This window comes from Calyptranema fuscum S582 (assembly GCF_055793305.1).
Genome location: NZ_JBSLYH010000012.1, coordinates 1 through 115,343, shown reverse-complemented (window position 1 = coordinate 115,343; position 115,343 = coordinate 1). Strand labels below are relative to the sequence as shown.

Below are 115,343 nucleotides of genomic sequence, written 5' to 3'. Positions count from 1 at the left end.
GAATGGCAAATGGCAACCAGTTGGCCTCAATCTCTCGATACCCTATTCAAAGGTGCCCAAACGTTTGCAGAACGGGTGGCAGCAATGACGGGTGGCAAGTTCAAAATCACACCTCGGGCAGCAGGCGAACTGGCTCCCGGTCTGGAAGTATTGGATGTCGTCTCTCAAGGGGCTGTGCCATGCGGTCATAGTGCATCGTATTACTATGTGGGCAAAAGCCCAGTCATGGGGTTTGGTTCGTCTTTACCATTTGGATTTACGGCTCAACAGCAAAACGCCTGGTTGTATGAAGGGGGTGGACTCAAACGACTGCAAGAGTTTTATGCCAGCAAGTTTGCTGTGATTCAATTTCCGGCAGGTAACACAGGTACCCAAATGGGGGGCTGGTTTCGCAAAGAAATTTCAACCGTTGCCGACTTGCAAGGCTTAAAAATGCGCATTCCAGGTCTGGGTGGGCAGGTCATGGGCAAGTTGGGTGTGACGGTGCAAACGCTTGCGGGTGGCGAAATTTTTCAAGCGTTGCAGACCGGGGCATTGGATGCGGCTGAATGGGTAGGGCCCTATGATGATGAAAAGCTGGGATTAAATAAGGTGGCTCAGTTCTATTACTACCCCGGTTGGTGGGAACCCGGCACCACGCTGGAAGTACAGATCAATTTAAATGAATGGAACAAGTTGCCAACTGCATATCAGGAAGTCATCCGCACGGCTTCGTTTGAAGCCAATATGGCGACCTTGGCACGCTATGACACGGTGAACAATGAAGCTTTGCAACGCCTGGTTGACGCGGGTGTGCAATTGCGCGGCTATAGCGAAGAGATCATGTCTGCTGCCGAGAAAGCTTCGTTTGAACTGTATGACGAATTTGCGGCAAAAGATGCTGACTTCAAAAGCATTTTTGAAGAATGGAAACAATTCCGCGATCGCGTATATGCCTGGAATAAACTCAGCGAAGGCAGCTTCACCAGCTACACCTATTCCAAGATTGAGCCGTAGGCGCGAAATATAAGCTGTTGAGAGAGAGCCGCGCTCTGCGCGGCTCTCTCTCAACAGCCATCATCGATTTTCTAACAACTCCAAATTTTTACAGTGCCATCCCAGCCACCGCTGACCAGATGGTGTCCATCAGGGCTAAAGGCAACCGACCACACCCAACCTTCATGACCCGTCAGCGTTTCCAGGAGTTGTCCGGTAGCGATTCGCCAAATTTTGATGGTTTGATCGCAACTGGCACTGGCAAGAAATTGCCCATCTGGGCTAAAGGCGATCGCATTGACAGCTTCTGTATGGGATTCCAGCGTGCGAATCAGTGCCCCGGTTTCTAGATTCCATAATTTAATCGTTTGGTCAGTGCTGGCGCTGGCAAGCAAGCGGACGATAGGACTAATGGCAACGCTTAAGACTTCCCCAGTATGGGCTTGCAAAACCCGATAGCACTTGCCCGTGCTCAATTGCCAGATACCAATTTTGCCATCATACCCACCGCTAACCAGAGTCCGTCCGCTGGGTGTTGTAGCGAGGCAGAGCACCCAATGTTGATGACCTTCTAAGGTCATGTAAGGTTGTTGGTTGGGCAGATCCCACAATTTGATGGTGTTATCTTGTGCGCCGCTAATCAACGTATCGCCGGATAAATTAAAGGCAAGCGATCGCACACCATCTCCATGCCCTTCCAGTACACCCAATGCTTTCCCGGTCGGCAGATGCCATAGACGAATGGTTTTATCGTTGCTGGCACTGGCGAGGATCTGGTTGGTGGGACTGATAGCAACCGCTCGCACCCAGGCAGTATGACCTTCCAGCGTGTGAAGTAAGGTGCCTGCGGGGAGTGACCACAGCTTGACGGTTTTGTCACCACTGCCACTGGCGATCGTTTGCCCATCTGGACTAATGACAACGGCTCGCACCCAAGAACTGTGTCCGCGTAGGGTCTGTGAACAGTGCCAGTTTTGGCAGATGGGTATGGACGCTTTTTCCTGTGTCATGGTGTATGTCAAGTTACCCATTCTAACCAGACTCCCAAATTTGATTGTTTGGATGTAGCCGTAAGTTACAGACAATCATCAACGTTGAAAGTGTTAATTCCGTAGGAATCCCCTCTCCATTTTGAATCTTGATAGTTTTCCTGGATGAACCCAGATTTATCAGTAATAGTCTTTATCGGAAATTATTTTATGGTGTGGCTCAGCCTCGCTATACAGCAATTTTCAATGGCGTGACGTCCACGTTTTGTGTGAGAGCCGTGCGGAGCGCGGCTCTCACACAACCACTGTGATGAAGATGAGTCAGTATCTTCCGTAATTTTATTGATACAACGTGTTGTTGACGACCAGTAAGCCCGAATCAACCCAGTTGGTAGGTTGCATCTAGTCTACCCATACACACAAACAAAACAATACGGCATCTAAATTTCAAGATTTTGACTATCAGGCAACTGGGGATTTTTTTCGGGGAATGATGAAGTGATAAATGCTCCTGAAACTCTCAGTTACGTAGGAAATCGTTATGTCTGCCCAAACTGAATTGTTCCAAGCTGGTGCAGCAGCTATTCAGCAAAAACGCTACCCAGAGGCTGTGCGATCGCTGGAAGCCTTTTGTCAGAACTACGCTCAAGCGTCTGCAAATACCCCTTCTAATAAAGACTATTTCCAGGCACAAGTCTGGTTACTTAAGGCATATCAGGCAACAGGGCAATTTAGCCAGGCGATCGCCTTATGCCAACAACTCATTGCCACAGCACCACCACAAATTCAAACATGGGCACAGCAATCATTACCCAATCTACTCAAAGCCGAGCAACGACAGTCTTCAGCCCAAGCCATTCCTACTGTAGCGCCTTCTGAGACAGCCTCAGAAATGCCTGCCCCAGCGCCTGTCGCAGGTGTAACGACAGCATCCTCTGCCCCATCCCTTACCCCAGAAGCAGCGGCAGATCTGCTGAAGCAGGGCAATAAAACCCTGAAGATGAGTCGCTTTGCTGAGGCGGTAGAAGCCTTGGAAGCTTATTGTCAGGGAGCAGACCCGACCCACGCAGACTATCCCCAAGCTCAAACGTATCTCGTCAAAGCCTATAAAGGTAATGGTCAGACGGAAGCGGCGATCGCCCTTTGCCGCCACTTGATGAACCATGAGAAGCAGTTTATTAAACTTTGGGCAGATAAATATATTCTGCAACTTGACCCAAGCTTCAATCCTCATGCCAGCAATGAATCTGCATCTCTTGGGGCAGGGGGATCAGGCGGTGAGGGAGCGGGCAATGAAACTGCTCAATCGACGGTGGCACAAGAGATTCCTAAAGCAGGGCGATCGGCTAAAGATTGGGTCAAGCTCACCATGAAGGGGGTGACGGGCAATCTTTTACTGGCGTCGAGTATCACGATGTCTTTGCTGTTTGGCATGGTGATGGTTTTAGCGTTCAGTTTGTTGCTGATTCAAGACAGCCAAAATCCGACGTTGTGGTTAATGATTGCGATTGTAATCACGATTCTTTTCAATGGCATCGTGTTTATGGTCGCACCCATCGTCATGGATATTGTCCAACACCTGCTTTATGGCACAAAGTGGGTGTCTCTGTCTCAGATTGAGCGCCAAAGTCCGGAAGCGGCACGGGTGATTCGTACGGTCTGCCAAAAGAAAAAGATTCAGCAACCGCGTCTGGGCATTATCGATGACCAAAACCCGACGGCTTTTACCTACGGTTCATTTCGCAGTGGTGCCCGCCTGGTGGTCAGTCAAGGCATCTTTACGTATCTGGATGATGAGGAAGTAGCGACGGTCTATGCTCACGAAATGGGGCATATTGTCCATTGGGATTTTGCCGTCATGACTCTGGCAGCAACACTGGTGCAAATTACATATTTGATCTATGTCTACACCCGCGAGATGGCAGATAAGTTAGGGAATAGTGATATTGCTAAAAAAATTAAAAGCGGTGCTCATACCACCGCGTTGATGGCATATATCTTCTACATTGCCGGAGAATATCTGGTGTTGTACTTGTCTCGTACTCGTGAATATTATGCCGATCACTTTGCCGCTGAAGTCACAGGCAACCCCAATGCACTATCGCGATCGCTGATCAAAATTGCCTACGGTATTCTCGAAGAAGGGCAACGTGATCCCAACCCCAACAAACTGCTGCAAGGCACGCGTGCTCTGGGCATTTGTGATCCCCGTGCCGCCGCGCTGACTGGAACTGCCTACCGCATTGCGTCAGATCCCCAGAAGGTCGGTAAGGTTTTTCTGTGGGATATGTTTAACCCCTGGGCATGGTGGATGGAACTCAGTTCAACCCACCCGCTGACGGGCAAGCGAGTCCGGGCACTCAGCACCTATTCAGAGCAACTGGGTCTGGATACTGAATTTGACATGGCGCGAGTGGTCAAAGAAGGACGACGCCTGAGTAAGCAACGGCTTTATAGCAATTTTATTTTAGATTTACTCCTGTTTGGTGCTGATATATTGGGTGCTGCGATCGGCTTGGGAATAGGGATTGCGCTACTGGCAATGGGCTACATCCCGATAATTGCCGTGGTCGCACTGGTGCTATTTTGCTTTGGCATTGGCACATTGTTCAAAACCTTTGTCATGTATCCCGGTGTTCCTCGCATTCCTGTGACCGATGTGTTAACGCTATTGTCCGATCCCTATGCCAGTCCTTTACGGGGACGATTGGTCAAACTGAGTGGTCAGATCATTGGGCGGGGTGATCCGGGCAATCGCTTTGGCTCAGATTTCAAAATGCAAGACCCGACGGGCATGATCTTTTTGCGCTACTCCTCTCGCTTTGGACCGTTAGGTAACTTTTTGTTTGGGATGACTCAGGCAGATGGCTTTGTCTATCAGCAAGTTGCCACCGTGGGCTGGTTCCGGCGAGGCATGATGCCCTGGGTGGATCTGATGCGCATGGATTGCGAACAAAAATGGACGGTTCACAGTTATCACCGTTTTTGGGCGCTGGTACTGGGGTTTGGAGCGATTATTCTGAGTTTTGTTTTGCCGATTCTCAGCTAAGGATCACCAATTAATTAAAACCCGCAAGTTTATTTTTGGAAGCGCGGCGGAGCCGCGCTTCCAAAAATAAATCTTCGGTTTTATTAAATCCACGATCCTGAGGAGCACACATCAAATAAAACCCGCAAGGTTTCTCAGGCAAATTTATCCCTCTATTCAGCAATGCCATATTTAAAGGTAAGGTAGTTTTACACTAGTTGGAACTCTTAGACCGGGCTAGTCATCTAAGCTTCAGTGACATTCACCTGCACAGCACAGCTCACTCAAAATGGTTAAGGAAACATCCCCTAAGCAAGCTAGAGTTTTAGCAAAACGGGTAGAGGAAGCACGCATGGAAGAGGAGTGTGTGCAAGACGTTTTGTTACTGCTCCAGGAAATGTTTATCCGAGAAGAGGTTGCCGCTAAGCTCATCATCGATCGCCTGTATGATGTTGCCAGTGTTCATCTGATTAACCAAAAGTTGCGGTTTCGCCCGGTGAATGGAGCCGCCAAGTGGGTCGCTAAACGATCTAAACCGATCGCCAAAGTTGCCGGAGCACGCTATCTCCAGCAAAATTGTCCGAGATTGATTGTTCGCTGGTTGGTGCCTGAAGTCAAAGAACTATTTGGCTTGATGGATGACAAGAAGAAGCCAAAAAAGGGGGCTCAGGCTGTCGTGAACCCGACTGCTTTAGCTGAGTTGGAACGCTATAGTCAGGAAATTGTGCGCTTGCGATCGCAAGTTCGAGTACTCAGTAGCATCTTGTTTGTGGCGATCGCCACCATGGGCAGCGCCCTGGCCTGGGTGGGCTATACGTTTCGCTCAGATTTAATTGAGTTTACTCTCCCGGTACAATCTGCCATTTGGGAAAAGGTCGATCACTGGGAAAGCTGGATGGTGGGCGATCGCAATTCAACCGATCAACCTTAGTCTGCACCCCCTCTTAGAAATGTGAATTAAATCAAACAGACGTTCATTTAGGGGAGCGCGGCATCGCCGCGCTCCCCTAAATGAACGTCTGTTTTTATGGCGTGAAATATGGTGTGAGAACCTGCGCGGAGCGCAGGTTCTCACACAACCTTCTGATTTAACCGTCTCGACGGCTGCTGTATATCCTTACCTATGCCCAGAGGGTTAAACCGGGTTCATAAGGACTGCTGAGATATTCGTGATCGGGTAGCACTCTCAGCGAAAAGCCCTGTAAGCCACTGTTGCTATAGATAATGTTGCTGGTATACAGGCTAATGGCAGTATCTGCCGGGTCTTGCCCCTGGTAATCCATCACCAAAGAGATGCCATGGGCAATTTCTCCGCTGGCGTTGATTGAACCCTGATAGAGTTCTACCCGCACATCTTTGGGGGAAAGTGCGCCCAGCCGCAGCCTTGCTTTGACGGCGATCGCCTGATTCACCTGAACATCCGCCTCTTCAGAGACATCGACCGATTCGATCTTGATGTCATACCAATGCTCAAACAAGTGCCAGTGCCAATGCGCCAGCTCTTTCGCAGGGGTATAGTGATTGTCAATTAACGTGCGATAGCGATCGCTCAGGGGAAAATACGCCCGTTCTGCATATTCTCCAACCATCCGAGCCGTGTTAAAGCGCGGACAATTTAAACGAATCGCATCTTTCATTTTGGCAATCCAGCCTCTGGGCAAGCCATCTTCATCCCGGTGATAAAACAACGGGACGATTTCTTGCTCCATCAGCTCATAGAGGGCATTGGCTTCGACCTCATCTTGATATTCCAGGTCGTCATACTCTTCGCCATGACCGATTGCCCAGCCGGTGCGCGCATAATCGGCTTCATCCCACCAGCCATCCAGCACACTTAAATTGGGCAAACCATTCATTGCAGCTTTCATGCCACTCGTACCCGATGCTTCACGCGGACGGCGGGGCGTATTCAGCCAAACATCGCACCCTGCCACCATCAACCGCGAAACATGGATATCGTAGTTGGGAATAAACACGATATGGTGGCTCAAGCCTTCTTCGCGGATGAAGTGAACAATATCGCGGATTAGCTCTTTGCCTGGACTGTCTTTGGGATGCGCTTTACCGGCAATGATAAATTGTACCAACCGCTTTTGCTGGCTGAGTTTGCCTCCAATCAGGCGATCGCGATGCAAATCTAGCAAAATCCGCTTGAGCCGATCGACATCTCGCAAAAACAGCGTTGCCCGTTTATAGGTGGCAAACCGACGTGCAAACCCAATCGTCAGCACTTTGGGGTCTAACACTTCCTGCGCCTGCGCCAGTTCAGCGCCCGAAGCACCTCGTTGCCGCAAACTCTTCTGCAACCGCTCCCGAACGAAAACGACCAATTCTGACCGCATTCGTTCATGGTTGCGCCACATTTCTTCGTCGGGAATCGAGTTAACCCGCTCCCATACCGGATCATCCGCTGGCGCACGATACCAACTCGGCCCTAAATAGCGATCGTACAACTCCTGAGTAGACTTGGCGACACAACTGGGTGCATGAACGCCATTGGTGATGGATGTAATCGGTACTTCATCGAGCGGCAAACCCGACCAGAGCGACTTAAACATCGAACGAGACACCGCACCATGCAACTGGCTAACCCCATTGACAAAACTAGCCATACGGATAGCCAAAATTGCCATGCTGAAGGGAGATGCCAGGTCACCAGAATTTTCTCGCCCCAACGACAGGAACTCTTCCTTCGACAGCCTGAATTTATCGGCGTAGTGCCCCAGGTAGTGAATGATTTTGTCACCGGGAAACAGGTCAATGCCCGCTGGCACAGGCGTATGAGTGGTAAACAATTGGCTTGCCTGAGCAGCTTGCTTGGCTTCCGCAAACGATAACCCTGCCTCATCCATCATCAGGCGAATCCGCTCTAGCGCCAGAAACGCCGAATGACCTTCGTTCATATGGTATGCCGTTGGCTTCAAGCCCAGGGCGCGCAGCATTTTAACACCACCGATCCCCAGCATAATTTCCTGATGAATCCGCAAGTCCAGGTCGCCGCCATACAGTTGGTCGGTAATGTCCTGGTCATACTGATTGTTGGGTTCGATGTTTGTATCCAGCAGGTAAAGCGGCACCGTACCAATCTGCACCCGCCAGATCCGGGCATAGACAATTCGCCCTGGATATTCCACTTCAATGCGAATCTCTGAGCCATCGGGATGCCGTTCTAGATGCAACGGCATATTGTAGAAATCGTTGATCGGATAGCGTTCTTGTTGCCACCCGTCGGCATTGAGGTATTGAGCAAAATAGCCTTCCTGGTAAAGTAACCCCACACCGACCAGAGGCAAGCCCAAGTCACTGGCTGATTTGAGGTGATCTCCCGCCAGCACACCCAACCCCCCAGAGTAAATGGGCAGGCTCGATGTTAGACCAAACTCAGCCGAAAAATAAGCATAACAATCAGTCAGCTGCGAGGCATTGTTGCCAGAAGCGGGTTGGGGATTGCGGATTTTGCCGCCCGATTGAAAGTCTTTGCGGTGCTTACGATACCAGGTTCGTTGCTGGATGTAATCGTCAAGCTGACGGGCTGCCCGCTCCATTTGTGCCAGAAATCCCTCATCTTCGGAGACTTCTCGCAAGCGTTCCTGGCTAATCGTCCCTAGCATCAAGACCGGGTTGAAGTTGCTAGATTCCCATAAATCTCGATCAAGACGGCTAAAGAGATCTTTTGCGTCCCAGTTCCAATCCCAATGGATGTTGTAGGCTAACTTACGCAATGGCTCCAGCTGTTGGGGAAGAGAAGGAGAGACATTAAATGTCCGAATCGGCTTCATATTAAACTGCATCTCTTATTCACGCTAAGACTATTTTCGATGCATCCACAATAAAATCCTTAGCTTTTAACACTGTTTGCAGGAGTCCCCTGAATTGATTAAGAATCATACATGAATGAACCTGCTGTCTGTTTGAAGAGGGCGACGGCAAAGCTGTCACCCTCTTCAAACAAATCGGGTTTGATTAAGCCCACCATCCTACGTGATTTCAAGAGTAGATAGGAAATTTTGTGTATAAATTTACCAGGGATGGCGATCGCCGATCTATCATCCTAGTTCACCCCATCCAGGTGAGCAGGCATTGCTGATTTTTGGGATAAATTTGCAGGTTCTAGCTCTGCTGATCAGGAGTTGGAAAAGCTCGCGGCGCGAGCTTTTCCAACTCCTGATCACTCCATTTGAAGCCCGACCCCAATTTTTAGAGCATTGCCTACCGTCGCAACTTTAATTAATAAGTTACGATCAAGAATGTTTACAAATCGAAACAATTCAGTCTCATCCTATGACCGTTACTTATCCTCGGAAATTTCAAAACGCTTACAGCGCTCGTGATGTCCTGAAACAAGTCGTGTGCGATCGCGATGTCCATCACATTACCCTCAACCGTTATCGCTACAGCGAACAGCGCAGTTGCAAAGATCTAACCACTCTGATCGAACAACTCAACGGCAAACCAGCGTCCCTGGTAAAAGACTTATCTCGTCACATTGCCGATGAAGCTCGTCATGCCATGTGGTTGACGGATTTGCTGGTCGATCTTGGAGCCGATATTGGGACTCCACCCGGAACGTTGTACATCGAAGAATTTGAGCGGTTGATTGACAAAGAAGAGCCCACTCCGGGGCAAACTGTGGATGACTTTGTGATCGAATCTCTTGCTGCCATCAACGTTACCGAAAAAAGAGGTTGTGAGTACTTTTCAGCCCACATCTATGCCCTCAAACAAGCCCCCCAAACGGAAGAAAATCTCAAAATTCAGACGGTAATCGAAAAAATTCTGCCCGAAGAAGCCGGACACGTCCGGTGGGGCAATCGTTGGCTGGCAGACATAGCACGCCAAAGTCCAGCGCATCGTCAACAGGTAGAGCAGGCAAAGCGCAAATATACGGCGATCGAGCAGGCAGCTTTTGAGTCAGGCATGGATATTACGTTGGGTGCAGAACTGCGCCGCGTGGGTAATTTGTTGGATATTGCCAACACGTTACCGATGTGGGAGCGACCTCAATATCTGATGGAACGTCTACCCCAGGCATTGCTTTCTCCAGACCTGCAAATGACTCGGATTGATGCGGCACAAAGGGCTTGGCAACGTGATCCACACGCTTTTATGGAGCGGTTTGTCCCCATGTTTTTGGGAGGGTTAACCCGACCTTCTAATGCGACACTTGCTAAAAAAGCTAAAGAAAATTAGGGAGTGGTATTCATATCATGATTTTTTGTGGCGCGGGCATCGCCCGCGCCACAAAAAATCATGACTTTTTTAGGATTACCCCTTGCTATTGTTTGGATAGGTTCTTCCGATTTGTGGTTGAGAGTAGAGGTTTCCCGGCGGAAACCGTTACTCTTCCTCATACCTTTGTTTGCAGTTGAGAGGTAACGATGTCCATTTTGCTTCGGGGGGCTCAGGTTTTAACGCTCGATCCAGAAACTCCTGGGATTTCTGACGGAGCCGTATTGGTCGAGGGTCAATTCATGACTGCCGTTGGTACCTATGAGGAACTGCGACGGGCAGACGGCATTGAACTGGAATTGGGGGATGCCTCGACCTGGATGCTGCCGGGTTTTGTCAATGCCCACTATCATAATTGGCGCACTTTCTCGATGGGGGCAACGCTAGATGCACCTTTAGAACTATTTCTCTTGCGTCTTTCTGGGCTAGAAATTCCGTCTGCGATCGCCTCTGAATTTACCTATCTCAATACGTTAGTGTCTGCGATTCAACTGGTGCGTTCGGGCGTAACCCTGACCGTGGATATGTCGGGTTCGACTCAGCATCACGATATTATCCAGGCGTATTTAGATCTGGGGTTAGACCTGGTGTATGCCCCCACGATTCGCACGCAATTGGGCTATGTGTATGCTGATGATCAGACGTTTTTAGCCACGTTGCCGGTTGACTTAAGACAGCAAATTGCAGACAAAGGTCTGGGCTTAACAGGTAGCTATCAATCACCCGACACCTATTGGCAAACCTGGCTGGCATTGCAGGCTGAATATGGCGATCGCATTCAACTCATCCTTGCGCCAGATGGTCCTGAATGGTGTAGTGAAGCTGAACTCAAACTCTGGTGCGAACGAGCAGCTCAGCACCATACCTGCCTGCATTTGCACAATAGTGAATCGCCCATGGAAATGCAGTGGGCACTGAAAACTCGACAGCAGACCATGACCGCCTATCTAGCCGAAATAGGGTTCTTAGCGGCTAATGTCTCCTGTGGGCATGGGGTCTGGTATAGCGATCGCGATATTGAACTCATCGTTAATGCCGGGGTAACCACGGTTCACTGTCCGTCGTCTAATCTGCGCTTGTCCAACGGTATTGCCCCTGTTGCCGACTATTTAGCCGCCGGAATGAATGTGGCATTGGGTACCGATGGTCAGGGCTTGGCAGATGATAGCGATTTCCTGTCTGAAATGCGATTGGCAGCCTTACTCCAGCGCACACCCGGTTTGCATAGCAAAGGATTGAAGCCCTGGACGGTATTTGAAATGGCAACGGTGAATGGAGCAACAGCATTTCAACGGCAGCAGATGGGTGCCATCAAGCCAGGACATCTGGCAAATTTAGTGATGTTAGATGCCGAGCGAATGCAGTATCCGTATCTCTGGCACGGGCATGATCCGTATCAGGCAGTACTGCAACGGGCGCAGCCAGACGATATCAAGCTGGTGATGGCACAGGGCAAGATCATGCTGCAAGATGGGCAGATCACGACAGTGGATGAATCAACTGTGGTCAATCGCTTGCGATCGCTTTATCAAACTTTATGGGATGCCCAGACTGGCGATCGCACTCACCTGATTGCCGCATTAGAACCTTACGTCATTCAGTTTTTCGAACAATGGCATGATCTTGCCGTAGCACCCCGTTATCAATACAATCGACTATAACCCCCATTAGCACGAGATAGATTTTGGGCATTGCTGAATCCAGGTACACATGGAAATAGGAAACTGGAAGCATCCTATTGGTATGCGTATCTCGCAATTCTGATTGACTGACACATCTTTCCCCTTCATCCCCCAGCCCCTTCTTCAACACAAGCAGAAGAGAGCCGGATCATTTCACGAGTTCTCAAAGCCCCCATACCAGAGCAGGAAAAGGGGTTGGGGTGAGGGTATGTGAGTGTTGCCAATCAACCAGTTCCCGATCAGAGGTCAAAGTTTCCTTCATCTACGATCATGTAGCCCCCAGCCTTCAAGATCATAGATTAAATAAAATTCGGACGTTGATGTGTGTCAATGCGGCGTCGCCACATTGACACACATCAATCTTCGGTTTTATTAAATCCACGGTCCCGAGAAATGGGTATGGTCGATGGCGGCTATACCCCTTCCTCAAGCGATGACGTTAATACATACCCTGTTGTTTGACTTTGACACATACCATGAATACATTCAGATCTTCTTCGCGTTGGACTCGCCGACAGACGTTGTGGTTGATTGCGGGGGCAGCAGGTAGCTTAAGCCTGCACGCCTGCCAATCGAAAGAGCGATCGACCACAGAAGCACAATCCGAAACGCTGACCCAAACCACCATCGGCATTACAACGTGGATTGGGGATACAGCGATGTTTATTGCCGATGGGAAAGGCTTCTTTAAAGAGGCAGGTTTAGATCTAAAATTCCAACTGTTTCCCACTGTTGCGGAAGGATTTCCAGCCTTCACTGCCGGACAATTACAAGCCGTCTGCCCGGTGACGTCAGAAGCCGTTAGTTTAGCTGCCAAGGGAGTTGAGTATCGCATTGTTGCCGTGATGGATACATCGTCGGGTGGCGATGGCATCCTGGCGCGCAATAGTATTACCCGTATTGAAGATTTCAAAGGAAAGCAAATTGGAGTTCAGGAAGGAGGAGTCGGACACTTTTTCTTGCTGCAAATTCTCGCAGAGGTGGGTTTAACCGGCGATGACATCACGATCGTCAATATGACCCCCGATGCCGGTGCAGCGGCTTATCAAGCAGGCAACATTGACATTGTCTATGCCTACTCGCCTTTTTTGGAACAGGCCAATGAGAATCAGAAAGATGGTCGTGTAATTTACGATTCGTCTAAGATGCCAACGGCGATCGCAGATGTGTATGCGTTTAGAAGCGACTTCATTGATGCCAACCCCAAGGCTATCGAAGCCTTCATCGTCAGCATTTTTAAAGCGTTGGATTTCCTCAAAAGCAATCCTGATGAAGCATTGGCGATCGCTGCCGAGCGACTTGAAATTGAGCCAGATGATCTGGCAATGCAGCTCAAAGGCATCGGTTTACCTGATTTGCAAACCAATGTAGAGATGCTCAGCAATCCGCAAAGCGACCTCTACTTGCTAAAACCCATGACTGAATTAGCAACGTTTTTAAAGAACCAGAAACAAATTGATAGCCTTCCCGATCTAACCAGGGTGATTGATCCGCAATTTGTTAAGGCTCTTATCTCAGCGAGTTAATGGACACAGACAAGCAGTACCATGTCGTGCCCAGCGCGACATGATGTCAAATCATAAAACTATAGCGCTTCGCGCCTGGATAGATGGCGAATGTTGAGTGAGAGCCGCGCGAAGCGCAGCTCTCACTCAACACCATGTACTTCACGCCATTGAACATTGCATAGCGATCCTGATGGCTTGTAAGAGGCGCACCCTAAAGGGGGGTGCTTCTCACAAGCCGCTTGTCTTACACCTTATTTAGGCTGCTATATAGGGATTCAACCAGGTTTTATTCAGCCACCTTCTTCCGGCGGCTGGTGGATGTTGTTTTGGTGCCGGGTTTGCTGGTGGTTGTTTTTGCTTTGGTTGTGGTCGGTTTAGATTGGGCTTTAGCCGCCGTTTTAGTCGTGCGAGCTTTCGAAGCAGAGCCACTGGCAGGGCGTTTTGTAGTTTTTGCGGGTGCAGTTTCATCAGACTGAGCATCTGGGGCTGCATCTTTTGCGGCAGCAGCCGTCTTCTTCGCATCTGAAGTAGCTTTGTTGGCAGCGGGTGCATCTGCTTTGTCTGGCGTGGGGGCAGCAGCGATCGCCGCTGCCGCAGTTTTAGCCGCAGACACCTTGGCTGTTTTTGTCTTTCTTGGAGCCGACTTAGCCTTTGTGCTGGTAGATGCGTCTCTGCTCTTGCGACCTCGGGTCATGTAGTACTTCAAGGATGGTGGGGTAATATCCACTCCCTTCTCAGACAGCATTTGGGCAACTTCTTCGTAAGAATAACCCTTCTCCATTGCACTGAGAATGGTTTCACGCATCATCTCAACTGTATCTCGCAAAGACCATTCGTCTTTGGGTTTCTCGCTGAGATCTTGGAGAGCCAGGGTCGCCAGTTCAATGGCTGTTTTTGGAATCGTTGTCGATGCGGATGAACGTCTTGCTGGTGCCATAGATTATGTCCGTTTGTGTAATAAGTTGTGCTGCGACGCCTCCTCACTAACGGATTGTTGGCGATCGCCAATGCTCTAGATTCTTTGGTGTGCAGTATGCAGTTTGATGGGCTGCAACGCCAACCTCAACATACCCAAGAAATACATTTAAACCCACAACAAAAAGAAGGTTTTTGATGATTTCTCGATCTATCTCATCGAGTCATTCGGTTAACGTCTTTCAATTTTACTGAAATAGGAACTGAGGGACGTCTTCCGAAAGTTTTCATTCGATGTCAATTCAGTGTATCTCAGTTGGAACAATAAGATGACAACTAATAAGTATAAAAGATGTAAAGCGAAGACCGATCCTTTCTCTTTAAACTTTATCTATCAGAGAAACGAGGGCATTGCCATAGGTAAACCATCCGTCCCTTAACTCTATTCGATTTAGGATCGAAGGTTTTAATCAACTCGGAGTTTTGTTGTTATTAGCGCGGCGATGCCGCGCTAATAACAACAAACGCGATGGGTTTTATTTAATGGGTCATTCTTAGTAATCCAGAGTTAGCTGCACGTAAGTCAGGTCTGCGCTACCACTTTCCAAATTAGAAACAGAAAGTCCTAAAAGTCTGACTTTTTTACGCAACGGTTCTGTTTTTGTTAACAATTCCTGGGCGATCGCCAGGATGTCCTCTCGGGTTCGTATGCTATACGTGCTGGTCTTGCTGCGGGTTACTTGTTGGTAATCTGCATATTTCAGTTTTAGGGTCAGGGTGCGTCCATAGGTCTGCTTTTGATCAAGACGTTGCTTTAAAGTGTCGGCAATTGTTTCCAATTGACTCAACATAGATGAGCGATCGCTCAGGTCAGTGGCAAAACTCGTTTCCACGCCGATGGATTTACAAAGCCGATTCGGTTCAACGGGGCGTTCATCTTGTGCCCTAACAATGCGATAGTAAAATCCGCCCACTTTACCAAACAGTTCCACCAGATCAGCCTCTGACCACTGACGTAGATCAGCCCCAACCCGAATTCCAAGTTGGTGCATTTTGGCAGCCGTCACCTGCCCAATCCCGTGGAACTTTTCGATAGGCAAGTGTTGCAAAAATTCCTCTGCTGCTTCCGGTCGAATCAGAAATAATCCATTGGGTTTATTCATCCCCGATGCGATCTTCGCCAGAAACTTATTAAATGAAATTCCGGCTGAAGCTGTTAAGCCCGTTTCTCGTGCAATGCAGTCTTTAATGTCCTGAGCAATTCGTGTTGCCGAAGGACTGTTTTTCTTGTTTTCTGTGACATCCAAATACGCTTCATCCAACGACAACGGCTCTACCAAATCGGTATACCGATCAAAAATTGCCCGAATTTCCTGCGATATAGCCCGATAGACATCAAATCGAGGTTTGACAAAAATGACATGGGGGCACTTTTGAATGGCAATCCGAGAGGGCATTGCCGAGTGAATGCCAAACTTTCTGGCTTCATAGCTGGCGGCGGCAACAGCCCCTCGGACATCTGGAGAACCACCGACTACAATAGGTTTACCTTGATACTCTGGTTGATCTCGTTGCTCTACCGAGGCATAGAAGGCATCCATATCAACGTGGATGATTTTTCGAACCACGCGAAGCACCATAGAAACTTAAGGCATGATTGATGATGAATCGTCCATTTAATATTGATCTTAGCTTCTTGCCTAATGTAGAGACAGTCCTTTTCTGGAGTTTTATTCTGGTCACAGGCATGGGTGTGGCTCAACTTTCCACCCGGTTGAGCCATTGGCTGATTGAACGAGAGATGCCACAAGAGACGGATGAGACGGATGAAATCGAATGAATGTCACCATCTAGGCTGATATAGCAACGGTCGAGACGGTTAAATTAGGAGGTTGTGTGAGAACCCGCGCGGAGCGCGGGTTCTCACACAACCTTTATTCTCATCAATCCCTCAACTGCTGTATTACAGAAGAGATTCATGTTCGACTTCAAAAACATGCGTATATAGATTAGCAAGGATTTGCTTCCCTTCCTGCGTCAGTCGAAGATACTCTGTTGCATCTTTAATATAAGGATAGACACTCTTCCAATAAAACTTAGGATAGTTCAACCGCAAATCATCAGGATGACGATACCCGAGATCCTTATTCACTCCCGTTTCTTCAAATTCATAAAAGAGTGCCGGAATTTTTTCTAGATACCGTGGATCAGAGAGTTGCCCAATCAAATCGGCTGCCCTGACTAAACCCGGATAGTGAATCGTATCTTGATGATCGCTATCTAAAGGCACTGGAAACCGAGTCAATTCAATATTCTTTTTGATAATTTCCGCTCGAATCAAGGGATGCTCACCAAATCTTTCTTCGATAAACAGCTTGCCCCGATCGACGTGATAAGGGGTCAAGCTAGCGTCCGTTGTCCCCATTTGCAAAACTACTGTTTCGCCCGTTTGCCCGGTCGAATATTCCCTGAGCGAAATGCAGTCTTGACGGCAAACCCCTTTGACATAGCCGATATCATGACAAACCAGAGAGATCAAAAAATGTAGCCAGTCTTCGCAGGCAACGCCCCCCTCTCGAATATGCTTGCCCCGCAAAATCTCTTGCCCGACCAAACTAACAAAAACAGTGTGTTCGACGTTGTGGTAAAGTGCGTTACTGTTGGCGATATTTTCTAACGCCATATTCCCGACCCAAGCAATGATGTCAGCATAATCGGGCTTTAAACCACCATAGGTGAGGTGATATCCTTCCCTCATGGCTGACACAGATGCATCAATTAACAGCTTACTGGGATTTAACATTGGCTTTAATCGCACTTGTACGGGCGAAAATAAGAGAGTGATGTTTTGAAGATCGCAAACGGCTGCTATCCACTGGAATAGGTTTGACAAGATAAAACAGACGAAGTGTCTGATTGTTTTGCATTAACTGCATAGCCAATCTTTCAATCCGACTGATCTTTTTGATCTTCACTCCTATTTTGCATATTTTCTATCGGGATATCGATTACCCTGGTAACTTAAGAAAATATTTACATCCGTGTGCTTGAGTCCACAGCATTACGCCCTCAGGAATGGGAATTGAATAATGTCGATGATTTGGTATACAGACGAACGACTTCGCCCCTGCCAACGATGCAACAGTCGATCTAATTTGATCCACGATCCCTAGAAACTACAGAGGTGATGGGTTGAAATGCTCCACGGGGTGGAACATTTCAACCCATCACCTCTGCCAGTTCGATTGAGTCAGGTTCTACCGTTGTTCTATCACTACGGTAGGGACGTTTTGCCAAATATCTCTGCGTGATACTACACCCTCAAAAATTGTCGTAACTATAGCGCTTCGCACCTGGATAGATCACGGATGAGATGGCATCAGTTGTCGTAGAAGGTATAGTTTGTATTTTGGCAGACATCTATTTGGTAATCTTCTAAGACCTGTCCGCCTTCAAATACAGCTCGGATATCATATAGACATTGATTAGGGGAAGAACCGTTAAATAAAACTTGGATATCGGAACCACTCGGTAATACATCGCGTCCTAAAATATCGTTATCCCACGTATCACGGTCGGATGCCGAAACATATAACTCCAGGATGTTGTAACTGCTATCGTTATAAACTCTAAAATTTGATTTATTGGCTAAAGCTGATTGGGCAGTTAGTGCAGCCAACGGCAGAGTCAGCGTCAGAGCTGTTACTATGGTACGGAAACGAGTCAACATAGGTATTTTTTCCTCAGATAAATGATGGTAGTTGGCTATGTAAGCAAATCCGGAATACCGGAATGTTTACTACGTTAAAAAGCAATCGGGAAAAACTAGAGAAGGTTATTTGGCAATGCCATTTAATCGGATCGAAGGGTTATGGTTGAAAGCGCGGCGTTCGCCGCGCTTTCAACCATAACCTTCTGGGTTTTAGTTCGTTTGTGATCCTAAATCGCCAGGTTAGTCGATGCAGTTGTTATCTGCGGCAAGCCGATGTTAATCCTAATTTTGACGGCAGTCCTTGCCTTCTATGTTGCCTGGAACCTGGGTGCTAACGATGTCGCCAATTCAATGGGTACATCTGTTGGCTCAAAAGCTGTGACGCTACGGCAGGCATTGATCATTGCTGGCGTCTTGGAATTAAGTGGTGCGCTCTTGTTTGGGCGACAGGTTTCCACAACGTTAATGCTTGATATTGTGTCGCCTGACTTATTTGCCGCTCAGCCGCAGACGCTGGTGATTGGCATGATGGCGGTGCTTGTTGCGTGCGGGGTGTGGTTGCAAATAGCGACTGGATTGGGTTTACCCGTTGCTTCGTCTCATGCCGTGGTGGGAGCGATCGCCGGATTTGGTTGGGTGACGGTGGGCATGCAAGCGGTTGATTGGCAAATGCTGGGGCTGATTTCTTTATCCTGGATGCTGACACCCATCATCAGCGGTGCGATCGCTGCTCTATTATATAGTCTGATTCATCGCTGGATTCTCACCAGTTGCCATCCCCTACAGCAACTTTATGACTGGATTCCCTGGCTCAGCACGGGGTTGATTAGCGTGTTTGGGGTGATTGTCTTACCCCAGGTGATCGATGGCTTGCCGCTGCAATCGATGCCGTTGCCCCACCATAGCCTCTTATTAATAGTCGGACTTAGTGCGATCGCCAGCCTCACTTTATTTAATTGGCAGCGATTAACCCAAGCTATCCGCACCCCAGATTCTGATTTGGACAGCGAACCAACCCCTGGCAAACCCCAATCTTCATCGACGAAACGAGCGATTGAACAGACCATGGCACAGTTTCAATTGTGTAGTGCCTGTCTGGTCGCCTTTGCTCACGGATCAAATGATGTTGGCAATGCGATCGCACCCTTAGCGGCGATCGCCTATGTGATTCAAAACGGCGTTGTTCCCACTCAGGGCGTCTCTATTCCGTTATGGATCGTACTGTTGGGGGGATGTGGCATCGTGTTTGGCTTAGCCATTTGGGGCAAAGCCGTGATTACTACCGTGGGAGAAGGCATCATCTCATTGCAACCCAGTGGCGGCTTTTGTGCCGAATTGGGAGCCGCCACAACTATTTTGCTCGCATCCCAGGCAGGCTTACCTGTTTCGACCTCTCACGCGATCGTGGGTGGAGTGGTGGGAATTGGATTGCTGCAACAGATACAAACTCGAACTCTCGCGAAAACACAACCCCACATTCAGTCACATCCGATTCAGTTTAAAACCCTGATCCAGATTGCGTCAGCCTGGATTGTAACTATCCCTTTAAGCATGGCATTGTCTGCCGGACTCTGCCGCATTGCCATCATTGCGTGGCAACGCTAGCCCCGGATAGAATCAGGCTTCTCAGAAAGACTATTTTTGTTACCCTGCCATGACGTGAAGGAATAGAGCGCCAGTGCCGACCAGATGCAAATAAAGGTGATGGCATGGGTGTGGGTGAAGGGTTCGTGATAGAGAAAGACACCTAACATCAATTGCATACTCGGAGCGATGTACTGAAAAAAGCCTAATGTAGAGAACCGCAACCGCTTGGCAGCCGTGTTAAACCAGAGCAAGGGCAACGAAGTCATGACTCCAGCCCCCATGAACAGCACGCTAATTGACCAGGAATGCCCCAGATGCCCCTCCCCTGTAATTGCCCAATGCCCAATCAACAGTAAAGCAACAGGAGCAACCAGCAACGTTTCAACAGCCAAACCAACCATGGGTGCTACTGTCGCCATTTTTCGCAGCAGACCATAACTACCAAAGGAAAACGCCAATGCCAGTGCAATCCAGGGAACTTGCCCAACATACCAGATAAAATTGGCGACGCCCAAACACGCTAGCAAAACTGCCACTTGTTGCCCGCGATGCAGCCGTTCTCGCAAAAACAGGAATCCCAACAGGACATTGACCAAGGGGTTAATAAAGTACCCTAAGCTCGTTTCGATCACCCGATCGGTGTTGACAGCGTAGATGTAAAGACCCCAATTAAAGGTCAGCAGGGAAGCCGTGGCGAATAAAATGCCAAGTTTTTGGGGCGATCGCCATAATGAAGCAAACTCTGACTGACGCTGTTGCAAAACGAGTAAACCCGTCAAAAAAATAGATGACCAAACAATGCGATGGCTCAATACTTCAGCTGCTGGAATCTGACCAAAAAATTTCCAGTAAATGGGAAGTAACCCCCAGGCAAGATAGGCTAAAACTGCATAAAAAGCCCCAGACCGAACAATAGGTGACGGTGATACGTCAGGACGAAGGTTGCTATTCAAACAAAACACCCCAGGAAAAGTACTTTCCCCATCCTAGCGATCGCCTCATCGCGATCTCAGCATTCAGCAAAAAGGATGAGGATGCAGTGTCCCTCACGCGTTAATATGCAGATTGAGGGATGCATCAAGTTAAGAAAAGTTAATTTTCAAAAAAAGATACGCATTAAAGCTCGTTTGAAAATCCTATAGTGCTGAAATAGACCATGACTCAAACTTTAGATACTCTGGCAACGGGTTCTGCCAACCCGATTTTGTGCTGCTACGTTAATACAAGCAATCAGATTCAAATTGCGCGCATCACCGATATCCCAAACTGGTATTTTGAGCGAGTTGTTTTTCCAGGACAGCGTTTGTTATTTGAAGCCCCTGCTGTCGCTCAGCTTGAAATTCACAGCAGCAGCACAGCCAGCGCTATTTTGGCAGATCGGATTGCCTGCGATCGCTTGCAAGTAAAAAACGATTAGCGCGATCGCAACGTTAGTATCCTTACAGCATTAAAACTCCAACTTTGTGGGAGAGTGCGGCGGAGCCGCACTCTCCCACAAAGCTATTCAAGCTATAGCAAGATCAAGAAACGGTGTTCTCTTCTGGGTTGGGGGCACCGTTTCTAATTGCGCCGCCATACTATCCCGAATTGGGCTTCAAACAGGACGGATTTGTTGTGGGTGCCGCGCGTCGCGCGGCACCCACAACAAATTTCATAGCTGGGTTCAGCCATACCAAAAGCCTATCCCGTAAGGATGTGTTGTAATTTATGAATCGTCTGTTACAATTGTTTACATAAATACAAATTCAGGAGAATCCTATGTATTACACCAATGGCAGTCGGCGTGTGATCACCCCCCGTAGAGCTGAAGCAGTCGCGTATGCGGCTCAAATGCCTTCTCCGGCGCAGCAGCAAGAGTCTCTCTGGAAAGCGGCGATCGCCACTGTGCTGGTTGTTTCTACTCTGTTTACTGTTTTGACGCTGAGTTAATTGCACGACTGCGTTGGATGATTTGCAAAATGCGACGGAGTTAGCAAATCATCTAACCCTCTCCCGTTTGATAGAACGGTTCACTTACCAACGGATAACGACTGTTCTTTTCGAAGTCTGCCTGAATTGTGTTGTGCGATGCACTTTCCAATCGCACCATTCATTGGTCTTTATTCATGTGTCCTGAAATGAATGTTAGTTCTTCTCACACAGCTTCCAGGCAACGAACCCCCATTGGTTTGATCAGCTCTGATGAGCTTTTAGATCGGTATCAGCAGGGCGAACGAGAATTTTATCGGTCTGATTTGCGCGATATCAACCTGGTCGAGAAACAGTTGGTTGGTATCGTTCTCAGCCAATCTAACCTGGTCGGAGCTGATTTGTCCGTGAGCAATCTCCAGGGTGCATGCTTAAATGAGACAACCTTAAGGCGAGCTTTCCTGTGGCGCACCAACCTGAGCGGCGCAACCTTGAGTTTGGCGAATCTCCACAAAGCCGTTTTGATTCGAGCCAATTGCAACCAGGTGAATTTACGCAAAGCTATTTTGATGGATGCCGATTTGCGCCTGATCGATTTGACCCATGCCGATTTGCGCGGAGCTGATTTATCTGGCGTAGACTTGCGATATGCCAATCTCAGCTATGCTAATCTGTCGAATGCAAACTTGTATAAGGCTAATTTGACAGGCACCAATCTCAGTCATGCCGACTTATATCAAGCCAATCTCGATCGAGCTATCGGCGCAAGGGCAGTTTTGCAACAGGCGGTTTGTTAACGCGGTTCACGATAATCTATGAATGCATTGATTGTAGGTGCCAGTCAGGGAATTGGCTTAGAGTTCGTTCGGCAACTTCTCAAAAGCGATCGCATTCAGGGTCAACTATCTCCCCAGCCCCACCGCATTTACGCAACCTATCGGAATCCGCAGACAGATCTGTTAACTATTACAGATCAACATCTCCGCTGTTTGCCTATGGATATTACTGATGAAGCGCAGATTGCAGCCGTAGTTAAAGAAATTCAGTCTGAGACAGCAACGCTTCACGCTGTTATCAACTGCGTCGGCGTATTGCATCAAGGCACGATGCAACCAGAAAAGAGCTTACGTCATCTCAACAGCGACCAGCTATTACAGTATTTTCAAGTCAATAGTATTGGTGCAGTACTGCTCGCAAAGCATGTGCAACCCTTGCTCAAACATGGCGATCGCAGCATCCTGGCTACCATTTCTGCCAAAGTCGGCAGTATTGGTGATAACCAGTTGGGGGGATGGTATGGCTATCGAGCCTCCAAAGCAGCCCTGAATATGCTGATGCGGACAGCCGCCATTGAATATAAACGAACCTGCCCCCGAGCAATTGTCGTCACCTTGCATCCCGGAACAACCGACACGAAATTGTCCCGACCTTTTCAACGCAGTGTTCCAGCCGATCGCCTATTTACGGTCGAGCGCACCGTTCAACAACTCCTAACGGTACTTGAACACCTCCAGGAAAAAGATAGTGGTGAGTTTTTCTCCTGGGATGGTAGTCAATTACCCTGGTAAACATGACCTGTTGCCATGTTGCAATCTATCAAGAGATTGAAATGTGCAGGGGTAATTTGAAACCATACCACCGTAAAACCATCCCAAGATCGGATGGGTTCTTCTCCGGGGTTGCTAATTTGAGCCATAAAATTTGATGTAGGTGCCGCGCGCATCGTAGTACCTGCACCAAACTTCATGGCTGGATGACAATAGGGCTTTGCATTTGAGTAAGTCATCGTTATGTGTGAGAGTCGCGCAAAGCGTGGCTCTCACACACATAATCTGGTTGTAAGCGATTGAAAATCGCTGTAAGCAATGCCCTTATCTGCCCGTGTTGGATTCTGGGATGAATTGGAAGTCTGGGATGAATTGGAATACCGACCCAAATACAGCAATACCCCTTATCCGTCTTCCTTACCCCTTGCCCAACCATCAAAGCCCTGATCAAGCGGAGTAGAAATAAGTGTACCCTGGCATATTAGCTGGCATACTAGATAGTGCTTGATCCCTTATCAAACACTGTCAGATTAATATTATTTGCAGATAAATGAGTTAAAGTACTAAAATTCTGCAAATAATACTGATTTTGTAGCATTTATTAGATATAGGATTAAAGTAGTTACTATGACCTTTAGAATCGAACCTTGAACTATATCTACAACGCAGGGGTTGTCCCATGAAGAATTCTCAACCCTCCAACTCTACTTCAGACCCAATTGCTGTCAAATTGTTGGAAGCAGATTCAGACCTTGAATCTCAAGAGGCGCTACTACGCACTCAGCTTGAAACCATTCAAGATAAGCGCAAGAGCTTGCAAGTAGTCATTAACTTGTTTGAGTCTACCGGAGTCGTAGCAGACATCCCTCAATCATCCATTGAAGTGTCTTCAATGCTGAAAGAGAATCACGCTGCCCCTGAACCGGCAGAAGAACCTGTTGCACCAACAACTCGACGGCAGGCTGCCTCTACCGGCAAAACAAGCCGTGCAGGCAAGCCCGTGGGTAAGGGTAAAGCACCGGGTAAAGCTAAATCATCGGCTCCAAGCAAGTTGTCTGCGGCTAAAAGCAAGACATCTGGATTGAGCCAAACAACAAGCAGCGCCGCAACGCAAGCCCCCGACGATTGGCAGTCTTACGTGCGAAAGGAATTTCGCAGTATCTCTCTGCCGCAAGCGGTCTTAGCGGTTTTAGAACGTCAGCCCGATGAAATGCTAGAAGTTGCCAAGATCATCGAGTCTGTTTTTGTGGATAATATCCCCAAAAAAGCACGGGCTAACATTCGTGCTCGGCTTTCTAATGTATTGTCTGTTGGCTTAAAAACCAAAAAATGGTTTCGCGGCAAAACAGGTCAATATGGCGCTTCTAAAGAAGTGGCTGATGCTAGCTTGAAAGCATAACCCTTGAAGCATCACGATCAGTCAGGATAAATGTGAGTGTGGAAACGATGTATTCCACACTCACGTCTGCTCTGGAAAGAATGATGCTTCTGGTTGTGACAATGAAAGCTTCACGGTTCTATTGGATCTCTTGCAAATTGGGTTGGTCAGTGGCTTCCCCCTGCTTAAACTGATCAAATGCCAATTTGTGGGAGACCCTTGTGCTTAAAATACGACTTTCACACCACCGCTCGTGGAGAAGTGGGAAGTTTCGTTTTTGAGTTTGATCTTGCCTGGATACTTATTGTCCAGGTATTTTGGTATGACCTTACACCACTGTGAGAGCAATGTGATGTGTTGCCACTTATGGGCATGCCGCTCGGCAACACATCACATTACCACTTATGGGTACGTCATGCTGTATTGATGAATCCTGGTATGAATTACAGCGCTTCGCGCTTGAATATGTCTAGATTTTTTGTTGTGTGTCGCGCTCCGCGCGGCACACAACAAAAAATCTGTGGCTTAATCAATTGAAAATGGCTGTAAAATGCAAACTCCAACGTTGTGCCTTCCAATTCATACCCACTATCAGTAGTAGTAGGTTGTGCATCTTACACGATCTATTAACATCGGTGTTGCCTCAATCCAACTATGAAGTTTGGTGTGAGTGCCGCGCGAAGTGCGGTACTCACACCAAACTTCATGGCTCACATCAGTGACGCCTTAATTTTCTATCCACCCCGTTGCCATGACCTGAACTAAAAATGGAGTGCAATTTTCTTTGCGCCTACTTTTATCTTGCCATCACCTCACTAGGCAAAGTTAGGTCGATTTGTCAATTTAACTTACGAAAGGGATGCTGATCTCGGTCTCTGTTGGATAAGCTAATGCAGGAATGTCTCTACGGCGATGGACTGGGGTTAACGCGCAGCACATGAAACGGCTTAAATTTGGATTCATTGTTCTTTTTGTATTGGTTCTGCAATTGATTTGGGTTAACGTTCAAGCAGGCGTCTTGCCTCTGTGGGGGCAACGAGCGATCGCCCAGGATGTCAACACCAGCCTTGATACTCAACCTTTTAGCCAACTGACCGATGGGTTAGAAACCCTGGACGGTTTACTCACGCTCTACCGCGATCGCCAGCAGGGCAAAGTACTGATGGAGATCCGCCCAGATCAGCTCAATCAGAACTTTCTCAGTATTATTACCCTCGACGCAGGCGTGGGTGAAAGTGGGTTGCATCGCGGTACCCCGGTGAATGATTTCTTGTTTCAATTTCGTCGTCAGCGAAACCAGATCCAGTTAGTCATTCCCAACGTTTACTTTCGCACAGATCCATCCGATCCTCAGTCGCGTGCCACCCAGCAAGCCTTTAGCGACACGGTGATCGCAACACTACCGATTCGCAGCATTCATCCAGAACGACGCAGTATGCTGATTGATTTCAGCGACCTGCTGTTGAAGGATGACACCAATTTTCCTGATCTGGGCGCTCGCTTTACTCATGTTCTGGATCAAGACTATACCCTCAATTCAGAGGTGTCGTATTTAGAAACCGTAAAAGCATTTCCGCTCAATTTAGAAGTGGATGCGGTATATGGATTTTCTAGATCTTCCAATGCCAATGACACCTTATTTTCGTTAGATGCCCTCCCCGATAGTCGCGCCTTTAACCTCACCGTTCACTACAGCTTTTCTCAACTGCCTCAGCAAAACGGCTACCATTCCCGCCTTGCAGACGATCGCATTGGTTATTTCATTACGGCATATCAAGATTTTTCCAGCCGCAGCACCGATGATTTATTTGTCCGCTACCTCAACCGTTGGCACTTAGAGCCTCAAGACCCTCATGCTGCCCTCTCAGCACCAAAGCAACCCATTGTCTTTTGGATTGAAAATACGGTGCCTGTAGAGTATCGTGATGCCATTCGAGAAGGCATTTTGCTATGGAATAGCGCCTTTGAACAAGCCGGATTCAAGGATGCGATCGAGGTCAGACAAATGCCAGATCAGGCGGACTGGGATCCAGCCGATGTGCGCTATAACGTGGTTCGGTGGTCAACCAGTTATCGTCCTAGAGCGCTTGGTTTTGGACCGTCGCGGGTCAATCCTTTAACGGGCGAAATCCTGGATGCTGATATTTTACTGGATGCAAAAGCGGTACGTATGACCGAGGAAGATCTCGATGTCTTGGTACAAAATAGCCAGTTTGCGAACTTATCCAGTGCAGATTTGCCCTTTTGCAGCCAAGGCTTAGATCAGCTCTATGTAGATTGGCTAACTGCCACAGGAGATAGGGCAACGGCAGCGGCATTACGCAATCCACTTATTCCTGCCCCAACGTCGCCATCTGCCCTGTTGCAGGCGCAGGAGCAATGCTTTGGGATGGAAGCGTCGCAGCAAATGGCAATGGGTGGATTGGCGATCGCCACATTGCAAAATGTATTGCCCAGCAGTGACGCTATGCAAACTTACTTGCACCAGTTTTTGCGGCTATTAACTGCCCATGAAGTTGGCCATACCTTGGGACTGCGGCACAATTTTCGTGGCAGTACCATGCTTGATCCGGCAGATCTAAATAGTGCTGACGTCACCCAAACTCAAGGGATGACCGGATCGGTGATGGACTACTTGCCCGTCAACTTAGCTCCGCCCGGTATCGAACAAGGTGACTACTTTCCAACCACACTCGGTCCCTACGATAAATGGGCAATTGAGTATGGCTATAAGTACGTTGATGCCACAAATCCAAGGGTAGAACAACGCGCCTTAGAATCCATTGCCCAGCGAGTTGCAGAACCGGGGCTTGCCTATGCCACCGATGAAGATGCCATCAGTGGCTTAGATCCGGATGCCAATTATTGGGATTTGAGCGGCGATATGTTGCTTTATTCCCAACATCAAATGGATAATGACCGGGCGATTTGGCAACGGTTGGAACAACGTTATCCCTTACCCGGAGAGAGTTATAGTAAACTACGCGATCGCTTTAATACGGTCTTTTCTCACTATCTTAATAACGCCACCAATCTGACCCGTTATATTGGCGGACAAGTCTTTAATCGCGATCGCCGAGGTGATCCGGGTGGACGTTTACCCTTTGAACACGTTGCCGTCGAAAAACAACGTCAGACCCTCAACATTCTCAATGACTATGTTTTCTCTGACAATGCGTTTCAATTCTCACCCGATCTGATCAATCAACTGGCACCCTCTCGCTGGAGCCATTGGGGTAGCTATCCCGAAATTTTTTCGTTGGAATATCCCATTTACGATAATTTCCTATTCCTCCAAAGCCTGGTCTTAAGCAATCTGCTATCGTCTGAACGGTTGGCACGTCTGCGAGATGCTGAACTGCGTACTCATACAGGCGAAACTTTGACCATTCCAGAGCTATTTGATAGCTTACAACGGGGACTTTGGGCAGAAGTATTGCAACGTCCTGAGGGTGCTTTAGAAATTTCCAGTCTGCGTCGAGGCTTACAACGACAATACCTGGAAATTCTCATCAGCATGACGGTGCGTAATACCGATGCTTTGCAGAATGCCACCAGTTTTACTGATTTTATTGTCGCCAGACGAACGATGGATGCACCCGAAGATGCGCGTGTGATTGCTCGCTACCAACTTCAGCAATTGCGAGAAGCGATCGTTCGCACCCTTCGTCGCCAGGGTAATGATCTCGACATCGCCAATCGAGCCCATTTAGAAGAAGCCCGCGATCGCATTACGAAAGCATTAGATGCCCAGATTCAGTCGGGCTGATGAGAGCTTCCTCCAGTGCCTTTAGAACACTATGGCGATGCTCAATGGCATCAAGTACAAATCGGTATGAAAGAGCGGCGGCAAAACCGTTGCTCTCTCAAGCACAACAACTGGTTGATTAATCTGTGAGCCTGCTTTGGTCGAGAGGACTATCATGCACGAAATCTGGACACACATAGAAACCTGGTTACAGGCAAATGCTCCGTCTGTATTGGAGACATTGCAACCAGGAGCCTCTGATGCACAAATCCGTGAATTAGAAGCCGCGCTCTCGATTCAGTTGCCCGAAGCGGTCAAGTCTTCATATCGCATTCACAATGGACAATCGACCTACCGTTATGGTTTGATTGACGGCTGTGAATTTCTTTCCTTAGAACGCATTCAGCAAGAGTGGGACATTTGGAAAGACCTGCTAGATAGTGGCACCTTTCAGGATGATAATGGACAGGATCAAGGCAGCGAGGCAAAACCAGGCATTCGCAAGGTTTGGTGGAGTCCCAAATGGATACCGTTAACCTATGATGGAGCGGGCAATCATGCTTGTTTAGATTTAGACCCCGATGAAGGCGGAACCCTGGGGCAAATCATAACCATGTGGCATGATGATGCCGATAGAACTATCCTTGCCCCCAGCTTTCAAACCTGGTTGGCACAGTATGCAGCAGGTTTGGCATCAGGACAATTTATATTTTCCGAAGACTATAATGGCATCGTCAATGTCAATTGTTGATTGAGAAAAACAGCTAATAAGACATCGCTAATTCATTGCCCTGTCAATAGCTCCAGACCAGTCCGTACCCTACGGACTACGGATTCGATCCGAATCCGTGATCTCCCCCATCCCGGCTATGGGGTGATGATGTCTCGATCGGGACGTTAGGCAATGACCTTACACCTGTTTTAGCTCCATACCACACACTCCATAGAACGATGTGGTTCCAACGGTGGAGATGGCAAAGCCATCTCCATCGTTAATTTTTATCTACTGAAAAATACTGACTCGTGGGGGTTGCTGAGGTAGGGATATACAGAGTCTTTTCGTCTAAAAAGATGATAATTCCGTCGATGGCAAATCAGCTCAAAGCCATGAAAATAAAGGCATATTGCTTCTCATCGCTCCTATTGACAGTCATTCTTTAAGACCAACAGGGTGTCCGCATCAAATCGCGATCGCTCAATGATGAAGAGACGATGCGATCGCCTTAAATCAATCGATCTTCAACAATGTGCCCCTATTTTTGAGCAAGACAAATTTATGAAACCATTAGAAAACAATGCCATCTACGACCGGGTCATGACCCATATTCCACCCAGCATCCAGGATACCTTCACGTCTGCCCAACAAGACGCACTAAAAGCAGCTCTACAGCAGTCTAGCTGGTCAAGACATCGTATCGACCTGAGATTTACAGTACCTTTCCCAGGACGGGGTTTTTACTGTGTGTTTTTAGCAGGGCCCGAGCGTCGTCGGGGGCAACGTCTCTCCTCGAAAAATGAGTCCTACGCCTGGGCAGTCAGTATGGCGTTATCCGGTATTGCCCTGGGTGGAATGTTGCTGGTGGAATTGGCACAGCAAGTCCCATCCGTGATGACCTCCTGGCAAACTGCCAACCCCCATCCCACGGGTATTCCCTGGATTCAGAGCAAAACAAACTGCCAAGACTCCGGGCGAGTTTGGCGAGATAATGTTTGCTGGGATGCAAAACACAATCCCAGCTTTTAATCAGTAACACCATCAGTGCCACCGGATCAGTCCCTCATCTAATAATTTCGGCATCTATAGCGATCCTATTTGATTTGTGAATCTGATCAGTTGTGAAAGCGCCCGCCCTTCGGGCGGGCGCTTTCACAACTGATTTAGGATTGCTATATAGCCATTCCCAATTTTGTGAAGTAACGATTATTAAGGGAGAGCCGCGCTCCGCGCGGCTCTCCCTTAATAATCGTTATCGCTACAAGACGTCGTGATCTGCGCGCTCTGTGGGTCACGATTTTGTTGTTGCAGAATCTCTAGAGCAGGCAAAAGCTGGTTAAAACAGGGGTGCGGAGGCTGTGCGCCTTTCGCGTTTAAAGTTATACCCAGACGCAACCACATCTGCCGAGGTTGCCCCATCGAAACCGAGGTTTATTCCTTAACAGAAGCCTTAAAGGGGATTCCTCACCAAAGTAAGATGGATTTGTTACATATTTATTGTTAAATATTGCCCATATCGAGGAACCCTTTAGTTAGGGTCTGGCTTCTTTCAAACTTCGACTGCTATTGGCGATCGCACTATGAGAAACAGATTCATCTTTAGTACTGCTGATATTAGAGATGGCTTCACCCGCAAACCTCTCCTGAACAGCAGGAATACTCCATCTCTCTTTATCGGCTGAGGAACCCTTGATTATGCCCAAAATTCTTGTCATTGAAGACGAGGATCAGATTCTAGAGACCTTACTGGAACTTCTGAAACTTGAAAAGTTTGACGTATTATCTGCGGCAAATGGGCTAATTGGGGTTCAACTTGCCAAAGCAGAGCGCCCGGATCTAATTTTGTGCGATGTGATGATGCCTGAGCTAGATGGTTATGGTGTTTTGGAGCAACTTCGCCAAGATCCGAAAACAGCCATGATTCCTTTCATTTTCCTGACTGCTAGAGCCGAGCGTTTAGACTTGCGGCGGGGCATGGAATTGGGGGCAGACGATTATCTGACCAAACCTTTTTCTCAAGCAGAATTGAAAAAAGCGATCGCGGCTCGTTTGCAGCGTCAGACGGTTGTAATTCAGCAGTATCAGAAAGAACACGATCTTGCCAAAAAATATCAATCTAAAGCTGAAGAAAATCAAACGATTGTAGAGACGCAAGAGGATTTTTTAAAGAAACTCATCTTAGAATTACGAAATCCAGTTTCTAATATCAACATCGCTATCCAGATGTTAGATAGAGCAACATCCGATGAAGAACGCGATCGCTATCTTACAGTGCTCAAAGAAGAATGTGCGCGTGAGATCGCCTTGCTGGATCAGATGGCTAAGTTACAAGAGCTGTTGACACCCAGCAATGTTAAATTGCTCCGACAGTTTCAGCTTTTGCGCTAAGGATCATGGATTAAATCAGATCGGCAATTTTAGCCTTAGCCGTTTACAGTCGCGGTATTCGGCAGATGAGTCTCGGGCGATCGCAAAAACGTTTTATCGTACACTGCTTCCCGTAAAGTCTGCTACGCCCTTCCGCAGGGAACTACACGTTAAGACATCCACGATCCTCACCCAGGCAACTTAGCTTGATTCCTCAGCTATTTTTTACTTAACTTTTTGGCAAATCGTGATTATGAAGAAGATTTTAGTGATCGAAGATGAGCCTCAAGTTCAGGAAAACCTTTACGAGCTTTTATCGATGAAGGGGTTCTATACCATTACAGCCAGTAATGGACGTGAAGGGTTAAATCTGGCAAAGGAAGAACGCCCCAATTTAATTATTTGCGACGTTCAATTGCCTGAATTAAATGGGTATGAAATCCTCAAAGCATTACGACTTGATACCACGACACACCAGATACCCTTGATTTTCCTGACAGCCCAAGCTCAAAAAGCCGACCTGCGTCAGGGCATGGAGCTAGGTGCCGATGACTATCTCACCAAACCTTTCACCGCCGCCGAGTTATTAAGAGCGATCGAGAGTCGGTTAGCTAAACAAGATGCCATTGAACAACAGACCCAAAACAAACTCAACGAACTTCGCAATAATATTGCTTACTCCTTTCCCCATGAATTGCTAACACCGTTAGTGGGCATCATCAATGGTGCACAGGTGTTGCGAGATTGCTACGATTCCATCGATAAAGCAGAAGCATTGGAAATGCTAGATGGCATCGAAAGCAGTGGTAAACGCTTACATACGCTGGTTACAAGCTATTTAGCGTATACCGAGTTAGAGCTAACCATCACCAATCCCCAGGCAATTGCAGCATTACGCTCCAGTCAAACCTATTGCGACTCAAAGCCCATCCTTATGCAGGTTGCTACTCAAAAAGCCAGAGATATGGATCGGCAAGATGATTTACAACTGGATTTACAGGATGCCTTGATTGATATTTCCGCAGAGCGGTTTAAGCAAGCTCTGAATGAAATTATTGATAATGCCTTTAAATTCTCGTTGCCAGGGTCTCCGGTGCGGGTGGTTAGCAGTTTTGCCGAACAACTTTTACATATATTTGTGATTGACTATGGTCGAGGCATGACCGAGGAAGAAATTGCAGCGATCGGAGCCTACATGCAATTTCAGAGTAATTTCCATAAGGAACAAGGAGCCGGGTTGGGATTAATTATTGCTCAACGAATTGCCGATTTATACAACGGTGAATTGTCCATCGAGAGTTTTCCGGGTCAGCAAACGATTGTCAGACTTTCATTTCCTATTTCGCAATTTTAGGGTATTGCCGAATCCTGGTATGAATTTGAATCTGGCGCGATCGCAGAGCGCGCTACGTCTGAATGAATTATTGGTGTCATGAGAGAACCGCGCAGAGCGCGGCTCTCTCACGACACCATAGACTCCACACCATTGAACATGGCTATAGCCAGGATCCGCATGGAGAACGTTAGCGAAACTCCTGCAACACGGCGGCAGCAATGCTGTCAGTTACCTGCTCTGACATCAGTTGTCCCTTTTTCACGTCAGCCGCTTTGGCAGAAGACAACACACCTGACGCAGGCACCCATTCGGGATGGTGCGGATAAACGTCATAAGGAGGGAAGTCGGCAGGCTTTTCATCGGGAATCAACTCTAACCGCACCAGATCGGGATAGTAATGCAACATTAACGAGGTTTCAATCACCGCAGCGTGTTCCAGAGCATAACCGGGAAACCCATCGGGAAACACGCTCCCTAACGTTTGCTCTGTAAAAAAGTCCCAATATTCCAACCGCATAACTTTGAGACGGGCAGCAGCACCAATATCTCGAATTGCCAGGTCGATGCCCTCTGTTAAAAACCATTGGTTTTCGTAATGCCCATCAACCACGACTAATTGATGGGCACCTTGACGAGCAAATTCACGCACCACATCTCGCATCAATTGGCTCAGGCTATTTCCATCCAGGCTGGTTGTGCCAGGAAAGTGTTGCCCCCCACCCGACTTGGGCTGAGATTTGTAACCATAGCTGAACGTGGGTGCGACTAACCCATTCACCTTGGCAGCGACATCACGAGCGATCGCCGTTGAAAGCAGAGCATCTGTTCCTAAGGGTAAATGTGGACCATGTTGCTCTAACGCTCCACAGGGAATCAACACAATGGTCTGCCCTTGTTGGAGTTTGTCACGATACTCCATCCAACTGAGCGCACTCATCATCACGGGGTCCATAAATTTCGTCTCCCTTCACTACAGGGGGCTAAGGATCATGGATTTCATGAGACCGAAGCTTTATGTTTGGCAGCACGATGATGCCACGCTGCCAAACATAAACGTCCAGGTTTTATTTAATTTGTGATCCTAAGGCTGAACGTGTGTCTGAAGCGATCGCCGTGTGTGCGACCCAGACCGATTCAACCCTGCCCGATATGGGAGACACTTTATCCCAATGACGACCTAGTTTCACGTAGCATAAGCATCAAGACGCTGCTAATTTGGGCTATGAAATTGGGTGTGAATGCTGCGCGGAGCGCAGCATTCACACCCAATTTCATCATTGGATTCAGCAATGCCAGGATCAAGACGACAGCGGTTGGAAACTGGTTACGTCTAGAACGGGACCAATCATGGCGATCGTCATGACATCATCTCGAACCTTACCCTCTACTTTTACTTTTAGCCCATCCTTGAGCAGGTCAGAAGGTGCCCCTTTGTAGAGTTCATAGGTCTGCCCACTATCGGCAGCCAATGCCCAGGTGCCCGTGCCCATGCTGGATTTTTGTACAGTTCCGGTAATCGTCAAGCTCATGCGTGTTCTGCCTCCGCTTTTGCGGCTAGATATGCTAAGCCCATACAGAGTACGGCGTTGATTAACAGGAAGCTACGGGCGATCGCCCCACTGCCTAACCATACTAAGCTGGGTGACATTATCGCACTGATCACCAAACAAGACGCCACACCCAGGGCAGATCCGATCGCCAACCATTTCCACTGAGCCTGTCCCAATAACAACGCCACCAGGATGAAGGGTATCAGCACACTGGCAAAAATCGGATTGAGAGCGACACTGCCCTGCACCGCACTGCCCAGTTCGGGAATGGAACTGCCCAAAACCCGGAAGGGAGCCTGGGGCAGATCAAAAACATACAAACCCCGCAGGAAGAACAATCCAGAACTACCCAGCACCAGACCACTGGCCAGCGAAACGCTGAAAATGGGCAAATAGCGACGCAATACCCATGCCAATAGATAAGACCCCAGCACCATCGCCAGTTTCGGCCATAGCGCAATCACGCCGCCATCAAACCAGAATTTGAGATTGAGGTAGCCATTATTGCGCAACCAGCGGAAGAAGTCTTTGACATCTAGATTTTCTTGCTGTGCCAGCTTCACGGCAGCATCGGCATCCAGTTGACCTGCCCCAAAATGGTTCAACTCATCGCCTTTAATTACCCGTGCCGATCGCTTTAAGATGGCTGCAATTTGGTCAGGGTCTTGCACACCTACCGATTTCACTAACGCGGCAACTCCGGCAACGTGGGGTGCTGCCATACTGGTGCCTTGAAATGCGGCAAAGGTCGATTCTCCGGTTTGTGCATCAATTGTATTTTGCAGAATACCGCCAGCGGCTCCCGTAGCTGTAGAGCCACCCGGTGCAGAAATATCGACGCCAGCTCCAAAGTTAGAATAGGGCGCTTTTACCCCCGCCGCATCAAGCGCAGACACGGAAATCACATTAGGATAACGAGATGGATAGGAGGCAGAATTGGTATTCGCATTTCCAGCCGCCGCAACAATGACTGCCCCTTTTTTGTGGGCATAGGCGATCGCTTCTCGCATAACATCCGCATCTCCGCTACCCCCCAGGCTCATATTGATCACCTGAGCACCATGATCTGCGGCAAACCGGATGGCTTCTGCGATATCGGTTACTGTCCCTCCTCCTGATGCGCTCAACACTTTCAACGGCATCAGATTCGCTTCATAGGCAATGCCGGCAACGCCAAAATTATTGTTGGTAGATTGGGCGATCGTGCCTGCCACATGGGTGCCATGACCGTTATCGTCAGACGCATCCGTGCGGTCATTGACAAAGTCATAGCCTTCGACAAATTTAGTCTGGTTGAAGTCTGGTACTTTACTGATGCCGGTGTCAATGACGGCAACTGTGACCCCGCTTCCCTTCGCCTCATTCCAGGCAGACTCGATGTTAATGCTCCGTAAATTCCATTGCTTACTGTAGTCGGGATCGTTGGGAATAGCGCTAGCCGAATAAATATAGTTGGGGTCAATTGACTCTGTATATTGGCGCAAGGGCGATCGCCGTAATGCCTTTAGCAGGGTTTTATCGCCCGGTAGCACATACACATTATCGGTGGTCGAAAAGGCACTGTTGAGATGAGGGGCAATGCCATATTGTTTGGCGATCGCGGCGACTTCCTGCTGAATCTGTTCCTGACCCAGCGTTTCTCGAAAATCTAAAACAATCGAATCATACGTTCCCTGGGTTGCTAACCCCGGATAACTGAGCAACGCCCAGATCATTCCTACCAGGAACAACCCAACCAACAGCAGCCTTTTCATAGCCAACATTGCAACGACTTCCTCCCCAAGATAGCTCAGGTCTAAAGAGACGTGCTATTAATCAATGCCCCACCGTCGCCGCCAGCTTGAGGTCGATTCTCTGGTTGATTCTGCCTGTTCGGCGTGATGACGTGCCAGAATGGCGGCTGCCGCATCGCTTAGCGTTGGATCTCGGTAGGGAATAGCTGCACGAGTTTGCAAATGCTCCTGTTCCATCTGCGACAGGGGGTGCAGAGTTTCTGGAGCAAAACTGCCGACTGTGCCCTGCGACCATTCATGGGAAACCGATCGCTCTAGCATCGGAATCGTTCCCACAGACAGACCTGCGGCTTGCATCGCAGCCCGGACAGAGGCAGACCGAGAATAGGTGGCTAACTTACCCGCAGGTGCAAGGCATTGGGCAATTTTTTGAAAAAACTCGACCGTCCATAATTGTGGACAGCGACGTGGCGAAAAAGGATCAAAAAAGATCGCATCTGCCTGAAATCCCGATTTGCATAGGGTTTGAATGGTCTGGCGGGCATCGCCTATTAATAACCTTGCGGTCAGATCGGGCTGGATGCACTGATGCTCCAACGCGATCGCCTGTAAAATCGTCTGCACAGCAGGCGTCCAGGACTCGATCAGAGCCGGAGCGATCGCTGCCTGAGGAACCGTTTCATCCAATTCCAATCCATACACCTCAACATGGCAATGGGGGTTGATCGACCCGATCACCTCCAACGCGGCAGCAGTATTGTATCCCAGCCCATAACAGACATCCAGCAAGCGAACCCGCTCTTGCGTTGCCCGTTTTGCCAGATCCGTTGCCTGAGCAAACTTGAGAAACGCTTCTGCTTTTGCCCCCTGGCGACTATGAAACGTTTCGCCAAATTCTGTTGAAAAAAAAGTAAAAGAACCATCCTCCGTCGATTGCGGCACCCACGGGGTCGGGTCAGGCATAACAGTCTCAACCATGCACGAGCAATGCAATTTTATGAACTAGTTCAGCATACGCCGTGTCAGTGACAGCGGGAGTGGATACCTCAGGGGCGATCGCTTTTACCGCATCAGCCAAATCAATCCACGACTGACAGCCCCCATAGTCTGAGCGATAAGGAATGGTATGAACTGCATCCAGCCGATGCGCCCGTAGCACTAATACATAGAGCGGTTGCCGGGGCTTCCAGTGAAACCGCTCCGCCACAAACGACTCATTCCAGATGTGAAAGGGTTGCAACGCCGACACCACCTCTGGATCGCTGATCTGAAACACCTCTGTAATCTCTGCCCAGGCAGCGATCGCCACCGACTCTGGATGCCAACCCGATGTCACCGGCTCCACCTGATTCGCGTAAGCAGGCTTCAATAATTGTGGTTTTTGATGCTCATAGGTAGGATACAGCCACACCTTGTCTTGAGCCACCCGAAACCGTCCGCCCTCCTCCCGAATGCCCCCCTTGCGCAACAACACAACCGTCTCACCTGCCACCAGGGCATTGATAGCAACTGCCCACTCTTTCAAGGCATGAGTCATCATCATAGATGCAGTGGATATAGGTGTAGTGGATTCAATGAATGGGTAAAGAATGAGAATTAAATAACTCCGGTGATGTGTTGTACGGGCGAACGACCGTTCGCCCCTCCAAACAATTCAATAGGCGAACGGCCGTTCACCCCTCCAAACAATTCAATATTCGATCTTATTTAATCCACGATCCTAAGCAACAAGATCAACATAAAGCCGTTAAATAATGACAGCCTTAAAACGTTGTCCACACTTCGGAGGGGGTCTGGGGGAAGCGCCTCGTCCCCCAGTGGGGGTTTGGGGGCAAGCCCCCAAAAAAGCTTTAGGTTCACCCCAACATTCTCATTCAACCATTATCTCTTACGGGCAGGTTTAGCAAGTCTCTGATCGCTTTGCAGTCGGTATTTCGGTAAAACCTGCCCCTACGGCAGTCGGCATTTCGGCAAAACCTGCCCCTACGATGGAATGCGTTTTCACAACTGCTCATTTTCACGGATCAAATAGGACTGCTCTATGTTTAAGGTGTAATCCTTAATGATTTAATTGAAGAACCGGATGGAGGAATCCTTGTGCAGTGCCCCAAAGACAAAAAAATAGAATTGACAGATAGCTTGCTGGCAGGAGGGTTGCAAGTCAAGTGCTGTCCAGACTGTAAGGGCACATGGATTCCACCCGAGGAATATCACAATTGGCGTAGCCAGCAATCGCGCATCGATTTCGCCAAACTCCCGGCAACCCTGGATGTCGATTATGTGCAATCGCCCCTGGATACCAAAGGAGCCCTCTGCCCCGATTGTGGCTGTTTCTTGTCGCGAGCAAAAGTTGGCTCTAAAAATGCGTTTTATGTCGAACGCTGTCCCAAATGTGGAGGCATTTGGTGCGATCGCGGTGAATGGGATGTGCTAGAGAAAATGGGCTTACACACAGCCATTGACCAGCTATTTTCCAGCGAATGGCAGGTCAAAATCCGCGAAAAAGAATTTGCCGAACGCGAACGACAAGCCACCATCGATAAACTGGGAGACGAGTTAGCCCATCAAGTTTTTGCCCTGGCAGAATTATTAGAAAAGCATCCCAATGGCGACTTTGCCGTTGCCTACCTGATGCGCCGCTTTGCCAAATAAAATGCCCCATGTCTTTCTACACCTTTCCTGCCAATTTTCAATGGGGAGTTGCCACTTCGGCATATCAAATCGAAGGGGCGATCGCCGTCGATGGTCGAAAACCTAGTGTCTGGGATCGCTTTAGCCAAACACCGGGACGAATTTTGAATGGAGAGACAGGTGCGATCGCGTGCGACCATTACCATCGCTATCCAGCCGATATCCAGCTCATGGTCGAACTGGGGATCAAGCACTATCGCTTTAGCCTCGCCTGGTCGCGCATCATTCCTGACGGTCGAGGAGCCGTTAATGAAGCCGGTTTAGATTTCTATCGCCGCTTGGTCGATGGCTTACTCGAACACGGCATTACACCCCACGCCACCCTGTTTCATTGGGACAGTCCCCAAGCTCTAGAAGACCGCTATGGCTCCTGGCGCAGCCGCGAAATGGCAACCGACTTTGCCGACTATGCCACCGCTGTCGTCAGCCGATTGGGCGATCGCATCACCCAGTGGATGACGATTAACGAAATTTCTTGCTTCACCCATATGGGGTATGGCGTCAATCAACCCCCCATCCATGCCCCCGGCACGGTCGTAACGCGCCCCAAAGAGGTCTGGCAAACCTCCCATCATGCCTTGTTGGCGCATGGGTTAGCCTGTCAGGCAATCCGGGCAGCCTCACCGACCGCCTGTTCAGTAGCACTGGTGGATAATTTTGCGGTACCCGTGCCCCTGAGTGAGTCGCCCTCCAATATCAAAGCTGCCCAAACTGCCTTCTGGAACCTGGGCTGGAATGGTGGCATTATTATTCCGGCACTGACCGGAGCTTATAGCGAAACCTTGCTGGCGCAGCTAGGAGACGAAGCCCCCGACATCCAACCTGCTGATTTAGAGATCATTCATCAGCCGCTCGATCGCCTGGGCTTTAACGTCTATTCCGGTACCTATGTGCGAGCCACCGATCATCCGCTCGGTTATGAACTGTTGCCCTTTCCCAAACGCTATCCGCGATTGCATATGCCCTGGCTTTATGTCGTCCCCGACTGCATTTACTGGGGAATTCGGCATCTGCGTGAGACAGTGGGATGCAACGACTTGCCCATTTTTATCAGTGAAAATGGCTGTGCCGTTGAGGATGAATTAACGGCAGATCGTCAGGTGATCGATTGCGATCGCATTCTCTATTTAAACCAGCATTTGCAATCGGCTTCGCGAGCCGTGCAAGAAGGGTATCCGCTTCAGGGCTATTTTGCCTGGAGCTTGCTCGATAATTTTGAGTGGGCATGGGGCTGCGATCGCCGGTTTGGTTTAGTTTATGTGGATTATGCCACCCAGGAACGCATTCCCAAAGCCAGCTTTCACTGGTATGCCGACTGGATTCGACAGCACACCGAACGTAATGATTAGCATCATAGATTGAACCAAGAAACGTTTTGGTGTGGCGCGGCGAAGCCGCGCCACACCAAAACGATTTTTTTATGAAGACACGCCAAACCCATGACCCCCTGTAGTCCCCCTTGGCAAAGGGGACAGCGACAGCCAGGGGTAAATCAGACACAGCCTCATAAAGAACAGTATTAACCCTTAACCAAAACGCCGGGTTCCCGTTGCATCGGGATCACGTCTAACGTATCCAGTTCAGCACAATATTTCAAATCATCCTGACAATCCAGTCGCAATAACCGCTGACCATGACTGGCATATTGCAGCAATTGCAGCAGTTGATCTTGCCATTGTTGATACAGTGCGATCGCCCCGATGACTTCATCATTACCGACAAAATCGACTGGATAGGTGCCGCCCGAACCAGACAACTGTTGGCTTAACTGGTGAGCGATCGCCCCGGCACAAACTGTATCTTCTAACGAAAAACTACCTTCCCACCCCGATCCGACAATCCAAACCGTTTCGGGCATGTGTTTCAACAAATAATTGACCACTGCCCCACGATTAATCAGAGCTGCCGTCATCACCGTTGCAGCCGCTTGCACCCGCTCTAAACACCGAGTCCCGTTGGTCGTGCTGATAAACAATCGGCGTCCTGTAACTAAATCAGGGGTGCAATCTAACGGAGAGTTGCCCAAGTCGCAGCCTGCAACCTTGCCGCCCCCGCGTTCTCCGGCTCGCAGTCGTTTATCAGGGTGCCACTGTTCGCTAACGTGCATCAGCTGGTCAATATCACTAAAAATCTGTACGGCTTCAGCACCCGCTTGCAAAGCAGTGGCGATCGTACTGGTTGCACGCAACACATCAACGGCGATCGCACAGTCTGGCACAAGCCCTGCTGGCGTTAGCTCAGGTGTATGGAAGACAAATAATTTCACGAGTGGCTGTCCCTGTACCAATCATCATCAGACGACTTCCATCTTACGGTTAATCCGGGTTATCTTGACAGCAACCCGCATCGGTAGATGTCTATGGTTACGATTTAACACGACCACATTGGGATGGAAGATGCCCCTGAATCCGTGATGCTGATGGTAGGGAAGATTCACATTTACTCAGGATCACAGATCAATTAACCTGTCATTCTGTTTAAGAGAACCACAGCAGGGCGATCGCTCTCTTAAATAGAGTGGAGTTCAATCCCCGATCCTGATCTGGTTGCAGAACTAATCTGGTTGCAGAAATGTGAAGGTAAACGCCGACAAAACCGCTTCTCTGGCTCTTAAAAAAGCGAGCTGTCGCAACTGTAGTTGTCTAGTCTACATGTGTCTAGTCTACCGTGATATTTTATGAACGGTCAGTTGTAGTGATTTCGGTTTCTGCTTTGTTGCGTTTTTCTCGAATTTCTTTTGCTCGTGTTACCAAATCTTGAAAATATCCACTTTCCGTAATTTCGGCAACCTGCTTCGCCCGTCGCTCTTCATCAATTTCAATTTTGGGTTTCAAAACCCCTTTGACCTGATCTTTGACTTGTTCATAAATCGCCTGGGCATAGCCGCTCTTATTGGCTCGATCGATTAGAACAACTGCTACAGCACTCGTAACCAGTGCCAGCATGGGTGGCACCAGAGGCACCCAGCCACTGTGCACAAATATTACATAGCAACTGCCATAGAGCACCGCCACTGCCAGACCTTCGGCAGCAATAAAGTGCCAGATGCGTTTGGCAAAATAGGCGATCGCCCCAGCTGTGAACGACCACAGCCAAATCCACCACAACTCTGCCCCATCCGTCCAGTACCACAACAACGGACGCTCTCCTAGAGCGGCGCTGATGATTTGACTGACAATCTGGGCATGAACCACCACACCCGGCATCGTTAAATGGGTGCCATCCCCCCCACTAAAGGGTGTATAGAAAGTATCTTTGGCAATATTTGAGGTGTAGCCAATCAAAACCACCTTATCTTTGACCCAGTTGGGATCAATACGCTGATCCAATACATCTGTCAAATTGACCACCCGCATCGCTCGATGTGCCGACCGATAGTTCAGCAAGATCTGATAGTCCGTTGCGTTGGTGTTTTGATAACCGACCACATGATCGCCTAAGGGCTTAAATACAACACTGCCCAGCTGAAGATCATCTGTTTCTGTTTGGCTAAGCTCAATTCCTTCGGATTGTAAATACTGTGTTGCCAGCAGCATCGGCAACGACAATAGATAGTTATCCTCACTGGCATCATTGCAGATATGAGCGGTAGGCAAGGGCACCTCCGCCAGTGCCGGAATGGAAACTAGAATTGCGCGCCGAACGATGCCACTTGGGTCAATGGGTAAATCAGCAAAAGCAACTCGGTCTGGCGAAGTCCCAGGGGCAGGTGGCAACCCCGGATCTGACACACTACTCAAAACACAGGCAGAAATCACATTATCTGCGTCTGCAAACTGGCGGGTCATGGCATCTCGCCCGGTGCCCTGATTCAGAAAGGTTTCTAACTGATTCAGCTGTTGGATAACTTGCTCTCGATTCGTACCTTGATTCAGAAACTGACGCGACTCATTAACCAGTGTTTCCAGTTGCTGTTGAAGGGCACCCCATTCTTCACCTTGAAGGGCATCTTGGGGTACATCCCTGGCAATATCTACGCCAATAGCTCTGGGCTGATGGCTTTGCAACGTTTCCAACAGTTGCGCCAATGTACCATCTTTGATCGGATATTCCTGGCGTGTCTGAATATCTTCTTCATCGATGCCAACGACCAGCAATCGTTCATCCAGACTGGCATCGGGACGCAAACGCATCAAGCTGTCATAGGCTGACAGTTCAACCCCTTCCAAAAGGCTGACTTTACGAATAGCAACAACGACGCCAGTGACAATCAAACTCGTGACTAAGACCGTTTCCACAAAAGATCGGATTGCTTTGACTCGTTGAGGCTGAGATAAAGCAGTACGCCATTTGGAGATCATCCTGAACTACTCTCTGGTTAATAACAGCATCGTTTCGTATCGCAGTTCCCAATATACTGCCTCGGTCTATCAATTCCGGGAGAAAGGGGGTGCAGGCTTAGCCTTGCGGCAAAAGGGACTTCAACATCTCCTATCGCCTGACGTCATTGAGTGAGGGCTGGTAATGGGTTGGAACGTGGTGTGCCGCTTTTCGTCACATTACCTGTATTGGCGTTGCACAAGACCCGATACATTTTAGGATCACAACTTATATTAAAACCCGGACAATTTAGTGTGGGATTGATTAAATCCACGGTCTATTTGATGGAGCGACGGCTCCGCCGTTACCCTCTCAAATAGAATCACAGGGTAATGAATCTGTAATCCTTTGAGTATGACTTGGGAAATGCTGCTATCGGAGAAATCTTCTGGTTTAGAAAAGAAATTTCTCAATCTCTTTCGGCTCCCCAAGGGAATGATCTAGGATTGCTATAGGTGCGAAGCGGCAGATGGGCGCACTGAACGGAACGACTCAGGGTGAGCTTAGGCGTGAGTTTTCTCGAAATACGTAATTTTCCTAAAAAATTCCTTAATCAATCCGAAATCCAAGATTTCGATAGGAAGTTTATTGATTAGAGGGCGTTGTTCATTATTTCTCAAGAATATACAGGGATATATGCTAACTAAGAGTTCTAGAAGTCTTACAGTCCTTTCCATGAGTCTAAGTATGGGTCTGACTGGTCTAAATAGTATTCCAGCGATCGCCTATGCTGCCGCACCATCTGCTACTTCCGCTTCAAGCCCCACGGCTCTGACCCATCAGAGAACCCTGGTCGCACAGCGACTTAACTTCAATAACCAACGAATTAGACCATCCCGTAATAGAATCGGGGGCATCTCTCGGGGTGAATGTGGTGCAACCAGTTCTGTAACCCGTGAAGGTGCAGCGGGTGATACTTCAGTCGATAGTACGGCAAATGATAATAATTCCAATACTAAACCCATTGCCTTAGTTCCTCCCAGTAGCACTGACATTAGCGATCGCAATCAAATAGAAGTAGAATCAACGCTTTCCGAACGTCCTACCTTTTTCGTTTATCTACCTGCCACCACTGCACAACAAGCCGAGTTTCTGCTCACTACTGAAAATCCGGCTGAAATTATTTACGAAGCTACGTTTGATGTGCCCGACACCGATGGTGTAATTGGCATTAAACTGCCAGAGGACGTGCCCGCTTTAGAAACAAATCACTTATACAATTGGTCACTCACGGTACTGTGTGACTCAGTTGATCGGTCAAGCAATCCGTTTGTTGAAGGTTGGGTTGAGCGTATTGAACCTTCTTCTTTCTTGACAATGCGTTTGCAAGGAGCAACCGTGCGCGATCGCCCTCAAATTTATTCGGCGGCTGGCATTTGGCAAGATACGTTGTCTGCCTTAGCTGAACTGCGGTACGCCAATCCGACTGATGCTGAGTTAACCGCCGATTGGGTGAGTTTATTGAATTCCGTAAATTTAGAAGGCATTGCAGATGCCCCCTTGCTGACGATTGAGAATCAAACGCCCCCGTCTGCTCCTGCCCCCTTAGACGAGTCTGTCAGTCCCCCATCTCCAGCGGATACCAACCCTAGCCAACCCTCCATCTAGGCAATCCCTACTATTGAATGGCGATCGCTAATAAACCTGGACATGTGATAGTGCGAGACTGGCGCTTTGTCGGTGTTAAATTTTAGGGTTGCTGGTTTCTAATGGCACTCCTTCAGATCTCCAAGGTTTCGCAAACCTCGGAGGTCTCCCGGCTCTCACAGGCTGACGAACGGCTTACGCGATTGAACCGTGGTATGCACGTTCAATTAAGTCCAGAAACGGTATTGTGGGGCGCGGAGCGCCCCACAATACCGTTTCTGAACAAAACAATGAGCCGCGCATTGCGCGGCTCATTGTTTTTATTCAAAAAATTTAGAGGGTTTCAGCAGATGTATCTTTGGTCGGTGCTAGTTGTTCAGGTTCGCTAACCTTCGCCACCAGCGGTGGAGTAGAAACAACGGGCTTGACGGTAGGAGGTTCTGGTGTGGGCAATGGCGGTTTTTCAGGCAAACCGAGTTGCTCTCTTGCCAGGGCTAAGGTTGAAGAAATACCTGTTTTGCCGACATTGAGCAGAGCTTTACCAGTTTCCGATGCAATTTGGTCAGAACTGGTTTCTTGCAAGCTACTGAACCAAGCTTTCAAGCTGCGACCTGCGACCACAGAGTTGGTCGCAATCCAATCAAATAAAACTAAAACTAAGCAAAGTGTTAGCCAGACTAGATGAGCCGCTTCTTTGAGAATCTGCCAGGTGACAGCGATCGCCTGTTGATAAGTTTCAAGCGTCGTCGGGGCAGAAACAGTTTGCCAGAGCTTAGTTGCTTGGGATGAAATTTGAGTACTCATAGTCAAGAAATAAAACTCAGTGCGTCCAAAGCAGATTCAAGGGTAAACAGAACAGTCAAAAATGAATAATGCATTCACCATAACGTTTCGCCGAAGCTCTTGCAGGAAGTGCAGGAACAACGTCAAGACTCTATTACAAAGAATCAGAGTCAATTAAAGCAGATTGCTATAAAATAGTCGAACTTCCGGGATTACACTGCAATGTCTTTTACATCCCTCCATAAGGTTTTTACGTCCCTGGAAAATCGAGACGCCTGGAAAGCCCAACAACAATTCCAACAGTTACTTGATTGCTGGGCTCAGGTAGTCGGGAAAGCCGTTGCCGCCCAAACCCGCCCCATTGCCCTACGCCGACAGGTTCTCTACGTCGCCACATCCAGCTCGACCTGGGCACAAAACTTAGCGTTTGAACGCCACCGGATTTTGCAAAAACTTAACCCGCTCTTAGGGATGGCAATTAGCGATATTCGCTTTTCCAATGCCCAATGGTATTCCAGCCAAAAAACAGCATGGGTGAGTACAGAAACGTCCCAGATCTGGCAGCAACATCCCAGCCAACTCAAAACTGGCTCTGTTAAAGCCACCGATTTACTCCCGGCTCAGCCCCACGATCCCCAAACTGCGTTTCAAACCTGGGAAAAGGTCATTAAGCTGCAATCTCAAAAATTGCCCCTCTGCCCTCAGTGCCAATGCCCGACTCCAGCTGGAGAGTTAGAACGATGGTCGATTTGCGCCCACTGCGCCACAAAAGCATGGGGACACAGTAAGCCGCTTTAGCCGCAGGATCGTTGTCAGTCATCACACTACCGCTAAATCTATTGCGATCGCGTTAGATCGATAACGCGTTGAAACGCGGCACCCCACCTGATTTTTCCAACACATCACTATGAAATTTTGGGTGTTGGTATTCATGGGGTGATTTTTTGTGGTGTGGGTAACGCCTGCGCTACAAAAAATTAATACAGTTCTATGACTACCAAATTTTGCTATCAGTAAAAATCCAGGTCTTTAATTAGACAGGAATAATACGGATGTGAACTCCAATTGAATTTTGCCCCATACACGGTGAAGGGCAAGGATTTATCCTGTTTTCGCATAGGTAATTATCCTAATTTTTTCAGGGGATACCCTTCTTTAAAGTTATGTCGTTTGTGGATGCAGCAAATCTACGTATTCAGCCTCTCCAGTGAAATAAAACCTCTATAAAAACCTCTGCAAATTTCCGGAGCAATCTGAGGGACAGGTGAAGCTAAATTTGGTTGGTAACGCTACCTCTAACTGACTTTATAAAGAAATTAGGTCTGAAATTATCAATTCTTGATTGCGAAATCCTGTCTTTCATTAAGCAATATTTCGGAGAATCAGAAAGATAGAGTCAAACCATATTTTGATTTTCATAAATCTTTTTCCTCTATTTCTGTAAATAAAAGGGTTTTACAAGAATTTGCTTAGATCTCGTTGGAGTTGATCCCTGATAGTTTTTAAGCAAATTCAGAGAAGTTACTGAAAATTTCAGAGTAAGAGTGTTCATAGTTGAATATGTCTGTTTTCGTAACAGAAATATAAAAACAATCTAAATATCAATTTCGACCTGGGATCGCTATAAGTCAACGGGGATAGACATTTGATGGTCTTAACTATGCTGTGCCTGAAAAATCACAAAGCTGAGAATAGTTGTAAAGAGATTCCTTTAATTCCTCATATGGGCACTTTTAATACTTCTGTCTCTAACTGTCGGCACTGCCAGTTCTATCAAATAGAAGGCAGACGCGGTGGTCACTGTCAACAACTTAGTGTCTCTGTTCAAAGTGGATGGAAAGCCTGTGCCTTAGCGATCCCAGCCTTTTCTCCGGCATGGGCGAAAACAGACGAGATTTTACTCTCCAAAGACGCGAATCTAGATGTATCTAAGGTGCCTGTATCAATAGAATTACGACCTGCATATGTATCAAAAGCTACAGAAGATCATGTAACTGTGGCAGCTGTGCTTCCCGTTTAAAGAGTCTATCTCTTAAGAAGCTACGGCTAAAAAAAATTCCAGTGTTGTTATAGCGCAGCGGCTCTGCCCCGTAACAACACTGGATTTTTTTTATAAATGCCTCTCAATTGCTATGCCTGAAGTCAGCCCAATCGGGGTTCGATCGGTGGGGCGCAAAATTTGCAGAAATGGAATGCTCCCAATCGACGCCACTTTGGACTATGATTTAAAGCTGAAAAGGATTTGCTTAACATTTCTGTATGGATATTCTTACGCTGGGTTGGGTTTCTTTGTTGGTCGTCTTTACCTTCTCTATCTCTTTAGTCGTTTGGGGTCGTAACGGGTTCTAATGGGAATGGGCATGAGTCTCAGCATTACTCCCCTTAATGTTTTAGCAACGCTTGCCTTAGTGCTAATGGTTTCAGTGACGGCAGGGGTTGCCTATCTCACTACTGTTGAGTGGCGCGATCGCCGTCGCCAGGAACGAGAAAAACGAGGTCGATAACATAAAACCTCTGTTTGAAAGATGGAGCCAAAGTGCTACCCTCGTTGCCAGCATGCAAGAGTTTTGCAGGAACGGTTACTAAACTGTTTGTAGATGAACAGATATAGAACTGACACAATTAGATAATTTTTTGGGGGTACATCATTTACTGATGTGCCCTTGTCTTTTTAGGGTTTGATTTAGCGCTGACATACTGAGAAGCATCCAAATAGTTTGGGAGAGGCGCACCCCGAAGGGGTGCACCTCTCCCAAACCGTTTTCTTGCACCTCATTTAAAACGGCTATATCTCCATTCTCAATGGCGTGAAGTTCAAGTGGTTGAGTGAGAGCCGCACTCCGGGCGGCTCTCACTCAACCACCGAAATCTATCCAGACGCGAAGCGCTATAGACTGATTGAAATCTTCCACAGAATTTTTATGACAACCACTCAGGCACCTGGGCATCTTCCCCAATCTCACCCCATCAACCATCCTCTGGAACCTTTGACGATCGCAGAAGTTGCAGCGGCTGTCGCCCTCGTGAAACAAGAGTATGCGGTTGGGGATCAGTTTCGCTTTCCCTGTGTGACGTTGCATGAGCCGCCTAAGTCGGTCGTGTTGGCATTCAAAACAGGCGATCCGATTCAGCGAGAGGCATTTCTGATCTTGCTCGACAATGCCACAGGGGCAACCTATGAGGCGATCGCCTCTCTTAGCGAAAATAAGGTGATCTCCTGGACGCAGATTCCAGAAGTGCAGCCCAACATCATGGCAGATGAGCTGGTAGAGTGCGAAGCGGCTGTGAAAGCCCATCCCGAGTTTCAAGCGGCGATCGCAAAACGGGGGATTGGTGATTTAGCTCTGGTTGTAGTTGATCCCTGGGCGATCGGTAACTTTGGCTTTGAAGACGAACAAGGGCTGCGGCTGTCTCGCTGTCTTTGCTATTTGCGTACCACACCGGGCAGCAACTTTTATTCTCGCCCAATTGATGGCTTGGTTCCGGTCGTTGACCTGAACAAAATGGAGGTTCTACGCATTGAAGATGCAGGTGTCGTGCCGATTCCACCCGAAGCGGGAGAGTATGCCAAAGAATTTACATCTCAATTTCGTGCAGACATCAAACCGCTGCATATTACTCAACCCGAGGGTGCTAGTTTTACCGTAGATGGGCACCAGATCCGGTGGCAAAAGTGGCAGATGCGGATTGGGTTTACCCCCCGTGAAGGGCTGGTGTTATATACCGTTGGCTATGAAGACCAAGGAAATGTGCGATCGATTCTCTATCGGGCATCCATGGCAGAGATGGTGGTGCCCTATGGTGATCCACGACCGCAGCATTTTCGCAAGAATGCCTTTGATTTAGGTGAACATGGCGTGGGCATGCTGGCAAACTCGCTCACCAATGGCTGCGATTGCCTCGGTGAAATTTATTACTTTGATGCCGTGCTAACCGATAGTCGGGGTAATGTTGCGGTAACCGAAAATGCTATTTGTTTGCACGAAGAAGACTATGGCATTTTGTGGAAGCATACAGATTGGCGACGGGATCATGTCGATGTCAGGCGATCGCGTCGTCTGGTGGTGTCGTTTATTGCCACCGTTGATAACTACGAATACGGCTTCTACTGGTATTTTTACCAGGACGGCACGATTCAATATGAAATTAAGCTGACTGGAATTTTGCTTTGCGGGGTTCTGGCAGAGTATCCCAAATATGGCACCCTGGTTGCACCCGACGTTAATGCATTGAACCACCAGCATTTCTTTGGAATGCGCCTGGATTTTGATATTGATGGCAGCGATAACTCGGTCTACGAAGTCAACTCTTTTGCCGAACCCATGGGGCCCGAAAACCCCTACGGTAATGCGTTTTACGCGGAATCAACCCTATTGCAAAACGAGCAAGCTGCCCAACGCATCATCGATCCCCTGGCAGGTCGGTATTGGAAAGTCGTGAATCCTTCCGTCCACAACCGCTTGGGACAACCTGTCGGCTTCAAAATTATCCCCGGTGAGAATGTCTTACCCTTTGCCCATGCCGAAGCCCCAATTCTCAAGCGTGCTAGGTTTCTTACCCGTCACCTTTGGGTAACTCCCTATGAAGCGGCTGAAAAATATCCGGCAGGCAATTACCCCAATCAGCATCCTGGGGGTGAAGGGTTACCCAAATGGACGCAGGCAAACCGCGCCATTGAAAACACTGATGTTGTTGTCTGGTATGTGTTTGGGCACCATCACATTCCTCGCCCCGAAGACTATCCCATCATGCCCACGGCTTATAGCGGCTTTATGCTCAAACCCGTTGGCTTTTTTGATGCCAATCCGGCACTGGATGTACCACCCTCCGTACCAAAAGGGGGTCAGTGTCACTAAACTGGAGTTAGCCTCCATGAATTGACAGTAGGTTTTGATCTCTAAAAATCAAATCTTTTTATTTTCCTTTAGGATTGGGAAATTATGCAGGCAAAAGAAAAGTAATTTATGAAGTCAGACTTACGTCGCTTATGGATTTGTATACTACTCTTTCTTGTCCTGGTTGTTGGAATTGTGCTTGCGTCATCAGGTGAAGCTGAAGCAAGGGCGGCTCTAGATGCCAGTTATATATCCAGTTCTCAGAATTGGTGTCATCCGTTGGCTCAGGGAAGCAGTGCAAACCAGATATCTGCCAAACTTAGCGAAATGACGGGTGAAGCAGCGTCACCCCTATTGGGAATAACTCTTATTGGGCTGTTCAAAAATGTTTGTACGGGTACTGAATATCGAGACTTATTGCCCTGGTATTATCAGTTAAAGTTTTTGTTGCCTGCTCTTCTTATCTTGATAGCAGTAATGGTGAAAGACACCTTACTGACGCCGTTAGGACCTCTCAAAAAACCACTGGATGCGTTGGGTGAAATTATTCATGTCGTCAGTGGGATCATTGTTTTACCAATCGCCACAACTCAATTTTCTGATAGCATTTCCTATTCTATTGCAGATGGTTTAGTTTCCTTTACCCATTGGCTTATGCCGATCGCTTATGCAACGGAAACTATCCCTTTATTAGAACCTTCCAGCATATTCTTGTTTCTGGGTAAAGTCTTGGGTACGGGAGTAGGTTTAATTCTATTTAGTACAATTTGGGTGCTGGGTAATGTGCTTGAAGTATTTATATTTCTCTCACCCATTCCTTTTGTTGATACTGCTTTAAAAACTGTCCGTACATTTTTGATTACAGGATTAATGAGTATTGCTTACCTTAATCCCTTTGTAGGTGCGATCGCATCTTTAATCATCATATTTTTAGCCATTCGAATGTTTGGATATTCATTCCGTATATTCATATTTGGGTTAGTTTATTGTTCAGATTTTATACAGAGAAAATGGCATAAAAACCAGATCGATGATCAAGGAATTCTAGCCTTTTCGGGGCAAGGAATGGCTGGCATAAAAAATCTCTCTGCCGGTCGTCTTTATCTAGAAGAAGGAAATTTACTTTTCGTTTATTATCCCTTGCTAGTCTTACCACCTCGACGAATTGTTGTCCCTGTTGACAAGATGATTAATGTGGCACGAGGGCTTACAACTCCGGTCATTTCAAAAACTGATCCAATGACAGAAAAAAGTCAAATCTTATTCCGTTTACCTCCGCGATATCGAAATCAAGAAATGACTATTGGGCTATTTTTAAATCTTTCCGTTAATCAATCAAACACCCCCCGTCGTCGCAAAGGTGGGCTATGGGGCTGGTTAAACCTCAGTCTAGACTAGTGTTGCGAATATAGCGATCCTGAGTCAGTCGTGAAAGCGCCCGCCCGAAGGGCGGGCGCTTTCACAACTGATCATTTTCATAAATCAAATAGGATTGCTATATATGAAGGGGTATGCCTCTGCAAAATCAGCAACGCCCTACGTCATTGAAATACATGAGATGATGAGCTGTTAATCAATAGCCAACAGCTATGTCTAACTTCACTCTGGTCATTGGCAATAAAAACTATTCTTCCTGGTCATTGCGAGCCTGGTTAGTGCTGAAACAAGCCGCGATCGCATTTGATGAAATTCGCGTTTTGCTGCGTCTACCCGATAGTCGCCGTCATATTTTGCAGTATTCTCCGTCGGGTAAGGTGCCGGTGCTATTGCACAACGGCGTCTCGATTTGGGAATCGATCGCCATTGGTGAATATATTGCCGAACTGTTTCCCGATCGCCACCTATTGCCGGTAAATGCTGAAGCAAGAGCGATCGCCCGTGCTGTCAGTGCCGAAATGCACGCCGGGTTTCAACCGTTGCGCCAAGCTCTGCCGATGGATTGTCGTGGGCGCAATCTCAAGCGACCGATCAACGCTGACGTGCAAGCCGATATCGATCGCATCAGGGCTATCTGGCGCAACTGTCGCGAACAATTTGGTCGTGACGGTGATTTCCTGTTGGGGCACTTCACCTTAGCAGATGCCATGTATGCGCCTGTTATATCTCGATTCATTACGTATGATGTGCAATTAGACACAGTAGAGCAAGCCTATGCAGACGCCGTTTGGTCATTACCCGCGATGCAAGACTGGCTGGCAGCGGCAGCTGTAGAACCTGAAGTCCTTGAAAACCCCTAAGTCCCAATCATCGCCCATCAAATCTTCATCATTTTCTTCTCAATCAAGGCTTCAACTCACAAAGACTTTATCGTTTGAGTCCTTTACAGCTCTTGTTCCTAGCGATTAATCTAGTCTAGGAAATGATTTTTCGAAAATCCTCTTCCCAGCTCAGTAGTTTCCCACAAACTGCCGAGGCACATTCCATCTTTCTGTTTCATCCTGGTAGCGCAAACACCAAATTTTGCAGCACGGGGGCTTGGGGGCTGCGCCCTCAAGAGGGAGTTTCACCATCTCCACCTCCTCCAAAACGTTTAATTTGGTGTGTTAGTGATCTGTCAATTCATCATTGACGGGCTTGATGAGGTCATACAGTGCACGACGCACGGTATATCACCCCATCAACGATTGCTTGATGCAACGCTAGGTTTTCGGGATTGCCAATTCTAAGAGCAACCTTGAATATAGAGATTTCTTCCCTATGCTCAAATGTACTTCTAGTACCAATTGAAACAAAACGTATGACAGATAAAAAGTGTGTGGATAATGCTTTTACCCAAGAAGCAGTCGTGCTGCACTTGCATCAGTCGCCGTCGCGTTTTCGTCTTGGTATAAGATTGGCAGCGCCGTTATCTCCTCCTCACGATTTCGGATAGGGGATTGAACGCGGTCATGGTTAACCGTGCAGGCAATGCCTTCACAAGCCATACATACCGCTCAAACCCGACTATCCCTTTGTATGCGGCATTGTTGAATCATGGGATGAATTTGTCCGTTAAACCGTTGGTCTTAGGGACAAATTTATCTGGCAAACTAGTGTTGCAGATTCTAAATTTTGCACGATGGGGCGTGGGAGCGCAGCCTCCACACAGGGGTTCTACCTCTGCACCCCGTTGCAAAATTTTTGATTGAGTCTACTAGCAACGCCTTTATGCCAGCGGGGCATGATGTTCTCCGTAGGTATTTGTGTGTGAATGGCAGGTGGCATAGTGCACGGATCAATTTAGGTTGATGACCCCATCTGCGATTCAAGTATGGAATTCCTCGACGGTTATCCCTGGACTCTCCAAATTGGTTACAGATAGCGCTCAAGACAAGGTGTAGCGCTGCACAGAAGCGATCGCAATCTAGCGTTGCAAGCACTAAATTTTGCAACATGGGGTATGGGGGCTGTGCCCCCACGTGGGGATTTCACCCCTGTCCCCTCGTTGTAAAACTTTTAATTGCATTGACTAGTACTCATTGATTGATACGGTGCAGAGATCGATGTGGTTTGAGGATGCTTGGGATCACAAATTAATTGAAACCCGGACGGTTATTTTTGTCAGCGCGGCGGAGCCGCGCTGACAAAAATAAATCTTCGGTTTTATTCAATCCACGATTCTTGGCATGCTCAAAACTCCTCAATGAAACGTATAGCAGCCGAAGGGCTGGTTAGGACAGGGGTCCGGGAAATAGTCCCCAGCCAGGAGTTCCACTCCTGCACCCCGTCCTAATGCACCATTCCATTGCTGTATCATTTCGCAACGGATCGGGCAACCACAGGAACTGCATCAGGGTTGCTGTTAGTCTTGGGTGCAAGCATCAAGGCTCAGCCATTAAAACGGGATCATCAAAACGGGATCATCAAGACGGGATGTTGATGACAAACAGGTGTATTGAAATTATGAGGACAATTTTTCAATATCTCAATACCTCCTGAGAATCATCCATTCTTAAACTTGAACGGGATGAATGGGTTGTGAAGAGCGAGCCATTTTTGAAATCAGAGCTTGGGGTTGAAACACTCCAAACTTTGGTGTGAATTTGTACAATCCTAAGTTTTCAACCTATTGGTTAGTTCAAAAACAATGACATCGGCAATGATTATTGAAGGAAGCAATCTGGTGAAAGAAGGCTGGAAGCTCCTAGAACAATCGATCGTGTATTATCGCGATCGCCCAGTTGGAACTGTAGCAGCATGTGATCCAACCGTTGAAGCACTCAACTACGATCAATGTTTTGTTCGTGATTTTGTCTCTTCAGCACTGCTATTTTTGATTAGTGGACGTTCGGAAATAGTTCGTAACTTTTTGATTGAAACGCTGGCACTACAGAACAGCGATAAGGCAATGGATTGTTTCCATGCCGGTCAAGGATTGATGCCTGCTAGCTTCAAGGTGGAATCACTAGACGGCTGGGAATACCTTACAGCGGACTTTGGCGAACATGCGATCGGACGGGTCACACCCGTCGATTCTTGCTTGTGGTGGATGGTGTTACTGCGTGCCTATGTAAAATCAACCGGGGATTTAGATCTGGCACATCGTCCCGATTTCCAACAAGGCATCCTCCAGATTCTCAAACTCTGTCTTGCCGATCGATTTGATATGTATCCCACCATGTTGGTTCCCGATGGTGCCTTCATGATTGACCGACGCATGGGCGTAGATGGGCATCCGTTAGAAATTCAAGCGCTGTTTTATGCGGCTCTGCGCTCAGCCAGAGAGCTATTGCTGCCAGGATATAAGCGCGATATCTACATTCAAGTTGTCAATCAGCGTTTGAGTGTACTGAACTACCACATTCGAGAATATTACTGGCTTGATCTAAAGCGGCTCAATACGATTTATCGATTTAGAGGTGAAGAATTTGGTGAAACTGCCATCAATAAATTCAACATCTATCCCGAATCTATTCCCAACTGGGTTACAGACTGGATGCCCGAACGAGGGGGGTATCTGGCAGGAAATTTGGGACCGGCACGCATGGACTTCCGGTTTTTTGCTCTCGGCAATTTAATGTCAATTAGTGCGTCCCTGGTCAGTGCCAAAGAAGCTGGATTGATCATGGATTTGATTGAACAACGGTGGCAAGATCTGGTGGGCTATATGCCGATGAAAATTTGCTTCCCAGCCGTGGAAGATACAGAGTGGCGGATTATGACGGGTTGCGATCCGAAAAACGTACCCTGGTCTTATCACAATGGGGGGAATTGGCCTGTATTGATGTGGTTTATGGCAGCCGCTGCCCAAAAAACAGGACGAGCAGAACTCGGCTGGCGAGCACTGGAAATTGCAGAACAACGGCTGGCAGAAGATGAATGGCCCGAGTATTACGACGGTCGCAATGGACGATTAGTAGGGAAAGCCTCACGGAAATATCAGACCTGGACGATCGCCGGATTTTTACTGGCTAAAGAACTGATGGAAAATCCTAAGCATCTGGACTTGATCAGTTTTGAGGAAGAACCTGAAATGCTGGATTGGTTAAAAGCCTACTCGGAAGCTTAATGTTGCAAAGCTTCAACCGGAAGACGCAATGATGTTTTGCGGCGCAGGCAAAGCCTGCGCCGCAAAAATTATCTGCACAATTGCATGAATATCATTCTCCAGGTTTTTAAGTTTTGAGTATGAATGCATTGCAGATTTGCATTTTTGGTATAGCGTTGGGAAAAAGTTTTCAGGGGATCAGAGAATATGAAGCACAAGATATTTTACTGGCTAGGTTTAGCGGCGATCGCCTCCCTCTCTGGCTTGATCAACACAGGCACATCACTAGCCACCGATCTATCCCTTCCAGCGCCGTCTTCCAACTCCGATGAAACCCAGGTCGCCCAGCTTTTTTATCCCCCTGCGGATGCTCGAACTCAGGGTGTCAGTGTGATAGGTCACGGCGTGGCAATCGCCCCTGCCGATACGGCTAAGATCCAACTCTTTTTTGTGGGCACACAGTCACCCGACGCACTGCCTGGTCAATTTCCTCCCCCAACAGGAAACACGACATTAACACCAGACCAATTGCAGCCTATCGTAGACGCCCTGGTCGCATCGGGAGTTTCAGCAGAAGCAATTGAATTGGGAAGTTCTTCTACTCAAACTTTTATCTTTTTCAATGTTCAGGGTCAGCAGATGACCATTTCGCTGGTACGTCCTACTCCCGCACGGGTTCAAGAATTGGTTGAATTAGCTCAAAAAACTAGTGCAGACAGTAATCTCCTGACGATTGCCAGTGTATCTGTGCAATATTTCGTCGATGATTGTCAAGAACTGGCCAGTCAAGCCTATATATCTGCGATCGCCGATGCCCAAAGTCGAGCCAATGCGATCGCCACCCCCCTTAATGTTGAATTAGAAGCAATCCCTTCTGTTGCCGAGTCTCCTTTTGGTCTGTTGACGTTTATGCCCGGTTCGACCTGCGATGCTGCGCCTGTGATGTCGCTCCCATTTAACATTAATTTGACGCAACCAGCTTACAATCCTTCAAGTCCTGCTGAAGTTCAAGTGCGGCGAGATCTGTTTATCACCTTCCCCATTCATAATTAAAGGCACCGTTGAAGACAGTCTCGTTTGACGTCGAGAACCCTCTCCGAAACAAGGGTGCAAGTGAATGATCGTGCCTGGATAGATTACGGTTATTAAGAGAGCCGCGCTCCGCGCGGCTCTCTTAATAATTTAATAGTTGAATACAATTGAGAATTGCTATGCTTTCTTGAGCTCATTTTTTCAGATTTGTAGTGAGATTTTGGAGAATGGGTAATGAGTATGTCTCAGGGTAGATTTTAATTATTAGTTTTTTATGGGTTAAATACAGTCAAAGCTAATATCTAAAAACCTCCCAGACATTTCCGGAAAGCTGATGCAAAGCTAGGAAGGATGGAACATTTAGGGGGTGTTTCTGGACATTTCTATCATGAAACCCTTTCTTTATCTTTAATCAGGATCATGGCAGATCAATCACCCTTTTTTCCGTTAGATCATGGCGTTGTTGATTCTGAGTCTTTATTTGGGCATGAACGTGAACCGTTGACATTGCCCAATAGATCGCTATCCAACCCTGCGGAAGATCTGGACGGAGCAAGTGATGTAGACTTTGCTAACGAGGCAAGCAGTCAGGATGACTTTGCCTTGCGGGTACAGTCGTTTGCGATGCACTACCAAAAGTTCGTGGGCTATCCCGTAGCCGAGCAACTGTTCTGGAAATATGCAGCAAGTGCCATGAAGAAACAAGACTTTAAACCATCGCTCTGGTCTTATCCGTTAACCAAGACAATTCTTATGGGAGCGGGCAGCCTTGCTGCAACGCTGGCTATTGGTATTATGCTTTCCGAGAGTTCGGATTCGCAACCGACATTTACCTATCGGACAGCTCCTGCGTCTTCTCAAGTTAGCCCCACAACTCAACCGTTGCCGTCACCCTATCGTCCGACGATTGGGCAACCCAATTCTCTATTACCCGGTGCCGTTGAGTTTTCTAATTCCACTCCGTTATCGCCATCCACAACTCGTCAATTACCTGAAGTTAGCGTTCCTTATGCGTCGGCTCGTTTTCCCACACGGCAATTACTAACTGAGCCACTGATGCGCGTTAGTGAGCCTCCAAGCCTATCTCCTAATTATTTAGCCTATGCTAATGCGATCGCCAATCGCACACCTAGCCAGCCAGTACAGCCATTATCAACGCAAGGGTTAGCCAGTATTGCTAATTCACAAGCAAGAGTCACAATAGATCCCAATCAGCATCCCGCCGCGATCGCCAATCCTGGCGCGGGTGAACCGCAGATGAATGCAGAATTAGCACCTGAAATAGCGACGTCCCACCTGACTGATGTATCCAGACCTGAGGCAGTAATAGCTAATCGTATACCGGGTGATGTTTCTAGTAATATCGCCGGTAATATTCCTGGTACAAATATCCCTAGTAATCCTTCCAGTCACCTTCCGGGTACGAATCCTGCGCAAGGCAATAGTCCTGCTTCCATAGCGGCAAACGTCGGTCTTACGGCGGCTCAACCAACTTTAGCAACTCCTACGACACAGGCAACCCGGTCTAATGAAACTATCCAGGCAGGACATGAAGCCTTCCATGCGTCAGCACAACAATCGGGGTTAGAAATTAATTCAGCGGTTCGACTCAACCCTTATCAGATGATTCGTCCGGACGGACGCATGGAAACTGCACCAGCTCAGGCTGAATCTCCTCTATCGGCTGTTCCTGAAAACGTCGATGATACGCGATCGCCTGCCGATGAACGTGCGATCGCTCCGACATTGGATGCGGTTAAATATCCGGGGATGGTATCTACGAAGTTAGAAGAATCGTTGGTAGGAATTCAGTATTTCTTGACCCTGGCACACCAGGTTGCTGATTCACATTCGCAAGCGTTGCTGCCTTTGACCGATCAAGCTGCCCGTGAAGCCGGAGAATTAAGCCAAATTCCTAACTTCCGGGTGTTTCGTTTGTCCAATAGCGACTATCAGCAAGCCTGGGCATTTGTTAGCACGAATGCTGCCAACCCTCTAGAACGCTCTGACCATCAAGCTGATAGCCCGATTATTCCTAATTATGGATTCATCGACTATCAACGGCAAATGATTGTCTTACCAGCCCCCTCCGCGAGTTAAGGAATCTTCTGTTCCTAACTCGATAGCATCAGTTCCGGCAATGTCTTGATTAATATTCACCTTGCCGTAATCTATTTGATACATCATTGACATACCCAAAGCTTACAGTGAAGCTGTCAGAAATCTGACAGCTTTTTTTCGCCTCAATTAGGTTAAAGAGTCACACAGCAGCCGAGGGGTTGATTAAGACAAAGGTTGTATGAGAACCCACGCTCCGCGTGGGTTCTCATACAAGCTCCTGATTTAACCGTCTCGACGGTTGCTATATGCCCCCGAACAGAGGTTCTACCCCTGCACCCCGTTCCAATTAAAAATCCCAATTTTGTTGAGGCACAGCTCTGCTGTGCCTCAACAGAACTGGGATTTTATTAACCCGTATATCTTGAACGATGACGATCGACTTAAAACGAACTTATTAAAAAGTAGTTTGGAGACTTTTATGTCTAACTTATTGACAAAATTTAGTGTATTCAAAAGCGTTATGATTAGCGCGATGGCGATCGCACTATTGGGTTTGGCAGCGTGTTCTAACACAACTCCTCAATCTACTGAAGATCCGTTGATTGGCAACAATAATAGCGAAGCAGATGTCGATGCGGCGATCGCACCTCAAGGTCGATTACTCGAACTGAATACTTTGATTAGACGGAGTGCCCGCCTCTATGAAGCGGCAGAAAACCAGAAATGGCCGATCGCAGCCAACCAAATCAAGGCGATCAAAGAATCGATCGGTATTCTTAAAGCCAATAACAAACTGGATGAAGCAACAATTGCTCAACTGGAAGCACAGGTTAACCAGCTAGAGCAAGCCGTTAACTCAAAAGATGATACGGCAACCATGCAACAATCGATGACTCTACTGAAAGCGGCGACTGAACAAATCAAAATCATCCTGGCGTCTGTTCAGCCGGTTGAAATTGTGGTGCTTAACTCCTACGCCCATATGCTAGAAGCTGATGCTACCGCCCAAAATATCACCACAGCAAAGGAAACCTCTACCAATATCAAATCGACGTGGGAAACGTTGCGTCCTCGGATTGAGGCTAAAGGCGGAACCGCAGCCACCCAGCCGTTTGATACTCTGGTTGCTGAGCTGGAAAAAGCACAGTCTGCTCAGGACTATAGCCAATTGGCACCCCAGATTTTGACAGGGGTAGAAAGTTTGCAAACCGTGCTGCGACAGTAAGATTTAAATGTATTTAGGGTTCCAGAGATGTGTCGAAAAGCGGCGCGCCGCTTTTCGACACATCCCAATTCCTGGAATCAATCAGGATGCCATCCGTTTAGGGTTGCATTTGCTGGAGATAGAGCAAGGTTTGCTGATAGTTATAGCCATCACCCTGTTGCTGAAATAAAGCGGCAGCGTGTTGTAAATCTTCAATGGCAGAGGAGCGATCGCCTGTTTCAAAATACAGCAATCCCCGACTTCCATAGGCATCCGCTGCATTAGGGTTGAGCCGGATTACCTCGGTATAATCGGCGATCGCCTCTGTCCGATGACCCATTTCAGCCTGAATAGTTGCCCGATTGTAGTAAGAATCGGCATGGTACGGATCAATGGCGATCGCTTGATTGAAATCGGCTAACCCCTGCTGCGGATCACCCATCATGGCATAGAGGATACCCCGACTATTAAGCGCTTCTACATGGCTCGGATCTAGCTCAATTGCCCGATTCAGGTTGGCGATCGCATCGTCTGAATTATTTAAATGCAGGCTGGCTTCACCCAGATTGTAATACGCCTCTGCATTGTTGGGGTCATGTTGCACAGCATCTTGAAAATCTGCGATCGCCTGGTCAATGTCTCCCAAGTCATGATATGCAATACCCCGGTGCAGAAATGCCTCTGTATAAGACGGGTCAATTTCAAGGGCATGGGTATAGTTAAGAATTGCAGCGGGGAAATTGCCTTCGGCTGCTAGCTCAAGCCCTTGATTGACAAGTGTTTCAGCTCTTAACGGAGCAGGATAGTTGACGGTTGTCGAAGCAACCCACTGAGGAACGGTTTGGGCGTTGACTGGCAGACTGGCAGTCATGCCACCAAGGGTGAGTGCCACAGCCGCACTGACACAATGACTCCAGCGAGGTACCGCACCATCGTTTCGGCTCATGATTATCCTCTTACAGCAAGTTTCGATTGAGTAACCCACACCGATCTAGTGCAACGCTGTGTAACTACACAAATGGCTGCACTCGAAGTGTTCCATTCCTATAGTAACCAGGTTAATACCAGATTAGGCAGAATTACTCATGTGAAAATGATCAGGTGTGAAAGCGCCCGCCCGAAGGGCGGGCGCTTTCACACCTGATTTAGGATCGCCATATAGCAATCTCAAAGGGTTTGTGATGCCAATTTGAATTAAGAGCACGACAGACATCTGTAAGGGCTTGGCAATGCCAAGCCCCTCCTGAACTTCTATATCCCCAACATCAGCCATGCTGGTATGGGATGCTTCAATTGGGACGATGGACGATCGTTTCTACGACTCTTTGCTTCGCTTTCGGTTCAATTCCTACTACACGCACATAGTCATCGGCATGATCTGCCAGGCAGGTTGTCAGAGTGGCGATCGCCTCTGATTCATTTCCCTGCACCGTGGCATAGCAATTCCAGGAATTAGTCCGAAACCGTCGTGGATCCACATATTCAATCCCAATTCGGTACCCTTGCGCCGACAAGCCCTGGAGTTGTTGCAATGTTTCTGGACTCAAACTGGAGTGATGCCCATTGCTGTGGCTGGCAACCGCTGCTTGACTGGGAGTGGTTGCCTCAGCAGAGGTCGGTGTGCGTCTGGTTCGACCTGTGGCTCGCTTGGCATCTGAGTGCATCTGAGATGATGCTGGCTCCACCATTGGTGACATCGGCTGATGCAAAATGTTGTATTCCTGCATTAACCGCATCTCACTGATGCGATCCTGCTCTCGCACCAGTAAATGTCCGGTTTCAATCAAATGAGGCAAACTAAAGTCAGGTTGGCGAAATTCTGGAGGCTTTTCTGCCGAGTTGACAATTCGGCGACCAATATTTTCAATGCCAACATCTTGAATCAGATGTCGGATTTGCTCGTCATACAAACGCGATCGCAAAGCACTATAAAAATCGATCGATTGCTTTGGAAACGTATCTACCAGAGTTTGAATATCCGCCCGCGACACGGCATCCCCTGAAAAAATGCCGCCGACAATGCCAATGCGGTCTTCATGGCTGGGTTCCCAATAAAACTTTTCCATTCGCCCATCCCGAATCAAGGGCGCATAAAGGGTGGAAAAGTCATTCCCCGTAACGATGATGGGAATCCGTTGAATTGGTTCTGCCTCATAGCTTCCCGGCAGTTGCACGTTGGTCGGGTTGTCCGCAATATTCATCAACGTCGCGTTGACCAATTGTGTATTGACTGTATATTGCGTGGATTGATCAACCCGTCCGGCTCCGGCATCTAAATCGTTGATCATGACAACTGCCATCTTGCCACGCACTTTTACCAGCTCTGCGGCTTCTCGATAACGCAGCCGAATCAGGCGTGACGGATCACCGGCATCGGGGCTTTCCAATTCACCTGCGGAAATATGAACAACTTCCACGCCCATCCGTTGGAATGCTAATTCACACTGAAACGATTTTCCTTCTCCTTTACGCCCGTGAACGCCTAAGATCAACGGCACTTTTACGTTGGGAAAGTCTAAATAATTCTTAGTCAGGTGAATTGAAATTTTGTCGAGAAAGTGAGGAGCAATGTAGTAAGCCATAACCGAGACACACGAGTAATCAAAATGGTGCGAAAAAAAGGAGAAGTGCAACCAATCACCTCTCCTGAAAATTTTGTCGTTAATAATTCGATGTTGCAGAGCTGGGATGGGTGACTGCCATCTTTCAATGGCACGAATTGTAAGTTATTTTCTAGGAATCTCACAAGGTACGCTTCCCAGGAAATAACCTTAATTTATCCCAAAACAAAACGCTCTATTTAGAGAGAATCAAGATCTAAAGAGAATTGGGCGATCGCTTAATGCAAACCCTCTAAACACTGGTTGTTGCCGAATCTCGGCAAGCATTTGAATGAGAAACCGAAGGTTTCTCATTCAAATGCTGACTCTAGACCCTCACGATGTCATGAGGAACGAGCCTTAGTAGCGATAGCCGCCGCCGCCGCTGAAATTGTTACCGGAGCCAGGCTTATGAACGATGAAGCTCATAACTTGGCACTGCTTGATGTTGTCAAATGCAACCACACGAATGTAGCAGTTGGGGTACTCAGAACGGCACTGTTGCACTTCGCTCAACACCTCTTGAGGAGAGGAACAGTTGAACATGGGCAACTTCCACATGGTCCAGTAATAGAGTTCAGCGTCAGAAGACTCGTTGAACTCAACGCAAGGGTGATAGCCTTGCTCAATCGTGTACTGAATCTGCCGCGCAATTTGTGCGTCGGTGAGTGGAGGCAAATAGGAAAAAGTTTCGTAACGACGCTCTTTGGGCAGTGTTTTCATGATGTCCTCAGATGTATTTTTTGATGGATAGGAATGCGCTCGATGATTAGGAAACGTGACGCAGATCACGATTTAAGTCCCTGTTCACAACAGGTCACTCGATGTCGTTACCCAATTCACCCGCTTCCTCACTGGTTTGCAGATCTGCATCCTGCTCAGGATGCTCTGCCGATACGGTTGGATCGACTTGCGTCATCCGTTCCAATTGCTGACGACGTTGCTCCATATTGGCTTGCTGAATTCCTGCCTGAAGCATTTCTGGCAAAAAATCAACGATTTCAGTCGCAATATGTTCCCGAACCGTGAGAATCCGAAACGCTAAACCTTGATCTTCCTTAAACAAGGCTTGCAAATAAGCCTCACTATGCTCGACGCGCTCTCGCAACGAGAACTCGTGCAACTTCAGGGCACGCGGCGGATCCGTTTCACTCAATTGATCCAGAACCGTCCGCATTGCCTGAAACGTCAGGTAACTAATCAATGTCTTGGTCGTATCTTTCGCAATCTGCTTGAGATCCATAGAAAGTCAGGGATTTAGAGATGAGACTAGCCCACCTCTAAACTCCAAAAAGTTCATTAGATGGTGTCTTGAGCTTCGAATTCGAACTTGATTTCTTTCCACAGTTCGCAAGCAGTCGCCAGTTCAGGGCTCCAGCGGCAAGCTTCACGAATGATGTCTCCACCTTCACGCATCAGGTTACGACCTTCGTTCCGAGCTTGGACGCAAGCTTCCAGAGCCACGCGGTTAGCGGTTGCACCAGGCGCGTTACCCCAGGGGTGACCCAAGGTACCACCACCAAACTGAAGCACAGAGTCGTCGCCAAAGATTTCTACCAGCGCAGGCATGTGCCATACGTGGATACCACCTGACGCCACTGCCATTACACCTGGCATAGACGCCCAATCCTGGGTGAAGTAAATACCCTTAGAGCGGTCTTGCTCCACGTAATTTTCACGCAGCAAGTCTACGAAACCGAGCGTAACTGCCTGGTCACCTTCGAGCTTACCAACCACCGTTCCGGTGTGGATGTGGTCACCACCCGACATCCGCAGGCACTTAGCCAAGACGCGGAAGTGCATGCCGTGGTTCTTCTGACGGTCGATCACCGCGTGCATCGCACGGTGAATGTGCAACAGCACACCATTGTCGCGGCACCACTTCGCCAGGGTTGTGTTAGCGGTGAAACCTGCGGTCAAGAAGTCATGCATGATGATGGGCATTTCTAGCTCTTTCGCATACTCAGCCCGCTTTAGCATCTCTTCGCAAGTTGCAGCGGTACAGTTGAGGTAATGCCCTTTGATTTCGCCCGTTTCAGCCTGAGCTTTGTGAATCGCATCTGCCACAAACAGGAAGCGATCGCGCCAGCGTTGGAACGGCTGAGAGTTGATGTTTTCGTCGTCTTTGGTGAAGTCTAGACCACCCCGGAGACACTCATAAACCGCACGACCGTAGTTCTTTGCAGACAAACCGAGTTTGGGTTTGATGGTGCAACCGAGCAGTGGACGACCATATTTGTTGATCTTGTCACGCTCAACCTGAATCCCGTGGGGAGGACCTTGGAAGGTCTTCAGATATGCCACAGGAATGCGCAAATCTTCCAAACGAAGCGCTTTTAGAGCTTTGAAACCAAACACGTTACCTACGATAGAGGTCAACATGTTGGTGACAGAGCCTTCTTCGAACAAATCGAGAGGGTAGGCGATATAAGCGATGAACTGGTTATCTTCACCAGGAACGGGCTCGATGTCGTAGCAACGACCTTTATAGCGATCCAGGTCGGTCAACAGGTCTGTCCATACAGTGGTCCAGGTTCCTGTCGAAGACTCAGCAGCAACCGCTGCACCTGCTTCTTCATAAGGCACTCCAGGCTGCGGAGTCACCCGGAAGGCAGCCAAAATATCAGTATCTTTAGGAGTATAGTCGGGGGTGTAGTAAGTCAGACGATAGTCCTTTACACCCGCTTCATAACCGGCTTTCGCCTTGGTTTTTGTTTGAGAATAAGACATGTTTCCCTTCCTGTGAATCGCTTAGATCCAAACGCTAATAACCGACCTACTCAGAGAATTTGAGCAGGGTAAAACAACCTGAAGGTTGCAACGTGCAATCTTGAAAATCTATTGGCTAGAGCAACAAGCGACTTACAACTACAGCATGAATTATTTTGTGCAGTGCTCTAACCATCAGGTTGATCAAAAATATATCAGGAATTTGATAAGTACGGCTTTGAAAGTTCTTTGCTTATGTATAAATAGGGTTTATATTTTTGAAAGTTTATGAAGTCTAGTGCGCTATGTAACAGACAGGGCAAGCTTTAGGATAAATTTCTTTTCTTTTCTTATTAATTGTGATATCTGCGCTCTCGCAGATCTCTGTTTTCGATACAAAACGCAACAAACGCAATTTACGATACAAAACGCAACACTTTCTGGCTAGAGAAATTAAGAGTCACCTGTAACTGTTGAGCAAAAATGAAGCAGGGCAAACCGGAAATTTTACGCCTGACCTCTGGTTCTTGCCCCCGGTGCATCCCCTGGTAGGTCGTTCTAAAACGCTGAATACCTGCAAAGTATGCTATGGCAGCCGAGAGACTGGTTGAACAGGGTGCAGGGGTTCCACCCTTGGCTGGGGGTGCAGCCCCCACATCCCCACTGTCCTCAGCATCTATTCAATTGCCATAGCAATCCTATTTGATTTGTGAAAATGATCAGGTGTGAAAGCGCCCGCCCTTCGGGCGGGCGCTTTCACACCTGACTCAAGATCGCTATATAAAATCAGCAGCGCCAAAAAATATGTCTCCAAGACCACTCCCGACCGGCGAAGTAAAATTAAAAGGTCAGGTTAAGCGGTCAAGGTTTGCCAGGGTGTACCAATGACCAGGCACAGGTGAAAACGCACATGTAACGTTCAGGGATGACGCAACTGAGTAAATCAGCTGGCTCTGCCACTCCAAATCATCAAGGGGCGATCGCTCGTCGATATCATCGCGATCCGCCTCGCCTATGGATTAGTTTAATCAGCGGCTCGGTGGTGTTTCACATCGTGCTGCTCACCGTAGCGTTGCCCGTCGCGGTAAAGTTAAAACCGAGTGCAGCCTCGTCGCAATTGGCTACTGTTCCCATCGAGCTGGTCGATCTGCCGGATGAGACTCCATCCACTACCTCATTCAGCGAGTCTGATAGTGTGCCGACTGAGTCAGATTCGACGCAAGCTCCAGCCGACCCTACGCAGCCAGAGCCGCCGACCGAGACTACGGCTCCACCTCCGTCCAATACCACCCTGGGGACAGCCTCACCTGAGCGATCGCCCAGTCCTACTCCTAGCCCTCAACCGATTCCATCAACCCCGAGTCCTCCTGCTACTATTCCACCGTCGCCGGTGTCCTCGCCTTCCCCACCGAGTCCGAGTCAGCCTGCTCCCGTTTCTCCATCGCCATCATCACCCTCGACTCCCTCCAGTCCAGCAGGTTCTAATCCTCCTTCCCCTACAATTCCTGATACACCTCCAACTGCGCAGCCCTCAGGCGGAAGTAATAATCCCGATACTCCAGGCAATGGCGATGGTTTGGGAACCAGCATCTCTGGTGCCAGCTTGACCGCCAACTTAACGCCTGTCGGGTTATCTCCGGAGGCTTCAGATATTCATGAAGTTCAACCTCGCCCCTTAATACAGGAACAATCGTTTACCGTTGGTCTTCCGGTACCGGGTTCCTGCCGGTTTCCCCCGGACAGCGAACAGTATCAGGGACAAGCCGTGACGTTTCGGGTGGTGATTGATGCTCAAGGAAATGTCGTAGATGCGTTGCTGTCGGGTGACTCAGCCCAAATAGATAGCGGCTACGTAGATCTGGCGGAGTGCTTAGTAAAACAATGGCAATTTGAGCCTGCTCGCGATGGCAATCAAGCGGTGGCAGATGATACGTTGTTGATCTCGATCGTCATTCATTCCTTTAGCCCTATGGAGTCTCTGGAGCCTATCCCGTAATATTTAATATCGGGCTTGTCAAAATAAAGAGTTATGCTAACCTAGATAAGGCTTGTGAATTTGTTGCAATCAAGCGCGATCGCAGGTGACCCAACGCGGGCATAGTTTAGTGGTAAAACCATAGCCTTCCAAGCTATTGATGCGAGTTCGATTCTCGCTGCCCGCTTTTTATCCACATGTTGCATTGACCTATTACAAAGTTGGCAACGTGGCAGCCCTGGAATTGTAATGGTTTCCAGTAGCACGGGCGTCGCCCGCGCCCCAACGATCATCACCTGAATACCACTACTGGCAACGGTATTGGAATCGCACGGCGCTTCAAGAGCACGCCCATCAACTGTCCCTTCTGAGAAAATTATTTTATCTTTTCTTCATAAATCGGTATTTATCTTGGTAGACTACTGCTGGGTCTCTGGTCAATTTGCAAAAATCTAGCGGTTTACTGTTGGGCATTGTTGATTTGGGCTATGAAATTTTGTAGCTGGTAAGCCACTCTGTTTTCGGTAGCGTAGCAATGCTACGTTGCCCGACCTAAACCTTTCAGGTCATCCCATCCATCTCTATGATCGTGGATTTAACAAAACTGGAGATTGATGGTTGGCGGCGCGGCGTCGCCGTGCTGCCAACCATAGACGTCTGGAACTCTGGGTTTTATTTAATGTGTGATCTACTAAAGTGTGATCCACCATCGTAGGGACGAGATTTCTCGGGGCGATCGCGGTTGCTTCATAGTCTCCTTAGGGTGGTAGAGTGCTACGATACCCTATTCCTTTTGTAATTTTTAGAAAAATTCCTATTCGCATAATATAAATTCGCTTATGCCAGAAACGCCCTGGGCTGACGACCATTCCTACGATGCATCCTACGATGCAGATAGCGATTTAGAAACGATTAGTTCACTTACCTCTGATCTATCTGAATCAGAAGATATCAATACACATTACTATCGGGGGCTTGCCGGTCGCAGACGCAAAGCAGCAGTTGCACTCACGATCGTCTGGAGCGGTACGATCGCACTGCATCTGTTTTCTTGGGGCTACTGGCTAGTTTTGGGACTAACAACCCTGATGGGTATTCAAGCCCTGCGGCTGATGTTGGCACGACCGATGTCAATGCCGGACGCGATGGATATTGATGTCGATGATGCAGAGCAACTCCCGTTTGTTTCGTTGCTGGTCGCGGCGAAAAACGAAGAAGCGGTCATTGCATCGCTGGTAAAAACGTTGTGTACGTTAGATTATCCGACGTCTCGTTATGAATTGTGGGTGATTGACGACAACAGCAGCGATCGCACGCCTCTGGTGCTAGAGCGTTTGGCGCACGATTATCCACAATTGCGCCTTGTCCGTCGTCCTGCCGATGCTGGGGGTGGAAAATCAGGTGCTTTAAACCAGGTATGGTTGCGGGCTAAAGGCGACATTATTGGCGTATTTGATGCGGATGCCCAAGTTCCTAAAGATTTACTCCGACGAATTTTGCCGGTTTTTGATCAAGAGCATGTGGGCGCAGTCCAGGTGCGAAAAGCGGTATCTCAAGGCGACAATCCAGCCCATCCTGATGCCCTCAACCCCTGGATTCGGGGTCAGGTGGCAGAGATGGCACTAGACAGCTATTTTCAGCAGCAACGAATTGCCGTGGGTGGTATTGGTGAGCTGCGGGGTAATGGTCAGTTTGTCCGACGGGCAGCACTCGAAAGTTGCGGGGGTTGGAACGAGGAGACCATCACAGATGATTTGGATCTCTCCTTCCGTTTGCACTTGGATCATTGGGATATCGGCTTTGTCTTGTTCCCGGCAGTACATGAAGAAGGGGTGATTCGGGCGACCAGTTTATGGCACCAACGCAATCGTTGGGCAGAAGGGGGTTATCAGCGCTATCTCGACTATTGGCGCTTGATTTTACGCAACCGCATGGGAAGCCGTAAAACCCTTGATTTATTTATGTTTTGGGTGACGCAATATCTAATGCCCACGGCAGCGCTTCCCGATGCGCTGATGGCGATCGCCCGTAACACGACGCCGATGCTAATTCCGGTGACCAGCTTGACCTTTACCTTTTCGTTGATTGGTATGTTTATTGGGCTGAGGCGGATCAAAGCTGCCCGCGCAGAAAACTCAACTGTTATGCGGCGAGGTTCGCGTCCATCTATGAACCGTGCCCAGTCGTATTTTGTTACCCTATTTCAAGCGTTATACGGCACGTTTTATATGTTGCACTGGCTGCCTGTGATTGCCAGTACGACTGCCCGAATTTCTGTTCGAGCGAAGCGGTTGAAATGGGTCAAAACGATTCACCACGGTACCGATGAAGCCTGGGTTGATCTGCCTGAACAGTCTTAACGGTCTTAACGTCAGTCCCATGAATCGTTAACCCTGCTGTGGGTGCCGCGCAAAGCGCGGCACCCACAGCCAGTTTTAAACGCGCTCTATGAGGTAGCTCAAAGACGGCATCAGAAAAGCCTGCCATGCTGAAGGTAATTCGAGTCGATCTAAATCACGCGCAACGCTGAGACAACTCATGATTGCCAAGGCTCGAAGGGAAATTCAGTTCTGAGGAACGGACTATGCCTCAAGCAACGCTTGATTTAGCAACGGCATCGGGTCATGAAGTATTGGCAGCGGCGGGTAAAACTGTATTGCGTCCGGGAGGCAGCACAGCTACCCAACACTTGTTTCAGTGGGCGCAATTTCAACCGGGAAACACGGTTTTAGAATTAGCCTCTGGTCTGGGAGTCAGTGCGATCGCTTTGGCTAATCGTTATGGCGTACGAGTCGTTGGGCTAGAAAAAGATCCGGAGCGGGTGGCGATCGCCCAGGCAAATGTTCGAGCTGCCGGACTTCAAGACCAGGTGACGATTCTACCCGGCAATATCTTTCAATTAGAAGCGATCGCCGAACAGTATGACTATGTATTGGCAGAAGCGATTTTGACGATGCAATCAGCTGCCGGAAAAAACAAAATATTGTCAGGAGTTTGCGATCGCCTTAAACCCGGAGGGATGTTTCTCAGCCATGAAATGGTAGCGCGAGATCATCTCGACCAGATCCATCAAGATTTGGCTCGCACAATTCGTACCGGCGCGGCCCCTTTACCTCCGACTGATTGGATCAACACCTTTGCCCAAGCGGGTCTGAAGGTTAACCATCATGCTGTTGGCACTATGAACTTACTGAACCCCCTGCAAATTTTGCGCGATGAAGGCTTTGCCCGCTCCGCTCAAATTTTCTGGAAGATTCTTACCCAACCCTCTCTGCGCGATCGAGTATTGGCAATGCGACACGTCTTCAGTCGCCATCGTCAGGATTTGGGGTATATCGTTTTATCGGCTATACGAGAACCTTAGTCAAGGTGCCTGCAATCCGCTGTTGGGCAACCAAACAAGGCAAAAACTTTTTTATCACATTGGAGCTTGAATCATGGTTACGACTTCGACCGATGACACCACAATGGCCACTAATTTACAAGAATTAGCAGACTTCACCAAACCGGGTGTCCATCGCCAAGCATTGGTCAAAGATGAACACACCAATTTTGCACTGATTTGCGTCAGCGCAGGCACCCAACTTCCTGAACACACTGCCAATCGCAACGTTTCCATAACCGTGATTTTAGGACAGGGCGTATTGACGCTAGCAGGGCGTAAAGTAGATTTGACGCCGGGTGTGTTTGTTTACATGCCTGCGAATACTCCTCATGCGCTGTATGCCACCGAAAATCTTGCATTTCTCCATACCTAATCGCACTTTGGTAGTCCTAAAAAAGTAATGATTTTTTGTGGCGCGGGCAACGCCCGCGCCACAAAAAATCATTACATGAATACCACTACCCACACTTCAACTGGGCGATGGAGCAGTCATGATAGCGGTGTGCATGTTCGTTACAGCGCTTCGCGCTTGAATATGTTTAGATTTTTTGTTGTGTGCCGCGCGGAGCGCGGCACACAACAAAAAATCTGTGGCTTAATCAATTGAAAATGGCTGTAAGTCCAGAAACAGTGTTGTGAGACGTGGAGCGCCCCACAAACCATACTGAATCACCCACACAGCGCTATATAATGCTTCGCAACTGAAATAGATGACGAGTGTTGAGGGAGAGCCGCGCGGAGCGCGGCTCTCCCTCAACCTGTACTTCACGTCATTGAGAATTGCGATCGCGACCCCTCTATCTAAAATCGCCAGCGTTCAGATTCCATACGGTTTATCCATTGTCCTGCGACGGTGGCACAATTCCCCAATGACTTAATCGCTGATCGAGTTGGTGTAAGAGTTCAAAATCAACTCGAGGTAATGGTTGGCTTTCGGCTGTTGGGCTAACCGATGGTTTTTCTAAAAACGCAAAGCTCTGGCGAAACTGACGGGCGTTGGCTTTAATCGGTGCATCAAAATGGCACGGAATAATTTGCTGAAAATCCCAATGGGCAACCTGTTCTGCCCAATCTAGCGTAGATTTGGGTGCGCGGTTTAAAATCAATGTTTGCAAAATTGGGGCAACGACCAAATGCCGACCCTGGCGTAACGCATCAAATGATTGCTTCCAATCGGTCTTCCATTTAAACGGAAACAAGCCAAAGTAGGCTTTTTTAGAACGATTGGGAGCTTTGAATGCTTGCCAAATTGCCCGCCCCAACGGGATCGTTTCTAAGGCACTGGGACGAAAATAAAATGCAAACAAAGCAATCCGTTGCCACCCCTTACGACGGTTGCTAGCCGTATCTTCTACCCGATCAAAGACATCATCTTTGGCATGAAAAAGTAACGGATAAGAATCGAGTTGCACGATCGCAGGGGGGTCTTCGGGAACCGAAACAACCAAGTCTGTCACTAATAAAGTGCGCGATCGCCGATGAAAAAAAACAACTTCCTCAAATTGTCCGGGTCCCAGATCAATCGATCCTAGAATTTGGTAATCAAATTCATCTGCAAATGGGGTTTTGCGACTATCTGAGGGCAAGAGGTGAGTGCGATCGCCCGGTAGCCCCAACCAACTCAACGGCAGGTTTAACGGAAAACTCCATTGATCTGGTGCTACATATACATGAGCCGATGGAAAACACCGGGCAAAGGGCCCCACAAATGCCTTATGTTCAATTCCAGATGTGGTCGGCAAAATAATATACTTCACAGTGCCATGGTCTGCCACCAATTCTTGCAGCAGTCGGATGCACTCCATCGTCGGCGCGACGGGGGCATAGACCAGTAGCCCACCCGTTTCTAGCTTGACGACGGTCATCCGGATAGGCACGACGACATACAGAATGCCTTGCACCTGCTCAAACGTCCAGATGGTGTCTTTTACCACTTCTCGACGCAAGGTCTGGCGTTTGCTATAGGGATAGATGGGCACCGTAAACCAAAAACGCCACGATACATCGTCTGGACGACTGCCCCTATCCCCCAATTGTTGTTGCATTTTATCCATCCATTGGGGTGCTATCGGCAGCTATCCCCCTGTAAAACATTAAGGCTCATGGATTAGATAAAACCACAGACTTATGGTTGGCAGCGCGGCGACGCCGCGCTGCCAACCATATAGCGTTGTGCGAGTTGATTCAGTACGGTGTGGTGGGGCGCTCCGCGCCCCACCACACCGTTTCTGTGCTTAACGAACTTGCACACCGCTGTAATCGTCCGAGTTTTATTTAATTTGTGATCCTAACTTGATTGGGGACCATTTAAGTCATGCAAGCCAGCGGAATGGAGGAATAGCAATAAATCGTTGTCTATAGCAATCCCCAACGGGTTATGAGAGGTGCGCCCTGAAGGAGTGCGCTGCTTACAACCTGCTGATTTAAAGATTTTTTAGCACTGCTGTGTATCATGCAAGCGATCTCTATCGCGCTTCGCGCTCAATTAGAACCCAGATTTTTTGAAAGCCTCGCCGAGCGAGGCTTTCAAAAAATCATCTGATTTTGGAGATGAATTTGAATGTGAACCCCTTGGCTTCATGTTCAAATTCATCCCTCGTATCAAGCAATACCAAAGATTATTCCAGAGCAAAATCAGATTGTAGCGTCAGATCTAAATCGCTATCTGGGTAAACAACAATCACATCTACTTCTTTTTTGTTCCCCCCCAACACGACTGCGGCGAGTGCGCCCAATCCGGCTCCTGCCAGCACTTCAATGAAGTCGATGTCGCCAAACACTTCGGATAGCACGGCAGCGGCGGCAGCTCCGATCGCAGCTCCTTGCAAAATATCCGGGTCGCTCTCTTCTGTAATCGTCTCGGTGTCGGTGATGATACCAGACGTTGCATCAATCGAAAAACGGCGATCGCTGTTAGCAAAAACTACGTCGCTCGCTACAAATTGTGTACCATTTTCTGTTGGGCGCAATTCCCCTTCAATTTGACTATCTTGAGGAATCACAACCGTCCCTCTAGAAGAGTAAACATCGGCAGCAACCGTTAATGTTACCGGAGCAGTTTCATCAGGCAAAACAACGATTTTCTCGGCTTCGTTATAACTCACCGGAATGACCGTTCCACTCTCAACCACAACCCGTGCCGGTTGAGAAAAGAGTTGAGCGATAAAAACAGGTTCAGAGGCGATCGCAGATTGAGACAGCACTACTGGGAGTAATGCGGTGGAGGTGAACCCCAATGCCATTAATACAGCAGTTTTAGACTGCCAATTTTTGGAAGTAAACATTACGACATTCCCTTAAAGAAAACCCTTTAAGTCTTAAATGACCCTAACCATTGCGAGGAAGTTCCTCACTTGTTTAAAGAGTATCGATTAAAGATTGCTTGAAGAACTTTTTTATCTGTAAACAAATATCCGCAAATCAAATATAAAAGAGATACAAATTCGTACAAGAAATTATACGAATTAATGTCTAAACTGTAAGTGTTTTAACAAAGTAGGGTAGCCTTCCTTTAGCAAGGTATCCCCTAGGACAACTCCTATGACAGAAACCCGGGTCAACACTACCACGACTGGTGACCAGTTCACTAGCACTCCTGCCTTTGCATGGCAACCCGCACAAACCGTGGCAACGGATGCCGCAGGCAATTTTGTGGTTACTTGGACAAGTAGCTCCACTGCTGATAGCGATAGCGATGGAACTGGAGTGTATATCCAGCGCTATAGCAGTACGGGGGTGACGCTGGGAGGTGAAATCCAGGTCAACACGAGCACGACGGGTGACCAACGATTTGCCAACGTGGCAATGAATTCCTCAGGAGCCTTTGCGGTTACCTGGACAAGCCCAGATGGCACAGGCAATGGCACAGGTATCTTTTTTCAGCTTTATGACAGTACCGGGGCCGCCAAAGGGAGTGAGATCCAGGTTAACGTCGGCACATTAGGGGTACAAGAGCTATCAACTGTCGCCATGGACGATAGCGGCAACATCATCGTCCTGTGGACCAGTGAGACCCAGCTGGATGTCAATAGCAACGTCGTTGCCGGAGATGGCAACGGCACAGGTGTATTCATTCGGCATTACAAAATCAACGCCACAACAGGTCTTGCCGAAGTTCAGACGACAGAACTATTAGTCAACACGGGGAACACGACTGGCAACCAAAACAATGCTGTTATTGCCATGAATGGCAATGGTCAGTTTGTGGTTGCCTGGGTCAGTCCAGATGCTGCGGGTACCGGCATTTTTGCTCAACGCTATCAATTTAACGCCACAACAGGTGCCGTTGAAGCACTAGGAACCCGGATTGCAGTTAATTCCTTAACCACGCTCAACCAAACTGAGCCTAGCATTGCCATCGACGATAGCGGCAACTTTGTAGTCAGTTGGACTACGTTTGGTGGCGTTGGGCAAGATATCATGGCGCGTCGGTTTAATGCGGCAGGCACAGCCCTCGATACGCAGGAATTTGTGGTGAATACGATCACCACGAATAACCAACAATTCTCCTCAGTCGCAATGGATGCTGATGGAGATTTCATTGTCACCTGGACTAGCCCTGATGATGGCAGTGGTACCGCTGTCATAGGTCAACGCTTTAACAATGCTGGGACTAGAGTCGGAACCACGTTTCGTGTTAGTACGAGAACCGTTGGCAACCAGGGTTTTTCTAGCATTGCCATGGATGCGGATGGTGATGCGATCGCGTCTTGGACCAGTCGTCCCGTCGGTCTAGAATTAGGGCAAGATGGAGATGAGTCAGGGGTTTACTTCGATCGGTTGCCTGCACCGAACACTCTCAGCATCAGTGATGTCAGCCAGTCTGAAGGGAGTGGCGCAAATACAAACTATCAATTCACCGTTACCCTTTCCACCGTCAGTACTCAAACAGTCACGGTTGATTATGCAACGGCGATCGGCACGGCTGGGCTGAGTGATTTCGTCAGTGCCAATAACACCCTTACTTTTAATCCGGGTGAAACGCTGAAAACTATAACGGTTTCAGTCGTCGGTGATGCGATCGATGAGCTGAATGAAATATTCACGGTTAACCTGACCAATGCATCAGGTGCTACAATTGCCGATGCCCAGGGGCAAGGCACCATCCTGGATGATGATCTGCCACCCACCGTCAGTGTCATTAATAGCAGTGTTTTAGAAGGCGACAGTGGCACAAGCAATGCGACCTTCACGGTCAGTTTATCAGGTGTTAGCGGTCAAACCATTACGGTGGACTATGGCACCGCTGATGGCACCGCAACGACTGCCAATAGCGACTATACGAGTGCCTCTGGTTCACTCACGTTTGCACCCGGAGAAACCCTCAAAACCATCACGGTTGGGGTAACAGGTGACACGGTCAATGAAGCCGATGAAACCTTCTCCGTTAATTTAAGCAATGTCATTAATGCCAGTATCAGCGGCAGCCCTGCCACGGGCACAATTACCAATGATGACGTGTTGCTGGTCAATATTACCGCGTTAGATGCAGCGGCAGCGGAAACGGCTAGCGACCCTGGTGTTTATCAAATTACGCGAAACGGCAGCAGTGGCAATTTAACCATCAATCTGACCACCACTGGCAGTACTGCCAGCCCATCTGACTACAACCTGACAGGCGGCAGCATTGCCGGAACCGCACCCAACTTTACCGTTGTTATTCCCAATGGGCAGACGTCTGTTAATTTCACGCTTACTCCCGTTGATGATGCCATTTCTGAAACGACCGAAATCCTCCAAATCAATTTGGCATCCGGGTCATATTCTATTGGTGCCAACGGCTCGGCGCAGGTTCTGATCACAGATAATGAACCGTTGCCCGATCTCAGCGTTGGCAATGTCAGTATTGCCGAAGGCAATAGCGGCACGACTAACGCCACGTTTGTTGTCAGCTTGTCTGCAACCAGTAGTCAACCCATTACCGTAGACTATACGACCGCTGATGGTAGTGCGATCGCCACAGTTGACTACACCAGCGCCTTTGGTACGCTTACCTTTAACCCCGGTGAAACCCTTAAAACAATTACCGTTGGCGTCACGGGCGATACGCTGAATGAAGCCAATGAAACCTTCCAGGTGACGCTGAGCAATCCCACCAATGCAGGCGTTGGCATTGGACAGGGCACTGGCACCGGCACGATTACTAATGATGATGCCGTACCGACAATTAGTATTGGCAATGCCACGGTCAACGAAGGCAACACGGGCGTCACCAACACCACCTTTACCGTCAGCTTATCGGGGGTGAGTGGACAAACAATCACAGTGGACTATGGCACCGCCGATGGCACTGCCACAGTTGCAGATGCTGATTATGGTGCTGAAACAGGCACACTCACCTTCAACCCCGGTGAAACCATCAAGACGATTACGGTTGGGGTGAATGGCGATGTCCTGAGCGAAACCGATGAAACCTTTCAGGTGAATCTAACTAATCCGAGTAATGTCAGCATTACCGGAGCGCAAGGGACGGGCACGATTACCAACGATGACACGCTCACCGTGAGTATCACGGCGTTGGATGCTGCTGCCGATGAACAGGGCACTGACCCTGGGGTCTATCGCATCAGCCGCAATAGCACCAGCGGTGCCCTGACCGTTAACTTATCGAATATCGGCAGTACTGCATCACCGGGGGATTACACCTTATCGGGGGGTGGAATTTCGGGCACAGAACCCAATTTCACCGTCATCATTCCCGATGGACAAAGCTTTGTTGATGTAACGCTGACCCCCATTGATGATCTTCAGTCCGAAGCCAACGAAACCCTGAAGTTAGATATTACCTCGGGTTCCTATTCCATTGGCGGCAGCAGTTCTGCCACAGTCACCATTAACGACAACGAACCCAAACCGAGTCTGGCGATCGCCAATAGCAGCGTCACGGAAGGCAATTCCGGCACCACGAATGCAACCTTTGTGGTCACCTTGTCGGATGTCAGCGGTCAAGTGATCACGGTGGACTATGGCACAACCAATGGCACGGCGATCGCCGGGTCAGACTACACCAATACCACGGGCACGCTGACGTTTAACCCTGGGGAAACGGTCAAAACCATTACCGTTGGCGTGACCGGCGACACGATCAATGAAGTGGATGAAACCTACCAGGTCAGTCTTTCCAATCCCACCAATGCCAGCTTCAGCGGTAGCCCTGCCAGCGGCACGATTCTGAATGATGACGCCGTACCGTCGATTACAATTGGCAACACCAGCATTACCGAAGGCAATTTAGGCTCCAGCAATGCCACCTTCACCGTCAGTCTCTCAGGAGCCAGCGGCCAAACCGTTACGGTCAGCTATGGCACAGCCGATGGTACCGCGACGACGATTGACAATGACTACACCAGCACCTCCGGCATATTGACCTTCAATCCAGGGGAAACGGTTAAAACGGTCACGGTCGGCGTCAACGGGGATGTTGTCAATGAAGCCGATGAAACGTTTTCGGTCAATCTCAATACGGCTACCAATGCCAGCATTAGCGGCGGGACAGGGACGGGCACAATTACCAACGACGATACACTGGTCGTCAATATTACCGCGTTGGATACAGATGCCGCCGAAGCCGGTTCAGATCCCGGTGTCTACCGCATCACGCGCAATGGTACGAGTGGTGATCTGACCGTCAACCTTTCTACAACGGGTAGTACGGCGATCGCTGCTGACTATACGCTTACGGGTGGTAGTATTTCGGGCACGGCACCCAACTTCACGATTACCATTCCCAACGGTCAGAGCTTCGTGGATGTTACCATGACGCCGGTGGATGATATCCAGTCAGAAGCCTCAGAAACGCTGAGGTTTACGATCGGCTCAGGGTCTTATTCCATTGGCGGTTCATCATCGGCAACGGTGATTATTACTGATAACGAACCGCTCCCCAATCTCAGTATTGGCAATGTTAGCGTCACCGAAGGCAATAGCGGTACGACCAATGCCACGTTTGTGGTCAGTCTGAATGCGGTCAGTGGGCAATCCATCACCGTAGACTATGCCACCAGCAATGGAACGGCGATCGCGGGTTCAGACTATACCAGTGGGTCTGGTAGCCTCACCTTTAATCCTGGTGAAACGCTGAAAACGATTACGGTCAGCGTTACGGGCGATACGCTAAATGAAGCCAATGAAGCTTTCCAGGTGACGCTGAGCAATCCCACCAATGCTGGCGTGGGAATTGGTCAGGATGTGGGTACTGGCACGATTACCAATGACGACCCGGTTTCTAATATCAGTATTGGCAACGCCACAGTCACAGAAGGCAATGCAGGCACCACCAATGCCACCTTTACCGTCAGTCTTTCGGGCGTGAGTGGTCAGGTGGTGACAGTGGATTATGGCACTGCCGATGGCACGGCAACAATCGCCGATAACGATTATGTCAACACGGCTGGAACGTTGACGTTTAACCCCGGTGAAACTGTTAAGACGATTACCGTCGGCGTTACGGGCGATGCCTTTAGCGAGACCAATGAAACGTTTCAGGTGAATCTGACCAATGCTTCGAACGGTAGCATCAGCGGCAGTACGGGCACGGGCACGATCACCAACGATGATACGTTAGTCGTTAATATTACAGCGACAGATGGAGCTGCTGCCGAAGCCGGAACTGACCCCGGTGTCTATCGCATCACCCGCAATGGCAGTGGTGGCAATGCCACCATTAGTCTGACGACAACAGGGAGCACAGCCAGCCCATCGGACTACAACCTTACGGCTGGTGGCACGCTTTCGGGGACAGCACCCAACTTTACGATCGTCATTCCGGATGGGCAGAGCTTTGTCGATGTCACGATTACGCCTGTCGATGATGTTATTGCCGAAACGTTAGAAACGCTGACGCTCAACCTATCGCCGTCGGGTTCATACTCCATTGGTGCCAACGCTTCGGCAACCGTGACCATCACCGATAACGAACCATTGCCCAACCTCAGTATTGGCAATGTCAGTGTGGTTGAAGGGAATAGCGGTTCGACCAACGCCACATTTGTCGTCAGCCTTTCGTCTGCCAGTGGGCAAACCGTGACGGTAGATTACGCCAGCAGTAACGGCACGGCGATCGCCGGACTGGACTACAGCAGTGGTTCTGGTAGTCTGACATTTAATCCGGGTGAAACGGTCAAGACGATCACGGTTGGTGTCACGGGAGACACCCTGAATGAAGCCAATGAAACGTTCCAGGTGACGCTGAGCAATTCGACCAATGCGGGTATTGGTGTGGGTCTCGACGTCGGCACCGGCACGATCACCAATGATGATCCGGTTTCCAATATTAGTATTGGCAACGCTACCGTCACCGAAGGAAATTCAGGTACCACTAACGCCACGTTTACCGTCAGTCTTTCGGCAAGCAGTGGGCAAGCCGTTACGGTAGACTATACGACCGCCAATGGGACGGCGATCGCCGGTACAGACTATACAGGGGGTTCTGGTAGCCTTACCTTCAACCCTGGCGAAACCATTAAGACCATCACCGTAGGCGTCACGGGCGATTTTATCAATGAAGCCAATGAAACCTTCCAGGTGAATCTGAGCAATGCCAGCAATGCCAGCATCAGTGGCAGCACAGGCACGGGCACGATCACTAATGATGATGCTCTAGTCGTCGATATCACAGCGCTCGATGCCGCTGCCGCAGAAGCGGGAAATGACCCCGGTGTATATCGCATCAGTCGCAATGGCAGTAGTGGGGATGTCACCATCAGCCTGACGACAACAGGCAGTAGTGCCAGTGCCGCAGACTATAACCTGTCGGGGGGAAGCGTTTCGGGGACGGCACCCAACTTCACGATCGTCATTCCCAATGGGCAAACCTTCGTCGATGTGACGATGACTCCGGTAGACGATATCATCTCAGAAGCCGCAGAATCTTTGACGTTGAATCTGGCAGCATCGGGGACCTACTCGATCGGAGCTAATGGCTCGGCAACGGTGATCATTACCGATAACGAACCGCTGCCCAACCTCAGCATTGGTAATGTCAGCATCGCCGAAGGTAACAGCGGCACCACGAATGGCACGTTTATTGTCAGTCTATCGTCTGCCAGTGGTCAGGCGGTGACAGTCGATTATGCCACCAGTAACGGCACGGCGATCGCTGGCACAGACTACACCAGTGGCTCCGGCACGCTGACCTTTAATGCGGGTGAAACGGTCAAAACCATCACGGTGGGTATCACCGGAGATGTGCTCAACGAACCGAATGAAACCTTCCAGGTAACGTTAACTAATGCGACCAATGCGGGGATTGGCTTTGGTCAAAACGTAGGCACGGGCACGATCACAAATGATGACGCGGCTCCCAGTCTGACCATCGGCAATGCCACGGTCACCGAAGGGAATACGGGCACGACCAACTCTACGTTTGTAGTTAGCTTATCAGGAGCCAGTGGACAAGCCGTCACTGTCGATTATGACACTGCTAATGGCACGGCTACAGCCGGATCAGACTACACATCAACCTCTGGCACCCTGACCTTCAACGCGGGTGAAACGGTCAAAACCATAACGGTGGGCGTTCTGGGCGACACCACGAACGAAGCCAACGAGACCTTCCAGGTGAATTTGAGCAATGCCAGCAATGCCAGCATTTTCAGCGGTCAGGGCACAGGCAATATTACCAACGATGATGCGGCACCGGGTCTGAGTATTAGTGATGTCAGCGTCACCGAAGGCAATAGTGGCACGACCAATGCCACGTTTACGGTCAGTCTATCGGCAGTGAGTGGGCAGACGGTGACGGTCAACTACAACACCGTCGATGGCACCGCAACCGTTGCCAATGGAGATTATGGCAGCAGCAGCGGCAGTCTCACGTTCAATCCGGGTGAAACGATTAAAACCATCACTGTTGGCGTCAATGGCGATACCCTGAACGAAACCGATGAATCGTTTTCCGTCAGTCTCACGGGCGCGGCTAACGCATCTATTACCGATGCTCAGGGGATTGGGACGATCACCAATGATGACGGTATTCCCAGCATTAGCATTAGCGATGCCAGCGTCGTTGAGGGCAATAGCGGTTCCACCAATGCCACCTTTGTGGTCAGTTTGTCGGCAGCCAGTGGACAAGCCGTTAAGGTAGACTATGCCACTGCCAATGGCACCGCTACAACCGTCGGTGGGGACTATACCAATGCTGCCGGTACACTAACGTTCAACGCGGGTGAGACGTTAAAAACCATCACCGTTGCCGTCAATGGAGACACCCTCAACGAACTCGACGAAACGTTTACCGTCAATCTCAGCAATGGCTCCAATGCGGTGATTGGCGATAATCAGGGGATTGGGACGATTACCAACGACGATACTCCGCCCAGCTTAAGTATTGGTAACGTCACTGTTAACGAAGGTAATAGCGGCACTACGAACGCAACCTTTGTCGTCAGTTTATCGTCTGCCAGTGGGCAAGCTGTAACGGTTGATTATACGACCGCAGATGGTACAGCGATCGCCAGTAACGACTATGTCGCGACCAGTGGCAAACTCACCTTTAACGCGGGTGAAACGCTCAAGACCATCACTGTTGCGGTGAATGGCGACACCTTTAACGAACTCGACGAAAGCTTTACAGTAAATCTGAGTAATGCCACGAATGCAGGCATTACCACCACTCAAGCAAGCAGCACGATTACCAACGACGACACCCAGCCCACGCTTGGAATTGGCGATGTCAGCGTCAGTGAAGGGAATAGCGGTACCACCAATGCCACCTTCGTGGTTAGCTTATCGGGAGCCAGTGGGCAGGTTGTCACCGTAGACTATGGCACTGCCAACGGCACGGCAACCACGGCAACCGGAGACTACACAGGTGCTGCGGGGACGCTGACGTTTAATGCGGGAGAAACGCTCAAGACAATTACCGTTGCGGTCAATGGCGACACCCTCAACGAACCCAGCGAAAGTTTTCTGGTCAATCTCACCAATGCGGGTAACGCGACTATTGCAGATAACCAGGGGGTCGGCACGATCGCCAATGATGACGGCATTCCCAGTCTCAGCCTGAATGATGTGACGGTGACGGAAGGGGACAGCGGCACGACCGACGCAGTGTTTGTTATCAATCTATCGGCGGCGAGCGGTCAGAACGTTACTGTAGACTATGCCACTGCCAATGGCACCGCAACCACCGCCAACGTAGACTATCTCGGTGCGTCTGGAACCTTGACGTTTAATCCGGGTGAAATTGCCAAGACGATTACCGTCAAGGTGAATGGCGATCTGGTGAACGAAGCTGACGAAAGCTTTACCCTCAACCTCAGCAATGTCAGCAACGCCACCCTCGCCAACAATCAGGCAATTGGCACCATTAGCAACGATGATGCAGCACCCAGCATTAGTATTGGCGATGCAACGGTAACAGAAGGCAATAGCGGCACGAGTAACAGCACATTTGTGGTCAGCCTTTCGGCAGCGAGTGGACAGGTCGTCACTATCGACTATGCCACCGCCAATGGCAGTGCCACAGTAGCCAGCGGCGACTATACCGGAACGTCCGGCAAACTCACGTTCAATCCGGGTGAGACACTCAAGACGATTACCGTATCGGTCAATGGCGATAGCTTAAATGAATCTGATGAAACCTTCACGGTAGATTTGACCAATGTCACCAATGCAGGCACTACTGATGTTCAAGGTCTTGGCACGATCGCCAATGATGATGCTGCGCCAGTTTTAAGCATTACCGATGCAACGCTGACGGAAGGCAATAGCGGCACGGGAAATGCCGTCTTTACCGTCAGTCTCTCGGCAAATAGCGGGCAAGCCGTAACGGTCGATTATGCTACAGCCAATGGTTCTGCAACGATCGCCGATAACGATTACACTGCGATCGCCGGAACGCTAACATTTAATCCGGGTGAGCGGGTCAAAACCCTGACTGTTCAGGTGAATGGGGATCTGCGGAATGAGTCAAATGAGACTTTCTCAGTCAACTTGAGCAATGCGACAAACGTCACCATTGCGGACAATCAAGGTTTGGGGACAATCACGAACGACGACACTCAACCCACCCTGAGTGTGAGTGATGTCACCCAACTGGAAGGCAATAGCGGCACCACAAACTATGCGTTTGCCGTCAGTCTTTCGGCGGCTAGTGGTCAAGCGGTGACGGTGAATTACACCACGGCGGATGGCACAGCTCAAGTTGCCGATGGTGACTATACCGCAACCAATGGCATACTGACGTTTAACCCCGGTGAAACGGTTAAAACGATTACGGTTGCGGCAACGGGAGACACCAAGTTTGAAGCCAGTGAAACCTTTAACCTCAATCTCAGTTCTGCTGCCAATGCGGCGATCGCCGATGCCAACGGGGTAGGCACGCTGACAAACGATGACCAAACTGCTCTGGTCAACCTCAGCTTAAACAATGCCTCCTTCTCCGAAAATGGCGGGTCAACTGTCGTTACAGCAACCCTATCCAACTCCACGGCACAAGGTGTCACCGTCAATCTGGGGTACAGTGGTTCTGCCCTGCTCAATAGCGATTACGCTGCTTCCGGCAACTCCATTTTCATTGCGGCGGGGAGTCTCACCGGCAGCGTCACCCTGACCGGGATTAACGACCTCTTCGTTGAACCGAATGAAAGCATTCTGGTAGACATCACTAATGTCACGAACGCTACGGAAAATGGCACTCAGCAGGTGACGGCTACGCTCACCAGTGATGACATCAATACGCCACCCGTGGCTGGTACGATCGCCAATCAAGTTGCGACGGAAGACTTATCCTTTGGCTTCACGTTTGCAGCGACCACCTTCCAGGACAATAATCCGGGGGATGTGCTGACTTACACGGCGCAATTAGCCAATGGCGATCCGTTACCCAACTGGTTGACCTTTAATGCCAGCAACCGCACCTTCAGTGGCACCCCTCGCAATGGTGATGTTGGTGTATTGAATATCATTGTCACCGCCACAGACCTGGGAGCCAACACGGCTAACAGCAGCTTCACCCTGACGGTTAATAACGTCAACGATGCTCCCAGCATCAATACTCCCCTTGCCGATCAAACTGTAGCTGTAGGCAGCCCCTTGACCTATAGCTTTGCAGCCAATAGCTTTGTGGATGTTGATGCGGGGGATAGTTTGACCTATACGGCTCGGCTTGATGGCGGTGCGCCCTTACCGAGTTGGCTCACCTTTGACTCAACTACGCGCACCTTTAGTGGCACTCCCCCCGCCGGTAGCGTTGGCACCGTCAGTGTACGAGTGTTTGCTACGGATCAATCGTTTGCCAGTGTTAGTGATGTTTTCAACCTGACGGTGACGTCCACGAATACAGGCAATACCGCTCCAACGGTGTCCAGCCCCATTCCCAATCAGACAGCGACGGAAGATACGCCCTATAGCTTTAGCTTTGCCGCCGGAACCTTCACCGATCCTGATGTTGGGGATACGCTGACTTACACCGTTCGGTTAGCCGATGGTAGCCCATTGCCGACCTGGTTGACCTTCGACCCGACAACACGCACCTTTAGTGGCACCCCCCTCAACAGCGATACGGGCAACCTCAGTATTCAAGTCGTGGCGACAGACAGTGCCAATACCAGTGCCAGCACGGTGTTTAATCTGGCGATCGCTAATGTTAACGACGCCCCTGTGATCACACCGTCTCGTCCGTCTTTTGCCTACATCAGCAGCCTGGGTGCTGTGCTGTTAGACGAAGCCTTTACGATCGTTGATATCGATAGCCCAACCTTAACGGGTGCAAATATATCGATTACAGGGTTTGCCTCGGGACAAGATCTGCTCGATTTTACCGATCAAAATGGCATTGTCGGTCTGTTCAATTCGACTAACGGCGTCTTAACCTTATCGGGCGCTGCCAGCGTTGCCGACTATGAAGCCGCCCTGCGATCCATTACCTATCAAAACAACGCTGCCAATTCGGCTACTGCCAGCCGTACCTTTACCGTCAACGTTTTGGATGGTCAGGCAACGGGTACTGCCAGCCTGCAAGTGCTGTTTAACAACCGCGCCCCGGTGATTGATCTGAATGGTACCGATCCCGGCATTGGGTTTAGCACCACGGGATCGGCTAACGTACCGATCAAGATTGTTGATACCGATTTGAGCATTTCGGATGTAGACGGGACGACGCTATCATCAGCGTTGGTGATTATTTCAAACCCGATTGACTGGATTCAAGAACAACTGTCGGTCAATACAGCCGGAACCAATATTACTGCTATCTACAAACCCGACTCTGGCACGCTGAGTTTGAGTGGCACGGCATCGATTGCAGATTATCAGAAGGTGTTGCGAACCGTCACCTACCGCAACCAGGCGGTTGATCCAACCGCAACGACGCGCAAGATTCTGTTCCTGGTCAATGATGGTGTTAGCAATAGTGTTGGAGCCGAAGCCACTCTCACTCTGATTCCTCAGGGCACAGGCTCAAATCCGGATCCCGTTTCCTTGGTCACCACCCCTGAAAAGGATGTGATTAACGCTCCGGCAGGCGACGATACCCTGACATCCATCCTGGCGAACTTGCAACAAAACGACCGGATTAACGGTGGGGGTGGCATTGACTCGTTCATTTTGTCCGATGGCACAGGCAACGCTGTCGTCAATATTGATAGCACCACCAACCAGTTAACCGGCATCACCCCGACTGGCACCATTGTGCTAAATTTTGAGCGCTTTGACTTTAGTGCCTTTAAGGGCAATGCCACGATGCTGGGCAGCAATGTCCGCAATGATGTTTTGAGTACAGGCTCCGGCAACGATAATTTGAGCGGCGCGGGCGGCAATGATATCCTGACCGGCAATAATGGTGATGACAAACTAGATGGCGGGGTCGGCGACGACATCATGACGGGTGGTAGTGGCAATGACACCTATGTGATCAACAGCGCTAGCGACCTGGTGATTGAGGCGATCGCTGGAGGCACTGATACAATTCAGTCGTCTTTGAATCTGGTGTTGTCGTCGGGTCTGGAGAATTTGACCTTAACAGGAACAGCAAAACGAGGGCAGGGCAATGCCCTCAACAATGCCATTACAGGCAACAGTCGCAAGAATGCACTGATTGGGGGAGCTGGGAAAGATGTGCTGTTGGGTGCAGGGGGACGCGATCGCCTGGTGGGTGGCACGGGTAATGATGAGCTAGAGGGCGGTGCTGGGTTAGATCGCTTAACTGGTGGCACGGGTAGAGATCGCTTTGTCTTAGGAGGCGACAAAAAACGAAACCGCGATGTCATCCGCGACTTCAGGCATGGAGTAGACAAACTGGTGATTTCGAACGATGCTTTTAATCTCACCCTGGGCGGCAAAAAACTGAGTGCCAGCCGCTTTACGTTAGGGACTAGTGCCCAAGATCAGAGCGATCGCTTTATCTATAACCGTCAAACCGGAGCCTTGTTCTTTGATAAAGATGGCACAGGGAACGCGGCTCAGGTGCAGATTGCCACCCTAACCAATAAACCTCTGCTGAGTCATACTGACTTTAGTGTTATCGCTTAACTGGTGTTCTGAAGTGTGGAGATGAGCGTGATGCCTGCGGCATCACACTCATCTCCATAGCGCTGTGCAGGCTGATTCCGTACGGTGTTGTGGGGCGCGGAGCGCCCCACAACACCATTTCTGTACTTAACGAACTTGCACGCCACTATATGCTCTGAACTATTGCTATAGCAATTGGAGAATTAATGAGTCCTGGGTTCAGGGCTGGTTAGGACGGGGGCACTGCCCCCGTCCTAACCAGCTGCTATGAGACTATTGCTGCAACTCTCGCCGTAGTCGATGCAACACCGTATCGGAGTCTACCTGGCTCAAAATATCTTGAATCACCGTATTTGCCCCTTGCGGGCCCCAGGTGCAGCCTTGTTCTAAATACAGTTGTGCGGCTTTACCCACCCGATAGGAACCGTACCCGGCTAAACTGGCTTGAGCGACTGCCGCTGTTGAATATGCCATGAACCCTGCCGGACTATCGAACAGCGTGGTCAGAGCCGCAGCACTTTTACCCACACCTAACAACAGATTGCTGCCCACCTCGCTGGCTAATAACCCACCCGAGCTCCAAAGAATGCTATGCAATAACCGACTGGCTTCGTAGCGGGTCATTGGTAAACCATAGAGCCGTGCCAGAGACCGGATCATAATCAAATCCGTTAGCAGACCTCCCGCCAGATCGAGCAGGGCGACAGGATTCGCGGCGATCGCAATGCCTTTCCATTTGGCAAACTGCCAGATCAGATCTTCAGCATCTTGTTTTTGCAATTGAATCGTTTTGTGGGCGATCGCCGCTTCTGTATCCCGAGCTTGCCGCAATGCATTCAACGCCAACAACGATTGCCCTTCGCGATGGAGAATCGTCAGCAGTTTTTGTTTTAATTCAGCCATTTGTGCTGGCGGTGATTCCCATTCATATTCCACCCGCCCATCGGGATATTCGACACGCACTTCCAGGGGAGCAGGTTCAGCCGCAATTAAAACGATATCCTCAGGTGCCAGTCGAGGTCGAAAGCGATCGCTGTCCCCACTCTGGGCAAAAAGCGTTTGTAATTTGCGATAGATGGCTTGACGGTCTTGGTTGGGATACAGGTCAATTTTATTGAATACGAGCAAAATTGGCTTATGCGATTGTTGTAACTCCGTCAGTGCCAGGTATTCGGTACGGGTGATATCACCCGCGATGACAAATAAAATTAAGTCTGCCTGTTGAGCCACATCCTGGGCGATCGCCGCTCTCACCTGCCCCCCCACTTCATCTAACCCCGGCGTATCAATTAGTTCTACATTAATGGGGCTGTTAGAAATATCGGGTGACCAGTAGACTGATCGGGGATATTGCGTCACCCCATGCAATGGACCCGACTGCAACATCTTTTGCCCCAACAGAGCATTGATCACGGTCGATTTACCGCGACTGACCAAGCCAAAGACGGCAATTCTCACGACGGCATGGTTCAACTTGTCAAGCGCATTAGACAGCACATCCAGATCGGTTTTCAGCGCTGCCTGTAATTCGACGGTCTGGGGGCTGCGTTGGGTCTGGCGAAGTTTTTGTGAATAGCGGGCGATCGCCTGTTTGAGGCTGGTACGCGCTCGCTGGAGATGGGTATCTTGCGCACTAAAGCGGGTCAGCGCATCGTTGGCTCTGACAGTAGACATAGGTGGGGTGGCGTTGGGCTGATTCAAAGCAAAAGCAAGAACGATCGTTTAGTTCTATTGTCGCTTACTGTATCAGCAGCCGGAATCTATTGAGTGTGTTCATGCAACCAATTGACCAGATCCTCTGCTGCTGAGAAATCTAACAAAGCTTCCGCTAATGCTTCTAACTGAGCGATCGCCAAATTCTGAATTTGCCTCTGCAATTCGGGTGTCAGCGTCCCTACACGTCGAGTCAGCAATTTTAGAACAAGGGCTAGTTCACCCTCTTTTCTCCCCTCTTTTCTCCCCTCTTTTCTCCCCTCTTTTCTTCCTTCTTTTCTCCCCTCTTTTCTTCCTTGCTGGATACCTTGCTCCATCCAACTGGTGACAATTTGCATGATCTTCTCCTGTTCTGTAGGGGCGATGGTAGCGATCGCTTGTCTAAATACAGCTTCTTCGGCGGCATTTAAGCGCAGATAGGTATCGATAAACCCAGATATTAACTGTATTCGGGCTTGGTCTAAGCGTAGAGTGGCTAATAGCCGCAAACATTCTTTCTTTACTATAGGGCGATCGCTTGGGGCGATGTTCATCTTTGCCATCAGCGCACTGGCGACTGGATTAGGCTGGTTGATGAAATCTCGCCAGTTGAGGCGATTGAGCTGGATCACCTCATAGTGGAACTCTAGAATTAATTTATTGGGAAATCCAACCTGATAAGAACTGGGTTCTATTCGTTTGGGTGAACTATGAGAGAAAATTACCACGGGATAAATAGGGAGTCGATATTTCTCATGGAGCCGCGCAAAATAGCTAAACATTCGTTGGCTGAATAGCGGTTCAGAGCGGCTTTGATGTTCTGTGTGGATCAAGAAGAAGGAATCTTGTTTTCTAAACCGAGCTTTGATCACCAGGTCTGCCTCATATCTCTGACCTGCCGTAACATCTGTGAACAGCTCTTTATCCAGTAACACCCAAGAATCGGCGTCTAGATAAGTCCCTACTTCCGGTAGAAAGAGTTCAACAAACTCCAGAAAGAAGGTAGAAATCAGTTCTTTAAATAGGCGATCGTGGTCAATCATTCATCCAGAATAATTCCAAATCATTATCTATTTAAACAGAACCCACGACGCATCAAGGAGGAGCAAGGGTTTCATCCCTATCGCTTCTCATCTAATCGTATGAGGGATAAAAAATCTATCTAGAGATGTGTGTCATGATACGAAGTTGTGTGCCATGACATCTATAGCGTGAACAGTTGGGGCAAGCCAATGACAGAATCTTCAACCACCCAAACTCCAGATCTGGGGAAAAAGCAAGTGCCGCCGAAGCGGTCTACTAATGCTGCCTATGCCTTCTTAGTGCTAGTTTTTCGAGTGCTGTTGTTGGGAATTGGGGGTAGTGTTGCAGGGTTAGTTGGGATTGCGATCGCCAATTTTTATCCGGCTCAGATCCAGGAACCACCGCTTTTAGAAAAGGCGTTGCGACGGATGGGTGAGGCAGGAAATTGGGTAGAGCGATCGCTTCATCCCGCGAGTCAACCGCAGCCCACATCGTTTCCCAGCCCTATGTCAATTGCTACCCCGTCGCCCAGTTCTGCCCCGGTTAAGCCTCTGACCGAAGCAGAACGGCAGCAATTGCAAACTGAGCTAAGCCAGATCAAGCAAGCATTGGTTGCCTTAGGCGATCGCACAGCGTTAATTGAAGGGCGGTTGGGCAATCGCCTGGATCAGGCATCGCTAGAAGCGCGGCTCCAGGAGATTGAGCAGCAACTGAACCCAGAAGCAGCCGCAACCGCGACTCCATTGGCTGGCACCAATGGTTCATCCACTGCCCCGGTTGAAGTTCTGGCTGCCTCTGCAACACAGCCCGGTACATTGGTGATCACGTTACCCAGCGATGCTCTATTTGGTACGGATCAAACGTCATTGAGAACAGGTGCATCTGCGATTTTAGATAGCATTGTGGCAGATTTACAAACTTACCCGGATTCGACCATTCGGATTGCTGCCTACACTGATTCACAAACTGATGCCACAACCGATCGCACGCGTTCGTTTGCCCAAGCGCAAGCGGTCAAACAGTATTTGTCAAATCGGGTCACAGACGGCAACTTGCACTGGATTACGGCTGGCTATGGCAGATACAACCCGATTGCTGCAAACGATTCGCCGGTCAATCGTCAGCGTAATCGACGGGTTGAGATCACCATTGATCCCCCGTAGGCGAGAATGGCGATCGCACTGATGATTGGGGTTGACCAATCGCCCCAGCGGACGTATGGGGTTTGGGTGTGGCGACGATATATCGTTTCGGCATGGGTTTCGTAGGTGTTGACGCCAGAAATCCATATCATTTTGCCGTGGGGATCAATAAAGGCAGAATAGCCTGTGTTCGTGGCTCTGGCAGCCCAGCGATCGGTTTCAATGGCTCGCATCACATCCTGGGCATGGTGTTGAGCAGGCATGGTGGTGCTGTAGTGGGCATTGTTAGATGCCGTCAGAATAAAGGCTCCTCCGGCAGCTGCCTGGTAACGGAAGATTTCTGAAAAGGCAGATTCATAGCAAATCGCCGCGATCGCCCGTCCAAAGGGAGTCTCAAATAGCTGATCGGGCTGACCGGGCAGCAAATGCGCTTCCAATGGCGACAAACGATTGATCAAGCCACCCAACCATTTTTCAAAGGGAATATATTCTCCCAGTGGCACCAGCTTGACCTTACGATATTCGCTCAGCGTTTCTCCATCTCCGGCGACGGTAAACAAACTATTGGTGAGGTAACGACCATCGCCACCAAAGGCACCCAGCCAAACGGGGATACCCTTTTCTACCACTGCTCTGTAAAACAAAATTCGTTTGCGCATCTCTCCCAACCATTGCACAGGCAGGGCTGTCTCCGGCGTCAGAATCACCTCAACCCCTTGCTCGACCAGGGTTAGATAGCCCGTGGTATAGTTCGTCAGCGATCGCTGCCAACCATCTTCGTAGAGCTTGATGGTATTGGGAATATTGCCTTGAATCACCCCAACGGTTAATGCCATCTGCGGTACATCTGCCAACGGTTGTAGATACAACCAAACCCCAACAAGATGGCACAGCACGCCCCAGGCGATCGGCATACTCCAACGTAGCCAGCGATCGCCTATCCCCAATGCTTGATCTTGGACTCGTTTGATCCAGGCTTCTGCCAGCAACCCATTCACCGAGACAATCGCGGCTGTTACTAACAACGGTCCCGACAGTTGCCCCAGATGCAAAATTGCCAGGTTATAGGGACTTTGCGTATACGACAGCGATGACCAGTAGAGAGACCCCTTACTCCATAAGTTTTCTAGCAAGCACCACAGGGCAGTGCCGATGAGGACTCGTAACCCGGAAGGAAACGGGGATGGAGAGATGGGGAGATGGGGGGATGAGGATGTTGTTTTAACCTGCCCGGTGGTCTGCCAAAGCCGATGCAGTTGTAGCATTAGCCATGCCCAGAGCATTGGAATCGCGGCACCACAGAGGGTAATAAAGCTCCAGGCAAAGGCAGCGATCGCCAAGCTTGCCCACCAGTTCACCCCCATCCAGGTCATCGGATGAATGCCCGTAATCCAAAATAATGCGAACCCGTGATAGCCAATACCCCAGGCGGCACCATAGAGCAACGCAGTGCGGGGAACAATCGGCACCGGAGACTTGAAGCTAGGAGACTCGACCCGATTGCCACCGTCTTCTGGCGCACCAAAAACCAACACCCACAAGGGAGCCAACGCCACCCACGCCAGCCACCAGGCATTAAATGGTGCAGGGGTTAGCCCCATAAGAATGCCAGACCCCAGAGCGATCGCCAGTTTCCAGGGAAACTGTAAATTCTGTTTGAGTCGCGTTAGCTTCAAAGTAGATCCATCCGAACGTCAACAAACGCTTCTCATTGTGACAAAAATCAGGACAGATGCAGTGGGCTAATGTGTGGGGTAGCAGGGAGGCAAGGGTCAGATTATAGTGGATGGAGAATAAGCAATCTGCAACTATTCCCCATCATGACAGACAAACCTGTACCCCTCAAGGTTTTCATCTCCTATTCCCATAAAGATGAAAATCTGAAAGAAGAACTGGAAGTCCATCTTGCTAGCCTCAAACGAGAAGGCGCAATTGAACCCTGGCAAGATCGTGATATTGAGGCAGGAGAAGAGTGGGATGACGAAATCCGAAAGGCTTTAGAAGCTGCACACATTATTTTGCTATTGATTACGCCTCGCTTTTTAGCGTCTCGTTATTGCTTTGATGAAGAAACGCGGAGAGCGATGGAACGTCATCAGGATGGTACTGCGCGAGTTATTCCCATCATCTTGAAGCCATCAGACTGGCAAACTAGCCACTTTAGTAAACTGCAAGTATTGCCCAAAGAAGGTAAACCTGTGACGCGCTGGGATGATCAGGATGAAGCTTTTTTGAATGTAGTTCAAGGTATTCGCCGAGTAGTAACTTCTCTTAGAGCTTTAACCCAAGTAACTGAAAGCCCTTCACCCGATCCGGCGATCGCTCCATCGACAAGTGCTGTTGAAACCACGCCGTCTGCGGCTACTTCAACGCCCGTGAAAGCACCCAAATCATCGACCCAAAAGCGGTTGGAGTTATTTCAATTGCTGTCGAGTTTGCCGGGTCCCACCTTTGACTCCATTGTCTATGCTGTTAAAGTACCCCCTCCCCTGATGCCCCCTGCGATCGCCCCCCAAGGGCAGCGGGTTCCGGCATTGTTAGAATGGGCACAGAGTCCGGTCGGCTGTGGGCTAGAGGAATTGGAAGCCGTGATTCATGCGGTTGTAAACCCTTAGCTATTTTGTAGTCATACCACCCAATTCTATTGATCAGCCGGAAGATAGTCGTCACATAGAGGGCGATCGCCTCTTCTCCAGATCTCGAAGGTTTCCCAAAACCTCCGAGGTCTCAATCTGGCGAGTTAGACACATAACCTTTGCAGAGGGGGCGATCGCGCTCATGGGTGATCAAATAGTCCTTGATCCAATCGCAACCCATGGTCATCAGGCGATCGAAGTCCCAAACCCAAAGTTGGATGGTGCCGTCAGCATTACCTGATGCGATAGTCTTGCCATCGGGACTGGAACTAACGCTCCAAGTCGTACCTTTATGCCCTTCGATGGTGTGCAATAGCCTACCCGTCGCTACTTCCTGTAGCTTAACGGTATTGTCATAACTACCCGATGCAATCGTCTTGCCATCCGGGCTGAAACTGATGCTAAGCACGGGTGACTGATGTGCTTTGAGGGTGTTTAAGAGCTCACCCGTCTCCGCATTCCAGAGTCTGATAGTATAGTCAAAACTGCCCGATGCGATAGTCTTACCATCGGGACTAAAACTGACGCTAGTCACTTCATTCTGATGTCCTTCAAGAGTGTCTAAGAGCTTGCCCGTTGCTACGTCCCAGAGCTTGATGGTGTTGTCAAAACTGCCTGAAGCAATCGTCTTGCCATCCGGACTGAAACTAATGCTAGTCACTCTATCCTGGTGTCCTTCGAAGGTGTTTAATAGCTTGCCCGCCGACACATCCCAAAGTTTGACAGTTTGGTCAATACTGCCCGATGCGAGCGTCCTACCATCGGAGCTGAAACTGATGCTAAGCACGGGTAACTGATGTCCTTCGAGAGTGCTTAAGAGCTTACCTATCGCCACATCCCACAGTTTGATGGTGGTGTCATAACTGCTGGAAGCGAGCGTCTTCCCATCGGGGTTAATGCTAATGCTAGCCACCTGAGCCTGATGTCCTTCAAGGGTGCTCAAGAGCTTACCCGTTGCTATGTCCCATAGCTTGATCGTTTGGTCATCACTGCTCGAAGCGAGGGTTTTACCATTCGGACTGAAGCTGACCGCAGACACCGCATTTTGATGTCCTGACAGGGTATGAAGTGAGGTATCTGTTACATTCCAGAGTTTGATCGTTTTATCAGCACTGCCCGAAGCGAGTGTTTTGCCATCGGGACTAAAGCTAACACTAAACACCGGAGCCTGATGTCCTGCGAGGGTGTTTAAGAGTTTACCCGTCGCTATGTCCCATAGCTTGATTGTCTGGTCATAACTGCCCGAAGCGAGTGTTTTGCCATCGGGACTGAAGCGGATGCTCATCACCTGAGCCTGATGTCCTTCGAAGGTGTTTAATAGTTTGCCTGTCGCTATGTCCCACAGTTTGATCGTCTGGTCATAACTGCCCGAAGCGAGGGTTTTGCCATCGGGACTAAAGCTGATGCTAAACACTGTAGCCTGATGTCCTTCGAGGGTGTTTAATAGTTTACCCGTCGCTACGTCCCATAGCTTGATCGTGTTGTCATGACTGCCCGATGCAAACGTTTTGCCATCGAGACTAAAGCCAATGCCCCAAACTCTGTCTTGATGTCCTTCGAGTGAGTTCAATAGCTTACCTGTCGCCACGTCCCATAACTCGATGGTGGTACCATCACCGCTTGATGCAATGGTCTTGCCATCGGGACTAAAGCTGATGCTCCGAACAACGGTTTGATGTCCTTCGAGGGTGTTTAATAGCTTGCCCGTTGCCATATCCCATAACTCGATGGTATTGTCACCACTGCCCGAAGCGATGGTCTTGCCATCGGGACTGAAGCTAATGCTATTCACCGCATTATGATGTCCTTCGAGGGTGTTTAATAGCTGACCTGTTGCCGCATCCCATAGCTTAATGGTGTTGTCGAAGCTGCCCGAGGCAAGCGTCTTACCATCGGGACTAAAGCTGACGCTAGCTATCACATCCTGATGTTCTTCGAGGGTATTTTTCTCCTGAATTCCAGTAATTGCTTGCTGAAGCGCTGCCATGATACGCGGCTGCAACTCGTTCCATTCAGCGCTCTCTGCCCGAAATTGGGTTTGGAGCGCTTGCCCTGACTTAAGTGCTATTAGCAATGCCCCAAATTTATTGCCAGATAGCGACTTTTCATTAGATGCTGCCGTTTGCAATCTCACCTCGGCAACCTTGATTTTCGTTTCGGCTTGCAACGCAAACCAGCCCGCGACCCCAGCCACCAATAGACCAATGCTTCCGGCGATCGCTCCTACCGCAACCAACCGTTTCCCTTTAGCAGCAGCAGCTTGGAGGATTTGGCTGGCCTGGTGGTTGGCATCTTCGACTGAGCGACTATTGGCAATGTAGCTGTGCTGCAACTCTGTGGGTTGGGGCTGTTTGCCTGCGCTCTGGATGAGCCATTGTTCAGCATCGGTTAATTCATCGCCGCGCAACAGTAAGCTTTCCTTGCGTCCTTTGCTATCCCAGGCGATCGCTGCCAATAGCAATCGTGTGTGGGCATGGAGATGGGCTGTATCGGTATCGAGAATGCGCAGCAGTTCGGTGAAGTTAGCCGAAAAGTCGCGATCGCGCTGGGTGAAGTCGAGCCATTGCACTTTGGCTAGTTCGGGATGCAGCGTTGCAGGATCGATGGGTTGGTGCAGCAGCGTCACCACCCGTTTATTGAGGCTAGCGGCATATTCTACTTCATCGGCACAGTAGGGCGAGCTGACCGATCGGGGCGACAAGATAAACAGAAAGGTATCGGCACTGGCAATACCCCGGTAAATCTCTTGCTGAAAATCTGCCGTCCCGGCGGCAATGCTCTCCTGGTCAAACCAAGTGCGTTTACCCTGGCTTTGCAATGCATCATTCAACTGCCGAGCAAACCCTGAATCAGCACGAGAGTAAGACACAAACACATCCAACGAAAGTCCAGGCGGTTGACGCAAACTCTCGGTAATGAAGGTTTCTTGCAATGGCAGCGGCAAATAGGCTGAGTTCTGTTTAGCGACTTTGAGCCACGCCTCGGCTTGACGCAGGTTATAACCTCTGAGAAGAAGAGTGGGGTTCTGTTGTTGGCGTTCCCACTTTAATGCTTTGGTAAGCAACAACTTATGGGTTTCGTGGTAAGCCGCATCTTGTCGTAACGTTTGTAAAAGCTGGCTTTCATCGAGTTGATAGTCGGCTTCTTGGGTATTGTCGGTGAGGTCAATATAGTGCAGATTCCGCAGTTTCAAAGGAGTTTGATCGGTGGATGTTGCTTCCACCAAGACCGGAATAATCCGTTTGTTGAGGGATAGGGCATACTCTAGCTCATGCTGGCACCAGGGCGATCGCACACTGGCGGGAGACAGCAAATAGACAACATTATCGGCTTCCTCAATGCCGCGATCGATCACTTGCTGAAATTCGCTGCCTGCCTGGATATCGGTGGTGTTTGTCCAGACTGTAAAGCCTTCCCGCCGCAGACTATTGCGAATTTGCTCTGCCGCTGCCCGATTCTCCTCGGCATAGGCGAGAAACACCTCCGTCATCAAGTTGTCGGCATTCTTGCGGCTCTCGGTAATGAACTCGCAATGCAAGTCGGTGGGCAGACAGGGCGGCTGTGAGTCCTTGAAGCGCACCTTCAGCCAGTCTTCTGCTTGCAAGCGTTCTTCACCGATGAGTAAAAAGGGCGATCGCTTTTGATTGCGTTCCCATTCCAGGGCTTTTTCTAAAAGCAAGGTGTGTTGATGCACATAGTCGTGATGGCGATCGCACAGATCCAGTAACCCAGCAAACGCCACTTCAAAATCATCCTGCCCTTCGCGCACATAGATCCAGTTCAGCTTGCGCAAAACCGGATGCATATTTTGAAAGTGGTCATGCAATCCTTTGGCTTGATATTCTACCCATTCTGCATCGGTGCCGTTGGGGTTGCGCTCTAACCAGGTTTCGTAGCTAATCCGTTCCACATGCAACAGGGGAATAATTCGTTTCCCGCGTTTCAGCGCCAGCTCTAGCTCTAAGCCGCAATAGGGCGAGTTGATCGAATGGGGCGAGATGATGAAGAGAATATTATCGGCACGCTCGATGCCATCATCAATTTGTTTTTGGTAATCGACGCCCAAGGGAATATCGTCGTAGTCAAACCAAACGGTAAACCCGCGATCGACCAACCGCCGATTTAATCGAGCTGCAAACTCTAAGCTGTCCCGCCGACCATAGGAAATGAAAATATCCTGAAACGCTTGCACAACCTGATCCTCCAGCTAGAGAAAAGCATTGTCCGTACAATATCTTTTTTCCTAGCCATAACCAAGTCCTACAGGAATCGAGGTAGTGGGGCGATCGCCTCTTCCCAAGACCTCGGAGGTTTCCCAAAACCTCCGAGGTCTCAATCTGGCAAGTTAGACATATAGCCGTTACAGCGAGGGCGATCGCGCCTAATCCTCTTAACTCTCCTGAATTACTACCTATCTTCAGCTCGCCAACGTCAATTCGTAATGCAACTCTAGTATTTCATCAGGTTGCAGGACTGCGATCGCATACTCATGCCCTTGTAAATCGGCAAATTCGACTAAATATTGGGGCAATTCGCCTGGGTAAATCTCAAGGACTGTGCCTACCTGTCCGATGGGTAAACATGAAAGGGATTGATACTCCGGTTCAATCAGTGTGAGGCGATCGCGGGTAATTGGTTTTAAGTTCGCAATAGTATCAAGGACTTTCAAGCTTGCCATATTCATTCCTTACTTGATGAATGCAGAAATCAAACGAGGATTGGGTTGACTAATAGTGGTTTCCCACAGGGTACGAAGAATGATAGATCTACCGTCAGGTATAGCCCAATCGACTTTATATAATTGCCCAAAATCTGTCCCGTCCTGTTGAATCACCTCACCTTCAATTGCGGCTTCTGCAATCAATTCTCGCAAGTCTCCAGCATTTTCTACTGTAATTCCCAAAGCAGAGGCAAAGACCCTGGCTTTATGTTTACCGGAGGGATGTTCCAGATTGAGGCAGTACCCCGTTAGTTTCTCCATTGGAATGATGGCATACTCTCCTCTTGGCAATTTCATAAATTTGCGATCGCTCTACTCCTAAAGCCTCCTTCCTTAAACATAGCTAACAATTCACCATGCTGCGATCGCTGTCCAGCCCGCTACTGTCCATCATTAGGCGATCGCCTCTTCCCAAGACCTCGGAGGTTTCCCAAAACCTCCGAGGTCTCAATCTGGCAAGTTAGATAAATAGAAGCGATCGCCTTTTTCTACCTCTTGAACCTGAAATGAAGAGGTGCGATCGCCACGGTTGGGTTCGGGATAGGTAAGGGCGATCGCTTAGGTGGGGAACCCTTGAATATAAGGCTTTGACGACATTAAATAGGCACGACCAGTAGAGTTTTTCCGTAGAAAAAATCTCATCTGTCAAAATAGCTTAGGCTAATTGATACTACTGTGCTCAAGACTGCTCAAGCCTTGGACGAAGTTGACCTTAGCCAACCCTATTGCAAAACGCTATGGTATCGATAGTATGTAGATATACTGAGACACTTAGTTTAATTGCTACATCGCCAGATATCCTATTTCTACGTAATTCCTACCTGCATCCGCCATGGAAGCTCCGCTGCCCAATAATGAACGCAATCGTTTAGACGCACTCTATCGGTATCAAATTCTCGACACCGAAACAGAGCAAGCATTTGATGATTTAACCCGGCTGGCAACCCAGATTTGTCAAACGCCGATCGCTCTGATTAGCTTAGTCGATCGCGATCGCCAGTGGTTTAAATCAAACGTCGGCTTAACCGTTACCGAAACGCCTCGCAATCAAGCCTTTTGTGCGCACACAATTTTGCAATCAGAGCCGCTGATCGTTGAGGATGCCCTTTTAGACGAACGATTTGCTACCAATTCACTGGTCACTGATGAACCTCATATCCGCTTCTATGCAGGGGCATCTTTAATCACGACGGATGGCTATCAACTGGGCACCTTATGTGTGATTGATCGGATTCCGCGTCAGCTCAATGCAGAGCAGGTAGAAACGCTGCAAACCTTAAGCCGTCAGGTGGTGCATCTGCTAGAGCTACGGCGAAATTTAATGGTGTTGCAAGAACGAGAACAGCAGCTACGCCTGATTATTAATACCGAACCAGAGTGCGTCAAGATTGTCGATGCCGATGGCAAACTGTTGCAAATGAATCCGGCGGGATTGGCGATGATTGAGGTAGATCACCTCAGTACTGTTGCCGGGCAAAACATTGATGCGTTAGTTGTACCTGAACATCGGGCAGCATTTCAGGGGTTGAACCAGCGGGTTTGTCAGGGTGAAAGTGGGGTTTTGGAGTTTGACATCATTGGTCAACGGGGGACTCGGAGAAACTTAGAAACACACGCAGTGCCCTTACCGATTGATCTGGATGGAACGCTGGGGCTGCTGGCAATCACACGGGATATCAGTGAGCGCAAACAGGCAGAAGCCGAACGCGATCGCTTCTTCAATCTGTCGTTAGATCTAATGTGTACTGCCACCCCAGAGGGGTACTTTATTCGGTTGAATCCGGCATGGGAACGGACGCTGGGGTATTCTCTAGACGACCTGCAATGTACACCATTTCTTGAATTTGTTCATCCTGACGATCGATCCTCTACCATTGCTGAGTTTCAGCAGTTGATTCAGGGTGGTATCACGCCCCTGTTTGAAAACCGCTATCGCTGTCGGGATGGCTCGTATAAATGGCTTGCCTGGACGGCGGTTTCAGTCGCTGAAACCGGATTAGTGTATGCGATCGCCCGTGATGTCACCGAACGCAAGCAGTCAGACGTGGCGTTGTCTCGACTGGCTGCGATCGTAGAGTCGTCTGAAGATGCCATTATCAGCAAAACATTAGACGGCATCATTACCACCTGGAATGCGTCTGCTGAAAAAATCTTTGGCTATACTGCCAGCGACATGATTGGTAGTTCCATTGCCCGGTTGATTCCACCCGATCGCTGGGATGAAGAACCGGAAATATTGGAACGGCTGAGACGTGGAAAGGGCATTGAACATTTTGAAACGGTGCGTCAGTGTAAAGATGGCACACTGATTCATCTTTCGCTTACCCTATCGCCGATTAAAGATGCTACCGGACAAATCATTGGGGTATCTAAAATTGCCCGCGATATCACCGCGCAAAAACAGGCGGCAGAAGCGTTACAGCAAAGTGAGCACCGCTTATCAACACTGATGGATAACCTACCTGGTTATGTCTATCAGGTTGCCAACTGTCTGGACAGTACGCCTGAATTTGTCAGTGTGGGCGTGTTTGCGGTGACGGGCTATTGTCAAGACGACTATCTGGTCGATCGCACCATTACCATTGGACAGGAAATCCACCCCGACGATCGCAAAGGGGTTTGGGAACAGATACAAGAGGCTTTAGCACAGCGGCAGCCCCATGAATGTGAATATCGCATCACTACTAAAACAGGGGTCGAGAAATGGGTCTGGGAACGGGGGCATGGCATTTATTCTGACACAGGAGAATTGCTGGGGATAGAAGGCTTTGTCACCGATATTAGCGATCGCAAGCGTGCCGAAGACGAACGCAAACAAGTAGAAGCGCTACTGCAAGCCAGTCAGGCACGCTTTGAAGCCTTTATGAGCCATAGCCCTGCGGCTGCCTGGATTACCGACACCAACGGGCATATGCTGTATGCCAGTCCGACCTATTCCCGCACATTCTGTTTGCCCACGGGCGATTTAGTTGGCAAGAATGTCTTTGATATCTATACCCCAGAGTTTGCTCAAGAGTTTCTGCGAAACATCAAAACCGTTGCTAGCAGCAATGAAACAATCGAGACGATCGAGGCGGCTCCCCGCACCGATGGAACGGTTGGTAATTTTTTGGTCTATAAATTTCCCATCTCGGATGTATCGGGGCACTGCTGGGTCGGTGGCGTTGCCATCGATATTACGGCACGAAAGCAAGCAGAAGAGGCATTGCGACAGCGTGCCGAGCGCGAACGCCTGGTCAACGAAATTGCTCAACGGATGCGGCGATCGCTCGATCTCAATGAAATTCTCAATACCATTGTGGTTGAGATCCGCAATTTGTTGCAAACCGAGCGCGTATTCATCTATCAATTTGAACCGGATTGGAGCGGAACAATTACGGTTGAATCTGTTGAACCGGGCTGGCAATCGTCCTTGGGTAGCGTCGTTGAAGATAGTTTCTTTCAACAAGCAGAGGGGCGGCAATTGTATGAACAGGGGCGAATTCAAAGCGTTGTAGATGTCTATACGGCTGGCTTAACCGATTGTCATTTGGAATTGTTAGAACAGTTTCAAGTCCGGGCAAAGCTGGTTGTTCCGATTGTGCGCGAAAAAACCTTGTGGGGCTTGTTGGTTGCCAACCACTGTTCTGCACCTCGGCAATGGCAAGAATGGGAAATTGAATTGCTCAAGCAACTCTCTACGCAAATGGAGATCGCTATCCAACAATCGCAACTCTATCAACAAGTCCAGATGGAGTTATTGGAACGAAAACGAGCAGAACAAAAAAATCGAGAACAAGCCGCCCTGCTAGATGTGGCAACGGATGCCATTTTTGTCAGAGATTTAGACAACCACATTCTCTATTGGAACAAGGGTGCTGAACGGCTGTATGGTTGGACTTCGGCGGAAGCCTGTGGCAAGTCTGCGATCGCATTACTGTATCGTCAGGTGCCTGAAAACAATCAAGACATTCATCAAACTGCTCTGCGCAAGGGTGAGTGGCAAGGTGAGTTGCGGCAGATCACAAAAGATGGCAAAGAACTCATGGTTGAAAGCCGCTGGACGCTGGTACGAACGTCATCAGAACAACCCAAAGCCATTCTTACGGTCAACACCGATATTACTCAAAAGAAATTACTGGAACGGCAATTTTTGCGATCGCAACGAATGGAAAGTATTGGTACATTAGCCGGTGGCATTGCTCATGATTTGAACAATATCCTGGCACCCATTCTCATGTCGGTTCAACTCTTGCGGATGAAATGTAACGACCCCCAAAGTGAGCATTGGCTAGAAATTTTGGAAAGTAGCACCAAACGGGGCAGTGAATTAATCAAACAAGTACTGTCGTTTGCTCGTGGGATGGATGGTGAACACAGCGTTTTACAAATCAGACACCTGATTGCAGAAATCAAAAAAATTGCGGAAGAAACCTTTCCCAAATCGATTCAGATCTATACCCGCGTCCCCTCTGATTTATGGACAATTTCAGGGGATGCTACACATCTCCACCAGGTTTTAATGAATCTCTGTGTCAATGCCCGCGATGCCATGCCCGATGGCGGCACCCTCAGCATTAAAGCCACCAATCTTACGATGAATGAAGCCGATGCTCAGCTTCACCTGGATGCTAGAGATGGAGCCTACGTGGTGATCACGGTAACAGATACAGGCGTTGGCATTGCCGCAGATGTGTTAGATCGCATCTTTGAACCATTTTTTACGACGAAAGAAATCAACAAAGGGACTGGCTTGGGGTTATCCACCGTGATTGGCATTGTCAAAAGCCACAAGGGATTTATTACTGTGTCTAGTGAACTGGGGCAGGGCACAGAGTTTCAGGTTTTTCTCCCGGCGGCTGATGCGGAGGAAGCTGCATTGATAGATGAAATCGAGCTATTTGCCGGTCAGGGAGAATGGATTTTGGTGGTCGATGATGAAGCCCCCATTCGAGAGATGGCTAAAAACTTGCTCAAGACGTACGGATATAAAGTATTAACAGCAAGTAATGGGATTGAAGCGATCGCCCTCTATGCTCAGCACAGAGAGGATATTCGCCTGGTGTTGATTGATCTGATGATGCCTGAAATGGATGGTATAACCACGATTCGCACCCTGAAAAAAATTAATTCCACCATCAAAATCGTCACTTCTAGCGGGCTTCTATCCGGCACCGAATTACCTGCGTCCGAAAAGGCATATGTCCATTCATTCTTACCCAAACCCTACACCACTCAAGACCTTCTCAGAACCATCTATGATGCCCTTGAGAAATAAGCGGTACAAGCACTTTGCACCCGCCACAAAAAAGAATGTGTTTCAAGTCGGCGCGTTGTGCCGACTTGAAACACATCAGTAGGATACAGAAATTCTTACCGTAGTTTTCAATGGAGTTACGGTATGAAAGCCACGCGAAGCGTAGCTTTCATACCGTAAACATTACTGGGCTAAGCGCTTAGCACTCTAGTGTTGCAACTACTAAATTTTGCAACATGGGGGTTTGGGGGCTGCGTCCCCGAGAGGGGGTGAAACCCCCTCCACCCCCTCTAAAACTTTTAAGTTGATGTACTAGATTAGCGTTGCCGCAAGGTCATAGAAGTTTCGGGGCTGGTTTCGCTGCCCATTCGAGCCGTTGCCCGGACTCGATATTGGGTTCCCGGAACAGGCAATGTAGTGCGGGGCACTTCTACCCGGAATTCACCAGTGCTATCGGCGGTGACATTCTCATCCAGCAAGGTTTGCCCACCCAAATTCACCACATCCAAGACAGAAATGGCGGTTGAAACTTGTACGCGCACAGTGGCATTCGGACGGGTTTGACCCACCAACGTAAACCCGCTACTACTAACCGAATCACCATCATCAGGGCTGGTGAAGCGGGGTTGTAAAGGAACGCTGGTATCGGTCGTGGGGTTTGTATCCGGTGCTGCCGGATTGGGGCGGGTAGGACGGGTGGGACGAGGATTGCCCGTTGAGTCAGAGTCAGTGGTGGTGCTGTTCAAGGAAAATGGTTGTGCGGCAGCGGCGTAAGTGCTTTGGTTTTGGCGACGTAAGCGCCCGATAACCACCCCTTCTGTAACGCGATCGCTTGTTTGCACCGTTAACGTTGCCACATAAACCCCTGCCGACATTTCTCGGGCTGGCAATTCGCGCACCGTGCGTCCATCCTGTACCAACAAGACGGATGCTTGTGCGCCGGGAGTGCCGTTAATGGTGACGACAAAGTTTTCACCCGTTGCGACAGATGTTCCGCTGGCGCTATGCACAATCGAGGTAATTTGTGCCGCAGGCTGGGGTTGCTGCACCGTAAACGTCCACGCCATCGTCCGCTGTTCACCTCTGGTGTTGCGATACTCCACCTGAACTTGCACAGCACCCGGTGCTAACGGTTGGGTAGGACGATAGGTAAAGAAGTTTTGGGTAATCGTGCTGCGGCTGGTGACATCTCGACCATTGACCGAAATCCTGACAGAACTGGCATCCACTGCGACCCCATTTTCTGTCTCAAATTGAGCAGAGATAGAGGTGTCGGGGGTAACGTTCTGGCTATTGGTTGCCGGACTCAGATCGACCACGCGTTGAGCCAGGGCAGGGTGCAGCAATGCCGCAGGAACTAACCATAACCCAGTTGCAGCCATGAGAGTAAATAGAGACTTTTTCATACTTAACCAACTTAGTCCATCCGTATATAACAATTCTGATTGCATGAAGTGCAAGGCATTGTGAGCAGCGCTCCGCGCAACTCTGACACAGCACCCATAATCTATCTAGACGCAAAGCGCTATAGATAGTTCTGTAGAGCTGTTCATGATGGGGATCATCCGGGGATCATCCGTATATTGACATCATCCAGACGATGAAACCCATTCAAGTAAACCCGTCTGTTTGTTTTCAAAAATGCGGCGCTGCCACGCTTTCAAAAATAAGCCTCCACTCCTATTAAATCCCCAATCCTGAATCCCTATCATCGTCAATAGGAGAGGAATATGAAGGGAAAGGGATCTATCCCTGGCTTTATTTCCCACCTGATTTGTCGATAGTTGTACCGAAGCGTAAGAATGAGCGTTAGGGTTGTCATGTGACGTGCGGCGTTATCTCGTTCTCTCATCACACACTTTAAGAAGCAAAAATACGTGCTGAAGTTCCGGTGTTGGTAGTGGTATTCATGTCATGATTTTTTCGGGACTGCCCCGGTGTTTACAGCGCTTTGCGCTTGAGTAAGACATAGTCGGTTTTGTGAGAGCCGCGCTCCGCGCGGCTCTCACAAAACTAATCTGGTTTTAAGCGATTGAAAATCGCTGTAGCTCACGACAGGATGATGGTTTAAGATGAATTTTTTCATGGGGTGTGCCATCTGGGCTTACAAAGATTGGGTGGGTGATCTATACCCAGCAGGGAGCCGTGCTACTGATTTTTTGCATCTTTACAGTCGGCGTTTTACAACAGTTGAGGGCAACACAACCTTTTATTCCATCCCCGATGCCAAAACGGTCGCACGTTGGGCAGAGCAAACGCCCGATGGGTTTGAATTTTGCCTGAAACTGCCACGACAGATTACCCACCAGGGGTTGCTGGCTCCAACAATTCCAGAGGCGATCGCATTTGTTAAGCATATGAGTGGATTGGGCGATCGCCTGGGTCCCGTATTTGCCCAACTACCTCCCAGTTATAGCCCTGCCCAATGGGATGATCTATTGACGTTTTTGCGAGCGTGGCAGCATGACCTTGCTCCCTTAGCGCTAGAGGTGCGGCATTTGGATTGGTTTAAGGAACCGTATGCCAGCCAACTGAATGAAACCTTGCAAACCATGGGGATCGGGCGAGTGCTGCTGGATACGCGCCCCATTTATGAGTGTGACGATGATCCACAATTACAGTCTGAACGGCGCAAACCCAGATTGCCCTTACAACCCGTGATCACCGCTGACTTTAGTCTAATTCGCTATATCAGCCATCCCGATCAGGCATTTAATCACGCTTTTTTAAGCGAATGGGTGCCGCAGATAGGCGAGTGGTTAGCTCAGGGAAAACGAATTTATTTCTTTGTCCACTGTCCTGTAGAAGCGCGATCGCCCAGCAATGCTCGCTATGCTCAACACCTTTTAGAGCAACATGGAATTGCGGTGCCCCCGTTACCCTGGAATCAGCTAGAGGAGATAGAGGTGGTATCTAGTCCAACACAATTGAGTTTGTTTTGAGTTTGTTTTGAGAAGGATTTTATTTTATCTCGTCGGACGATACTGTTGTTAGTTTTTGGGAACGGCGCGCGCCGCGCGCCGTTCCCAAAAACTAACAACAGATTGGCAACATGACCTGTCGGAACTAGATCTTTGGTGTACAGTCCAAGTAATCATCAACGCTTGCATGAAGGGGAGATTCGGCATGAAGGGATTAAAAGTCGGGACACTATCACTTTTGGTTGTGGGTAGTCTATTCTATGCCAATCCTGCCAGGGCACAACTGAGCAGCAATCTGACCGTAGATGTGGTTGGGTTACAGAGCCAGGAAGGCAACCTCTGCCTCAAATTATTTTCGGGCAGTCAGGGATTTCCAAATGACAACGAAAGTGCAGTTCAACGCATCTGTGTGGCGATCGCAGAGGGTTCTTCCCCATCAGACGAATCCACATCCGAACCCCCATCTGAATCGACCTCCGAACCCGCATCTGAGACTACATCTGAATCCACCTCTGAGCCGACATCCGAATCCACACCCGCATCGGCTTCTGAAGAAACCGAAGAGACAGCCCCTAGCACTCCCGAAATCCCCTTCAGCTACACGTTTGAAAATCTGCCATCAGGCACCTATGCTGTTGCCATCTACCACGATAGCAACGGCGATGAAGTCCTCAATCGCGGTGCCTTTGGTATGCCGATCGAAGGCTATGGATTTTCAAACAATGCTCCCGCGACCGATGGACCTCCTCGCTTTGCGGATGCTGTTGTGTTAGTGGCTGGTAGTAGTCCGGCAATCCAGATTCAACTGAGATATCCTCAATAGCAGACTGGTTCGGTTGATCTAGCCTGTGTCGCAGTATGCTTAAGATAAGCTCAATTTTTAGTTCAGTTGGGAACTGTTCTGAATCATGTTCCCAACTCTTCTCTGCTAGTGCTCCAGGCGCAAAAGCTCCATTGTTCATCATCCTCAACCCATTGATTGCATCTATAGCCCGTGACTGCTTCTTCTAAACTCGTCTCTTTAGTAAAAGATCCCGAACGGCTAGAATCTCGGCTAAAGGAAATTCCCCAGGAGCCGGGTGTTTATTTCATGCGGGATGTGAATGACCACATTCTTTACATCGGCAAATCAAAAAGTTTGCGATCGCGGGTTCGTTCATACTTTCGGGATGATCCTCACCGCAGTCCACGCACGGCATTGATGGTGATGCAGGTCGTCGAGATCGAATTTATCGTCACCGATACCGAAGCTGAAGCCCTCGCCCTAGAAGCGAATTTAATTAAGCAGCAACAACCCCATTTCAACGTTTTACTCAAGGACGATAAAAAGTATCCCTATCTCTGCGTCACCTGGTCTGAAGATTATCCTCGGATTTTTATCACCCGCAAGCGTCGTGCCGGTAAAGCACGCGATCGCTACTACGGTCCCTATGTAGATGTGGGCTTGCTGCGGCGCACCTTACACCTGGTCAAACGGGTATTTCCGTTGCGGCAACGTCCACAACCATTGTTTAAAGATCGCCCGTGTTTAAACTATGACATTGGGCGGTGTCCGGGCGTGTGTCAGCGATTAATTTCCCCAGAGGACTATCACAAGATCGTTCAGAAAGTAGCCATGATTTTCCAGGGTCGAACCAAAGAACTGGAAGATATCCTCACGGCGCAGATGGAAAAAGCGGCAGAAGAGTTAAATTTTGAATATGCGGCTCGACTCCGCGACCAGATTCGCGGGCTTGAGTTATTAGGAGCCGACCAAAAAGTAGCATTGCCGGATGATACGGTGTCGCGAGATGCGATCGCCCTGATGGCAGATGATCATCATGCCTGTGTGCAACTGTTTCAGATTCGAGCCGGACGTTTGGTTGGACGTTTGGGATTCGTTGCTGATGCGCAATCAGGAACACCGGGCGAAATTCTTCAGCGCGTTCTGGAAGAACATTATTCTACCGTTGAGAGTGTCGAAATTCCAGCCGAAATTCTGGTGCAACACGAACTCCCAGAGAGCGAGATTTTATCCGAATTTCTGACGCAACGACGGGGGCGCAAAGTGTCGCTTTATTTACCTCAACGGCAGAGTAAAGCAGAGCTGATTGATATGGTCGAGCGCAATGCGGGATATGAACTAGCTCGCACCCAACGGTTTGCCGATCGCAATAATCAGGCAATGCTCGATCTGGCAGAAATTCTCGACTTACCTGATCTGCCCCATCGCATCGAAGGCTATGACATCTCCCATATTCAGGGGGCAGATGCCGTGGCGTCTCAGGTGGTGTTTGTCGATGGATTACCAGCCAAACAACACTATCGGCATTACAAGATCAAAAATCCGACCGTGCGATCGGGGCATTCCGATGACTTTGCCAGCATGGCAGAGGTGATTCGTCGGCGATTTCGCAAGTATGCGAAGCCAGACTCCGGCGTCAGCCAATCGCAACAGACAGATGATAGGCTTTCCTCTGCTGCATCTCTGTCTCCTACCCCTGTCTCTCCGGTCAGCCATGCCGATTTCCCCGACCTGATCATGATTGATGGTGGCAAAGGGCAACTTTCAGCGGTGGTAGACGTTCTCAGAGAGATGAATCTGCTCGAAGACGTTAAGGTGGTTAGTCTTGCCAAACAACGAGAAGAAATCTTTTTGCCTGGTGAATCGTTACCCCTGGTGACAGAGGCAGAACAACCGGGTGTGCAATTATTGCGTCGCTTGCGCGATGAAGCACACCGATTTGCTGTGAGTTTCCATCGTCAACAACGCAGCGATCGCATGAAGCGATCGCGTTTAGAAGAAATTCCGGGTCTGGGACATTTGCGGCAAAAGCAACTGCTTGCCCACTTTCGTTCGATTGATTACTTGCGGGAAGCCAAACCCGAACAAATTAGCGAAGTACCTGGAATCGGTCCCAAGATGGCACAACAAATTTACAACTACTTCCATCCCCAACTGATTGAAGACCCCCTTCTTGAAGACCCCCTGCAATCGCAAGAAAACTAGCAGACAAACTTATGCGGGTGTTGTGAGAGAGCCGCGCTCCGCGCGGCTCTCTCACAACACCTTGTACGTCACGTTAGCTGATAGTGCGACATGGTCTAGATTCCAAACAGAGTTTGAATGCGTTTTCGCATCCAAATCAAAGGAGTTTCCGATAAAATTTCATCGGCACTAAATAAGCCCATGTCTCGTAAGGCTTGCTGTCGTTCTGCCAATTTTTGGGCAATTTGGTCAGCTAACCCAGAATGATTGACTAACAGTTTTTGCAGATCATCGCGATCGATAATAAATAGAGTACTTTCTTCTAACGTTCTCACGGTCGCAGATCGGGGCGCACCTAACAGCAAAGACATTTCGCCAAAAAATTCGCCCGCGTGGAGCGTCGCAATGTATTTATCAGTCCGTTGAGAAAAGACTTCAACACACCCTGTGAGAATGATGTAAAAGGAGTCTCCCGGATCGTTTTCTCGGCAAACGACTTGTTGGATGGGAAATAGTTGTCGATACCCATATTCAATCAATTGCCGCAGTTCCAGATCAGTACATTGTTCAAAGTACGTGACCCGACGCAGTAAATCGCGCAAACTCCAGTTGCTGACTGGGGTAGATTTTCGGTTGTATGCAGGGGTATTGGGTTCCGAGGATGGCGGCGAGTTATGGTTGGGCGGATGCGTGGGTGCAGGCTCCAGGATCGATAGGGACGTATCTATCGAGCTAAATACGGTTTTAATTTCTTGCAGGTTGCGGATGTGGACATCTCGTTGGGGGTACGGAATGTCGATCTGCCGCTGACTCAGTTCGCGCTCGATCAGAAAATTGAGAGAACTTCGAATCGGTTCCGTTTCCTCCGGTCGATCGATCCACACCAATAACTCAAAATCAAGTGAGCTTTCACCAAACGAGCGAAACCAAACTTTCGGTGCAGGTGAGGGCATCACTAAGGATTCCCTGCGAGCAGCGGCAAGCAAGGCTTCGGTGACTAAAACGGAGTCACTGCCGTAGGCAACCGAAACAGGAATGTGGATGCGGCATCGGGGCGCATGGTAGCTCCAGTTGATAATATTTTGTTCAACAAATCTGAGATTGGGGACGATGACAAATAGGTCGTCAGGGGTGCGCACGATGGTAGACCGCATCGAGATTTTTTCGACCGTTCCCAATAAACCATCAATTTCAACATAATCTCCAACTTTGATCGGTTGTTCAAACAGCAGCGTCAGACCGCTGACAAAATTGCTCGTCAGATTTTGTAAACCAAAGGCAAACCCAATTCCTACAGTTCCGGCAAGTACGGTGAGGGAACTCAGGTTGATGCCAGCAGTTTGGAGCAAAATTAATAACCCAAACAGCGCCAGCACATACCCTGTAATGGTAGCGATCGCCTCTCTGACACCCCGTTCTAACCGATGGAGTAGGCGTCGTTTAATCCACTCGCTGATGGCACGAGATGCCAGAAAAATGGCGATCGCGAGCAACAACAGAATGGCAAGCGAACTGATGGAAAGCTGGCGATCGCCAATGGCTAAAATGGGCGTGTTGAGAAAATGGGCGATCGCAGCAAGTGCTTTCTGGGTTTGTATCGAAATCCATTCCATAGGCGGCGAGGGCAAAACCTGATGCTAGAAGAACAGTGACGAAAATCCTATGAGTCAAGTGCTCTGTAGGGGCGCACCGCTGTGCGCCCTTACCCAAGAATTACAGGTTATTAAATCCATGATCCTTAGTACATCGCACCACGATTAGGGAACGGAATTCGGGGTGCAGGGGTGGAACCCCTGGCTGGGGGCGCAGCCCCCCACCCCTTGGTTTTATGTCCGAATCCTATCGATTAGGGAACGGAATTCGGGGTGCAGGGGTGGAACCCCTGGCTGGGGGCACAGCCCCCACACCCCCTGGTTTTATGTCCGAACCCTATCGATTGGGGAACGGAATTCGGGGTGCAGGGGTGGAACCCCTGGCTGGGGGCGCAGCCCCCACACCCCCTGGTTTTATTTCCGAACCCTATCTGTGAATAGCAGTACCTAGTGTTGCAAACACGAAATTTTGCAATATGGGGGTTTGGGGGCTGCGCCCCCAAGAGGGGGTAAAACCCCCTCCACCCCCTCTAAAACTTTTAAGTTGGTGTACTAGATTGAATAGAGATACAAAGTGCGGCTGCTCAATCACGTAGTGAACATTATTCAAATCGGGTTTGAGGCAAGGGGGGCAATGTTTGCGATATCCTGTAAACAGGACAGGTTACAGAACTTCACAATATTTCCTGCACCGATGGTTCTTGCACCAATGAAACTCTTGTATCTATGAAATGTATTATTAACCGCCGCGCCCAGTTTTCGGCAAGTCATCGTTATTGGTTGCCAGACCTGAGTGATGCAGAAAATGCCAAGCAGTTTGGGCAATGCGCCAAGGCTCCCGGACACGGACACAACTATGTGTTGTATGTTTCGATGGTGGGTGAACTGGATGACTATGGCATGGTGCTGAACTTGTCAGATGTCAAGCAAATTATCAAACGAGAAGTCACCAGCCAGCTCGATTTTTCGTATCTCAATGAGGTTTGGCACGAATTTCAGCATACCTTACCCACCACTGAAGCGATCGCCCAGGTAATCTGGAATCGTCTGTCGCCTCATCTTCCTCTGGTCTGCATTCAACTATTCGAACATCCTGAACTCTGGGCTGAATATAAAGGAAACGGTATGGAAGCTTATCTCACCATCAGCACCCACTTTAGTGCGGCACATCGGTTGGCACTGCCTCATCTCACCTTAGAACAAAACTCTGAAATTTACGGCAAGTGCGCTCGTGTCAATGGACATGGGCATAACTATCATCTGGAAGTAACGGTGAAGGGCGACATCGATCCACGAACGGGCATGATTGCCGACCTGGTCAAGCTACAAACGGCGATCGATGACCATATTGTCGAACCCCTCGACCATACGTTTCTCAACAAAGATATTCCCTATTTCGAGAAAGTCGTGCCTACTGCCGAAAATATTACCGTCTATATTCGGGATACGCTGCGGCAACCGATCAAAATGGCAGGCGCACAGTTACACAAAGTCAAATTGATTGAAAGCCCCAACAATTCGGCTGAGGTCTACTGCACCGAGTCCATCGCCGATAGCCGTGACATACACCAGCACGAACCGATCTTAGCCTCTGTTTAGGTAGCAGCATGAGTTTGAGCGTGAAACCAACAGCTTCACGCTCAAACCCACCTGCTCTATAACTAGTGTTGCAACTACTAAATTTTGCAACATGGGGGTTTGGGGGCTGCGCCCCTACGCAGAGGTTCTCCCCCTGCACCCACCGACGTGCATGGCGCTAGATCGAAAGATGTTTTTGCGAGCCACGCTCCGCGTGGCTCGCAAAAACATCTACTCTATCACTCGGTTTAGACTGTCCTTATTCAGAAGCCGCGTTAGACGCAGCCAGGGCAGTTTTTGCCTGATCTTGACGCATCAAGCCATACTCCAATCCTTCTACCACCGCTTGATACGAAGCTTCGATAATATTTCCCGAGACCCCGACCGTTGTCCAGCGCTGATGACCGTTGCTAGATTCAACCAAAACGCGCGTTTTGGCAGAGGTGCCTGCGGCTCCATCTAGAATTCGCACTTTGTAATCCGTCAGATAGAAGGTTGAAATAATTGGATAGAAATTCAGCAACGCTTTACGCAATGCTGCATCCAGTGCTGAGACAGGTCCATTTCCTTCGGCAGCTTCCAGAATTTCTTGCCCGTTAATCATCACCTTCACGGTTGCCAGCGAATGGGTCAGCCACTCCTCAACCTTGGGGATCATGTCACAGCGGACATGGAAATCTTTGATATCAAAAAAGATTTGCCGCTGTCTTAATGCCTCGCGCATCAACAGTTCAAAACTGGCTTCGGCTGCCTCAAACTGATACCCCTGATTTTCCAAAACTTTCAAATGTTGCAAAATCTGACGGCAGGTGGGGTCTTCTTTATCGAGATTAATTCCAAACGTATGCGCCTTTGCCAAAACATTGCTTAAACCCGCTTGATCAGAAATGACGATCCGGCGGCGATTGCCAATTTGTTCGGGCTGGATGTGCTCATAGGTGAGCGGGTTGCGCTCGACCGCACTGACATGGATGCCGCCTTTGTGGGCAAAGGCAGATAAGCCGACAAAGGGTGCATGATCATCGGGTGCCAGGTTCACGACTTCGCTAATCAAACGGCTGGTATCGGTCACTCGCACCAGTTGATCATCGCGAACGCAACGATAGCCGAGTTTCAGTTGCAAATTGGGGATCAGGGTGCAAAGGTTGGCATTGCCGCACCGTTCACCATAGCCGTTGATCGTGCCTTGCACCATTCTGGCTCCTTCCATTACGGCAGATAGGGCATTGGCGACGGCAGTTCCAGAGTCGTTATGGGTGTGAATTCCTAGTTGTAATAATGGTTCGCTGGCAGACGGTGCCGCACCAGGTGAAGAAAACTTAAACCGCTGCATCACTTCCCTGACGATCGCCGACACGTCGTGGGGCAATGTGCCGCCATTGGTATCGCAGAGAACCAGCCATTCTGCACCCCCTGCGATCGCCGCTTCCAGGGTTTTTAGAGCATAGTCGGGGTTGTGTTTGTAACCATCAAACCAATGTTCTGCATCGTAGATGACTCGCCGTTCCTGGCTGCGGAAAAATTCAATGGTGTCTTGAATCATCGCCAGATTTTCTGCCAGCGTGGTTTGCAAGCCTTCCGTCACATGCAAATCCCAAGACTTGCCAAATAAGGTAATCCAGCGGGTACCTGCCGCCAAAACAGGTTGCAGCATAGGGTCTGTTGCAGCCGTTTTACCCGGACGACGGGTTGAACAAAAGGCAACCACCTCCGCCTGGGTCAGCGGTTCTTCTTTGATTTGCCAGAAAAATTGCACATCTTTAGGATTGGCACCGGGCCACCCCCCTTCGATAAAGGGGATACCCATCTGGTCTAACTCACGGGCGATTCGCAGTTTGTCATCAATCGAGAGCGATAGCCCTTCTCGCTGGGCACCATCTCTCAGGGTGGTGTCATAAATCCAGAGAAAGCGGTCGTTTGTGGCGTTAGTATTCTCGGACACAGGCTCTACAGTCATGAGATCGATAGGAAGAAAGGGAAGCTAAAACAAAAATGCAAAAGCATAGAAAGGCGATCGCTCCCTTTCTATTCTCTCACGCACATCCGCCACCTCTTTTGGGGTCGTAGATTTGAGAAAACCCAATCCTGTTTGAGAGAATGATAGCGAAGCCGTCACTCTCTCAAAAAAACAACAGGTTTTCCGTCCAAATTTATAGCCGGGTGCAGAAATACCATTAGAGGCGGCAAGCTTAGCTTACCGCCTCTGTGAACGAATCGAAATGCTCAAATCGACCCGTTACCCTCTTTCTTTGTTAAATTATCCTCTTTTTTGCAAGGAAGCCAGCATTTGCTGCCTCACCTGAGCTGCCCACTGGTCAAAATCAAAATTTCGGCTATTCGGAGGAGCAGTCGGTCGCACTTCTTTAAGACCGTCCTGCTTGATGCTGATGTTATCCATGGTTGTTTCGCTTCCAAATTTAAGGGCTTTAAGCAATACGAGCGATTCGTGCAATGGTCGTGGAATTACTGATGATCCCAATCCCCTAATTTTTTCCTACACGATGGGAGTTAAGAGGCTGTGCCTGCTGAACAGGACTGAGTCCCTATCCCATCTCTGCCAAGCTCCGGAATCTACTTTAGAGAACGGTTCATATCCTGATCCTAGCGAGACAAACCGGATTATTGCCGCCCCTACCATGCAAAAAACGCATGATTAAAATACGCTTTTTGCATCGATCTGGCAGCACACGGGTTTCTCTGCCCAAAGGCACAGTCCTAAAAAAAGTCCTGCTAGTGAGTCCTGACATTTGTAGCCATTTTCAATGGTGTGGCGGACAAGTTATGGTGTGAGAACCCGACTCCGCATGGCTCTCACGCCAGAACCGGAATC

At 49.1% G+C, this 115,343-nt stretch carries 82 protein-coding genes, 1 tRNA gene and 1 pseudogene (1 of these 84 running past the window's edge); 50 read left to right on the top strand and 34 right to left on the bottom strand.

What is annotated here, in order from left to right; all coding sequences use genetic code 11:
- On the top strand, window positions 1-996 hold the 3' portion of the coding sequence (locus ACR6Z4_RS10785) for a TRAP transporter substrate-binding protein (RefSeq protein WP_479717268.1). The gene continues 135 nt to the left of window position 1, outside the view; 996 of the gene's 1,131 nt are visible here — the last part of the coding sequence; its start codon lies beyond the left edge, outside the window; its stop codon occupies window positions 994-996.
- A 71-nt stretch (window positions 997-1,067) separates the two neighbouring features.
- Here ACR6Z4_RS10785 and ACR6Z4_RS10780 read toward each other — a convergent pair whose 3' ends face one another.
- Window positions 1,068-1,985: a WD40 repeat domain-containing protein gene (locus ACR6Z4_RS10780; protein WP_479717267.1), complete on the bottom strand. Its 918-nt coding sequence runs from the start codon at window positions 1,983-1,985 to the stop codon at window positions 1,068-1,070.
- Window positions 1,986-2,964: 979 nt separating this feature from the next.
- Here ACR6Z4_RS10780 and ACR6Z4_RS10775 point away from each other — a divergent pair.
- Both ACR6Z4_RS10775 and ACR6Z4_RS10770 read left to right on the top strand, forming a co-directional pair.
- A complete protein-coding gene (locus ACR6Z4_RS10775) occupies window positions 2,965-5,013 on the top strand; it encodes a M48 family metalloprotease (protein ID WP_479717292.1) in 2,049 nt (682 codons plus the stop codon).
- A gap of 268 nt (window positions 5,014-5,281) precedes the next feature.
- Window positions 5,282-5,923 (top strand): hypothetical protein, encoded by a 642-nt coding sequence (locus tag ACR6Z4_RS10770; protein WP_479717266.1) that lies wholly within the window; start codon window positions 5,282-5,284, stop codon window positions 5,921-5,923.
- A gap of 190 nt (window positions 5,924-6,113) precedes the next feature.
- Here the strand turns inward: ACR6Z4_RS10770 and glgP are convergent, their stop codons facing one another.
- Window positions 6,114-8,771, bottom strand: coding sequence for an alpha-glucan family phosphorylase (glgP, locus tag ACR6Z4_RS10765; protein ID WP_479717265.1), 2,658 nt, complete (start codon window positions 8,769-8,771; stop codon window positions 6,114-6,116).
- Window positions 8,772-9,273: 502 nt separating this feature from the next.
- On the opposite strand from glgP, the gene ACR6Z4_RS10760 reads away from it, so the two are divergent.
- The 3 genes from ACR6Z4_RS10760 (at window position 9,274) to ACR6Z4_RS10750 (ending at window position 13,429) form a co-directional block, all read left to right on the top strand.
- Entirely contained in the window at window positions 9,274-10,182 is a 909-nt protein-coding gene (locus ACR6Z4_RS10760) for a ferritin-like domain-containing protein (protein WP_479717264.1), read from the top strand.
- Between the two features lie 188 nt (window positions 10,183-10,370).
- Window positions 10,371-11,882 carry an amidohydrolase family protein gene (locus tag ACR6Z4_RS10755; RefSeq protein WP_479717263.1) on the top strand — a complete coding sequence of 504 codons (1,512 nt, stop codon included), beginning with the start codon at window positions 10,371-10,373 and terminating at the stop codon, window positions 11,880-11,882.
- A gap of 497 nt (window positions 11,883-12,379) precedes the next feature.
- On the top strand, window positions 12,380-13,429 hold the full coding sequence (locus ACR6Z4_RS10750; protein WP_479717262.1) for an ABC transporter substrate-binding protein: 1,050 nt from the start codon (window positions 12,380-12,382) through the stop codon (window positions 13,427-13,429).
- 268 nt (window positions 13,430-13,697) lie between these two features.
- Here ACR6Z4_RS10750 and ACR6Z4_RS10745 read toward each other — a convergent pair whose 3' ends face one another.
- Entirely contained in the window at window positions 13,698-14,348 is a 651-nt protein-coding gene (locus ACR6Z4_RS10745; RefSeq protein ID WP_479717261.1) for a hypothetical protein, read from the bottom strand.
- A gap of 27 nt (window positions 14,349-14,375) precedes the next feature.
- On the opposite strand from ACR6Z4_RS10745, the gene ACR6Z4_RS10740 reads away from it, so the two are divergent.
- Window positions 14,376-14,525, top strand: a complete 150-nt coding sequence (locus tag ACR6Z4_RS10740) for a hypothetical protein (RefSeq protein ID WP_479717260.1) — start codon at window positions 14,376-14,378, stop codon at window positions 14,523-14,525.
- A 355-nt stretch (window positions 14,526-14,880) separates the two neighbouring features.
- Here the strand turns inward: ACR6Z4_RS10740 and dinB are convergent, their stop codons facing one another.
- Window positions 14,881-15,954, bottom strand: a complete 1,074-nt coding sequence (gene dinB / locus ACR6Z4_RS10735; protein ID WP_479717259.1) for a DNA polymerase IV — start codon at window positions 15,952-15,954, stop codon at window positions 14,881-14,883.
- 32 nt (window positions 15,955-15,986) lie between these two features.
- Between dinB and ACR6Z4_RS10730 the strand changes: the two genes are divergently transcribed.
- On the top strand, window positions 15,987-16,166 hold the full coding sequence (locus ACR6Z4_RS10730) for a hypothetical protein (protein ID WP_479717258.1): 180 nt from the start codon (window positions 15,987-15,989) through the stop codon (window positions 16,164-16,166).
- Between the two features lie 123 nt (window positions 16,167-16,289).
- Here the strand turns inward: ACR6Z4_RS10730 and ACR6Z4_RS10725 are convergent, their stop codons facing one another.
- Window positions 16,290-17,129 carry an Npun_R2479 family HD domain-containing metalloprotein gene (locus tag ACR6Z4_RS10725; RefSeq protein ID WP_479717257.1) on the bottom strand — a complete coding sequence of 280 codons (840 nt, stop codon included), beginning with the start codon at window positions 17,127-17,129 and terminating at the stop codon, window positions 16,290-16,292.
- Between the two features lie 576 nt (window positions 17,130-17,705).
- Window positions 17,706-18,056, bottom strand: coding sequence for a hypothetical protein (locus tag ACR6Z4_RS10720; RefSeq protein WP_479717256.1), 351 nt, complete (start codon window positions 18,054-18,056; stop codon window positions 17,706-17,708).
- Window positions 18,057-18,311: 255 nt separating this feature from the next.
- On the opposite strand from ACR6Z4_RS10720, the gene ACR6Z4_RS10715 reads away from it, so the two are divergent.
- Window positions 18,312-19,643 carry an inorganic phosphate transporter gene (locus ACR6Z4_RS10715; RefSeq protein WP_479717255.1) on the top strand — a complete coding sequence of 444 codons (1,332 nt, stop codon included), beginning with the start codon at window positions 18,312-18,314 and terminating at the stop codon, window positions 19,641-19,643.
- Here the strand turns inward: ACR6Z4_RS10715 and rarD are convergent.
- Window positions 19,640-20,578, bottom strand: a complete 939-nt coding sequence (rarD, locus tag ACR6Z4_RS10710; protein ID WP_479717254.1) for an EamA family transporter RarD — start codon at window positions 20,576-20,578, stop codon at window positions 19,640-19,642. The genes ACR6Z4_RS10715 and rarD overlap by 4 nt on opposite strands.
- Window positions 20,579-20,781: 203 nt before the next feature.
- Here rarD and ACR6Z4_RS10705 point away from each other — a divergent pair.
- From ACR6Z4_RS10705 to ACR6Z4_RS10665, 9 genes and pseudogenes are all read left to right on the top strand, one after another.
- Window positions 20,782-21,030, top strand: a pseudogene (locus ACR6Z4_RS10705) (DUF1830 domain-containing protein); the annotation flags it as partial.
- 353 nt (window positions 21,031-21,383) lie between these two features.
- Window positions 21,384-21,554, top strand: coding sequence for a hypothetical protein (locus tag ACR6Z4_RS10700; protein WP_479717253.1), 171 nt, complete (start codon window positions 21,384-21,386; stop codon window positions 21,552-21,554).
- A 188-nt stretch (window positions 21,555-21,742) separates the two neighbouring features.
- A complete protein-coding gene (locus ACR6Z4_RS10695) occupies window positions 21,743-22,330 on the top strand; it encodes a pentapeptide repeat-containing protein (RefSeq protein ID WP_479717252.1) in 588 nt (195 codons plus the stop codon).
- A gap of 18 nt (window positions 22,331-22,348) precedes the next feature.
- Window positions 22,349-23,101, top strand: a complete 753-nt coding sequence (locus ACR6Z4_RS10690; protein ID WP_479717251.1) for an SDR family NAD(P)-dependent oxidoreductase — start codon at window positions 22,349-22,351, stop codon at window positions 23,099-23,101.
- 297 nt (window positions 23,102-23,398) lie between these two features.
- Entirely contained in the window at window positions 23,399-23,527 is a 129-nt protein-coding gene (locus tag ACR6Z4_RS10685; RefSeq protein ID WP_479717250.1) for a hypothetical protein, read from the top strand.
- Between the two features lie 232 nt (window positions 23,528-23,759).
- Entirely contained in the window at window positions 23,760-24,479 is a 720-nt protein-coding gene (locus ACR6Z4_RS10680) for a hypothetical protein (RefSeq protein WP_479717249.1), read from the top strand.
- Window positions 24,480-25,356: 877 nt separating this feature from the next.
- The gene (locus ACR6Z4_RS10675; RefSeq protein ID WP_479717248.1) at window positions 25,357-28,227 is read left to right on the top strand and encodes a zinc-dependent metalloprotease; all 2,871 of its coding nucleotides are present in this window, start codon (window positions 25,357-25,359) and stop codon (window positions 28,225-28,227) included.
- Window positions 28,228-28,381: 154 nt separating this feature from the next.
- Window positions 28,382-28,957, top strand: coding sequence for an SMI1/KNR4 family protein (locus ACR6Z4_RS10670; protein WP_479717247.1), 576 nt, complete (start codon window positions 28,382-28,384; stop codon window positions 28,955-28,957).
- Between the two features lie 420 nt (window positions 28,958-29,377).
- Window positions 29,378-29,950: a hypothetical protein gene (locus ACR6Z4_RS10665; protein WP_479717246.1), complete on the top strand. Its 573-nt coding sequence runs from the start codon at window positions 29,378-29,380 to the stop codon at window positions 29,948-29,950.
- Window positions 29,951-30,453: 503 nt separating this feature from the next.
- Here the strand turns inward: ACR6Z4_RS10665 and ACR6Z4_RS10660 are convergent.
- Window positions 30,454-30,624 carry a hypothetical protein gene (locus ACR6Z4_RS10660; RefSeq protein WP_479717245.1) on the bottom strand — a complete coding sequence of 57 codons (171 nt, stop codon included), beginning with the start codon at window positions 30,622-30,624 and terminating at the stop codon, window positions 30,454-30,456.
- On the opposite strand from ACR6Z4_RS10660, the gene ACR6Z4_RS10655 reads away from it, so the two are divergent.
- Both ACR6Z4_RS10655 and ACR6Z4_RS10650 read left to right on the top strand, forming a co-directional pair.
- The gene (locus ACR6Z4_RS10655) at window positions 30,617-31,309 is read left to right on the top strand and encodes a response regulator transcription factor (RefSeq protein ID WP_479717244.1); all 693 of its coding nucleotides are present in this window, start codon (window positions 30,617-30,619) and stop codon (window positions 31,307-31,309) included. The genes ACR6Z4_RS10660 and ACR6Z4_RS10655 overlap by 8 nt on opposite strands.
- Window positions 31,310-31,541: 232 nt before the next feature.
- Window positions 31,542-32,642, top strand: a complete 1,101-nt coding sequence (locus ACR6Z4_RS10650) for a hybrid sensor histidine kinase/response regulator (RefSeq protein WP_479717243.1) — start codon at window positions 31,542-31,544, stop codon at window positions 32,640-32,642.
- Between the two features lie 169 nt (window positions 32,643-32,811).
- Here the strand turns inward: ACR6Z4_RS10650 and ACR6Z4_RS10645 are convergent, their stop codons facing one another.
- The 5 genes from ACR6Z4_RS10645 to ACR6Z4_RS10625 form a co-directional block, all read right to left on the bottom strand.
- Complete coding sequence (locus ACR6Z4_RS10645; protein ID WP_479717242.1) at window positions 32,812-33,576, bottom strand: creatininase; 765 nt, start codon at window positions 33,574-33,576, stop codon at window positions 32,812-32,814.
- Window positions 33,577-33,922: 346 nt separating this feature from the next.
- Window positions 33,923-34,153, bottom strand: a complete 231-nt coding sequence (locus tag ACR6Z4_RS10640) for a hypothetical protein (RefSeq protein ID WP_479717241.1) — start codon at window positions 34,151-34,153, stop codon at window positions 33,923-33,925.
- Window positions 34,150-35,928: a S8 family peptidase gene (locus tag ACR6Z4_RS10635; protein WP_479717240.1), complete on the bottom strand. Its 1,779-nt coding sequence runs from the start codon at window positions 35,926-35,928 to the stop codon at window positions 34,150-34,152. The genes ACR6Z4_RS10640 and ACR6Z4_RS10635 overlap by 4 nt, the downstream gene beginning before the upstream one ends.
- A gap of 57 nt (window positions 35,929-35,985) precedes the next feature.
- A complete protein-coding gene (locus ACR6Z4_RS10630) occupies window positions 35,986-36,870 on the bottom strand; it encodes a tRNA (5-methylaminomethyl-2-thiouridine)(34)-methyltransferase MnmD (protein ID WP_479717239.1) in 885 nt (294 codons plus the stop codon).
- A 7-nt stretch (window positions 36,871-36,877) separates the two neighbouring features.
- On the bottom strand, window positions 36,878-37,450 hold the full coding sequence (locus ACR6Z4_RS10625; RefSeq protein ID WP_479717238.1) for a DUF1802 family protein: 573 nt from the start codon (window positions 37,448-37,450) through the stop codon (window positions 36,878-36,880).
- A gap of 554 nt (window positions 37,451-38,004) precedes the next feature.
- On the opposite strand from ACR6Z4_RS10625, the gene ACR6Z4_RS10620 reads away from it, so the two are divergent.
- Window positions 38,005-38,559: a TFIIB-type zinc ribbon-containing protein gene (locus tag ACR6Z4_RS10620; RefSeq protein ID WP_479717237.1), complete on the top strand. Its 555-nt coding sequence runs from the start codon at window positions 38,005-38,007 to the stop codon at window positions 38,557-38,559.
- Window positions 38,560-38,567: 8 nt separating this feature from the next.
- Window positions 38,568-39,947 carry a GH1 family beta-glucosidase gene (locus ACR6Z4_RS10615; protein WP_479717236.1) on the top strand — a complete coding sequence of 460 codons (1,380 nt, stop codon included), beginning with the start codon at window positions 38,568-38,570 and terminating at the stop codon, window positions 39,945-39,947.
- A gap of 170 nt (window positions 39,948-40,117) precedes the next feature.
- On the opposite strand, the gene ACR6Z4_RS10610 is transcribed toward ACR6Z4_RS10615, so the two are convergent.
- Window positions 40,118-40,864, bottom strand: coding sequence for a 2-phosphosulfolactate phosphatase family protein (locus ACR6Z4_RS10610; protein ID WP_479717235.1), 747 nt, complete (start codon window positions 40,862-40,864; stop codon window positions 40,118-40,120).
- Window positions 40,865-41,273: 409 nt separating this feature from the next.
- The gene (locus tag ACR6Z4_RS10605; protein ID WP_479717234.1) at window positions 41,274-42,899 is read right to left on the bottom strand and encodes a CHASE2 domain-containing protein; all 1,626 of its coding nucleotides are present in this window, start codon (window positions 42,897-42,899) and stop codon (window positions 41,274-41,276) included.
- Between ACR6Z4_RS10605 and ACR6Z4_RS10600 the strand changes: the two genes are divergently transcribed.
- The gene (locus tag ACR6Z4_RS10600) at window positions 42,889-43,053 is read left to right on the top strand and encodes a hypothetical protein (protein ID WP_479717233.1); all 165 of its coding nucleotides are present in this window, start codon (window positions 42,889-42,891) and stop codon (window positions 43,051-43,053) included. The genes ACR6Z4_RS10605 and ACR6Z4_RS10600 overlap by 11 nt on opposite strands.
- A 552-nt stretch (window positions 43,054-43,605) precedes the next feature.
- Window positions 43,606-44,526, top strand: a complete 921-nt coding sequence (locus ACR6Z4_RS10595; RefSeq protein ID WP_479717232.1) for a DUF928 domain-containing protein — start codon at window positions 43,606-43,608, stop codon at window positions 44,524-44,526.
- 312 nt (window positions 44,527-44,838) lie between these two features.
- Here the strand turns inward: ACR6Z4_RS10595 and ACR6Z4_RS10590 are convergent, their stop codons facing one another.
- Window positions 44,839-45,309, bottom strand: coding sequence for a hypothetical protein (locus ACR6Z4_RS10590; RefSeq protein WP_479717231.1), 471 nt, complete (start codon window positions 45,307-45,309; stop codon window positions 44,839-44,841).
- 201 nt (window positions 45,310-45,510) lie between these two features.
- Here ACR6Z4_RS10590 and ACR6Z4_RS10585 point away from each other — a divergent pair, with 201 nt between their 5' ends.
- The 11 genes from ACR6Z4_RS10585 to ACR6Z4_RS10535 all read left to right on the top strand — a co-directional run bounded on the left by ACR6Z4_RS10585 (window position 45,511) and on the right by ACR6Z4_RS10535 (window position 59,908).
- The gene (locus ACR6Z4_RS10585) at window positions 45,511-46,086 is read left to right on the top strand and encodes a DciA family protein (protein WP_479717230.1); all 576 of its coding nucleotides are present in this window, start codon (window positions 45,511-45,513) and stop codon (window positions 46,084-46,086) included.
- 847 nt (window positions 46,087-46,933) lie between these two features.
- Window positions 46,934-47,308: a hypothetical protein gene (locus ACR6Z4_RS10580; protein WP_479717229.1), complete on the top strand. Its 375-nt coding sequence runs from the start codon at window positions 46,934-46,936 to the stop codon at window positions 47,306-47,308.
- Window positions 47,309-47,547: 239 nt separating this feature from the next.
- Complete coding sequence (gene petN / locus ACR6Z4_RS10575; protein ID WP_479717228.1) at window positions 47,548-47,637, top strand: cytochrome b6-f complex subunit PetN; 90 nt, start codon at window positions 47,548-47,550, stop codon at window positions 47,635-47,637.
- 11 nt (window positions 47,638-47,648) lie between these two features.
- On the top strand, window positions 47,649-47,792 hold the full coding sequence (locus ACR6Z4_RS10570; RefSeq protein ID WP_479717227.1) for a hypothetical protein: 144 nt from the start codon (window positions 47,649-47,651) through the stop codon (window positions 47,790-47,792).
- A gap of 417 nt (window positions 47,793-48,209) precedes the next feature.
- The gene (locus tag ACR6Z4_RS10565) at window positions 48,210-50,144 is read left to right on the top strand and encodes a primary-amine oxidase (protein ID WP_479717226.1); all 1,935 of its coding nucleotides are present in this window, start codon (window positions 48,210-48,212) and stop codon (window positions 50,142-50,144) included.
- A gap of 108 nt (window positions 50,145-50,252) precedes the next feature.
- Window positions 50,253-51,521: a hypothetical protein gene (locus ACR6Z4_RS10560; protein ID WP_479717225.1), complete on the top strand. Its 1,269-nt coding sequence runs from the start codon at window positions 50,253-50,255 to the stop codon at window positions 51,519-51,521.
- A gap of 191 nt (window positions 51,522-51,712) precedes the next feature.
- The gene (locus tag ACR6Z4_RS10555; RefSeq protein WP_479717224.1) at window positions 51,713-52,360 is read left to right on the top strand and encodes a glutathione S-transferase family protein; all 648 of its coding nucleotides are present in this window, start codon (window positions 51,713-51,715) and stop codon (window positions 52,358-52,360) included.
- A 1,829-nt stretch (window positions 52,361-54,189) separates the two neighbouring features.
- Entirely contained in the window at window positions 54,190-55,611 is a 1,422-nt protein-coding gene (locus tag ACR6Z4_RS10550; RefSeq protein WP_479717223.1) for a glycoside hydrolase 100 family protein, read from the top strand.
- Window positions 55,612-55,797: 186 nt separating this feature from the next.
- A complete protein-coding gene (locus ACR6Z4_RS10545) occupies window positions 55,798-56,643 on the top strand; it encodes an SIMPL domain-containing protein (RefSeq protein WP_479717222.1) in 846 nt (281 codons plus the stop codon).
- 399 nt (window positions 56,644-57,042) lie between these two features.
- Window positions 57,043-58,722, top strand: a complete 1,680-nt coding sequence (locus tag ACR6Z4_RS10540; RefSeq protein ID WP_479717221.1) for a hypothetical protein — start codon at window positions 57,043-57,045, stop codon at window positions 58,720-58,722.
- A 439-nt stretch (window positions 58,723-59,161) separates the two neighbouring features.
- The gene (locus ACR6Z4_RS10535; protein ID WP_479717220.1) at window positions 59,162-59,908 is read left to right on the top strand and encodes a hypothetical protein; all 747 of its coding nucleotides are present in this window, start codon (window positions 59,162-59,164) and stop codon (window positions 59,906-59,908) included.
- Between the two features lie 97 nt (window positions 59,909-60,005).
- On the opposite strand, the gene ACR6Z4_RS10530 is transcribed toward ACR6Z4_RS10535, so the two are convergent.
- From ACR6Z4_RS10530 to ACR6Z4_RS10505, 6 genes are all read right to left on the bottom strand, one after another.
- A complete protein-coding gene (locus tag ACR6Z4_RS10530; protein WP_479717219.1) occupies window positions 60,006-60,833 on the bottom strand; it encodes a tetratricopeptide repeat protein in 828 nt (275 codons plus the stop codon).
- 123 nt (window positions 60,834-60,956) lie between these two features.
- Window positions 60,957-61,160, bottom strand: coding sequence for a hypothetical protein (locus tag ACR6Z4_RS10525; protein WP_479717218.1), 204 nt, complete (start codon window positions 61,158-61,160; stop codon window positions 60,957-60,959).
- 16 nt (window positions 61,161-61,176) lie between these two features.
- Window positions 61,177-62,469 (bottom strand): ribulose bisphosphate carboxylase small subunit, encoded by a 1,293-nt coding sequence (locus ACR6Z4_RS10520; protein WP_479717217.1) that lies wholly within the window; start codon window positions 62,467-62,469, stop codon window positions 61,177-61,179.
- Between the two features lie 378 nt (window positions 62,470-62,847).
- Window positions 62,848-63,210: a ribulose bisphosphate carboxylase small subunit gene (locus ACR6Z4_RS10515; RefSeq protein WP_479717216.1), complete on the bottom strand. Its 363-nt coding sequence runs from the start codon at window positions 63,208-63,210 to the stop codon at window positions 62,848-62,850.
- Window positions 63,211-63,304: 94 nt separating this feature from the next.
- Complete coding sequence (rcbX, locus tag ACR6Z4_RS10510) at window positions 63,305-63,730, bottom strand: RuBisCO chaperone RbcX (RefSeq protein WP_479717215.1); 426 nt, start codon at window positions 63,728-63,730, stop codon at window positions 63,305-63,307.
- Between the two features lie 56 nt (window positions 63,731-63,786).
- Entirely contained in the window at window positions 63,787-65,217 is a 1,431-nt protein-coding gene (locus ACR6Z4_RS10505; RefSeq protein ID WP_479717214.1) for a form I ribulose bisphosphate carboxylase large subunit, read from the bottom strand.
- 452 nt (window positions 65,218-65,669) lie between these two features.
- On the opposite strand from ACR6Z4_RS10505, the gene ACR6Z4_RS10500 reads away from it, so the two are divergent.
- From ACR6Z4_RS10500 to ACR6Z4_RS10475, 6 genes are all read left to right on the top strand, one after another.
- Window positions 65,670-65,807 (top strand): hypothetical protein, encoded by a 138-nt coding sequence (locus tag ACR6Z4_RS10500; protein ID WP_479717213.1) that lies wholly within the window; start codon window positions 65,670-65,672, stop codon window positions 65,805-65,807.
- A 314-nt stretch (window positions 65,808-66,121) separates the two neighbouring features.
- Window positions 66,122-67,192 (top strand): energy transducer TonB, encoded by a 1,071-nt coding sequence (locus tag ACR6Z4_RS10495; protein WP_479717212.1) that lies wholly within the window; start codon window positions 66,122-66,124, stop codon window positions 67,190-67,192.
- A gap of 95 nt (window positions 67,193-67,287) precedes the next feature.
- Window positions 67,288-67,358: transfer RNA gene (locus tag ACR6Z4_RS10490), tRNA-Gly, on the top strand.
- A 652-nt stretch (window positions 67,359-68,010) separates the two neighbouring features.
- Entirely contained in the window at window positions 68,011-69,531 is a 1,521-nt protein-coding gene (locus tag ACR6Z4_RS10485) for a glycosyltransferase family 2 protein (RefSeq protein ID WP_479717211.1), read from the top strand.
- Between the two features lie 224 nt (window positions 69,532-69,755).
- A complete protein-coding gene (locus ACR6Z4_RS10480) occupies window positions 69,756-70,535 on the top strand; it encodes an SAM-dependent methyltransferase (protein WP_479717210.1) in 780 nt (259 codons plus the stop codon).
- Between the two features lie 73 nt (window positions 70,536-70,608).
- Window positions 70,609-70,929, top strand: coding sequence for a cupin domain-containing protein (locus ACR6Z4_RS10475; protein ID WP_479717209.1), 321 nt, complete (start codon window positions 70,609-70,611; stop codon window positions 70,927-70,929).
- Between the two features lie 460 nt (window positions 70,930-71,389).
- On the opposite strand, the gene ACR6Z4_RS10470 is transcribed toward ACR6Z4_RS10475, so the two are convergent.
- Entirely contained in the window at window positions 71,390-72,610 is a 1,221-nt protein-coding gene (locus ACR6Z4_RS10470; RefSeq protein ID WP_479717208.1) for a DUF4336 domain-containing protein, read from the bottom strand.
- A 564-nt stretch (window positions 72,611-73,174) separates the two neighbouring features.
- Window positions 73,175-73,840: a hypothetical protein gene (locus ACR6Z4_RS10465; RefSeq protein WP_479717207.1), complete on the bottom strand. Its 666-nt coding sequence runs from the start codon at window positions 73,838-73,840 to the stop codon at window positions 73,175-73,177.
- Window positions 73,841-74,096: 256 nt separating this feature from the next.
- Between ACR6Z4_RS10465 and ACR6Z4_RS10460 the strand changes: the two genes are divergently transcribed.
- Window positions 74,097-87,026, top strand: coding sequence for a Calx-beta domain-containing protein (locus tag ACR6Z4_RS10460; protein WP_479717206.1), 12,930 nt, complete (start codon window positions 74,097-74,099; stop codon window positions 87,024-87,026).
- 252 nt (window positions 87,027-87,278) lie between these two features.
- Here ACR6Z4_RS10460 and ACR6Z4_RS10455 read toward each other — a convergent pair whose 3' ends face one another.
- Entirely contained in the window at window positions 87,279-88,679 is a 1,401-nt protein-coding gene (locus tag ACR6Z4_RS10455) for a DUF697 domain-containing protein (RefSeq protein ID WP_479717205.1), read from the bottom strand.
- Window positions 88,680-88,765: 86 nt separating this feature from the next.
- Window positions 88,766-89,740 carry an Rpn family recombination-promoting nuclease/putative transposase gene (locus ACR6Z4_RS10450; protein ID WP_479717204.1) on the bottom strand — a complete coding sequence of 325 codons (975 nt, stop codon included), beginning with the start codon at window positions 89,738-89,740 and terminating at the stop codon, window positions 88,766-88,768.
- Window positions 89,741-89,929: 189 nt separating this feature from the next.
- Here ACR6Z4_RS10450 and ACR6Z4_RS10445 point away from each other — a divergent pair, with 189 nt between their 5' ends.
- Complete coding sequence (locus ACR6Z4_RS10445; RefSeq protein ID WP_479717203.1) at window positions 89,930-90,883, top strand: OmpA family protein; 954 nt, start codon at window positions 89,930-89,932, stop codon at window positions 90,881-90,883.
- Here the strand turns inward: ACR6Z4_RS10445 and lnt are convergent.
- Window positions 90,841-92,463: an apolipoprotein N-acyltransferase gene (gene lnt / locus ACR6Z4_RS10440; RefSeq protein WP_479717291.1), complete on the bottom strand. Its 1,623-nt coding sequence runs from the start codon at window positions 92,461-92,463 to the stop codon at window positions 90,841-90,843. The two genes, ACR6Z4_RS10445 and lnt, sit on opposite strands and share 43 nt — an antisense overlap.
- A 219-nt stretch (window positions 92,464-92,682) precedes the next feature.
- Here lnt and ACR6Z4_RS10435 point away from each other — a divergent pair, with 219 nt between their 5' ends.
- Window positions 92,683-93,477: a toll/interleukin-1 receptor domain-containing protein gene (locus tag ACR6Z4_RS10435; RefSeq protein ID WP_479717202.1), complete on the top strand. Its 795-nt coding sequence runs from the start codon at window positions 92,683-92,685 to the stop codon at window positions 93,475-93,477.
- 112 nt (window positions 93,478-93,589) lie between these two features.
- Here the strand turns inward: ACR6Z4_RS10435 and ACR6Z4_RS10430 are convergent, their stop codons facing one another.
- The 3 genes from ACR6Z4_RS10430 to ACR6Z4_RS10420 form a co-directional block, all read right to left on the bottom strand.
- Window positions 93,590-97,690, bottom strand: a complete 4,101-nt coding sequence (locus ACR6Z4_RS10430; RefSeq protein ID WP_479717201.1) for a TIR domain-containing protein — start codon at window positions 97,688-97,690, stop codon at window positions 93,590-93,592.
- Window positions 97,691-97,915: 225 nt separating this feature from the next.
- A complete protein-coding gene (locus ACR6Z4_RS10425; protein WP_479717200.1) occupies window positions 97,916-98,176 on the bottom strand; it encodes a DUF4926 domain-containing protein in 261 nt (86 codons plus the stop codon).
- A gap of 9 nt (window positions 98,177-98,185) precedes the next feature.
- Window positions 98,186-98,515 (bottom strand): DUF6883 domain-containing protein, encoded by a 330-nt coding sequence (locus ACR6Z4_RS10420; RefSeq protein WP_479717199.1) that lies wholly within the window; start codon window positions 98,513-98,515, stop codon window positions 98,186-98,188.
- A 535-nt stretch (window positions 98,516-99,050) separates the two neighbouring features.
- Between ACR6Z4_RS10420 and ACR6Z4_RS10415 the strand changes: the two genes are divergently transcribed.
- The gene (locus tag ACR6Z4_RS10415) at window positions 99,051-103,475 is read left to right on the top strand and encodes a PAS domain S-box protein (protein ID WP_479717198.1); all 4,425 of its coding nucleotides are present in this window, start codon (window positions 99,051-99,053) and stop codon (window positions 103,473-103,475) included.
- A 296-nt stretch (window positions 103,476-103,771) separates the two neighbouring features.
- Here the strand turns inward: ACR6Z4_RS10415 and ACR6Z4_RS10410 are convergent, their stop codons facing one another.
- Window positions 103,772-104,860, bottom strand: a complete 1,089-nt coding sequence (locus tag ACR6Z4_RS10410) for a hypothetical protein (RefSeq protein WP_479717197.1) — start codon at window positions 104,858-104,860, stop codon at window positions 103,772-103,774.
- Between the two features lie 666 nt (window positions 104,861-105,526).
- Here ACR6Z4_RS10410 and ACR6Z4_RS10405 point away from each other — a divergent pair.
- The 3 genes from ACR6Z4_RS10405 to uvrC all read left to right on the top strand — a co-directional run bounded on the left by ACR6Z4_RS10405 (window position 105,527) and on the right by uvrC (window position 109,364).
- A complete protein-coding gene (locus ACR6Z4_RS10405) occupies window positions 105,527-106,396 on the top strand; it encodes a DUF72 domain-containing protein (RefSeq protein ID WP_479717196.1) in 870 nt (289 codons plus the stop codon).
- 184 nt (window positions 106,397-106,580) lie between these two features.
- Window positions 106,581-107,198 carry a DUF2141 domain-containing protein gene (locus ACR6Z4_RS10400; protein WP_479717195.1) on the top strand — a complete coding sequence of 206 codons (618 nt, stop codon included), beginning with the start codon at window positions 106,581-106,583 and terminating at the stop codon, window positions 107,196-107,198.
- A gap of 171 nt (window positions 107,199-107,369) precedes the next feature.
- Complete coding sequence (uvrC, locus tag ACR6Z4_RS10395) at window positions 107,370-109,364, top strand: excinuclease ABC subunit UvrC (RefSeq protein WP_479717194.1); 1,995 nt, start codon at window positions 107,370-107,372, stop codon at window positions 109,362-109,364.
- A gap of 95 nt (window positions 109,365-109,459) precedes the next feature.
- On the opposite strand, the gene ACR6Z4_RS10390 is transcribed toward uvrC, so the two are convergent.
- Window positions 109,460-110,956: a cyclic nucleotide-binding domain-containing protein gene (locus ACR6Z4_RS10390; protein ID WP_479717193.1), complete on the bottom strand. Its 1,497-nt coding sequence runs from the start codon at window positions 110,954-110,956 to the stop codon at window positions 109,460-109,462.
- 215 nt (window positions 110,957-111,171) lie between these two features.
- Here ACR6Z4_RS10390 and ACR6Z4_RS10385 point away from each other — a divergent pair, with 215 nt between their 5' ends.
- Window positions 111,172-111,372, top strand: a complete 201-nt coding sequence (locus ACR6Z4_RS10385) for a hypothetical protein (RefSeq protein ID WP_479717192.1) — start codon at window positions 111,172-111,174, stop codon at window positions 111,370-111,372.
- 289 nt (window positions 111,373-111,661) lie between these two features.
- Window positions 111,662-112,534 carry a 6-carboxytetrahydropterin synthase gene (locus ACR6Z4_RS10380; protein ID WP_479717191.1) on the top strand — a complete coding sequence of 291 codons (873 nt, stop codon included), beginning with the start codon at window positions 111,662-111,664 and terminating at the stop codon, window positions 112,532-112,534.
- A gap of 238 nt (window positions 112,535-112,772) precedes the next feature.
- On the opposite strand, the gene cimA is transcribed toward ACR6Z4_RS10380, so the two are convergent.
- Both cimA and ACR6Z4_RS10370 read right to left on the bottom strand, forming a co-directional pair.
- On the bottom strand, window positions 112,773-114,470 hold the full coding sequence (gene cimA, locus ACR6Z4_RS10375; protein ID WP_479717190.1) for a citramalate synthase: 1,698 nt from the start codon (window positions 114,468-114,470) through the stop codon (window positions 112,773-112,775).
- 300 nt (window positions 114,471-114,770) lie between these two features.
- Window positions 114,771-114,911, bottom strand: a complete 141-nt coding sequence (locus ACR6Z4_RS10370; RefSeq protein WP_479717189.1) for a hypothetical protein — start codon at window positions 114,909-114,911, stop codon at window positions 114,771-114,773.
- Between the last annotated feature and the right edge of the window lie 432 nt (window positions 114,912-115,343).

Excerpts from the sequence above, each read along its gene's own strand:
- ACR6Z4_RS10435 (WP_479717202.1), top strand. The coding sequence starts at position 92,683 with ATGACAGACAAACCTGTACCCCTCAAGGTTTTCATCTCCTATTCCCAT.
- ACR6Z4_RS10475 (WP_479717209.1), top strand. The coding sequence starts at position 70,609 with ATGGTTACGACTTCGACCGATGACACCACAATGGCCACTAATTTACAA.
- ACR6Z4_RS10515 (WP_479717216.1), bottom strand. The coding sequence starts at position 63,210 with ATGAAAACACTGCCCAAAGAGCGTCGTTACGAAACTTTTTCCTATTTG.
- ACR6Z4_RS10595 (WP_479717232.1), top strand. The coding sequence starts at position 43,606 with ATGGGTCTGACTGGTCTAAATAGTATTCCAGCGATCGCCTATGCTGCC.
- ACR6Z4_RS10725 (WP_479717257.1), bottom strand. The coding sequence starts at position 17,129 with ATGTTAAATCCCAGTAAGCTGTTAATTGATGCATCTGTGTCAGCCATG.
- ACR6Z4_RS10750 (WP_479717262.1), top strand. The coding sequence starts at position 12,380 with ATGAATACATTCAGATCTTCTTCGCGTTGGACTCGCCGACAGACGTTG.
- ACR6Z4_RS10650 (WP_479717243.1), top strand. The coding sequence starts at position 31,542 with ATGAAGAAGATTTTAGTGATCGAAGATGAGCCTCAAGTTCAGGAAAAC.
- ACR6Z4_RS10560 (WP_479717225.1), top strand. The coding sequence starts at position 50,253 with ATGAAGTCAGACTTACGTCGCTTATGGATTTGTATACTACTCTTTCTT.
- ACR6Z4_RS10615 (WP_479717236.1), top strand. The coding sequence starts at position 38,568 with ATGTCTTTCTACACCTTTCCTGCCAATTTTCAATGGGGAGTTGCCACT.
- ACR6Z4_RS10480 (WP_479717210.1), top strand. The coding sequence starts at position 69,756 with ATGCCTCAAGCAACGCTTGATTTAGCAACGGCATCGGGTCATGAAGTA.
- ACR6Z4_RS10385 (WP_479717192.1), top strand. The coding sequence starts at position 111,172 with ATGTCCGAATCCTATCGATTAGGGAACGGAATTCGGGGTGCAGGGGTG.
- ACR6Z4_RS10745 (WP_479717261.1), bottom strand. The coding sequence starts at position 14,348 with ATGGCACCAGCAAGACGTTCATCCGCATCGACAACGATTCCAAAAACA.
- petN (WP_479717228.1), top strand. The coding sequence starts at position 47,548 with ATGGATATTCTTACGCTGGGTTGGGTTTCTTTGTTGGTCGTCTTTACC.
- ACR6Z4_RS10455 (WP_479717205.1), bottom strand. The coding sequence starts at position 88,679 with ATGTCTACTGTCAGAGCCAACGATGCGCTGACCCGCTTTAGTGCGCAA.
- ACR6Z4_RS10755 (WP_479717263.1), top strand. The coding sequence starts at position 10,371 with ATGTCCATTTTGCTTCGGGGGGCTCAGGTTTTAACGCTCGATCCAGAA.
- ACR6Z4_RS10630 (WP_479717239.1), bottom strand. The coding sequence starts at position 36,870 with ATGCCTGACCCGACCCCGTGGGTGCCGCAATCGACGGAGGATGGTTCT.
- ACR6Z4_RS10680 (WP_479717249.1), top strand. The coding sequence starts at position 23,760 with ATGAAGAATTCTCAACCCTCCAACTCTACTTCAGACCCAATTGCTGTC.
- cimA (WP_479717190.1), bottom strand. The coding sequence starts at position 114,470 with ATGACTGTAGAGCCTGTGTCCGAGAATACTAACGCCACAAACGACCGC.
- ACR6Z4_RS10625 (WP_479717238.1), bottom strand. The coding sequence starts at position 37,450 with ATGATGATGACTCATGCCTTGAAAGAGTGGGCAGTTGCTATCAATGCC.
- ACR6Z4_RS10450 (WP_479717204.1), bottom strand. The coding sequence starts at position 89,740 with ATGATTGACCACGATCGCCTATTTAAAGAACTGATTTCTACCTTCTTT.
- ACR6Z4_RS10495 (WP_479717212.1), top strand. The coding sequence starts at position 66,122 with ATGACGCAACTGAGTAAATCAGCTGGCTCTGCCACTCCAAATCATCAA.
- ACR6Z4_RS10760 (WP_479717264.1), top strand. The coding sequence starts at position 9,274 with ATGACCGTTACTTATCCTCGGAAATTTCAAAACGCTTACAGCGCTCGT.
- ACR6Z4_RS10570 (WP_479717227.1), top strand. The coding sequence starts at position 47,649 with ATGAGTCTCAGCATTACTCCCCTTAATGTTTTAGCAACGCTTGCCTTA.
- ACR6Z4_RS10730 (WP_479717258.1), top strand. The coding sequence starts at position 15,987 with ATGATGAATCGTCCATTTAATATTGATCTTAGCTTCTTGCCTAATGTA.
- ACR6Z4_RS10540 (WP_479717221.1), top strand. The coding sequence starts at position 57,043 with ATGGCAGATCAATCACCCTTTTTTCCGTTAGATCATGGCGTTGTTGAT.
- ACR6Z4_RS10550 (WP_479717223.1), top strand. The coding sequence starts at position 54,190 with ATGACATCGGCAATGATTATTGAAGGAAGCAATCTGGTGAAAGAAGGC.
- ACR6Z4_RS10460 (WP_479717206.1), top strand. The coding sequence starts at position 74,097 with ATGACAGAAACCCGGGTCAACACTACCACGACTGGTGACCAGTTCACT.
- ACR6Z4_RS10525 (WP_479717218.1), bottom strand. The coding sequence starts at position 61,160 with ATGGCTGATGTTGGGGATATAGAAGTTCAGGAGGGGCTTGGCATTGCC.
- ACR6Z4_RS10695 (WP_479717252.1), top strand. The coding sequence starts at position 21,743 with ATGAATGTTAGTTCTTCTCACACAGCTTCCAGGCAACGAACCCCCATT.
- rcbX (WP_479717215.1), bottom strand. The coding sequence starts at position 63,730 with ATGGATCTCAAGCAGATTGCGAAAGATACGACCAAGACATTGATTAGT.
- ACR6Z4_RS10415 (WP_479717198.1), top strand. The coding sequence starts at position 99,051 with ATGGAAGCTCCGCTGCCCAATAATGAACGCAATCGTTTAGACGCACTC.
- ACR6Z4_RS10380 (WP_479717191.1), top strand. The coding sequence starts at position 111,662 with ATGAAATGTATTATTAACCGCCGCGCCCAGTTTTCGGCAAGTCATCGT.
- ACR6Z4_RS10465 (WP_479717207.1), bottom strand. The coding sequence starts at position 73,840 with ATGTTTACTTCCAAAAATTGGCAGTCTAAAACTGCTGTATTAATGGCA.
- ACR6Z4_RS10675 (WP_479717248.1), top strand. The coding sequence starts at position 25,357 with ATGTCTCTACGGCGATGGACTGGGGTTAACGCGCAGCACATGAAACGG.
- glgP (WP_479717265.1), bottom strand. The coding sequence starts at position 8,771 with ATGAAGCCGATTCGGACATTTAATGTCTCTCCTTCTCTTCCCCAACAG.
- ACR6Z4_RS10565 (WP_479717226.1), top strand. The coding sequence starts at position 48,210 with ATGACAACCACTCAGGCACCTGGGCATCTTCCCCAATCTCACCCCATC.
- ACR6Z4_RS10700 (WP_479717253.1), top strand. The coding sequence starts at position 21,384 with ATGTATTACACCAATGGCAGTCGGCGTGTGATCACCCCCCGTAGAGCT.
- ACR6Z4_RS10410 (WP_479717197.1), bottom strand. The coding sequence starts at position 104,860 with ATGAAAAAGTCTCTATTTACTCTCATGGCTGCAACTGGGTTATGGTTA.
- ACR6Z4_RS10685 (WP_479717250.1), top strand. The coding sequence starts at position 23,399 with ATGCCCTTATCTGCCCGTGTTGGATTCTGGGATGAATTGGAAGTCTGG.
- ACR6Z4_RS10720 (WP_479717256.1), bottom strand. The coding sequence starts at position 18,056 with ATGTTGACTCGTTTCCGTACCATAGTAACAGCTCTGACGCTGACTCTG.
- ACR6Z4_RS10690 (WP_479717251.1), top strand. The coding sequence starts at position 22,349 with ATGAATGCATTGATTGTAGGTGCCAGTCAGGGAATTGGCTTAGAGTTC.
- lnt (WP_479717291.1), bottom strand. The coding sequence starts at position 92,463 with ATGGGGCTAACCCCTGCACCATTTAATGCCTGGTGGCTGGCGTGGGTG.
- ACR6Z4_RS10485 (WP_479717211.1), top strand. The coding sequence starts at position 68,011 with ATGCCAGAAACGCCCTGGGCTGACGACCATTCCTACGATGCATCCTAC.
- ACR6Z4_RS10545 (WP_479717222.1), top strand. The coding sequence starts at position 55,798 with ATGAAGCACAAGATATTTTACTGGCTAGGTTTAGCGGCGATCGCCTCC.
- ACR6Z4_RS10590 (WP_479717231.1), bottom strand. The coding sequence starts at position 45,309 with ATGAGTACTCAAATTTCATCCCAAGCAACTAAGCTCTGGCAAACTGTT.
- ACR6Z4_RS10715 (WP_479717255.1), top strand. The coding sequence starts at position 18,312 with ATGTTAATCCTAATTTTGACGGCAGTCCTTGCCTTCTATGTTGCCTGG.
- ACR6Z4_RS10770 (WP_479717266.1), top strand. The coding sequence starts at position 5,282 with ATGGTTAAGGAAACATCCCCTAAGCAAGCTAGAGTTTTAGCAAAACGG.
- ACR6Z4_RS10535 (WP_479717220.1), top strand. The coding sequence starts at position 59,162 with ATGTCTAACTTATTGACAAAATTTAGTGTATTCAAAAGCGTTATGATT.
- ACR6Z4_RS10470 (WP_479717208.1), bottom strand. The coding sequence starts at position 72,610 with ATGGATAAAATGCAACAACAATTGGGGGATAGGGGCAGTCGTCCAGAC.
- ACR6Z4_RS10655 (WP_479717244.1), top strand. The coding sequence starts at position 30,617 with ATGCCCAAAATTCTTGTCATTGAAGACGAGGATCAGATTCTAGAGACC.
- ACR6Z4_RS10520 (WP_479717217.1), bottom strand. The coding sequence starts at position 62,469 with ATGGCTTACTACATTGCTCCTCACTTTCTCGACAAAATTTCAATTCAC.
- ACR6Z4_RS10555 (WP_479717224.1), top strand. The coding sequence starts at position 51,713 with ATGTCTAACTTCACTCTGGTCATTGGCAATAAAAACTATTCTTCCTGG.
- ACR6Z4_RS10645 (WP_479717242.1), bottom strand. The coding sequence starts at position 33,576 with ATGGACCCCGTGATGATGAGTGCGCTCAGTTGGATGGAGTATCGTGAC.
- ACR6Z4_RS10370 (WP_479717189.1), bottom strand. The coding sequence starts at position 114,911 with ATGGATAACATCAGCATCAAGCAGGACGGTCTTAAAGAAGTGCGACCG.
- ACR6Z4_RS10505 (WP_479717214.1), bottom strand. The coding sequence starts at position 65,217 with ATGTCTTATTCTCAAACAAAAACCAAGGCGAAAGCCGGTTATGAAGCG.
- ACR6Z4_RS10390 (WP_479717193.1), bottom strand. The coding sequence starts at position 110,956 with ATGGAATGGATTTCGATACAAACCCAGAAAGCACTTGCTGCGATCGCC.
- ACR6Z4_RS10635 (WP_479717240.1), bottom strand. The coding sequence starts at position 35,928 with ATGAAAAGGCTGCTGTTGGTTGGGTTGTTCCTGGTAGGAATGATCTGG.
- ACR6Z4_RS10780 (WP_479717267.1), bottom strand. The coding sequence starts at position 1,985 with ATGACACAGGAAAAAGCGTCCATACCCATCTGCCAAAACTGGCACTGT.
- ACR6Z4_RS10670 (WP_479717247.1), top strand. The coding sequence starts at position 28,382 with ATGCACGAAATCTGGACACACATAGAAACCTGGTTACAGGCAAATGCT.
- ACR6Z4_RS10405 (WP_479717196.1), top strand. The coding sequence starts at position 105,527 with ATGAATTTTTTCATGGGGTGTGCCATCTGGGCTTACAAAGATTGGGTG.
- ACR6Z4_RS10605 (WP_479717234.1), bottom strand. The coding sequence starts at position 42,899 with ATGATCTCCAAATGGCGTACTGCTTTATCTCAGCCTCAACGAGTCAAA.
- ACR6Z4_RS10425 (WP_479717200.1), bottom strand. The coding sequence starts at position 98,176 with ATGGCAAGCTTGAAAGTCCTTGATACTATTGCGAACTTAAAACCAATT.
- ACR6Z4_RS10445 (WP_479717203.1), top strand. The coding sequence starts at position 89,930 with ATGACAGAATCTTCAACCACCCAAACTCCAGATCTGGGGAAAAAGCAA.
- ACR6Z4_RS10585 (WP_479717230.1), top strand. The coding sequence starts at position 45,511 with ATGTCTTTTACATCCCTCCATAAGGTTTTTACGTCCCTGGAAAATCGA.
- ACR6Z4_RS10530 (WP_479717219.1), bottom strand. The coding sequence starts at position 60,833 with ATGAGCCGAAACGATGGTGCGGTACCTCGCTGGAGTCATTGTGTCAGT.
- ACR6Z4_RS10640 (WP_479717241.1), bottom strand. The coding sequence starts at position 34,153 with ATGAGCTTGACGATTACCGGAACTGTACAAAAATCCAGCATGGGCACG.
- ACR6Z4_RS10400 (WP_479717195.1), top strand. The coding sequence starts at position 106,581 with ATGAAGGGATTAAAAGTCGGGACACTATCACTTTTGGTTGTGGGTAGT.
- ACR6Z4_RS10775 (WP_479717292.1), top strand. The coding sequence starts at position 2,965 with ATGAGTCGCTTTGCTGAGGCGGTAGAAGCCTTGGAAGCTTATTGTCAG.
- ACR6Z4_RS10420 (WP_479717199.1), bottom strand. The coding sequence starts at position 98,515 with ATGAAATTGCCAAGAGGAGAGTATGCCATCATTCCAATGGAGAAACTA.